The following is a 111,002-nucleotide window of genomic DNA, read 5'->3' as shown; positions in this document are numbered from 1 at the left end:
GCGCATCGCCGCCGCGTCGGAGCCGGCGGCGGGCTCCGACAGGCAGTAGGCGCCGAGCAGCCCGCCGCGCAGCATGGCGGGCAGGTGCGCGGCGCGCTGCCCCGCGGTGCCGAAGTCCGCCAGCGCGTGGCAGGACAGCGTGTGCACGCTGACGCCGAGGCCGACGGTGAGCCTGGCGGCGGCGAGTTCCTCCAGCACCTGGAGGTACACCTCGTAGGGCTGTCCCCCGCCGCCGTGTTCGGCCGGGTAGGGCAGGCCGAGGAGCCCGGCCGCGGACAGCCGCCGGAAGGTCTCCCGCGGGAAGTCGCCCGCGGCCTCCCCCGCCGCGGCCTGCGGCAGCACCTCCTCGCGGATCAACTCACGTGTGCGGGCGAGGAGTTCCTCCGCGTGCGCGGTGGGCAGGTGGCGTCGCACCCGCGTGGGGGTCTCGACCGGGGGCATGGGCTTCCTCCAGCGTCGTGGGCCGCCGGATCGCGGCGGCCCGGATGTCGTCCTTGGTGGGATGCGGACGAGAGGACCACGTGAGGACGCGGCCACGGGGTGGGGAGCGCCGGCTTCGCGCGGCGCTGCCTGGCCGGGCCGAATCCACCGGCCCGCGGGCCGGGACGGTCGCCGCGGCCGGTAGGGCGATCATGCCGCGCGTCCGCGCCCAAGCGCCAGACTGCGGCCAGGGATTGACGCTCCGTGAGCGGAGTCGGGGTGGCGAGCCTGGAGGCGGCCACCGGGTGCCGTTTAGTGATCGTTCAGCGCTTTGCCAGCGCTTCGGCGCACTGTGGTCCTGACGTCGGCAGACGGGAAAGGAGAATGCAGATGCGAAGCATGAAGCGCCTCGCGGGCGCGGCCGGGGCGGCCGCCGCCGCGGGAGTCCTCGCGGTGGCCCTCGCCTTCCGGCGCAGGCGGCCAGCGGCACCCTCCGCATAGCCGGGGTGACCTACACCAACCCGAGCGGCTGTTTCGCGATCCCCGCGGGCGTGGTCATCACCAGCAACTTCACCGATCAGACGATACGGATGTACGACAACAGCGGCTGCGTCGAACCGGAGTTCCGCCGGCTCGTCCCGGGCGAGGAGTACCTGTCCATCTCGGATCACCAGATGAGCGTGCTGGTCCTCTAGCGGCCGGCGCCGCGGACGCGGGCCGCCGGGCCCCGGCGAGGGCGTGCCGTACGGCGCCTCGCCGGGGCCCGGCGGCCGGCCGCTCAGCGCACTCCCACGGCGGCCAGGGCACGCCGCTGGGCCGCGGTGAGGGAGACCGGGAAGTAGAGGTAACAGACCCCGCCGGTGCCGCTCTTCACGTTGCCCGCCGCGTCGTACCGCTTGGTCCGCAGCCAGATGTTCTCGAAGGATCGCCGGGGATAGACGTGCCGGACGGCGGCGTTGTCCGGGCTCGCCGGGTCGTTGGCGATCACGTCGCCCTCCGCGGTGAAGCCGATCACCGTCATCAGGTGGCCCGAGGTGCCGTAGCCCGCGCCGTCGAGCTCGGACTCGACGAAGGACTGGGACGTTATCAGCGGGATGCCCGCGGCGATCAGCGTCTCCGCCTCGGACAGGGAGGCGAGGCGGGTGACGACCCCCTGCAGCCCGGGGTAGGTGGCGGCGTAGGCGGCGTTGAAGGGCCAGTTGCCGCAGCCCTCGTACTGGTAGTCGAAGGTGAAACGGGCCGCGTGGCACACCTGCGGGTCGGCGAAGTCCGGGTCGACCCAGGAGAGTTGCTCCGGGCTGGGGCGGCGGCCCCAGGATTCGATGATCATCTGCGAGGAGGTCGGGCTGCACCAGGCCTCGCCCCCGCCGTCGTACTCGGGGTACTGGCCGTCGTGGACGTCCTGCGAGTACGCGGGCACCGTGAGCTCCACGCCCGCGGCGGGCCCGGGCTCGGTGGCGGGCACCTCGAAGCGGTCGGGCACGGCCGAGGTCATCGCGCCCAGCCGCCACACGGTGGGCACCGCGGCCGAGCCGGGGGCCCGGTAGAGCGTCAGCCGCAGCCGGTAGGCGGTGAGCAGCGGCCCCGCGGCCGGGTCGTCGACGGCGAGGGTGTCGGTCCACACCGAGCTCTTGCCGTCCTGCTGGCCGTCCACCGAGGTGCGCCGGATGTCCTGGTCGCCCGCGGCCCACACCCCCAGCGTGTACCAGGGGGTGTCGGTGCCGTCGGCGTAGGTGCCGAGCACCTCGACCCGCAGGAAGGAGCCGGCGGGGGTGTCCGCGTTCCAGGAGGCGATCAGCTCGGTGGCCGGGGTGGCGGGGCGGTGCACCGGGGAGAGCCAGGTGGCGTACTCCCAGGCCCGGGTGCTGCCGGTGTGCGGGTCGGCGTAGTCCACGGTGCCCTGCGCGGCGGCGAAGGCCACGCCGGGGCGCGACCCGCCCACCACGGAGACGCCCGAGGCGCTGCCCTGGCGCCAGTCGGCGGCGCAGACCCAGCCCCGGTACTCGATGCCGGACGCGTTCGCGGCCCCGGGCCGGCCGCCGCGGCGACCGCGCGGGCCCTGCCGGGCGGCGGCCGAGTCGACGGCGAGGGATGCGCTGCCGCCGACCGCGGCGGCGGCGACGGCGGCGAGTACGGTTCGGCGTGGCATCGAGGTCACCTGGGTGTCTCCCGTCGTCTCCTGGCGTGGGTCCGGGCCACCGACCCGGAACCGGTGGGTGGGGTGGTGCGGATGCGGCGGTTGCGTGGGGGGTGCGTCGGTTCGGTGGGGTGCGGGCGCGACGGGCACCACTATCGCCCGTCCGAAAGCTGACGACCAGTAATTGCCCCGGAACGGTCGGAAAGAATATTGGTGTCGACCAGTGGCATCGCTAGCCTTGCCGGGATGATCTCCCCACCGGACGAGGGACTGGCCGCCCTGGCCGCCCGGCTGCGCGCCCTCCGGCCGCGCTGCGGGCCGGTCAGGCTGGTCGGGATCGACGGCCATGCGGGCTCGGGCAAGAGCACCCTCGCGGCCCGGCTGGCGCGGGCGCTCGGCGGCGCGCCGGTGGTGCACCTGGACGACCTGGCGAGCCACGCGTCGTTCTTCGGCTGGACGGAGGCGTTCGAGGTGCAGGTGCTCGGGCCGCTCTCCCGCGGGCGGGAGGCCCGCTATCGCGTTTACGACTGGGAACGGCGCAGGTTCGGCTCCGAGGAGGCCGTCGGGCCCGCGCCCGTGGTACTGGTCGAGGGGGTGGGCGCCGGGCGCCGGGCGCTGCGCCCGCGGCTGTCCTTCCTGATCTGGCTGGCCGTGCCGCCCGCGGTGGCCTGGGCGCGGGGGCTGCGCAGGGACGGCGCGGAACTGACGGAGTTCTGGCGGGAGTGGACGGCGGCCGAGGCCGGGCACTTCGCTGATGATCCGTCAAAGCCCTTTGCGGATATCCTGATGAGACCAAGGGGCCCCGGCTACGATGCCTGCGGCTGAGGCCCCGCGGGTGCTGGGGACAAGGCAGCGGGAGCCCGTTGTGGGGGTCGTCATGAGTTCTGGCACGCACGGCACCCCACCCCAGGGCACCGGCGCCGAGCTGGCCTGGCTGCGCGGCGTGGACGCGTATGCCTCCGCCGCCTACGCCGAGGCGGAGGAGGAGTTCAGGGCGGCGGTGCGCGAGGACCCGGGCATGGCCGACGCCTGGCTCGGGCTGCACGCGCTGCGCGCCGACGTGCCGACGGCCCTGAGCCAGATGTACCGCAACCGCGCCCGGTTCGGGGAGCAGCGCGAGCGGCACGGCCGCCCGCTCAGCTCCTGGTACTGGCTGGGCTGGTGGGTGCAACCGGTGCTGGAGACCGGGCGCGACCTGCTGCTCGCCTACGCCTCCCACCTGCTCGACGGCCGCAGGATGACCGAGCTGGACCGGGCGCTGGCGCAGTGCCCGCCGCCGGAGTCCGATCCGTACGCCAGGTTCCTGCACGCCTGCCGCTGCTACCTCTCCAAGGACTGGGAGGGCCTCTTCCGGTTCACCGCCACCCTCGTGGACGATCCGCAACTCGGCGTGGAGGCAGGGCTGTTCGCGGGCATGGCGCGGGTTCGGCTGGAGATGTTCGAGCAGGCGGAGCCGCTGCTGACCGCCGCGCTGATGCGCTGCCGCAGCGAGCAGCCGCAGCGCAAGGAGCTGCGGTACTGGCTGGCGAGGGCGCGGGAGGGCAGCGGGCGCAGCGCGGCGGCGATCCCCCTCTACCGGGCGGTGCAGCACGCCGACCCCGAGTTCATGGACACCGCCGAGCGGCTGACCGCGCTGGCCGCGGAGGACCCGGACGCGGAACTGCTCGCCGCCCCGCCCGGGGCCGCGGCCCGCCCGCCGGGGGCCGGGGGCCTGCCCGGCGGCGCCGAGGCGGCCCTCGGCGCGCTCGACCTGCCGGCCGGGCGGGTGCCCTCCCCCGCGGCGCCGGCCGGGGCCGAGGGGGGCCCCGTGCCCGGGCACGGGGCCTGGCCGGCGGGCGCCGTGCCGCTGCCGCCGCCCGCGGACCCGGCGTTGCTCGAGCGTACGCTCGCCGAGCTGGACCGGATGGTGGGGCTCGGGCCGGTGAAGGAGCAGGTGCGGGCCATGTCGGCGCAGCTGCGGATGGCCAGGCTGCGCTCGGGGCAGGGGCTGCCGGTGCAACCGCCCAAGCGGCACTTCGTGTTCTCCGGCCCCTCGGGCACCGGCAAGACGACCGTGGCCCGCATCCTCGGCCGCGTCTTCCACGCGCTCGGGCTGCTCAGCCACGACCGGCTGGTGGAGGCCCAACGGGCGGACCTGGTCGGCGAGTTCCTCGGGCAGACCGCGGTGAAGGCCAATCGGCTGATCGACTCGGCGCTCGGCGGCGTGCTGTTCATCGACGAGGCGTACAGCCTGGTCCACACCGGCTACAGCCGCGGCGACGCCTACGGGGACGAGGCGCTGCAGGTGCTGCTGAAGCGGGCCGAGGACAGCAGGGAGCACCTGGTGGTGATCCTGGCCGGGTACCCCGAGGGCATGGACCGGCTGCTGGCCGCCAACCCCGGCCTCGGCTCGCGCTTCTCGGCGCGGGTGGAGTTCCCCAGCTACACGCCGAAGGAGCTGACGGCGATCGGCGAGCTGCTCGCCGCCGAGCACGGCGACCTCTGGGACCCGGAGGCGCTGGAGGAGCTGCGGAGCATCACCGCGCACGTGGTCGCCGAGGGCTGGATCGACGAGCTGGGCAACGGCCGTTTCCTGCGGACGCTCTACGAGTCCTGCTGCGCCTTCCGCGACATGCGGCTCGCCGAGTCGAACACGGCCCCCACCAGGGAGGAGCTGGCGACGCTGCGCCTGCCCGACCTCATGCAGGCGTACGGCGAGGTGCTCTCCTCCCGCAGCAGACCCGCCCCCGACGACCTGTAGCCGCCCCGGGGCGGGCGGGTCCCCGGCGCGGCGGCCCCCGCGCGTGGGGCGCCCCCGGCGGGGGCCCGGCCCGCGCCGGGGGCCGGTTGCGAAAGTCCCTGGCCACGGGCCGTGGAGTGTGTTTCCATGCCGCGGTGGAAAACGAGAGCGCCTCCGGCACGACGCCGTCGCCGCGCCTCAGGCACCGGGCCGATGGCGACCTGGATGCCTGCGTACGGCTGCTGGCCGAGGTCCACGAGCGGGACGGGTACCCGGTGTACTGGCCCGACCGCCCGGGCACCTGGCTGAGCCCACCCGCGCAGTTCTCCGCCTGGGTGGCGGAATGGGACGGCCGCATCGTCGGGCATGTGGGCCTGGCCCGGAGTGGTGCGGACGACGCGGCGCCCGGGGTGTGGAGCGCACGTGCCGGGGTCGGCAGCGAAGCGGCCGCCGTGGTCAACCGGCTGTTCGTCGCCCCGTCGGCCCGCGGCCACGGGATCGGCGCGCTGCTGATGGCGCGGGCGGTCACGGCGGCGCGGGACCGTGGCCTGCACCCGGTGCTGGACGTGCTGGCCTCCGGCACCGCGGCGACGGCCCTGTACGAGCGACTCGGCTGGCACCTGCTGGCCACCGTCGAACGGCAGTGGCGCCCGGGGCACAAGGTGGCCCTCCGGTGCTACGCGGCGGCCCCCTGACGGCCGCGCGTGCGGCCACCGCCGCCCGGCCGGGGCGGCGGTGGCCGAAGACGATCGCCGCCCGGCGGACGGCCACGCGCCGGCCGCGGCCCCGCGGAGGCCGGAACGACGGCGCCTACGCCGTGCCGAGCGCGTGGCCGCCGTTGACCTTGACGCGTTCGCCGGTGACGAAGCCCGCCTGCGGGGAGGCGAGGAAGGCGACGGCGGCGGCGACGTCCTCCGGGCGCCCCATGCGGCCGAGCGGGACCTCGGCCGTGTAGGAGGCCAGCGACTCGGCCGGGGTTCCGGCGTGCCGCTCGACCGGAATCCAGCCGGGCGCCACCGTGTTGACCGTGATCCCGTACTCGCCCAGGGCCCTGGCCCAGCACCGGGTCAGGGCGTGCTGGGCGGCCTTGGCGGCGACGTAGGCGGACATGTCGGGGAGCGCGCGCTCCAGCACGTCGGAGCCGATCTGGATGATCCGGCCCCCGCCGTTCTCCCGCATCGCCGGGAGCACGGCCTGCATCAGCAGGGTGGGGCTCTTCACGAAGAACGTCAGCTGGTCGAGGTGGTCCTGCCAGCCGAGCTTCTCGGGGGCGATGTTCGGCTGCGGCCCGGTGGCGTTGAGGACCAGGGCGGTGACCGGGCCCAGGGTCGCGGTGATCTCCTCGACGAGGCGGGCGACTTCGGCCTCGTCGGTGACATCGGCGGCGAACTCCCTGGCCGTTCCGCCCGCCGCCCGGATCTCCCCGGCCACGCGGCGGGCCTGCGCCAGGCCCGCATGGCAGCCCACGGCCACCGCCCATCCTTCGGCGGCGAGGCGGCCGGCGATGGCGGCCCCGAGGCCGCGGGAGGCGCCGGTCACCAGGGCGACGGGGCTGCTCTGGTCCTTGTTCTTCATGCCGCCAACCTACGGCGCGCCCGCGCCGGCTTCGCCCCCGCCCCCGGCGTGCGGGCCTGGCTCCCTGGCGCTCGTCAGCGCCCGGCGGTCCCGTGGGCCTCGGCGAGGGCGCGCAGCGCCCTGGCGTGGGCGAGGGCCGTGCGGCGGGCGACGCCTGGCTGGATGCCCATGACCGCGAGCACCGTGCCGTCGGCCAGGTCGAGGGTCACCCACGGGTCGCCCGGCCTGAGGTTGACCCGCAGGATCTCCGCCCAGGCCAGCCGCCGCCTGACCGTGAGGTTCACCACGGTCACCCCCTCGGCGTCGGCCGTCACGTGGGGCCGGCTGAGGAGCGCGAGCACGGCCCAGACGAGGAGGCCGCCGAGGCTGAAGGCGACCCGCTCCGCGGCGCTCCAGTCGACCGCCTCCCCCGCCGGGAGGAGCACCGCGACCAGCGTGAGGGTGGCGAAGACGGCCGCGCCGATGCTCAGCAGCACCACCCGGGTGACCGTGGGCCGGAACGTGACGGGCAGCGCGGGCAGCTGCGGCGCGGCCGGTTCCCTCGTGCTCATCACAGCCGGGCGGCGTGGATTCCGGTGGTGAGGATGGCGCGGGCGCCCAGCTCGTACAGCTCGTCCATCACGCGCTGCGCGTCCTGGACGGGCACCATGGAGCGCACGGCGGCCCAGCCGCGGTCGTGCAGCGGGGACACGGTGGGCGACTCCAGGCCCGGGGTGAGGGCGACGGCCTTCTCGACCAGCTCGGCGCGGATGTCGTAGTCCATCATCACGTATCTGCGGGCGACCAGGACGCCCTGGAGCCGCCGCAGGAACTGCCGCACCTTGGCCTCGGCCCCGGCCTCCTCCCCGCGTGCGCCGGTGCGGCGGATGACGACCGCCTCCGACTCCAGGATGGGCGCGCCGATGATTTCGAGTCCGGCGTTGCGCAGCGTGGTGCCGGTCTCGACCACGTCGGCGATGACCTCGGCCACGCCCAGCTGGATCGCGGTCTCCACGGCACCGTCCAGGTGCACGACCGAGGCGTCGACCCCGTGCTCCTCCAGGTGGGCGCTGACCACGCCGGCGAAGGAGGTGGCGATCGTCAGGCCGCCGAACTCGCGCACGTCCCGCACCCCGCCGGGGCGGGTCGCGTAGCGCAGCGTCGAGGCGGCGAAGCCGAGCCGGAGGATCTCCTCGGCGTCGGCGCCCGAGTCCAGCAGCAGGTCCCGGCCGGTGATGCCGATGTCCAGGCGCCCGGAGCCGACGTAGACGGCGATGTCGCGGGGGCGCAGGTAGAAGAACTCCACCTGGTTGTCCTGGTCGATCAGGACCAGCTCGCGGCGGTCCTTGCGCTGCCGGTAGCCGGCCTCATGGAGCATGGCCGCCGCAGGCTCGGAGAGAGCGCCCTTGTTGGGAACGGCGATGCGCAGCATGGGACGGGCTTCCTTACTTCCGTGAGGTTCTGGACGGGTGGGTGATCCGCCGCGGGGCGGAGGGGTCCCGGCGGTGCCGGCGGGCGGGCCCGGGTCGCGGGCGGCCCTCACAGGTGAGCGTATACGTCGGCGAGGGAGATGCCGCGGGCGACCATCATCACCTGGAGGTGGTAGAGCAGCTGCGAGATCTCCTCGGCGGTCCGCTCCGCCCCCTCGTACTCGGCCGCCATCCACACCTCGGCGGCCTCTTCGACGACCTTCTTGCCGATGGCGTGGACCCCGGCGGCGACCAGCTCTGCGGTCCGCGAGGTGCCGGGGTCGCCGGTGGCAGCCTTGCGTTCGAGCTCGGCGAAGAGCTCGTCGAATGTCTTGTTGGCCATGGTCCTCTTACCCTACGGCGTGCCGGCGGCCACTCAGCGCCGGGGGGCCGCGACGGCCCGCAGGGTGCCCGCCGTCGCGACGGCGGCGGTGGCCGCCTCGTGCCCCTTGTCCTCCGCGGAGCCTGGCAGGCCGGCCCGGTCCAGCGCCTGGTCCTCGGTGTCGCAGGTCAGGACGCCGAAGCCGACGGGAACCCCGGTGGCGACGGCGACCTGGGTGAGGCCCTGGGCGACGCCCTGGCATACGTAGTCGAAGTGCGGGGTGCCGCCGCGGATCACGACGCCGAGCGCGACGACGGCGTCGTAGCCGCGGGCGGCCAGGGCCCGTGCGGCGACGGGCAGTTCGAAGCTGCCGGGGACGCGCACCACCTCGGGATCGGGCACGTCGAGCTCGGCGAGCGCGCGCCGGGCGCCCGCGAGGAGGCCGTCCATCACCTTCTCGTGCCACTGCGCGGCGACGATCGCGACGCGCAGGCCGGCACCTCCCGTCACCACGAGGTCCGGGGCGCCCTTACCACTCACCGCTGTCCACCCTCCTGCCGTCCGGTCGTGGTGTTCCGACCGGTCTCTTCGCCTTCTCGGCCTTCTTGGCGTCTTTTCTTCTTTTCTTCGTGACGTGTTCGCGTCCTGCGCGATTCCCCGGCTGCCGCACGCGGTTCACGGCCGCGCGGGGCCCGCCGCGCCGGGTGCCGGGCCGCCGCGGGCCCGGCCGTCCCGGGGCCGGCGGTCACTCGTTGCCGCAGGCGGAGACCGGGGCGGGGTCGAGCCAGGGCAGCGCGTGTCCCATCCGGTCCCGCTTGGTGCGCAGATACCGCAGGTTGTGCTCGCCCGGCGGCACCGGGACCGGCTCGCGGCCGGTGACGCGCAGGCCGTGCCGCAGCAACGCGGCCGTCTTGTCGGGGTTGTTGGTCATCAGCCGCACCGAGCGCACGCCGAGGTCGGCGAGGATGCCGGCGCCGGCCGCGTAGTCGCGGGCGTCGGCGGGCAGGCCGAGTTCCAGGTTGGCGTCGAGGGTGTCCAGGCCGCGTTCCTGCAGCTCGTAGGCGCGCAGCTTGGGCAGCAGCCCGATGCCGCGCCCCTCGTGGCCGCGGAGGTACAGCACCACCCCGCGGCCCTCGGCGGCGATCCGGTCGAGGGAGGCGGCGAGCTGGGGGCCGCAGTCGCAGCGCCCGGAGCCGAAGACGTCCCCGGTCAGGCATTCGGAGTGCAGCCTGACCAGCACGTCCTCGCCGTCCCCGAGGTCCCCGGCCACCAGCGCGATGTGTTCCACGCCGTCCGCGGCGGCCCGGTAGCCGAGGGCCCGGAAGTCGCCGTGCGCGGTGGGCAGGCTGACGTCCGCCTCGCGGCGCACCGCGGGCAGGCCGGCCCGCCCGGCGGCGCGGCGGTAGGCGATGAGGTCCTCGATGGAGATGATCGGCAGGCCGTGCCTGCGGGCGAAGGCGCGCAGCGCGGGCAGCCGCAGCATGGTGCCGTCCTCCCCGGCGATCTCCACGACGACGGCGGCGGGCCGCAGCCCGGCCAGCCGGGCGAGGTCGACCCCCGCCTCGGTGTGCCCGGGGCGGACCAGCACGCCGCCGGAGCGGGCGCGCAGCGGGAAGACGTGGCCGGGGCGGGAGAAGTCGGCCGGGTCGGCGGCCGGGTCGGCCAGCAGCCTGATGGTGGTGGCCCGGTCGGCGGCGGAGATGCCGGTGGTCACGCCGTGCGCCGCGGTGGCGTCCACCGAGACGGTGAAGGCGGTGGCCATCGACTCGGTGTTCTTCTCCACCATCTGCGGGAGGGCCAGCCGGTCCAGGTCGGCCCCTGCCATCGGCACGCAGATCAGGCCGCGGCACTCGGCCATCATGAAGGCGATGGTCTCCGGGGTCGCCAGCTCGGCCGCGACGATGAGGTCCCCCTCGTTCTCCCGGTCGGCGCGGTCCACCACCACCACCGGGCGGCCCAGGGCGATGTCGGAGATCGCCCGCTCGACGGGGTCGAGCGCGCCTTCCCGTTCTTCTCCTCCGCCGGCGTGGATCGCCTGGGCGGGCTCGGCCACGGTCACGCTGCTGCTCCTTCCAGTGCGGGCCGCGCCACCGCTTCGCGAGAGCGGCGGGAGCGCAGCCACCAGTCGCGCATGCCCCACAGGACGAGGACGAAGTAGACGATGTAGACGAGGGCGGAGAAGGGCAGGCCGCTGTCGAAGGCCAGCGGGACGCCGACCAGGTCGACCAGCAGCCAGGCGATCCAGAACTCCACGAGGCCGCGGGCCTGGGCCACCATCGCGGCCAGGGTGCCGACGAAGATGTAGGCGTCGGGCCACGGGTTCCAGGAGAGGTCGGGGAAGGCGGCGAAGAGCGCGCCGACGGCCACCGTGCCCACGGCGGCGCCCCCGGCGAGCACCCCGCGCTCGGCCCAGGTGGCGAAGCGGACCGCTATCTGGCCGTCGCCCGAGGTGCGGCCGCCGCGGCGCCACTGCCACCAGCCCCAGCCGGCGACGAGGATGACCAGCACCTGCTTGCCCACGCCGCCGCTGAGGTGGGCGGAGGCGTAGGCGGCGACGAGGATGGCGCCGGACAGGAGTTGCACGGGCCAGGTGAGCAGGGAACGCCGCCAGCCCAGGGCCAGGGCGGCGAGGCCGGCGAGGTTGCCGGTGAAGTCCGACCAGATGACGTCCTGCCCGAAGGCGGTGAAGGCCGTGGAGTTGAGCTGATCGAGGGCGCTCACCCGAGGCTCACCCCGCTCCCGGCCCGCTCGCCGGCCTCCGGGAGGCCGGCGAGGGCGCCGGCGCCGCCGGCCGGCTGCGGCTCCCGGTGGGCGAGGAGGCGCTCGACGTACTTGGCGAGCACGTCGACCTCGAGGTTCACCTGCTCGCCCGGCTGCCTGCGGCCGAGCGTGGTGAGGGCGAGGGTGGTGGGGATGAGACCGACGGTGAAGCGGTCGTGGCCCGCCTCGACGACGGTGAGGCTGACGCCGTCCACGGTGATGGAGCCCTTCTCCACGACGTAGCGGGCGAGTTGGGGCGGCAGCGAGAAGGCCACGCTCTCCCACTGCTCGCCGGGGGTGCGGGTGAGGACGGTCGCGGTGCCGTCCACGTGGCCCTGGACGAGGTGGCCGCCGAGTCGCCCGCCGAGCGCCATCGGGCGCTCCAGGTTGACCGGGTCGCCCGGGGCCAGGGTGCCGAGGGTGGAGCGGCGCAGGGTCTCGGCCATCACGTCGGCGGTGAACTCGCCCTCGCCGACGTCCACGACGGTCAGGCAGGCGCCGTTGACCGCGATCGAGTCGCCGTGGCCGCTGCCCTCGGTGACCTTGGCGCCACGCAGCCGCAGCCGCGCCGATTCGCCGGCGCGCTCCAGGGCGACGACCTCGCCACGTTCTTCGACGATTCCGGTGAACAACTCAGGACTCCTTGGCTGCGAAGGTGGGTGCTTCGGCGGGGACCGCGGTGATCCGCACGTCGGAGCCGACCTGGGTGACGTCGGTGACGCGCAGGCGCAACGCCCGCGCGAGGGTGGTGATTCCCGCGTCGGCGAGGGCCGTGGGGCCCGCGCCGAGCAGGACGGGGGCGAGGTAGCCCACGACCTCGTCGACGGCCCCCGCGGCGGCGAACGCGCCGGCCAGCGTCGGCCCGCCCTCCAGCAGGACGGAGACCACCTCGCGCCGGTGCAGGGCGGTGAGCAGGGCAGAGAGGTCAAGGCCGGGCCCGTGGGCGGCGCGCGGCAGCCGCAGCACCTCGGCGTGCTCTTCGAGGGGGGCGGTGCGGTCGGGCGGCACGTCGCGGGCGACGGCGATCAGGGTGGGGGCTGCCCCGTCGAGCACCCGGGCCCCGGGGGCGACGGCCTTGGCCTCGGTGTCCAGGACGACCCGCAGCGGCTGGCGGGCGCCCGGCACGCCGCGCGCGGCGAGGTGCGGGTCGTCGGCGCGGGCGGTGCCGGTGCCGACGAGGACGGCGTCGGCGCGGGCGCGGAGCCGGTGGACCTCGGCCCGCGCCTGCGGGGAGGAGATCCAGCGGCTGGTGCCGTCGGCGGCGGCGACGCGGCCGTCGAGGGTGGCGGCGTACTTCCAGCGCACGTGCGGGCGGCCCAGCCGCACCGAGGTCAGCCAGGCCGCGTTCCCCGCCGCCGCCTCGGCCGCGAGCGGCCCGCGGGCCACCTCGACGCCCGCGGCGGCCAGCGTGGCGGCGCCGCCGCGGGCCCTGGGGTGGGGATCGGCGACGGCGTAGACGACGCGGGCGACGCCTGCGTCGATCAGGGCCTGGGCGCAGGGGCCGGTGCGGCCGGTGTGGTTGCAGGGTTCGAGGGTGACGACGGCGGTGCCGCCGCGGGCGGCCTGGCCGGCCTGGGCGAGGGCCTCGATCTCGGCGTGCGGGCCGCCGGCGACGCGGTGCCAGCCCTCCCCCGCCTGCCGCCCTGCGGCGTCGAGGAGGACGCAGCCGACGACGGGGTTGGGGCTGGTGGTGCCGAGGCCGCGGGCGGCGAGCTCGATGGCCCGGCGCATCGCCTGGGTCTCGCGTGCGTCGCGGGAAGCGGCCGAAGCCGCAAGGGACGGGGACGCCACCCGGTTCCTCCTGCCTCTGTGGGCACGGCTCCGGGGCGTTCCGGCAGGGCGCATCGGGTGGCACGGGGAGAGGCGGGTCCCTCAGGGCAGGGCGACCGCGGCACACCGCACCCGATCCGCCGCGCACTGCCTCCCATCCGGACTTTCACCGTCGGTCCAGGAATTCCACCTGGTCAACCGGCCGCTGGCAGCGGCCGGGTCGCGGACTTTTACCGCCGGTTCGGAGTTTCACCGACCCCGGAGTGCGCGTTGTCACGGTTACGCCCACCAGTCTGCCACGCGCGCCCACGGCTCATGCCTGCGTGTGGGACGGCTCACAGCCCGGCCGGCTCCCGCCCGCCGCGGCGCGCGCATCGCCCGCACCGGCGCGCCCGGCCCCGGCACGCGCCCCTTGCGCGGTCTCCCTCCCGGGCCGCCGCGTTCCGCCGGGCCGGGCCCGTTTTCCCCGGTCCTTCCCGCCATCCCGGTGACGGGCGCACGGAGCGGCGCCCGGCCTGCCCTGCCGCGTGCCCGGCCGGCCCTCCCGCGTGCCCGGCGGGCCGCCGGGTCAGCGTCCGCGGCCGGCCACGGCGGCGCCCGGCCCGAACAGGTCGGCGCGGGCGGCGTCGAGCGCGACGGCCAGGGCCCCGCCGAGCACGGGGCTGCCGCCGACGGTCGCCGCGCGCACCTCGGCCTCCAGCGGGGAGAGGGCGCGCAGCCGCCGCGCCACGTGGTCGACGAGCGCCTGTCCGCCGGCCCTGCCGACCTCGCCCCCGAGCAGCACGCAGCCGGGGTCGAGCACCGCGATCACGCCCGCGATGCCGACGGCCACCCGCCCGGCGAGCTCGTCGAGGAAGCCGGCGGCCTCCTCGGCCACGGCCCGGCGCACCAGCTCCTCGGCCGCCGCCGCGTCCTGGCCCGTGGCCGGGCCGAGGCCGTGCGCGACGGCCAGGTCGCAGACGGCGGCGCTGGAGGCGAGGGCGTGGAAGCCGCCGCCGCACTCCACCGCGTTCGGCAGCCCGCCGGTGATGGGCACCGGCAGGAAGCCCACCTCTCCGGCGCCGCCCGAGGCGCCGCGGCGCAGCACCCCGTCGAGGACCAGGGCGGCGCCCGTGCCGTGCCCGAGCCACACCAGGACGAAGGTGTCGCGGTCCCGGGCCGCGCCGAGCCGGTGTTCCGCGAGGCCCGCGAGGTTGACCTCGTTCTCCACCAGGACCGGCCCGCCCAGCCGCTCGCGCAGGGCGGCGAGCAACTCCCGGTGCCAGGCGGGGAGTGAGCTGAAGGGCCGCAGCGCGCCGCTGACCGGGTCGGCGAGGCCCGGGGCGCCCATCACGGCGGTGTGGAGGGTGGCGATCCCGGCCTCGGCCATGGCCTTTTCGAACGCGCCGAGAACGGCCGGGACCATGGGGGCGGCGGCGCCCTCGCCGGCGCGGGGCGGGACCGGCAGCGAGACGTGGGCGACGGTGCGCCCGGCGAGGTCGGCCAGGGCGAAGGCCACGCTGTCGGTGCGCACGTCCAGGGCCGCGACGTGGGCCCGGTCGGCGACCAGGCCGTACAGCCGTGCCTTGGGCCCCCTGCGGTCCTCGCCGGCCTCCCCCACGTCCCGCACCAGTCCCCCGCGCGCGAGCCTGGCCAGCAGGTCCGCGACGCTGGGGCGGGAGAGCCCGGTGAGCTCGCGCAGCCTGCCCGCGGTGAGCGGGCCGTGCTCGGCCAGCAGATCCAGCGCAATGCGGTCGTTGATCGCCCGTGCGGTCCTGGGCGTTGCGGTACGGGCAGTCATGCGGGAATCCTCGCAGACTTTCTATTAGGCAACCTTCCTGATAGTTTACTTCCGGCCGCAGGGCACGACCCTGGCTGTCGGCGGGCGCCGGCGGCTGCCGGCCTCCCCAACGGCGCCCGCCGACCCTTGGCGCGCACCCACCGCGCCTCGCCCCCTCCCTCGCCGGTCTTCCGTCCCCCGCCTCCCCGCTCCCCCGTCCCCTCCTTCGTCCGCCCCCAGCCCGCCACCCCTCGCCGGCAACCGCCGGCGTCCACGCCGCTCTTCGGGAGGAATGGCAACGCCATGCCACAGCAGCACAGCGTCACCCTCCACAGGGACCGGGTCCGCCGCGCCAGGCGGGCCGTGGGCGTCGTCTTCGCCCTGCACGGATGCGTCGTGGGCAGCTTCGCCACCCGCGTGCCCTGGCTCAAGGACCACCTGGACCTGAGCACCGGCGAGCTGGGCCTCGCGCTGGCCTTCCCCGCCATCGGGGCCTCCGTCTCGATGCCGCTGGCCAGCCGCCTCATGTACCGCCACGGGGCGCGCGCCGCCGTCCGCGGCCTGCTCGCGCTGTGGACCGTGTCCCTGGCGCTCCCCCTGCTCGCGCCCGGCATGCTCACGCTGTGCGTGGTGCTGACCGGGTACGGGGCGGCCTCCGGGATGTCGGACGTCGCCATGAACGCGCAGGGCGTGGATGTGGAGCGGGAGTTCGGGAAGTCGATCATGTCGGGCCTGCACGGCCGGTGGAGCGTGGGCTCCCTGCTCGGCTCGCTCGGCAGCGTCGCCGCCATCGGGTTCGGCCTCGACGCCAGGATCCACCTCGCCCTGGCCTCGGCCGTGCTGACCGTGACCGGCGTGCTGGTCTGCCGCGGCCTGCTCGACGTGCGGCCGGAGCCGGAGGCGGCCCCGCCGCCGCGGTTCGCGCTGCCGCCGCGCTCGGCGCTGCTGATCGGCGCCGTCGGGATGTGCGCCATCCTCGCCGAGGGGGCGAGCATGGACTGGTCGGGCGTGTACCTGCGCGACCTGACGGGCTCCTCCGCGGCCGTGGCCGCCGCGAGCTACACCGCCCTCGCCTGCACCATGGCCGTCGCCCGGCTCGCCGGGGACGTGGTGGTGCGGCGGTACGGCACGGTGCGCACGGTGCGCGGCAGCGGGGTGCTCGCCGTGGCCGGCGGCCTGCTCGTGGTGACCGCGTTCACCCCGGCCCAGGGCATCGCGGGCTTCGCCCTGCTCGGCATCGGGATCGCGGTCGTGATGCCGCTCGCCTTCGCGGCGGCCGGGCGCAGCGGGCCCAACCCGAGCCAGGCGATAGCGGGCGTGGCGACCATCACCTACACGACGGGGCTGATCGCCCCGACGCTGATCGGCGCCGTGGGGGAAGTGGCCACCCTGCGCGCCTCCTTCGGAATGATCTCCGCCGCGGCCTGTGTGCTGGTGTGCGCCGCAGGGGTGCTTGGCGTACGCCGGCCGGGCGGGCCGGTGACTGCGGACAGCCGTCCCGCGACGGCCGCGGCGGACCGCTGAGCGGCCGCGGGCGCGAGGTCGGGGGACCTTGCGCCCGCGGCCGCCGGCCTCAGCTGCCGAACTCCTTGACGGCCTGGTAGTACGTCCAGGCCAGGGCGTCGCAGGCGACCCCGCTCGCGCCGGAGTAGCCGTCGCAGACCCGCTGCAGGTCCGCGTAGAGCATGCTGTCGAGTCGTGACTTGTTGGCCGCGAAGGTGCCCAGGTCCTTGAAGTTGCGATAGCCGAAGTCATGCCGCGCGCATGACAGCTGGAAGGGGAAGCCGAAGGGGTTGTCCGGGGAGCTGGAGCAGTAGTCGGTGCTCCAGTCGAACTCGTAGGCGCTCCAGGCGCTCTGGTTGTTCCGCGCGGCCAGCCACGCGTTGTAGCTGGACGCGCTGGTCTGGGTCCAGCTCGTGACGACCTGGGCCTTGTCCGCGGGTACCGCCTCGGCGGGGGCCGCGGAGGCGGCGAAGGCGCCGACGGCGAGCGCGGAAGCGGTGAGGGCGGTGGCGATCCGTTGACGCGTGCGCATGCGCAACCTCCGGATGTGGGGGGTGGCCCGCCGAAGTGGGCCCGAGTATCCGGAAGTTGAAGCTACTGGCGGGTAGAGGGAAGCTCAACCCCCTGGGTGTGCACGAAAGTTGACCAGAGGAAGAACGCGGCCCGGCCTCCCGTCGCCGGCCCGCGCCGCCGGCGGGCCCGGGCGCCTCGCCCCGGCGCCGCCGCCCGGGGCCGGGAGGCCGCGGTGCCGCGCGGCGGCGCCGGGAAGCGTTCACTCGGGCAAGGGCGCCGGCAGGGCCCGCACCCAGGTGCGGTCGTCGGTGAGCACCGCGTCGAGCGCGAGCCCGGCCTCCGCAAGGGCCCGCCCGAAGCTCTCCTCGGTGTAGCGGTAGGACAGGAAGGTCTGGGTCCAGGTCACGTCCGGGTACGCGTACTCCACGCGAATCCTGGAGGTGCCCCCGCCCGCGGGCTCGGCGGAGGCCACCCGCACCAGGCCCTCGCCGATCCGGCTCTCCCGGGGCACCCGCTCGTGCCAGTCGGCGCCCTCGCGCTGGATGAGGACGCAGCCGTCCTCCGCGACGTGGCGGCGGCAGGCGCGCAGCATCCCGGCCCGCACCGCGGGATCGCCCGCGTGCACCAGGAAGGAGGCGAGCAGCACCACGTCGAAGCGCTCCTCGCCGAGGTCGAGGGACTCCACGGGGCTGCACACGGTGCGCGCGCCCCGCACGTGGGCCAGCATCTCGGGGGACTCGTCGACGGCCGTGACGCGGAAGCCGCGGCGCAGCAGCGGATGGGTCACCCGCCCCACGCCGCAGCCGAGTTCGAGGATGCCGACGCCCGGCGGCACCGCCGCCGCGACGATGTCGGGCTCCGGTCCGACCGGCAGCCTGAGCCAGTGCTCGACCGCACAGCCGTCGGGCGTGATGGGGCCAGGCCCCGTTCCGCTGTATCCCTGGCGGGTCTGTGTGCTCATGACGGGCAGCACATCACGCCCGCGCCCCGGCCCGACAGCCCCGCCCTCGCCAACCTCCCCCGGATCACTGCCAGCTGGCGTGCAGCGGCTTGCCCTCGGCGTAGCCCGCTGCGCTCTGCACGCCGACCACGGCCCGGTCGGCGAACTCCGCCAGGTTCGCCGCGCCCGCGTAGGTGCAGGCGGAGCGGACGCCCGCGATGATCGAGTCGATCAGGTCCTCCACGCCGGGGCGCTCGGGGTCGAGGTACATCCGCGAGGTGGAGATGCCCTCCTCGAACAGCCCCTTGCGGGCCCGCTCGTAGGCCGACTCCTCCGAGGTGCGGTTCTGCACCGCGCGGGCCGAGGCCATCCCGTAACTCTCCTTGTACAGCCGCCCGTCGGCCGCCTGCTGGAGGTCGCCCGGCGACTCGTGGGTGCCGGCGAACCAGGAGCCGATCATCACGTTGGACGCCCCGGCGGCGAGCGCCATCGCCACGTCCCGCGGGTGCCTGACACCGCCGTCGGCCCACACGTGGTGCCCGGTCCTGCGGGCCTCGGCGGCGCATTCGAGCACCGCGGAGAACTGCGGCCTGCCCACCCCGGTCATCATCCGCGTGGTGCACATGGCGCCGGGGCCCACGCCGACCTTGACGATGTCGGCCCCGGCCTCGATGAGGTCGCGGGTGCCGCGCGCGGAGACCACGTTGCCCGCGACCACGGGCACCTGCGGGTCGAGCCCGCGGACGGCCCGCAGCGTGGCGATCATCGACTCCTGGTGGCCGTGCGCGGTGTCCACCACCAGCGTGTCCACGCCCGCCTCCAGCAGGGCCTTGGCGCGGCTGGCCGAGCCGTTGTTGATCCCGACCGCGGCGGCGACCCGCAGCCTGCCCGCGGCGTCGGTGGCCGGGGTGTAGAGGGTGGCCCGCAGCGCGCCCTTGCGGCTGAGGATGCCGGCCAGCCTGCCGTCGGGCCCGACGGCCGGGGCGATCTTGCGGTTGCCCGCGTCCAGGGCGGCGAACGCCTCCTGCGGGTCGAGGGCGGCGTCCAGCACCAGCAGGTCCCTGGACATCACCTCGCCCAGCTGCGTGAACCTGTCCACGCCGGTGAGGTCGGCCTCGGTGACGATGCCGACCGGGCGCTCGGCCGAGACGACGACGCCCGCGCCGTGCGCCCGCTTGGGCAGCAGGGCCAGGCCGTCGCCCACGGTCTGGGTGGGGGCGAGCACGATCGGGGTGTCGAGCACCAGGTGGCGGCCCTTGACCCAGGCGACGACGTCGGTGACGACGTCCAGCGGGATGTCCTGGGGGATCACCACGAGGCCGCCGCGCCTGGCCACCGTCTCGGCCATCCGGCGGCCCGCGACGGCCGTCATGTTGGCCACCACGATCGGGATGGTGGTGCCGGTGCCGTCCCCGGTGCTCAGGTCGACCCCGTGCCGGGAGCCGACGGCCGAACGGTTGGGGACCATGAAGACGTCGTCGTAGGTCAGGTCGTAGCCCGGGGTGGAGTCGTTGAGAAACCGCATGCTCCCTCTCACCTGCTGCTCGGTCGTTCCGGTGGGTGGGGAGCTGGCGCTCCTACGTCATTATGGCCGACTTCCGCACGTTTCATCGAGTCGGTCTCCCCTCCCGCGGCGGCCTCCATCCGGTCCACGATCTTGGTGAGCGCCACGCGCAGCACCCGGCGCTCCTCCGCCGTCAGCGTCGCCGTCGCGTGGCGCTCCAACTCGGCGCGCGCCGCCTGCACGGGCTCGCGCGCCGCCCGGCCGCGCTCGGTGAGGTGCAGCCTGACCAGCCGGGCGTCGGCGGGGTCGCGGCGCTTGGTGAGCAGCCCGGCGGCCTCCATCCTGGCCGTGGACTTCACGATCGTCGGGGTGGCCACCCGCAGCCGCTGGGCCAGCTCGCCCGGGGTGAGCCCGTCGGTCTCCCACAGCACTTCGAGCAGCAGGTTCTGGCCGACGCGCACGCCGTGCCTGCTCATCGCCTCGTCGGAGGCGGCGCGCAGCAGCTTGTGCGCCCGGGTGAAGAGGCGGAGGAGATCGCTCATGCGGCCGACCCTAGCCCAGCCGTTCCCCCTCCCCTGGCGCCCCACGGGGAAGCTCGTTAGCCTGGCTAACGATACCCGGCTAACGAGTCGCGCGGCGCGCCGTGCCGCGGCTCGTCGAGGAAAGGCACCGCATGCCCACCGAGCACCAGAGAAGACCGAGCTTCGGCATCAAGACCACGCCCGCGCACCTCCCTTACGAGGAGATCGCCCGCGTGTGGCGGGAGGCGGACGAGATCGAGGCCATCGAGCACGCCTGGCTGTGGGACCACATGATGCCGATGTTCGGCCCGCGGAACGGCCCCGTCCTGGAGGGCTGGACGCTGCTTGCGGCGCTCGCCGCCCAGACCCGGCGGATCGGCCTCGGCCTGCTGGTGACGAGCAACCGGATCAGGCCCCCGGCCGTGCTCGCCAAGATCGCCGCGACCGCCGACGCCGTCTCCGGCGGGCGGCTGACGGTGGGCATCGGCGTGGGCGGCACCCGCCAGCCGGACGGCGCCGGCGGGGTGCCGGGGCAGAACCCGGCGACCGCCGAGTACGCCGCCTACGGCCTCGACCTGGTCTCCCCAGGCGAGGGGGTGGCGCGGCTGGCCGAGTCCTGCACCATCCTGCGGCGGCTGTGGACCGAGGAGCGGGTCGACTTCGAGGGCCGCTACTACCGGCTGCGGGGGGCGCATTGCGAGCCGCGGCCGCCGCGCCGCCCGCCGCTGCTGATCGGCGGCTGGGGCACCAGGACCCTGCGGGTGGTGGCCGAGCACGCCGACGTGTGGAACGTGCCGGGGCCGCCGCACAACGACCTGGCCTTCGTCCGGGAGCGCTCGGCGGTCCTCGACCGGCACTGCGCGGAGATCGGCCGCGACCCGGCGGAGATCACGCGCTCGGTGCAGTTCCACGTGACCTACGAGGACCCCGCGGCCGTGCGGGCCACCGCCCGCGCGTTGCTCGGCATGGGCGTCACGCACGTGGTGCTGAACCTGACCCGGCCCTACCCGCCGCGGCCCGCCCGCTGGGTGGCGGACGAGATCATCCGGCCGCTCCTCGCGGAGGCGGCCGGCGCCGGCCGGGCCGGGGCCCGGGTCTGAGGCCCGGCGCCGGCCCCGCTACTCGTCGGGGTCGGCGCGGTCCAGGGCGGGGCGGCGCCCTGGGGGCTGGGCCAGCAGCCGGTCGGCCGCGGTCGTGTCCGTGACCAGGCTGGTGACCAGCCCGGAACGCAGCACCGCGCCGATCGCGTCGGCCTTGCGGCGGCCCCCCGCGATGGCCACCACCTCGGGAATCCGCCGCAGCCGCTCGGCCTCGACGGTGATGCAGCGCTCCCCCAGGTCGCGGCCCACCCGGCGGCCGTCGGCCGCGAAGAGGTGCGCGGACATCTCCGCGGCCACCCCGAGCGAGGCGTAGTGCTCGCGCTCCTCCTTGCCGAGCATGTCGTGCACGGCGGAGATCCCCGCCTCCCAGGAGCCGATGGACACCGCCGCGATGGTCACCTTGTCGAAGTACTCGAAGGCCGCCGCGATCCCCGGCTGGCCGCGCAGCGCCGCGGCGGTGGCCGAGTCGGGCAGCAGCATCGGCGCGTAGATGGGGTGGGCCTCGCCGCCGGAGACGGCCGCGGCCAGGCGCACCGCCTCCACCGAGCCGCGCTCCGCGGTGCCCGCGTCGTACACGCCGGTGAGCTGGACCACGGTGCACGGCGGCAGTTCGCGCAGCGCCTGCGCCATGTGGATGGTGGAGCGGCCCCAGGCCAGGCCGATCACCTCCCCCTCGGAGACCAGCTCGCCGAGCAAGTCGGCGGCCACCTCGCCCAGATGCTCGGGGTCCGGGGTGTCGTCCGCCGCGTCGGCCGGCGACTCGGCGACCACCACGTGCCGCAGCCCGTAGCGGGCGCGCAGCGCGTCCGACCGTTCGGCGTCAAGCTCGGCGGGGACCCGGATCTCGATGCGTACCAAGTCGTGTTCCACCGCCGATTCGAGCACCCGGGCCACCTTGAACCGGCTGACCCCGAACTCGTCGGCGATCTGGATCTTCGACTTGCCTTCCAGATAGAAGCGGCGCGCCATCGCGGCCGCCTGCATCAGCTCGGCGGGCCCCATCCGTGTGGCTGACCTCCCGGTCGGCACCGCACTCACCTCACTGTCCCTCAGTCCGTCTTCCCGCACACCAACCGCCTGTTCATCCTCGCAGATCCGGCGGACCCCCGATTCGTCCCCGACGCCCCGGGGAGGCCGCGGAACCCGATCGACAGCGGCCGTTCACCCGGACGTCAGTCCGCGCGGGGCGCGGGGGCGAGGGCGCGCTCCGCCCGCTCGCGCAGGGCGCGCACCGCGGCGGCCGGGTCCTGCGCCCCGTAGACGGCGGAGCCGGCCACGAAGACGTCCGCGCCCGCCTCCGCGCAGCGTTCGATCGTCTCGGCGGAGACCCCGCCGTCCACCTGGAGCCACAGGCTCAGGCCGTGCCGCTCGATCAGCCTCCTGGTGCGCCGGATCTTCGGCAGCATGATGTCGAGGAACGCCTGGCCGCCGAAGCCGGGTTCCACGGTCATCACCAGCAGCATGTCCAGTTCGGGCAGCAGGTCCTCGTACGGCTCGATCGGGGTCGCGGGCTTGAGCGCCATGGAGGCCCTGGCGCCCTTGGCACGCAGCTCGCGGGCCAGGCGCACCGGGGCGGCGGCGGCCTCGGCGTGGAAGGTGACGGAGCCGGCCCCCGCCTCCGCGTAGGCGGGCGCCCAGCGGTCGGGGTCCTCGATCATCAGATGGCAGTCCAGCGGGATGTCGGTGGCCTTGCGCAGCGACTCGACGACGGGCAGCCCCAGCGTCAGGTTGGGCACGAAGTGGTTGTCCATCACGTCGATGTGCAGCCAGTCGGCGCCCTCCACGGCCCTGGCCTCCTCGGCGAGCCGGGAGAAGTCGGCGGACAGCATGCTGGGGTTGATCTGAGCCATGGCCCCCAGTATTCAGCATGGGGCGTGACGCCGGTCACGCGGTGCGGCGCAGCAGCGCCAGGTACATCGCGTCGGTGCCGTGCCGGTGCGGCCACAACTGCACGTCCGGGCCCTCGCCGAGGCCGGGGACGCCGGGCAGCAGCGGGCGGGCGTCGATCCACTCGGCCCGCGGATCGCCCGGCCCGCGCAGCCCCTTGAGCACGTCCCCGACCACGACCCGGGTCTCGGCGAGGTGCGGCGAGCAGGTCGCGTACCCCACGACCCCGCCGGGGCGCGCGGCCTCGAGCGCCGAGCGCAGCAGGCCGCGCTGGAGCGAGGCGAGCCCGTCCAGGTCCTCCGGCCCGCGCCGCCAGCGGGCCTCGGGGCGGCGGCGCAGGGCGCCGAGGCCGGTGCAGGGCACGTCGACCAGCACCCGGTCGAAGGCGCCGGGCCGCCAGGCGGGCCTGCGCCCGTCGGCGACGATCACCTGACAGGGACCGGGGTTGCCGGCCAGGGCGCGGGCGACCAGCCTGGCCCGGTGCGGCTGCCGCTCCGCGGCGAGCAGGGCGGCACCGCGCTCCGCGGCCAGGCCGGCGAGCAGCGCGGCCTTGCCGCCCGGGCCCGCGCAGCCGTCGAGCCAGCGGGTGTCGCGCCCGGTCACCGGGGCGCCCGCCAGCGCGAGGGCGACCAGCTGGCTGCCCTCGTCCTGCACCCCGGCGCGGCCCTCGCGGACCGCGTCCAGGGCGCCGGGCTCGCCGCCCTCGGCCAGCCGCACCGCGTAGGGGGACCAGCGGCCGGGCTCGGCCTGCGGCTGCGCGGCGAGCAGTTCCTCCCGGGTGGCGCGGCCCGGGCGGGCGGCGAGGGTCACCCGCGGCCGCTCGTTGTCGGCGGCCAGCAGGGACTCGATCTCCTCCCGGCCGCCGCCGAGGGCGTCCCACAGCGCGGAGACGATCCAGCGCGGGTGGGCGTGCCGGAGCGCCAGGTGGCGTTCGGGGTCCTCGTCGTAGGGCGGGCAGAGGCGGTCGAGCCAGCCGTCGAGGTCGTGGGCGGCGACGCGGCGCAGCACGGCGTTGACGAACTTGGCCCGCCCGTCGCCGAGCACGTACCTGGCGAGTTCCACGCTGGCGCTGACGGCGGCGTGGACCGGGATGCGGGTGCCGAGCAACTGGTGTGCGCCCAGGGAGAGTACGTCCAGCACCGGCGGGTCCACCTCGCGCAGCGGGCGGTCGACGCACGCGGCGAGCACCGCGTCGTAGGTGCCCTGGCGGCGCAGCGTCCCGTAGACCAGCTCGGTGGCCAGGGCGGCGTCCCGCGTGTCCAGTTCCCCGGCCCTGCGGGCCTTCGTCAGGAGCGGCGGCAGCACGAGGTTGGCATAGGCCCGCCGCTCGTCGACGGCGCGCAGGGCATCGAAGGCGAGGACCCGCACGGGGTCGCGGTGGGGGCGGCGATGGGGCCTGGGCGCGCGCGGCGGCCGACTGCTCACGGAACAAGGACTCCGACCGGTGAGGGAATGGGACCCCAAGCCTACGGCGCCCCGCGCGGGCGCCCGCCCGGTGCCGGGGCTCAGGCGGGGCCGGTGGGGCCCGGGCCCCTGCGCTCCACCTCGGGGAGGGCGTCGATGACGCTGCGCAGGTGCGCCCGCATCGCGGCCTCGGCCGCCCCGGGGTCGGCCGCGCACAGCGCCTCGATGATCCGCAGGTGCTCCGGCAGCGAGACGTGGGGGCGGCCGGGCTGCATGGCCAGCCGGAACTGGTGGCGGACGTTCTGCCCGCGCAGGCGCTCCAGGACGGTGCGGGCCGTGCGCTGCCCGCTCAGGGTGAGGACCAGCGCGTGCAGCCGCCGGTTGAGGTCCGAGTACCCGAAGACGTCGCCGCGGGCGACGGCCTCGCGCATCCGCTCCCCGATCTCCCGCAGCGTGCCGCGGTCCTCCTCGGTGGCGCGCTCGGCCGCCTTGGCCGCGCACAGGCCCTCGAGCGCCATGCGGACCTCGGTGATCTCGATGGCCTCGTCGAGCGAGACCGCGCGGACCCGGGCCCCGCGGTTCTGGATGCGCTCGACCAGGCCCTCGGTGGCCAGCTGGACGAGGGCGTTGCGCACCGCGGCCCGGCTGGCGCCGAACTGCTCGGACAACTCCGCCTCGACGAGGCGCTGGTTGGGCGCGAAGTCGCCGCTGGTGATCGTGTCGCGAATCGCGTCGACGACCGAGGCCGGTCCGCCACCGGCCGGGTCTGCGGCCGCGCCGGCGCCTGTTGCCATTGCTGTCTCACCCTCCACGGGCCCGGGGCCGGGGCCGGGCGAGCGCGGGTCGGCGGCGCGCGCCTTCCGGCCGCCGCCCCGCATGGCCTTCCGGGGGGCGCGGCCCTCGCTCCCGGAGATCGCCCCGGATGTCGTCGGTATCGTATCCGGCCGCCGGCCGCCGCCTGCCGCGGTCACCCGGGTGCGCGCGGGGGCACCGGCGGGGTGCCGTGGGTGTGGAAGGACTCGATCGTCTTCAGGCCCCACGCCTGGCCCTTGGCGCGCTCGGCCTCGGTCCAGGTGACGGTCTCCCAGTCGGGGGCGAAGATCAGCCGCCCGGTGGGGTTGCACAACTCGACGCGGTTGCCGCCGGGTTCGTAGACGTAGAGGAAGAACGTCTGCTGGATGGCGTGCTTGTGCGGGCCGGTCTCGATGAAGATCCCGTTGTCCAGGGCGATGTCGGCGGCGCGCAGGATGTCCTCGCGGGTGTCGGTGGCGAAGGCGATGTGGTGCAGGCGCCCGCTCGACCCGGTCCGGTCGTTGGTGTAGACGAGGTCGTAGGACTTCTGGGCGAAGTGGGTCCACTGCCCGGAGATCACGCCGCTGTCCAGCCGGATCTGCTCGGTCACCCGGCCGCCGAGGGCCTCGCAGACGAAGCCGCCGTTGGCCGCGGCCTCGCGGGCGAGGTAGTTGACGTGGTCGAGCCTGCGCACCCCGACCCCGCGGCCCGGGTACGCCTGGGCCTGGTTCTTCAGGGCGGGCCGCAGGTGGGCGGGCGGCCGGTAGCGCTCGGTCTCCCAGTAGAGCTCCATCAGGTGGCCGTCGGGGTCGCGGAAGCGGTAGGTGGGCCCGAGGCCCGGTTCGCCCTCGGCCCAGCCGATCCCCAGCCCGCGCCGCTCGACGGCGGCGACCCGCCGCCTGAGCGCCGCCTCGCTCGAGGCGCGCAGGGCGGTGGCGCCCACGCCGGAGGTCGCGGCGGCGGTCAGCTTGAGGCTGTGGTGCTCGTAGTCGTCCCAGGTGCGCAGGTAGACCGAGTCGCCGGCGGCGCCGTTCTCGGTCAGGCCGAGGACCCGGACGAAGAAGTCCAGGCTCTTCTCCGGCTCGGGGGTGAGGAGTTCCACGTGCCCGAGGTGGGCTATCTCGTGGCGGGGCGAGGCGTCGGGCTCGGGCATCTTCGGCTCCTGTCGGGTTCCTGTCCCTGCCCGGCCGGCGCACCTCCGGCGAGACGGCGGCGGGCATCCGGCGGATGCGGCGGGCGGCGGCGCCGTGGCAGGCCGGGGCCGGGGAGGGAGTGCGGGCGGGCTCAGCTGCGGGGGAAGGCGGTGCCGTCGAACAGCTTCCGCGCGGTGCGGATCACCGTCGAGCTGCGCACCCGCGGCACCGCCGGGCCGCCCCGCCCGCCAGGGTCGCCGGGGCCGCCGGTCCGGGGGTCCGCGGGGCGAGCGGGGCCCTCAGGATCGCCGAACTCGACGGCCACGGCCAGCCTGCCGCTGGGGTGCTCGATCTCCAGGGGCGCGCCGGCCGGCGGGCGGACCAGCACATCGTGGCCGACGGCGCCGTCGAGGAGCGCGGCGGTGGCGACGCTGACCGCGCCCAGCACCCCGATCGAATGGTGTGGCCGCAGCGGGATGAAGGTCCTGGTGCACAGGGCGCCGCCCTCCCGCGGCGGGGCGACCAGCGTGGTCTTGGGCACCGGGGTCCCGGCGACCTCGCCGAGCCCCATCAGGCGCCCGGCCGCGGTGCGCAGGGCCTGCACCCGGCGGGCCAGGTCCGCGTGCGCGGCGAGCTCCGCGACCGGCTCGTAGCCGGTGAGGCCCAGGTCGGCGGCCGCGGCCACGACCACGGGCATGCCGTTGTCCACGCAGGTGACCTCGATGCCCTCGACGGTGTCCCGCACCCGGCCGGTGGGCAGCAGGCTGCCGCACACCGAGCCCTCGGTGCCGGCGAAGGCCAGCTCCACCGGGGCCGCGGTGCCCGGCACGCCGGAGATGGCCGCCGGGCCCGCGTACGCCACCTCGCCGCCCGGGGTGGGGAAGGAGGAGACGGCGGTGGCGCCGGTGTTGACCAGCCGTATCCGCACGCTGGTGCGCTCGGGCCCGGCGGCGACCAGGCCGCGCTCGACGGCGAACTGCCCCACTCCGGCAAGGAGGTTGCCGCAGGTCTGCCGGTCGGAGACGGTGGGCTCGCCGACCCCGACCTGGAGGAAGAGGTAGTCCACGTCCCGGTCGGGCCCGCCGCCCGGCCACACCACGGCCACCTTGCTGGTGAGCGGGTGGGCCCCGCCGAGGCCGTCGATCTGCCGCGGGTCGGGCGTGCCCATGAGGCGCAGCAGCAGGCCGTCGCGTTCCGCCGGGTCGGCCGGGAGGTCGGCGCCGAGGAAGTACGCGCCCTTGGAGGTGCCGCCCCGCATCAGCATGCACCGCACGCCGCTCATCCCGGCTCCCCTTCCGCGGCCTGCCGCGCCGCGTACTCGGCGGCCGTCAGGTACTCCACGCCCAGGTCGGCGAGGGTGCGGCGCAGGCCGTACCGGTCGAGGCCGAGTTCGCCCGCGCCGAACGCCTCCCGGGTGGCGGCCTCCCTGGCGAGGCGGGCGCGTCCCGCGGTCACCGCGGCGGCGGCCGCCGTGCGCGGGACGCACATCACCCCGTCGTCGTCGGCCAGGATCACGTCGCCGGGGTGGATCGTCCGCCCGCCGATCGCGAGGGGCACGTTCACCGCGCCCGCGGTCGCCTTCACGGTGCCCTGGGCGCTGACCGCGGCCGACCAGACGGGGAAGCCCATCGCGCGCAGTGCGGCGACGTCGCGCACGCCCGCGTCGAGGACCGCGCCCCGCACGCCGCGGTGCCGCAGGGCGGTGGCGAACAGCTCGCCGAACAGGCCGTCGCGGGAGGGCGAGGTGGTGGTCACCACGAGGACGTCCCCCGGGCCGCACTGCTCGACGGCGGCGTGGATCATCAGGTTGTCCCCGGGCCAGCACAGCGCCGTCACGGCCGTGCCGGCGATCCGCGCGCCCTCCTGGACGGGCCGCAGCCCCGGGCCGAGGTAGCCGGTGCGGCCCAGCGCCTCGTGGACGGTGGCCACGCCCATCCCGGCCAGGGCCGCCACCTCCCCGGCCCCGGCGCGCGGCGGGTCGGTGACGATGACGGGCCTCACGACAGCACCCCGGTGACCTGGGGGAAGACCCGGGCGTACGCCTCGCCCCTGGTGTCGTGCGGCAGGCCGAGGTTGGGTCCGGCGTTGCGCCTGAGCTGCACGCCCCTGCGCTTGGCCAGGTCGGTGTAGTAGTCCCACAGGTGCCGCTGGGCCGGCAGGCACTCCATGGCCTTGCGCTTGCGGGCGAAGACGGGGGTGATGTCGAGCAGCACGTCGGGGCGGAAGTCGCACTGCTCGGGCTGGTGCGGCTCGAACAGGAACACCGGCGGCGCGCCCAGCGGCTCCCCTGGGGCGTCGTACCCCGCGGCCTGGGCCAGCACCCGGGCCTGGAGGGCCATCCGGGCGGCGGCGGCGTGGTCGCCGTTGTAGGGGTCGGACAGGGTGTGGGTGAGGACGGCGGTGGGCGCCAGCTCGCGGTGGATCCGCACCAGCCGGTCGACCAGCTCCTGGGACTCGCGCAGCGGGTAGTCGCCCGCGTCGAGGAAGCGCACCTCGGCGCCGAGGGCGGCGGCGGCCTGTTCCGCCTCCGCCCTGCGCAGCGCCTTGATCTCCTCCAGGGTCCTGCCCTCCCGCCAGGCGCGCGCCGACTCCCCGCGCTCGCCGAAGCTCAGGCAGACGACCGTCGCCCGCTCGCCGCGCTCCGCGGCGAGGGCGAGCGCGCCGCCGGCCCGCCACACGAAGTCTCCGGCGTGGGCGCTGACCACGAGCAGGCTGCCCGGGCGTTCCGTTGCGGCTTGCGACATTCGCTTCTCCTCGTCTGTGACGCGCTGCCCATCCTGGGATGCACCCGACAAGATTGTCAACAATTTATTCGGCGACTTTCGATGAGATTCCGTCGAAACTCTTGTCGCGCATTCCGGCGCCGCCGTACCGTCTGTGCCCTCCCCGAGATCCCCCACCGCGCCCCCCCGGACGAAAGGGACGAGGATGTCCTCAGACACACCGCGCGGCCCGGCCGCCGACCCCGTGCGCCGCCTGGCGTTCCGCGTGACCGCCCTGTGCTGGTTCGTCGTCCTTCTCGACGGACTCGACCTGTTCGTCTACGGCGCGACCCTGCCGGGCCTGCTGGACGACAAGAGCCTCGCCCTCGACCCCTCGGACGGCGGCGACATCGGCAGCCTCACCACGCTGGGCATGCTCCTGGGCGCCCTCGGGTCCGGCCTGATCACCGACCGGACGGGACGCAGGAAGATCGTCCTCTCCGGGGTGGTGATCTTCTCGCTCGGCTCCGCCGCCTGCGCCATGGCCCAGACCGTCGCCCAGTTCGGCGCCGCCAGGCTGGTCGCGGGCGTCGGCCTCGGGGGCCTGCTGCCCACCGCCATCGCCCTGGTCATGGAGTACGCCCCGCCCGGGCGCAGGCACCTGGCCGTCACCCTGGTGATGACGGCACATCAGGCGGGCGGCGCCGTCGCGGGAGCCCTGGCGATGTCGGTCGTGGACGCGCTCGGCTGGCGCTCGGTGTACTGGCTGGGGGCGCTGCCGCTCCTGCTTGCGGTCCCGGTGATCGCCCTCATGCTGCCCGAGTCCGTGACCTACCTGCTCGCCAGGGGCCGCACCGCCGAGGCCCAGGCCCTCGCCGGCCGGCACGGCGTCCCGCTCGGCCACTTCACGCCCGAGCCGGACGCGGGCAGGGGCGGCAGCCTGCGCGCCCTGTTCACGCCCGCGGTCCGGACCACGACCCTGCTCTTCTGGATCGCCTCCTTCGCCGGCCTGCTGCTCGTCTACGGCATGAGCACCTGGCTGCCCACGATGATGCGCGACAACGGCTACCACCTCGGCTCCTCGATCAGCTTCGTGCTCGTGATCAACATCGGCGGCATCGTGGGCATGCTGGTCGCCGGGCGGCTCGCCGACGGCTTCGGCTCCCGGCCGGTGGCCATCGCCTGGTTCGCGCTGACCGCGGGCGGCGTCGGCCTGCTGGCCGTGCACATGCCGCTGGGGCTGACCTACGCGCTCGTCTTCGTGACCGGCGGCTGGCTCTTCAGCGCCCAGACGCTCATCTACTCGAGCACCGGCTCGTACTACCCGCAGGAGGACCGGGCCACCGCGCTGGGCTGGGTCTCCGGGATGGGCCGGTTCGGCGCGGTCTTCGGCCCCTGGCTCGGCGGGGTGCTGGTGGATGCCGACATGTCGACCTGGGGATTCGGCGTGTTCGCCGCGGCCGGCCTGCTGGGCGCGGTGATGATCGCCTTCGTGCCCCGGCTGCCGCGGGCCGGCGGCCCGGCCGGCCCGCCTCCCGCGAGGACGGCCCCCGCCGCTCCCCCGGGCTCCCCCGGCCTCGGCACGCCCCCGCTCGCCTGAGGCGCCGGGCGGCGGAAGGGCGCGCCGGGGCAGCCGGGCGGCCTAGCCGCCCAGGCGGTCGGCGGAGGTGACGCGGGCGCCGCGGGCCCAATCGGCCGCGCGCATCGGCTTCTTGCCCGGCGGCTGCACCCACTCCAGCTCCACCGCGTGCGAGCCGGTGCCCACGTGCACGGCCCGCTTGCCCACGGCCGGCTCGCCCGGGGCCAGCCCGTCGAGGTCGGGCGCGGGCGTCACCTGACGCAGCTTCAGCCGCTCGCCGCGGAAGGTCGTCCACGCCCCGGGCGCGGGGGTGCAGGCCCGCACCTGCCGGTCGATCCGCAGCGCGGGCGCCGACCAGTCGACGGCCGCGTCCTCGACGGTCAGCTTCGGGGCCGTGGTGACGCCCTCGGCCGGCTGCGGCACCGCGCGCAGCGAGCCGTCCTCGATCCCGTCCATGGTGGCCAGGAGCAGCCCGGCGCCGGCCAGGGCGAGCCGCGTCAGCAGGTCCCCGCTGGTGTCCTTCGGCCGGATCTCCTCGGTGATCACGCCGTACGTCGGGCCGGAGTCCAGGCCCTCCTCGATCCGGAAGGTGGTGGCGCCGGTGACGTCGTCCCCGGCGAGCAGCGCGTGCTGCACGGGGGCGGCGCCGCGCCAGGCGGGCAGCAGGGAGAAGTGCAGGTTGACCCAGCCGTGCCGCGGGATGTCGAGCGCCGGCTTGGGCAGCAGGGCGCCGTAGGCGACCACGGGGCAGCAGTCGGGGCCGATCTCCCGCAGCCGGTCGAGGAACGCCGGCTCGCGGGGGCGGGCGGGCTGCAGGACCTCGATGCCCGCCTCGCGGGCGCGCTCGGCCACCGGGCTCGCGACCACCCGGCGCCCGCGGCCCGCGGGCGCGTCGGGCCTGGTGACGACGCCGGCGACCTCGTGCCGCCCGGAAGCGATCAGCGCGTCGAGCGCGGGAACGGCGACCTCGGGAGTGCCTGCGAAGACCAGCTTCATCGTGCGCGTGCGACCTCTCGGGCGGAGCGGACGGGTGGCCTGCCAGTCTAGGGGGCCGCGGCGGGGCGCCCTCGCCAGGGGCGTACGGAAAGCCCGCGCGCTCCGCCGAGTTGACGATGCGCTCCGATACCGTGACCCAGGCCCCGGGTGAGGCGTTGGTCAAGGCAGATTGACCCCAACGGGCCGTGTTCAGGCCCGATTCCTTGACCTTCACTAGACGCCGGTTCGAGAGGCTTCTTCATGGCCGACCACGCCACCCCCGACGCTCAGGCACGAGCCAGTCTTCATCTGCTGGTGCGGGACATCGAGCGGGTCCGCCGACAGGTGGACGCGCTGCGTACGCTCACCGCCCAGCTGGGCAACGTCTACCGCCCCCGACGCACCGGTCCCTCGACCGGGTTCGTCGTCTACGGACGCGCCCCGGCCCCCACCGTCCGCCTCGCCCAGGAACTTCGCGACAGCGTCGAGGCCCTGGTGACGGCCGCGGTGGACTTCGACCGTTCGCTCGGCTTCTCCTGGGACGCCGTGGGCTCGGCCCTCGGCGTGACCAAGCAGGCGGTCCACCGCCGGTACGGCGTGCGGCGGGCGGCGGGGCAGCAGCCGGGGGCGGGACGCGAGGGCGCCAGGCAGGAGCAGGCGGCGCCCGCCGTGCCGCAGGCGCGGGCGGTGCGCGCCGCCCCGCAGGCCGGCGGCCCGGGCGGGCTCCCCGGGCAGCGCAACGGCTGAGGCCCGCCGGCTGCGCGGGCGCGGCCGCGCCGGGCCGGGCGGCACGGGCCCGGGCCGGGGCGGCCGTCCTCAGCCGATGTCCTGGGGGTCCACCCGGATCCTGACCGGTGGGCCCTCGCGGCGGGCCAGGCGCCCGGCCTGCGCCGACTTCAGGGCCGCCGCCAGTTCCGCGCCGTGGCCGGGCGGCACCCGGATCAGGGCCCGCTCCCACCGCTCCCCCGCCGGCGGGTCGCCCGGGCGCCGCGGGCGGCCCGGCTCGGCGACCGGCAGCGGCACCGGGCCGAGCACCTCGGCCGAGGCGGGCAGCCGCAGCGAACCAAGCAGCCCGGCCACGGCCTCGGGGCTGCCGCTGACCGCGGCCATCCGCGCGACCGGCGGGAAGCCGAGGAAGGATCGGTCGGCCAGCTCGCGGCGGGCGTGCCCGGCCGGGTCCCAGCGCACCAGGGACTGCACGGCCCGCTCGGTGGGCTCGCCCAGCACGACCACCGTGCCGCCCTCGGCCTGCGGGCGGACCAGCGCCGCCGCGTTCAGCCAGCAGCGCAGCGCCTCCTCGCCGGCCCGCAGGTCGGGCCTGCCGAGCAGCGCCCAGCCGTCGAGCAGCAGCGCCGCCGCATAGCCGGGCCCCTCGGGAACGGGCTCGGCGCCTGGGGTGCTGACGACGAGCGCGGGCCGGTCGGGCACGGCGCCGAGCACGTGGTCGCGGCCCGAGGTGCGCACCTGCACGGCGGGAAAGGCCCGGCCCAGTTCCTCGGCGGTGCGCCGCGCGCCGACCACCACGGCGCGCAGCCGGGCCCCGCCGCACTCCGCGCAGTGCCAGCCCGGGGCGTCCTGGCCGCACCAGGCGCAACGCAGCACCTCCGCGGCGCCCACCGCGGCCAGCGGCCCGTGGCAGTGGGCGCACCTGGCCGGGGTGCGGCAGCGGGCGCAGGCCAGCCGCGGCACGTAGCCGCGGCGCGGCACCTGCACCAGGACCGGGCCGCGGGCGAGCCCCTCCCGCACCGCCTGCCAGGCGAGGGTGGGCAGCCGCGCCGCCCTGGCGGCCGGATCGCGGGCCTGGTCGCCGTCGCCGACGGTGCGCACCAGGGGCGCGGCGGCGCGCACGGCCTCCCTGGCGGCGGCGAGTTCCCCCGCCCAGCCGGTCTCGACCAGCCGGGCGGACTCGGCGCTGCGGGAGAGGCCGCCGAAGAGCGCCGCGGCCCCCTCCTGCACGGCCCGCAGCGCCAGCACCTCGCGGGCGTGCGGCTGCGGCGCGCGGTCGTCGTGGTGCGCGGCGTCCCCGTCGTCCCACAGCGCCACCAGGCCGAGCCGGGCGACGGGGGCGAACATCGCGGCCCGGGTGCCGACCACGCACCGCACGGCGCCCCGGCTGACCGCGAGCCAGCGCCGGTACCTGGCCTCCGGGCCCGCGTCGGCGGTGAGCAGGACGTGGTGGCCGGGGCCGAGCAGCGCGGTGAGGGCGGCGTCGGCGCGGGCGGCCGCGCGGCCGTCGGGCAGCACCGCGAGGGCGCCGCGGCCCGCCGCGAGCGCGGTGGCCAGCGCGCGGGCCAGCTCGTCCGGCCAGTGCGGTCCCGGCAGGGCCGTCCACACCGCGCGGGGCGCCTCGCCGCGCGCGAGGGCGGCCAGGTAGGCGGGGCCGCTCGGGTACCGGCTCCAGCCGCCCGGCCCGGGCGGGGCGGGCGGGGGCGGGGCGGGCGGCGAGGGCTGCCGCTCGGCGCGGGCCATCCGCGGCGGCACGGCCAGCTGCACGACGTCGGCCAGGGCCCCGGCGTAGCGGTCGGCCACGGCACGGCACAGCCGCAACAGGCCGGGCGAGAGCACCGGTTCGGTGGAGAGGACCTGGGCGAGCGGGGCGAGGACCCCGGGGAAGTCGCTGTCGGCGCGGCGCTCCACCACGAAGCCGTTGATCAGCCTGCCGCCCTCGCGGCGGCCGTCGCGCTGCCCCGCGCCGAACCTGACCCTGACCCTGACCCCCGGCCTGGCCTCGGCGTCCATCGCCGCGGGAACGGCGTAGTCGAAGAGCCGGTCCAGGTGGACGAGGCCCTTGTCGACCAGAACCCTGGCCACCGGAAGGCGCTCGGCGAGCGGCGCGTTCCGCCAGGTCCTGGGCCTGGCCCTGGGAGCGGTGCGCGCGGCCTGCCCGACGAGCGCCAGCTGCTCGCCCTCGCGCCCGGCGCGCTCGGAACCGCCCATCGGGCCGTTGTCACCCACCCCGCCAGTACAGCAGACGAGTCCGACATGTCCGCCCGCGCCGAGGGGAGGCCCCGGCGGCGCGGGCCGGGCGCGTCAGAGGCCGGTGACGGAACGCAGGGCGTCCACGCGGTCGGTGCGCTCCCAGGTGAACTCGGGCAGCTCGCGCCCGAAGTGCCCGTAGGCGGCGGTGCCCGCGTAGATGGGGCGCAGCAGGTCGAGGTCGCGGATGATCGCGGCCGGGCGCAGGTCGAAGACCTCCGTGATGGCCTGCTCGATCTTCTCCACCGGCACCGAGGCGGTCCCGAAGGTCTCGACGAAGAGCCCGACGGGGGCGGCCTTGCCGATGGCGTAGGCGACCTGGACCTCGCAGCGCGAGGCGAGGCCGGCGGCCACGACGTTCTTGGCCACCCAGCGCATCGCGTAGGCCGCGGACCGGTCCACCTTGGAGGGGTCCTTGCCGGAGAACGCGCCGCCGCCGTGCCTGGCCATGCCGCCGTACGTGTCGATGATGATCTTGCGGCCGGTCAGTCCCGCGTCGCCCATCGGGCCGCCGATCTCGAAGCGGCCGGTGGGGTTCACCAGCAGCCGGTAGCCCTCGGTGTCCAGCTTGATGCCGTCGCCGAGCAGGGCCCGCAGCTCGGGCTCGACCACGAACTCCCTGATGTCGGGGGCGAGCAGCGACTCCAGGTCGATGTCGGAGGCGTGCTGCGAGGACACCACGACGGTGTCGAGGCGGACCGCCTTGTCGCCGTCGTACTCGATGGTGACCTGGGTCTTGCCGTCGGGGCGCAGGTAGGGGATGGTGCCGTTCTTCCTGACCTCGGAGAGCCGGTGGGACAGCCGGTGGGCCAGCTGGATGGGCAGCGGCATCAGCTCGGGGGTCTCGTCGCAGGCGTAGCCGAACATCAGGCCCTGGTCGCCCGCGCCCTGCCGCTCCAGCTCGTCCTGCGCGCCCTCGACCCGCGACTCGTACGCCGCGTCCACGCCCTGGGCGATGTCGGGCGACTGCGAGCCGATCGAGACCGAGACCCCGCAGGAGGCGCCGTCGAAGCCCTTCTTGGAGGAGTCGTAGCCGATCTCGAGGACCTTGCCCCGCACCAGCGTCTCGATCGGCACGTACGCCTTGGTGGTCACCTCGCCGGCCACGTGCACGAGGCCGGTCGTGATCAGGGTCTCCACCGCCACGCGCGAGGCGGGGTCCTCGGTGAGGAGCGCGTCGAGGATGGTGTCGCTGATCTGATCGGCGATCTTGTCTGGGTGACCCTCGGTCACCGATTCCGAGGTGAACAGACGGCGGGACACATCGCTCCCTGGGGTTGCAGCGGCTGCTGGCTGAATGCTTGCGACCGCCCCGGCGGCCGGTGCGGTCCGCGTCAGTGTATCCGGATCACCGCAGGCATGGACGGTGGCGGTCCCATATTCCGGTCATTCCCATAGGCTCCGCCGGCCCGCGCCGCGGACCGCCACGGTATCCCGGCGGCCTGCGGAAAGGGAGGGGGCGCCCGCACTCCGAGACGCGGCGCCCGCCCCGGGGCCCCGCGGCGGCGCCGCGGCGGGTGCCCGTACCTCCCGGCCGCGGATCAGGCCGGGGCGCCGCCCAGGCGCCGCAGCACCGCGTCCCAGATCCGGTGGGCGAGCACCTCCTTGGGGCCGCGGGGCACGTGCGTCTGCGGGCCGCCGGCCTCCAGGATGACCGCCTCGTTCTCCTCGGTGCCGAACGCAAGGCCCTCGCCGACCCGGTTGACCACCAGCAGGTCGCAGCCCTTGCGGGCGAGCTTGGCGCGGCCGTTGGCCAGGACGTCCTCGGTCTCGGCCGCGAAGCCGGCGACGACCTGCCCGGGGCGCCTGGCGGCGGCGAGGCCGGCCAGGATGTCGGGGTTGCGCACGAGGGCGATGGGCTCGGGATCGCGGCCCTCCACCTTCTTGATCTTGTTCTGGGCGCGGGCCGCGGGCCGGAAGTCGGCGACCGCCGCGGCCATCACCACCGCGTCCGCGTCCGCCGCCGCCTTCGTCACCGCGGCGGCGAGTTCCGCGGCCGTGCCCACCCGGATCACCTCGGCGCCCGCCGGGTCGGGCAGCGCGCTGTTGGCGGAGACCAGGGTGACCCTGGCGCCGCGGGCGAGCGCGGCGCGGGCCAGCGCGTAGCCCTGCTTGCCCGAGGAGTGATTGCCGAGGAAGCGGACCGGGTCGAGCGGCTCCCGGGTGCCGCCCGCGCTGACCACCAGGTGCCGGCCTGCCAGGTCGGCGCGCCAGGCCCCGGCGGCCTCCCCTGGCTCCCCGGCCGTCCCCGGCTCCCCCGGCACCGCCGCGGCCGGCGCCGTGGCACGGGCCAGCACCGCGCGGCAGAGCTCGAAGATCGCCTCGGGGTCAGGCAGCCGGCCCTTTCCGGTGTCGGCTCCGGTCAGCCGCCCGGAGGCCGGCTCGACGACGAGGGCGCCGCGGCTCCTGAGGGTGGCCACGTTCTCCCTGGTGGCGGGGTGCTCCCACATCTCGGTGTGCATGGCGGGGGCGAAGACGAGGGGGCACCTGGCGGTCAGCAGGACGTTGGTCAGCAGGTCGTCGGCCCGCCCGGTGGCCGCGCGGGCCAGCACGTCCGCGGTGGCCGGGGCGACGACGACCAGGTCGGCGGCCTTCCCGAGGCGGACGTGCGGCACCTCGTGCACGTCCTCCCAGACCTCCGTCGCCACCGGCTCGCCCGAGAGGGCCGCCCAGGTGGCCGCGCCGACGAAGCGCAGCGCGGAGGCGGTGGGCACCACCCGCACGTGGTGCCCGGACTCGGTGAACCGCCGCAGCAGCTCGCACGCCTTGTAGGCGGCGATGCCGCCGCCCACGCCGAGGACGACCTCAGGTGGCCTCATCGCTGACCGGCTCCCTTCCTGCCGCTGTCCGCCCCGGGCCCGGGCCGGCGTCGCGCCGGCTTGCGCGCCCGGAGGCGGGACCATCGTCCCCCACCGCGGCGGGCGGCCGCCCGCCGGGTCCCGGCATGCCGAAGGCCCGGCAGCGTCCGCTGCCGGGCCCGTGGTGGGAAGGCCCAGGGCCGCCGGGCGGCCCGGGGGCCACGCGCGCCGCGTGGGCGGCGTCGGCTACTCCGCGACGCCCTCGACGGCCTCCGAGGTCAGCAGGCCCGCGTTGATCTCGCGCAGCGCGATGGAGAGCGGCTTCTCGTGCACGTGCGTGTCGACGAGGGGGCCGACGTACTCCAGCAGGCCCTCGCCGAGCTGCGAGTAGTAGGCGTTGATCTGCCGGGCCCGCTTGGCCGCGTAGATCACCAGGCTGTACTTGGAGTCCGTCGCCTCGAGCAGCTCGTCGATCGGCGGGTTGATGATGCCCTCGGGCGTGGTGATGGGAGAGGACACGCTCTGCCTTCCGCTGGAGGTCCGGGGGGAATTCCCCGTGAACGAATCAAGGCCAGTGACTCATCAAGGCTAGCAGCTCGGCCGATACCCGCTCGACGGAGGTGTTGACCAGGGTGACGTCGAACTCGGCCTCGGCCGCCAGCTCCTTGCGCGCCACCGCAAGCCGCCGCTCGATCACCTCGGGCGGCTCGGTGCCCCGGCCGGTCAGGCGGCGGACCAGCTCCTCCCAGCTCGGCGGGGCCAGGAAGACCAGGCGCGCGTCCGGCATCGAGGCCCGCACCTGCCGGGCGCCGTTGAGCTCGATCTCCAGGACCACGGGGTCCCCCGCCTCCAGCCGCTGGAGGACGGGCCGGCGCGGGGTGCCGTAGCGGTTACCCGCGAACTCGGCCCACTCCAGCAACTCGCCGTTGGCGATCAGCTTGTCGAACTCGCCGTCGTCCACGAAGTAGTACTGGACGCCGTGGCGTTCCCCCGGGCGTGGCCGCCGTGTGGTGGCGGAGACGGAGAGCCACACCTCGGGGTGGGCCTTGCGCAAATGAGCGACGACCGTGCTCTTGCCGACCCCGGAAGGGCCGGAGAGCACGGTCAGCCGCGGACGATCGGTCATGCGGCAGATTATCCCGCCTCATGGGCGGGCGGGAAAATCTCAGGCGGCGCCGCTGCCGAACTCGCGCTCCAGCGCGGCGATCTGGTTGGAACCGAGCCCGCGGACCCGGCGGCTCTCGGAGATGCCGAGCCGCTCCATGATCTGGCGGGCGCGGACCTTGCCGACGCCAGGCATCGACTCCAGCAGCGCGCTGACCTTCATCTTGCCGATGACATCGTTCTCCTGGCCCTGCTTGATGACCTCGTGCAGCGAGGCGCCGGAGTGCTTGAGCCGATTCTTGACCTCGGCGCGCTCCCGGCGAGCCGCGGCGGCCTTCTCAAGCGCGGCTGCGCGCTGTTCAGGGGTAAGGGGCGGAAGAGCCACGCCTACGTCACCTCGGGTGTCGAACTTGTCGGATACGGAACGGTGAGGAACCTAGTAGTCCCGCACCGGCGGGGCAACGAGCAACGCGCTCGGCTGCTCCCGCTTCGACGGAGACTAGCGGCCGTCAAGGCGTTTAGTCAGCGAGAATCGACAAAAACTCCTGGTCAGCCTCAGAGCGTCCACGACATATCCGACAAAAGACCGCGCCGATCGCCGCCAGGGTGCGGCCGGTTACGCTCCGGAACCGGCAACTCGGGCGATCTGTCCGGCTTCCCGCGCCGCCGCCTCGCGCAGGGCGGCGAGGTGCGGGCCGTGCCGGAGCACTCCCCTGCTCACGTGGGGCACGACCCGGGACAGGGCCGGGCCGAAGACCCGCGGCAGGTCGGCCGCGGCGGCGCCCTGCGCGCCGATGCCCGGGGCCAGCAGCGGCCCGTTGATCGCGAGCCACTCCCCCGGCACGCCGCCGCCCTCGCCCGGCTCGGCGGCGAGCGTGGCGCCGACCACCGCCCCGAAGGAGCCCAGGGGCCGCGCGCCGGCGTTCTCCGCGGCGAGCCGCTCCAGGACCTCCTGCCCCACCTGGCGCCCGGCGGCGGTGGTGGCGGTCTGCACCTCGGCGCCCTCCGGATTGGAGGTGCGGGCCAGGACGAAGACCCCGCAGCCGTTGGCCCGCGCCAGGTCGAGCGCCGGGCGCAGCGCCCCGAAGCCGAGGTAGGGGCTCAGGGTCACCGCGTCCGAGAAGAGCGGGGCGCCCTCGCCGAGGTAGGCCTCGGCGTAGGCGGTCATGGTGGAGCCGATGTCCCCCCGCTTGGCGTCCATGATCACCAGCGCCCCGGCGGCCCTGGCCTCGGCGACGGCCCGCTCCAGCACGGCGATGCCGCGCGAGCCGAAGCGCTCGAAGAACGCGGCCTGCGGCTTGAGGGCCGCCACCCGGCCGGCCAGCGCCTCGACGACCGTGCCGGCGAAGCGCTCGAGCCCTTGCGGGTCGTCCGGCAGGCCCCAGTCGGCGAGCAGGGAGGGGTGCGGGTCGATCCCCACGCACAGCGGACCGCGCTCGTCCATGGCCCGGCGCAGCCGGGCGCCGAACGGCTCGCGCGGCGCCCCGGCACCCGGGGAGGCGGCGGAGCGGGGCGGGGCGGGCTTCGGGGTGGCGTTCACGGGTGACTCCCCTTGACGTCGGCGCCGACCGCGTCGGCGAGGGTGGCGTGGGGGCTTGCCGCGAGCCGCTGGGCCAGACCCCGGTGGACGGACCTGGCCCAGCCTGGTCCCGCGTAGATGAAGCCGGTGTACCCCTGGATCAGCGTGGCGCCCGCGAGGATGCGCTCCCAGGCGTCCTGGGCGGTCTCGATGCCGCCGACGCCGACCAGCACGACCCGGTCGCCGACCCGGGCGTACAGGCGCCGCAGCACCTCGAGCGCCCGCGCCCGCAGCGGGGCGCCGGACAGGCCGCCCGCGCCCAGGGCCGCCACCGGCCCGGCGGGGGTGCGCAGGCCGGTCCTGGCGATGGTGGTGTTGGTGGCGATGATGCCGTCGAGGCCGAGTTCGAGCGCGAGGCCGGCGACCGCGTCGACGTCCTCGTCGGCCAGGTCGGGCGCGATCTTGACCAGCAGCGGCACCCGGCGCTCCGGCACGGCGCGGTCGGCGGCGGCGCGCACCGCGGTCAGCAGCGGGCGCAGCCGGCCGGTGGCCTGGAGGTCGCGCAGGCCCGGGGTGTTGGGCGAGGAGACGTTGACGACGAGGTAGTCGGCGTGCGGGGCGAGGCGCCCGGTCGTCAGGACGTAGTCGGCGACGGCCTCCGATTCGGGGACGGCCTTGGTCTTGCCGATGTTGACGCCGAGGACCGGCCGGCCGGCCCCGCCGCGGCGGGCCAGGCGGGCGGCGACCGCCGCCGAGCCCTCGTTGTTGAAGCCCATCCGGTTGACCAGGGCGCGGTCGGCCGGGAGCCGGAAGAGCCGCGGCGCGGGGTTGCCCGGCTGCGGGCTCCCCGTCACGGTGCCGATCTCGACGTGGCCGAAGCCGAGGAGGCCGAGCCCCGCCATGCCGACGGCGTCCTTGTCGAAGCCGGCCGCGAGCCCGAGGGGGCCGGGCAGGTCGAGCCCGAACGCCCGCACCGAAAGCCGCGGATCGGCGGGGGCGCAGGCCGCGCGCAGGGCGCCGCGCAGCCCGGGGACGTGCGGCGCGGCGCGGATCAGCCGGAAGGCCAGGCGGTGCGCCGCCTCGGGGTCGAGGCGGCGCAGCACCGTGGTGAACAGCAGTGCGTAGGGGGTGGTGCGGGGCACGCCGCTCACCGGCCGCGGGCCGCGACGAGGTGGCGCGCGTGGTCCTGGAGGGACCGGACGCTCACCTCCCCGCGGGTGAGCGCGTCGATGCCCTGGACGGCGGCGGCCAGGGCCTGGGCGGTGGTCAGGCAGGGCACCCCGCGGGCGACGGCGGCCGTGCGGATCTCGTAGCCGTCGAGGCGGCCGCCGGTGCCGTAGGGGGTGTTGACGATGAGGTCGACCCGGCCCTCGTGGATGAGCTGCACGATCGTCGGCTCCCCGTCGGGTCCCTCGCCCTCGCTCTGCTTGCGGACGACGGTGGCGCCGATGCCGTTGCGCCTGAGCACCTCGGCGGTGCCCGAGGTGGCCAGCAGTTCGAAGCCGTGCTCGGCCAGCGCCCTGGCGGGGAAGATGATCGCGCGCTTGTCGCGGTTGGCCACCGAGACGAAGGCCCTGCCCTTGGTGGGCAGCACCCCGTAGACGGCGGTCTGGGACTTGGCGTACGCGGTGCCGAAGACGGCGTCGATGCCCATCACCTCGCCGGTGGAGCGCATCTCGGGCCCGAGGACGGTGTCCACGCCGCGCCCGTGCACGTCGCGGAACCTCGACCAGGGCATCACCGCCTCCTTGACCGAGATCGGCGCGTCCAGCGGCAGGCTCCCGCCGTCGCCCGAGGCCGGGAGCAGCCCCTCGCCGCGCAGTTCGGCGATCGTGGCGCCGAGCGAGATCCTGGCCGCCGCCTTGGCCAGCGGCACGGCGGTGGCCTTGGAGGTGAACGGCACGGTGCGCGAGGCGCGCGGGTTGGCCTCCAGGACGTAGAGCACGTCGCCCGCCAGGGCGAACTGGATGTTGATCAGGCCGCGCACGCCGACGCCCGCGGCGATGGCCTCGGTGGAGGCCCGCAGCCGCTTGACGTCGTGCTGGCCCAGGGTGATGGGCGGCAGGGCGCAGGCCGAGTCGCCCGAGTGGATGCCCGCCTCCTCGATGTGCTCCATCACGCCGCCCAGGTACAGCTCGTGGCCGTCGTAGAGGGCGTCCACGTCGATCTCGATGGCGTCGTCGAGGAAGCGGTCGATCAGGACCGGGTGGTCGGAGATCAGCCCGCTGTGCGCGGAGAGGTAGTCCGCGAGCGAGGACTCGTCGTAGACGATCTGCATGCCGCGCCCGCCCAGCACGTAGCTCGGCCTGACCATCACCGGGTAGCCGATGCCGGCGGCGATCGACTTGGCCTCCGCGAAGGAGAACGCCGTCCCGTACTTCGGCGCGGGCAGCGCGGCCTCGGCGAGGACCCGGCCGAAGGCGCCGCGGTCCTCGGCCAGGTGGATCGCCTCGGGCGAGGTGCCCGCGATCGGCACCCCGGCCTCCTTGAGCGCCTGCGCCAGCCGCAGCGGCGTCTGGCCGCCCAGCTGGACCAGGACCCCGGCGACCGGCCCCGCCTGCCTCTCGGCGTGCACGATCTCCAGCACGTCCTCCAGCGTCAGCGGCTCGAAGTACAGCCGGTCGGAGGTGTCGTAGTCGGTGGAGACGGTCTCCGGGTTGCAGTTGACCATGACGGTCTCGTAGCCGGCGTCCCGCAGCGCGAAGGAGGCGTGCACGCAGGAGTAGTCGAACTCGATGCCCTGGCCGATCCGGTTGGGCCCGGAGCCCAGGATGATCACGGCGGGGCGCTCCCGCGGGGCGACCTCCGTCTCCTCGTCGTAGGAGGAGTACAGGTAGGGGGTGCGGGCGGCGAACTCGGCGGCGCAGGTGTCGACGGTCTTGTAGACCGGGCGGATGCCCAGCGCGTGCCTGACCTCACGGACGACGTCCTCGCGCAGGCCGCGGATGCCGGCGATCTGGGCGTCGGAGAAGCCGTGCCGCTTCGCCTCGGCGAGGAGTTCCGGGCCGAGCCTGCCCGCGGCGGCCAGCTCGTCGGCGACCTCCTTGATCAGGTAGAGCTGGTCGACGAACCAGGGGTCGATGTGGGTGGCCTCGAAGACCTCCTCCGGGGTGGCGCCCGCCCTGATCGCGGCCATCACGGTGCCCAGCCTGCCGTCGGTCGGCACGGCCGCGGCGGCCAGCAGCTCCGCCTTGTCGCCCGGCTCGCCGGTGAAGTCGAAGGGGGCGTCCGGGTTCTCCACCGAGCGCAGCGCCTTGTTCAGCGCCTCGGTGAAGTTGCGCCCGATCGCCATGGCCTCGCCCACGGACTTCATGGTCGTGGTCAGGCTGGGGTCGGCGCCGGGGAACTTCTCGAAGGCGAAACGCGGCACCTTGACGACGACGTAGTCGAGGGTCGGCTCGAAGGAGGCGGGGGTCTGCTCGGTGATGTCGTTGGGGATCTCGTCCAGCGTGTAGCCGATGGCGAGCCGGGCGGCGATCTTCGCGATCGGGAAGCCGGTGGCCTTGGACGCCAGCGCGGAGGAGCGGGAGACCCGGGGGTTCATCTCGATGACGACGACCCGCCCGTTGTCGGGATTCACCGCGAACTGGATGTTGCAGCCCCCGGTGTCCACGCCGACCTCGCGGATGACGGCGATGCCCACATCGCGCAGGACCTGGTACTCGCGGTCGGTGAGGGTCATCGCCGGGGCGACCGTGATGGAGTCGCCGGTGTGCACGCCCATGGGGTCGAGGTTCTCGATGGAGCAGACCACGACGACGTTGTCGTTGCGGTCGCGCATCAGCTCCAGCTCGAACTCCTTCCAGCCGAGGATCGACTCCTCGAGGAGCACCTCGGTGGTCGGGGAGAGGGCCAGGCCCTGGCCGGCGATGCGGCGCAGCTCCTCCTCGTCGTGGGCGAAGCCGGAGCCGGCGCCGCCCATGGTGAAGGAGGGGCGGACGACGACCGGGTAGCCGCCGAGGCCCGCCACCCCCGCGAGGACGTCCTCCATCGAGTGGCAGATGACCGAGCGGGCCGACTCGCCGTGCCCGGTGGCGGCCCTGACGGCCTCGACGACCTGCTTGAACTGCTCGCGGTCCTCGCCCTTGCGGATGGCCTCCACGCTGGCCCCGATCAGCTCCACGCCGTACTCGGCGAGCGTGCCCGCCTCGTACAGCGCGACGGCCGTGTTGAGCGCGGTCTGACCGCCCAGGGTGGGCAGCAGCGCGTCGGGGCGCTCCTTGGCGATGATCTTGGTCACGAACTCCGGGGTGATCGGCTCCACGTAGGTGGCGTCGGCGATCTCCGGGTCGGTCATGATCGTGGCCGGGTTGGAGTTGACGAGGACGACCCGCAGGCCCTCCGCCTTCAGCACCCGGCACGCCTGGGTGCCCGAGTAGTCGAACTCGGCGGCCTGACCGATGACGATCGGGCCCGAGCCGATGACCAGGACGGACTGGATATCGGTGCGCTTAGGCACGCTGGCCCTCCATCAGGGACACGAAGCGGTCGAACAGGTAGGCGGCGTCGTGCGGCCCGGCCGCCGCCTCGGGGTGGTACTGGACGCTGAAGGCCGGCCGGTCGAGCAGCCGCAGCCCCTCGACGACGTTGTCGTTCAGGCAGACGTGGGAGACCTCGGCCCGGCCGTGGGCGGTCTCGGAGACGGCGTCGAGCGGCGCGTCCACCGCGAAGCCGTGGTTGTGCGCGGTGACCTCCACCTTGCCGGTGACCAGGTCCTTCACCGGCTGGTTGATGCCGCGGTGGCCGTAGCGGAGCTTGAAGGTGCCGAAGCCGAGGGCACGGCCGAGGATCTGGTTGCCGAAGCAGATGCCGAACATCGGGGTGCGCCGGTCGAGCACGCCGCGCATCAGCTCCACGGGGTGCCCGGCGGCGGCCGGGTCGCCCGGGCCGTTGGAGAAGAACACGCCGTCGGGGTCGGTGGCGTAGATCTCCTCCAGGGTGGCGGTGGCCGGCAGCACGTGGACCTCGATGCCGCGCTCGGCCATCCGGTGGGGCGTCATGCCCTTGATGCCGAGGTCGACCGCGGCCACGGTGAACCGCTTGCGGCCCAGCGGCTCCACCACGTAGGGCTCGGTGGTGGCGACCTCGGCGGCCAGGTCGGCGCCCGCCATCCGCGGGGCGGAGCGCACCCGGTCGAGCAGCGCGGCCGGGTCGGCGGACAGGGCGGGCCCGGAGAAGATCCCGGCCCGCATGGCGCCGCGCTCGCGCAGGTGCCGCGTGAGGGCCCTGGTGTCCACGCCGCTGATGCCCACGATGCCCTGCGCGGTCAGCTCCTCGTCCAGGGAGCGCACGGCGCGCCAGTTGGAGGGGACGCGGGCCGGGTCGCGCACCACGTACCCGGCGACCCAGATCCGGCGCGACTCGGGGTCCTCGTCGTTGACGCCGGTGTTGCCGATGTGCGGGGCCGTCATGACGACGATCTGGCGGTGGTAGGACGGGTCGGTGAGGGTCTCCTGGTAGCCGGTCATGCCGGTGGCGAAGACGGCCTCGCCGAACGTCTCGCCCTGGGCCCCGTAGGACCGCCCGCGGAAGCCGCGGCCGTCCTCGAGGAGCAGCAGCGCCGGCGTGCGGGCGCCCGCCGCGGCGTGCGGGGCATCCGTGCTGTGCGGGGTGTGCTGGGTGGTGGTGGTCATCGTGCACCCTCCTTCTGGTGCTCCTGCTGCGGGGGGTGCCCGCCGGGGGCGTAGGGGCCGAGGGCGGCGATCCACTCGGCGTGCTCCGCGGCCCGGTCGGAGCGGAAGCCGGAGTCGAGGAGCCGTTCGCCGTGCTCCCAGGTGATCACCAGCAGGCCGCCCTCGGTGAGGACCTTGCCTGCGATGCCCTTCTCCGGCCTGGCGCCGCGGATGCGGCCTGCCGGGATGAGGAAGCCGGGCGCGCCGGTGCGCTCGACCAGGACCCCCTCGCCGGTGAGGGTCAGCGTGGCCCGGCTGCGGGCGCCGAGGCCGTGCGCGACGATGCGGTCCAGCCACTGCCCGGCCGTGGTGGTGCCGTGGTAGCGCCCGGTCATCCGCAGCCGCGCCGCACCGGCCCCGTCCCCCTCCGCCGGCCGGGGCAGCTCGGGCAGGTCGCCCTGGAGGGTGGCGCGCCACTTCCAGCCCTCGCGCATCAGCCAGTAGACCAGCGCGACGAGGAGCAGCAGGCCCACGACCCAGCCCAGGCGGGCCGCCAGGTCGGTCACCTGCTCGGAGTGGCGGCCGGTGTCGCCGGCCGCGGCGGTCAGCTGCCGGGGCAGCGAGGGGCTGGTCATACGAGCTCTCCGTCCTGCACGGTGGCGCGGCCCCGCAGGAAGGTGTGGGTGACGCGGCCCGGCAGCTCAAGGCCCCGGTAGGGGCTGTTGCGGCTGCGGGAGGCGAAGTGCGCGGGGTCGACCACTCCACGGTAGGCGGGGTCGAGCAGCGTGAGGTTCGCGGGCTCGCCCGGGGCGACGGGGCGGCCGTGCCCGGCGAGCCGCCCGATGGCGGCGGGGCGGGCGGACATCCGGGAGGCGACCGCGGCCCAGTCGAGCAGCCCGGTGTCGACCATGGTGTGCTGCACCACGGACAGCGCCGTCTCCAGGCCCACCATCCCCATGGCGGCCGCCCCCCACTCGCAGTCCTTGTCCTCGAAGGGGTGGGGCGCGTGGTCGGTGGCCACGCAGTCGATGGTCCCGTCGGCCAGCGCCTCGCGCAGGGCGAGCACGTCGTTCTCGGTGCGCAGCGGCGGGTTCACCTTGTAGACCGGGTCGAAGGACCGCACCAGCTCGTCGGTGAGCAGCAGGTGGTGCGGGGTGACCTCAGCGGTGACCCGCCAGCCCTTGGACTTGGCCCAGCGCACCAGCTCGACGGAGCCCGCGGTGCTGAGGTGGCAGACGTGCAGCCGGGAGCCGACGTGCGCCGCCAGCAGCACGTCGCGGGCGATGATCGCCTCCTCGGCGACCGCGGGCCAGCCGCCGAGGCCGAGTTCGGCGGAGACGACGCCCTCGTTCATCTGCGCGTCCGCCGTCAGCCTCGGCTCCTGCGCGTGCTGGGCGATCACCCCGTCGAAGGCCTTCACGTACTCCAGCGCGCGCCGCATGATCACGGCGTCGTCCACGCACCTGCCGTCGTCGGAGAAGACCACGACCCCCGCGGCCGAGTCGTGCATCGCGCCGAGCTCGGCCAGCTGCTCCCCGCCGAGGCCGACGGTCACGGCGCCGACCGGCTGCACGTCGCAGTAGCCCGACTCGCGGCCGAGGCGCCAGACCTGCTCGACGACGCCGGCGGTGTCGGCGACGGGGAAGGTGTTGGCCATGGCGTGCACCGCCGTGTAGCCGCCGCGGGCGGCGGCCCTGGTGCCGGTGAGGACCGTCTCGGAGTCCTCGCGGCCCGGCTCGCGCAGGTGGGTGTGCAGGTCGACGAGCCCCGGCAGGAGGATCAGTCCCCCGGCGTCCACGGTGACGGCGCCCGCGGCGCCGAGGTGGTGGCCGATCTCGGCGATGCGCTCGCCCTCGATCAGCACGTCGGTGGGGCTGCCGCCGAGCAGCCTGGCGCCGCGGATCAGGGTGCGGCCCGCGCCGCCCGCGGTGTCCTGCGCGCCGTGTGCGCCCGTCCTCTGGCCGGTGTCGTTCATCCCGCTCGCCATCCCGGATGTGTCTTTCGCTTCCGCTCGCCGCCGCGCCGGCGCCTCGCTCACTGGGTCTCCTCGGTACGGGGGGTGCTCACGGCGGGTTCGGCGCCGCCGAGCAGCAGGTACAGCACGGCCATCCGGACGCTCACCCCGCCGGCCACCTGCTCGACCGCGGTGCAGCGCGGCGAGTCGGCGACCTCGGCGGTGATCTCCATGCCGCGGTTCATGGGCCCCGGGTGCATCACCAGGGCGTGCGCGGGCATGCGGGCCATCCGGCCGCCGTGCAGCCCGTAACGCCGCGCATACTCGCGCTCGGTCGGGAAGAAGGCGGCGTTCATCCGCTCGCGCTGCACCCGGAGCATCATCACGGCGTCGGACTTCGGCAGCACCGCGTCGAGGTCGTAGCTCACCTCGCAGGGCCAGCGCTCGATGCCGACGGGCAGCAGGGTGGGCGGCGCCACGACGGTGACCTCGGCGCCGAGGGTGGTCAGCAGGTGGATGTTGGAGCGGGCCACGCGGCTGTGCAGGATGTCGCCGACGATGGTGACCCGGCGCCCGGAGAGATCGGCGCCGATGCCGCGGCGCGGCCCGTCCGCCAGCCGGCGGCGCAGCGTGAACGCGTCGAGCAGCGCCTGGGTGGGGTGCTCGTGGGTGCCGTCGCCCGCGTTGACCACGCAGCCGCCGATCCACCCGGAGGTGGCCAGCCGGTGGGGGGCGCCGGAGTCGTGGTGCCTGATGACGACGGCGTCGGCGCCCATCGCCTCCAGGGTCAGCGCGGTGTCCTTCAGCGACTCGCCCTTGGAGACGGAGGAGCCCTTCGCGGAGAAGTTGATGACGTCGGCGGACAGCCGCTTGGCGGCCGCCTCGAAGGAGATGCGGGTGCGGGTGGAGTCCTCGAAGAAGAGGTTCACGACGGTGCGCCCGCGCAGGGTGGGGAGCTTCTTGATCGGCCGGTCCGCGACGCGGGTGAGCTCCTCGGCGGTGTCGAGGATCAGCAGCGCGTCGTCGCGGGTGAGATCGGCGGCCGAGACGAGGTGGCGCTTCATCGGGTGCCTTCCGTACGGGGGGACGAGCTTGCGGCAGGCCGGCGCGCCCGGGCACGCGGGCCCGCCGTCGCGGCGGGTCCGGTCCGAGGGCGGCGCGGGTGGCTAGGCGGCGGGCCGCGTGCCGAGGAGCACGCCGTCGCGGCCGTCCTCCTCGGTGAGCAGCACCTTCACCGTCTCGCGCAGCGAGGTCGGGATGTTCTTGCCGACGTAGTCGGCGCGGATCGGCAGCTCGCGGTGGCCCCGGTCGACGAGGACGGCGAGCTGGACGGCGCGCGGCCTGCCGATGTCGTTGAGGGCGTCGAGGGCGGCCCTGATCGTCCGGCCGGAGAACAGCACGTCGTCGACGAGGACCACGAGCCCGCCGTCGATGCCCTCGCCCGGGATGTCGGTGCGGGCCAGGGCCCGGGCGGGGCGCAGCCGCAGGTCGTCCCGGTACATGGTGATGTCGAGCGAGCCGACCGGCACCGGGTGGCCGGTGATGCCGCGCAGCTTCTCGCCCAGCCTGCGGGCCAGGAAGACGCCTCGGGTGGGAATGCCGAGGAGGACCACGTCGCCGGCGCCCTTGGCGCGCTCGACGATCTCGTGGGCGATCCGGGTCAGTGCCCGGGCGATGTCCGGCGCCTCCAGAACGGAGCGGGCCGGAGCGTCGTGGGAGGGCGCGCCGGGCGGCGCGGATGCGTGCGCGTTGGTGTCCATGCGGAGCGGACCCCCTTCCCCGCCTCACGGGACGGGCCTTAAAGGACGTCGGTCTATCGGCGCCGAGACTACCAGGGTCACTGGGATGCCACGCATCGCCCCTGGTCAGGGAGCCCTGGCCCGTCTCGGCTTGACGAGAGAAATTACGCTGCGTAACCTCACAGTGAGTTACCAGGAAGCCGTCCGGGGAGACACATGTCCAGCGAATACGCCAAACAGCTCGGAGCCAAGCTCCGCGCCATCCGCACCCAGCAGGGTCTGTCGCTTCATGGAGTCGAGGAGAAGTCCCAGGGCCGCTGGAAAGCGGTCGTGGTGGGCTCCTACGAGCGCGGCGACCGGGCCGTGACCGTGCAGCGCCTCGCGGAGCTGGCGGACTTCTACGGGGTCCCCGTGCAGGAGCTGCTGCCGGGATCGACGCCCGGGGGTGCCGCCGAGCCGCCGCCGAAGCTGGTTCTCGACCTGGAGCGCCTGGCCCACGTGCCGAGCGAGAAGGCCGGGCCGCTGCAGCGTTACACCGCCACGATCCAAAGCCAGCGCGGCGACTACAACGGCAAGGTCCTCTCGATCCGTCAGGACGACCTGCGCACCCTCGCCGTGATCTACGACCAGTCGCCCTCCGTGCTGACGGAGCAGCTGATCAGCTGGGGCGTGCTCGGCGCGGACGCCCGCCGCGCCGTCCAGGCGGAAGAGGGCTGAGAGGCCCGGCGCGCGTCCGGGCGGGGACCGGCAGGTCCCCGCCCGGACGGACGGTCTCGCGCCGAGGGCGCCGGCGTGGCTAACGCCGCAGGGAGGGCTTGAGGTCCTTCAGCCGGCCGAGCAGGCCGTTGACGAACGCCGGCGACTCGTCCGTGGAGAACTCCCTGGCGAGCTGCACGGCCTCGTCGAGCACGACCGCGTCGGGCGTCTCGTCCTGCCATATCAGCTCGAAGGCGGCCAGCCGCAGGATGTTGCGGTCGACCACGGGCATCCGGTCGAGCGGCCAGCCGACCGTGTACTGCGCGAGCAGCTCGTCGATGCGCTCGGCGTGCCCGGCGAAGCCCTCGACCAGCTCCCTGGCGTACTCGCTGACCGGCGGCTGCCGGTCGTCCTCACGCGCGAGCGCCGCCCAGCTCGTCAGGACCTCGACGGGGGCGACGCCGCGCTGATCGGCCTCGAACAGGATTTGCAGGGCGCGTTTGCGAGCCTTGCTGCGGGCGGCCACGGTTAGCTGTTCACCCGGCCGAGGTATTCGCCGGAGCGGGTGTCGACCTTGATCTTCTCGCCGGTGGTGATGAACAGCGGCACGCCGATCTCGTAGCCGGTCTCCAGCCGCGCCGGCTTGGTGCCGCCGGTGGAGCGGTCGCCCTGCACGCCGGGCTCGGTGTACTCCACGACCAGCTCGACGGCCGCCGGGAGCTCCACGAACAGCGGGTTGCCCTCGTGGATGGCGACCGTGCAGTCCTGGTTCTCCAGGAGGTAGTTGGCCGCGTCGCCCACCGTCTCGGGGGTGACGTAGAGCTGCTCGTAGGTCTCGGTGTCCATGAAGACGAAGTCGGCGCCGTCCTTGTAGGAGAACTGCATGCCGCGCCGGTCCACGGTGGCCGTGTCGACCTTCGTGCCGGCGTTGAAGGTCCGGTCGACGACCTTGCCGGAAAGCACGTTCTTGAGCTTGGTGCGCACGAAGGCGCCGCCCTTGCCGGGCTTGACGTGCTGGAACTCGACAACGGACCACAACTGGCCGCCGTCGAGCTTGAGCACCATGCCGTTCTTGAGGTCGTTCGTGGTGGCCACGGTCGCGGAATCTCCTACAGCTGCTGCAGAGGGACCAGCAGCCCCCCACGCGCCGGCCCCTCGCGGGGTCACAGGGCGAGGAGCTCCTTGGTCGTGATGGTGAGTAGCTCCGGTCCGCCGTCCGCGGGTGAGCGGACGACGAGCGTGTCGTCGATCCGGACACCGCCCCGGCCCGGAAGATGGACCCCCGGCTCGACGGTGACCGGCACACAGGGGCCAAGTCTACCCATGGCCGCGGGGGACAGCCGAGGGTCCTCCCCGATTTCCAGCCCCACCCCGTGGCCGGTCACCGGGCCCAGCGCCGTGCCGTGCCCGGCCGCGGCCAGCACCTCGCGGGCCGCCCGGTCCACCTCCCGGTACTCCACGCCCGGGGTCAGCGCCTCCCTGGCGGCCCGCTGGGCGGCGAAGACCACCTCGTACAGCTCGATCTGCCAGTCGGCCGGGCTGGTGCCGATGACGAAGGTGCGGCCGATCTGGCAGCGGTAGCCGCGGAAGCGGGCGCCGAGCCTGACCGTGAGGAAGTCGCCCTCCTCGACCCTGCGGTCGGTGGGCCGGTGCCCGGCGAGACCGGAGTGGCTGCCGGTGGCCACCGAGGTGGGGAAGGCCGGCCCGTCCGCGCCGTGGTCGACCAGCCTGCGTTCCAGCTCCAGGGCCAGGTGCCGCTCGGTGCGCCCCACCAGGATCGACTCCAGGAGCTCGCCGAGCGCCCGGTCGGTGATCTCGGCGGCCACCCGCAGCGCCGTGATCTCGTCCTCGTCCTTCACCAGCCGCTGCCGCTCCACCGCGCAGCCCAGGTCGGTCAGCTCCGTGCCGGGCACGCAGCGCGCCAGCGAGCGGTGCCTGGCCACGGTGAGGTGGTGTTCCTCGACGGCGACGGCCCGCGCGCCCGCCTCGGCGGCCTGCCGCACGGCGGCCTCGGCCGGGTCGTCCTCGTCCGGGAGGACCACGGTGCGCAGCCCGTCGTCGTCCACCGGGCGGGGTCCTGGCGGGTCCTGGGAGGGGTCCCAGTGCCCGAAGAGCACGTCCTGGCCCGCGTGGCCGACGAGCAGCACCGCGCCCGCGGGGGCGGCCCCGGTCAGGTAGCGGACGTTGGCCGGCCGGGAGACCACGGCGGCCTCGCCCTGCGCCGGTGCGGAGCGGGCACGCAGCCGGGAACGTCGGCCCGCGTGTACGTCGGACATGCACCGAGCCTACGCAGGAGCGCGGCCCCCGGCCGCCTCAGCACGTCCGGTCGGGGCAGTCCCCCGGCGGCTCCCCGCTCACCAGGGCGGCGGCGCGCTGAGGCTGCGGGCCACCGCCTCGTCCAGCATCCGCGCGGTGGTGGCGACGTCGTGCCGCGAGTTGTCGATGATGGGCAGCCCCGAGCCGTACCAGCCGGCCATCCGGCCGTGGATCGTCGCCACCTCCTCGTCGGACAGCCGGCGGGTGCCGGTGCGGGCGGCGTTCCGCTCCAGGACGACGTCGAGACCCGGCAGCAGCACGATGGGGATGAGGCCGGGGCCGACGTGCCGCTTCCAGCCGCCGAGCCCGACGGCAGGCCGGTCGGGGAACACGGCGTCGTCGAGGATGCAGGAGATCCCGTTGGCGAGGAAGTTCCGGGCGGCGAAGCCGCAGGTGCGGCGGGCCAGGCGGTACTGCGCCTCGGAGTGGTCGTCCCAGCCGGAGCGCGGGTCGGCGAAGCCGGAACGCACCCACTCGCGCACGTCGTCGAGGCTGATGTGGGCGGTGGGCACCCGGCGGCGCTCCGCCCAGTAGCGGGCGACGGTCGTCTTCCCGGCGCCGGCCGGGCCGATCAGCAGCACGGCCAGGCCCGTGTGCGCCACGTCCGGCGGCGCCTCGTGGGCGTGCTGCGGGGCGGGAACCATGCCGCCTGGCGGCAGCTGTATGTACCCGGTCGTCCCGCCGTCGAGCGGGGCCGGGGGTGGTACCGGCATCCCACCAGGCTGTTGCATCCGTCCCCACTTCGGTCTCGTCCGGGCCCGGGGCCCGCGCATCCGTTCAGACGTGAAACACGGTACCGTTCGCCGCGGTCACTCGGGGAACGCCCGGAGCGGGCGGTGAGTGCCGGGCGCGCGCTCGGCGATCGCCCGCAGGGCCAGGTCGTAGGAGGCGAGCCCGAAGCCGGCGACGGTGCCGGTCGCGACCGCGGCCACCACCGAGGTGTGACGAAACTCCTCCCTGGTGTGCGGGTTGGAGATGTGCACCTCGATCAGCGGGGCGGTGCGCTGCGCCGCGGCGTCCCGCATGCCGTACGAATAGTGCGTGAACGCGCCGGGGTTGAGGACGACGGGCAGCTCCCCGTCCGCGGCCTCGTGCAGCCAGCGGATCATCTCTCCCTCGTCGTTGGTCTCGCGCACCTCGACCTCCAGGCCGAGTTCGCGGCCCAGGGCGGTGCAGCGCTCGACGAGCCCGGCGTAGGAGGTCGAGCCGTAGACCTCGGGCTCGCGGGAGCCGAGGCGGCCGAGGTTGGGGCCGTTGAGGACCAGGACGCGGGGGCTCACGAGGCGATCTCCGCGTGCGCGGCCAGCAGCATCGCCGGGTCGGGGCCCTCCAGCACGGTCGGCTTGGCCAGCCCGTCCAGCACGATGAAGCGCAGCCGGTCCCCGCGGGACTTCTTGTCCACCCGCATGGTCTCCAGCAGCCGCGGCCACTGGTCGCCGCGGTAGGAGACCGGCAGCCCCACCGAACGAAGCACCGAGCGGTGGCGGTCGGCGGTGGCGTCGTCGAGGCGGCCGGCGATCCGGCCGAGTTCCGCGGCGAAGACCATGCCGACCGAGACGGCCGCGCCGTGCCGCCACCGGTAGCGCTCGTTCTTCTCGATGGCGTGCCCCAGCGTGTGGCCGTAGTTGAGGATCTCGCGCCGCCCGGCCTCGCGCAGGTCGCCGGAGACGACCTCGGCCTTGACCCGCACCGAGCGCTCGATCAGCTCGGCGGTGAAGGGCCCTTCGGGGCGGCGGGCCGCCTCGGGGTCCGACTCGATCAGCTCCAGGATCGCCGGGTCGGCGATGAACCCGGCCTTGATGACCTCGGCCAGCCCGGAGACGTAGTCGTTGACCGGCAGCGAGGCGAGCGCCGCGAGGTCGCAGAGCACCCCGGCCGGGGGGTGGAAGGCGCCGACCAGGTTCTTGCCCTCGGCGGTGTTGATCCCGGTCTTGCCGCCGACGGCCGCGTCCACCATGCCCAGGACCGTGGTGGGCACCGCGACCCAGCGCACCCCGCGCAGCCAGGTGGCGGCGACGAAGCCGGCCAGGTCGGTGGTGGCCCCGCCCCCGACGCCCACGACGACGTCGGTGCGGGTGAAGCCGCTGCGGCCGAGGGCCGTCCAGCAATAGGCGGCCACCTCGGCCGTCTTGGCCTCCTCGGCGTTGGGCAGCTGCACGCCGACGGCCTCGTAGCCCTGGGCCGCCAGGTCCTCGCGCAGCACCTCCCCCGTCTCGGCGAGGGCCTCGGGGTGCAGCACGGCGACCCGCCTGGCGGCCCCGCCGATCAGCCCGGGCAGCTCGCCGAGCAGGTGGTGGCCGATGACGACGTCGTAGGCTGCGGTGCCCGGGGCGGGGCCCACCGTGATCCTGGTGGGTTCCGCCCCGGCAGGGGAGCCGGCGGCGGGGGCGTCCTGGGGGCGGGCGGGGGTCCCGGGTCCCGGCGTGGTGGGGGTCATGCTGTCGTGAGCTCCAATGCGTCCTGCACGGCCTGGGCGACCTCGTCCGGGGTGCGGCCCCCGGTCTCGATCACCGCCCTGGCCACCTCGGTGTACAGCGGGCGGCGCTGCTCCATCAGCTCCCGCCAGCGCTGCCTCGGGTTGAGGGCGAGCAGCGGGCGCGGGGCGTCGAGGCCGACCCGCTTCACGGCCTCGGCGAGCGGCACGTCGAGGAAGATCACGGGAAGTCCGGCCAGCAGGGCGCGGGTGTGCGGGTCGACGACGGCCCCGGCGCCCAGGGACAGCACGCCGCGGTGCTCGGCGAGCGCGGCGCGCACGGCGGCGGCCTCCAGCAGCCTGAAGTGCGGCTCCCCCTCGTCGAGGAAGATCTCGGAGATCGGCTTGCCCGCCGTCGCCTCGACGTCGGCGTCGGTGTCCCGGACGGCCACGCCGAGGCGGGCGCCCAGGCGGGCGGCGACGGTGGTCTTGCCCGAGCCCGGGGGGCCGATCAGGACGGCGAGCGGGGCGGCGGTCATCGGATCTCCAGGTGGGACAGGTAGGCGGCGACGTTGCGGGCGGTCTCGGCGACGCTGTCCCCGCCGAACTTCTCGGCCACGGCGTCGGCGAGGACGAGCGCCACCATGGCCTCGGCGACGATCCCGGCCGCGGGCACGGCGCAGACGTCGGAACGCTGGTGGTGGGCCCTGGCCTCCTCGCCCGTGGTGACGTCCACGGTGGCCAGCGCCTTCGGCACGGTCGCGATGGGCTTCATCGCGGCCCGCACGCGCAGGAGCTCGCCGGTGCTCAGCCCGCCCTCGGTGCCGCCCGAGCGGCCCGAGGCCCGGCCGATGCCGCCCTCTGTGGTGCGGACGATCTCGTCGTGGGCCTGGGAGCCGGGGACGCGGGCGAGCCCGAAGCCGTCGCCCAGCTCCACGCCCTTGATCGCCTGGATGCCCATCAGCGCGCCGGCCAGCCTGGCGTCGAGCCTGCGGTCCCAGTGCACGTGCGAGCCGAGGCCCACCGGCACCCCGTAGGCAAGCACCTCGACGACGCCGCCGAGGGTGTCGCCGTCGCGGTGGGCCTGGTCGATGACCGCGACCATCGCCTTGGAGGCGTCGGCGTCCAAACAGCGCACCGGGTCGGCGTCGAGGCGCTCGGTGTCCCCGGGCCGCGGCAGCACGCCGGGCGGGGCGGCGGCACCGCCCAACTCGACCACGTGGGAGACCAGTTCGATGCCGGTGGTCTCCTTCAGGTAGGAGCGGGCCACCGCCCCGAGGGCGACGCGGGCCGCGGTCTCCCTGGCGGAGGCGCGCTCCAGGATCGGCCTGGCCTCGGCGAAGCCGTACTTCTGCATGCCGGCCAGGTCGGCGTGCCCGGGGCGGGGGCGGGTGAGCGGCGCGTTGCGGGCGAGCCCCTCCAACTCGGCGGCGTCGACGGGGTCGGCGGCCATCACCTTCTCCCACTTGGGCCACTCGGTGTTGCCGACCATGATCGCCACCGGGGAGCCCAGGGTGAGGCCGTGCCGGACGCCGCCGAGGAAGGTGACCTCGTCGCGCTCGAACTTCATCCTGGCCCCGCGTCCGTAGCCGAGCCGGCGGCGCGCCAGGGCGTCCGCCACCATGCCGGTGGTGACGGGGACCCCGGCGGGCAGCCCCTCCAGGGTCGCCACCAGTGCGGGACCGTGCGACTCTCCCGCGGTCAGCCAGCGCAGCCTGCTCAACGGTGCTCCTCGCGACTCTTTCGCCTCTGCGGCGGTCAGGCGTTCCGGTACGCGGGTCCCCCGGCTTCCGCGGGACCCGGCCGTCTTCCCCCTGATCCTGCCACGTCCGCCGGGTTCACCCGACCGGGCGTCTGACCCGCGAGACGCCCACGCTCCCCCCGGGCGGCGCACGCGCCCCGGCCCGCGCCTCAGCGCGCGCTCAGGGCGGCCTCGCCGGCGGCGCGCATCTCCTTCACCGGCGCGGGGGCGCGCCCCGTCATCTGTTCGACCTGGAGGACCGCCTGGTGGACCAGGAGGTCGAGGCCGCCGACGACCGGCCCGCCGCGCGCCGCCCAGGCCGCGGCCAGGGCGGTCGGCCAGGGCTCGTAGAGCACGTCGAAGAGGGTGCCGAGCGGGCCACCGCCCCCGGCGGGGGCCCCGGGGCCGGGAAGTTCCCGGAGTCCGGCGGCCAGTTCGTCGGTGCTGCCCGCGGGGGTCGTGGCCACGACCAGCGGCGCGCCGAGGCCCCGGTGGGCCTCCTCCCAGGGGGCGGTGGCCACCTCGAGCCCGAGCCGCTCCCCCCAGCCGCGCATCTGGGCGGCCCGCTCCGGGGAGCGGACGTAGGCGGTGACCCGGGCGGCGCCGATCCGCCCGAGCGCGGCGAGCGCGGAGGAGGCGGTCGCCCCGGCGCCGAGCACGGTGGCCTCCTCGACCCGGTCGGTGCCCGCCTCGCGCAGCGCCGCGATCATGCCGGGGACGTCGGTGTTGTCGCCGAGCCGGCGGCCGTCGGGGGCGAAGACCAGGGTGTTGACCGCCTCGATCGAGGCCGCCACCTCGCTGATCTCGTCGAGCAGCGGGAGCACGGCACGCTTGAGCGGCATCGTCAGCGAGCAGCCGGCCCACTCGGGGCCGAGCCCGTCGAGGAACCGCGGCAGCCCCTCCTCGTCCACCTCGAACCGGTCGTAGCGCCAGTCGTCCAGGCCGAGCGCGGCGTACGCGGCCCGGTGCAGCGCCGGGGACAGGGAGTGGGCGACGGGCGAGCCGAGGACGGCGGCCCGCCGCGCGGCGGGCCGGGGCTCAGCCGTCCCCGCCCGAGGAGTTGGCCTCGTTGAAGTCCTGGACATTGCGCTCGTGCTCCTCGGCGTCGTCGGTGAAGCGGGTGTCGCCCGGCGAGACGGTGACGAAGTAGAGCCAGTCTCCCTCGGTCGGGTTGAGCGCCGCCTCCATCGCCTGCTCGCCCGGGTTGTCGATGGGGCCGGGCGGCAGGCCGTATTCCTCGTAGGTGTTGTAGGGCGAGTCGTAGTGGGTGTCCTCGATCGAGGTGTCGAGCGTGGAGCGGCCCATCGCGTAGTTGAGCGTGGAGTCGAACTGGAGCCGCATGTCGGCGTCGAGGCGGTTGTAGATGACCCGGGACACCTTGCCGAAGTCCTCGTCCTCCTGGGCCTCCGCCTGCACCAGCGAGGCGATGGTGAGCACCTCGTGCGGGGTGCGGCCCACCTGCTCCGCCCGGCCCTCCAGGTCGAGTTCCTCGAACTCCGCCTCGGCGCGGTCCACCATCGCGCCGAGCAGTTCCTCGGGCGTGGTGTCCTCGCCCACGTCGTAGCGCGCCGGATAGAGGAAGCCCTCGATGTCGCCCTCGGCCCAGTCCGGCAGCCCGAGGTCGGCGGTCTCGGCGACCTCGGCCGTGGCGCCCTCCTCCAGGCCGAGCTTCTCGTCGATCATGGCGTAGATGTCGGTGGCGCGCCGCCCCTCGGGGATGGTGAGGGCGTTGACCGTGGCGGGGTCGAGCAGCAGCTCCACCGCGGCCTCCGCCGACATGTGCCGGCGCAGCGTGTAGATCCCGGCCTGGAAGGTCTTGTCCCCCGCCGCCTCGACGAAGGCGTCGTGGCTCTTGACGACGCCGCTCTCCTTGAGGATGTTCCCGATGTCGGAGACGACCGCGCCCTCGGGGATCTCGATCTGCACCTCGCCGGTGCCCTCGCCCTCGTAGTCGGGCGCCGGGCCGAACCGCTCCTGGTACATCGTGTAGGCGTAGTAGCCGCCCCCGCCCACCATGCCCACCACGAGCACCACGGCCACCATGCAGCCGCAGCCGCGCCGTCCCTTCCGCGGGCGGTCGCCGCGGCGGCCCTGGCGGTCCTCGCCCTCCCGGCCGTCCTCCTCCTCGCCCCGGGAGAAGAAGTCGAGCTCGCCCTGGTCGGGCCCGGGGTCCCAGCCGGTCTCCGGGTCGGGCCCCGGGTCCGCGGGGCCGCGCGGGCCGGGCTCGCGGGCGGGCGGGGGCAGCGGGGACTCGCCGCGGCGGAACGGCTCCTGCCCGCCGGGCCGGAGCCGGCCGGGCTCGACGGGCTCCTCCTGGTAGGCGTCCGCGCCGTAGGGCCGCCCGGCCTGCCGGTCCTGCGGAGCCTGCGGGACCTGCTGCGTGTGCGCGGCCTGCTGTCCCTGCCGGTGGTACTGCTGCGCCTGCGCCTGGTAGTCCTGCGCGTGCGGCGACTGGTGCTGCTGCGGCGGCAGTTGCTGCCCGCCGGACTGCGGGTGCTGCTGCGTGGCGTACCCCTGGCCCGCCGCGTAGGGGCCGGCGGGGAACTCCCCGGTGGGGTAACCGCCGCCCGCCTGCCCGCCGTAGGCGTCCCCGACGTAGCCCTGGCCCGCGGTGTCGAACCCGCCGGTGTCGAACCCGCCGGTGTTCCATCCCGTCTCGAGGCCGCCGGTGCCGTAGCCCCCGGCGTCGTGGCCGTGCCCGGTGCCGAAGCCGGTCTCGTACCGGCCGGTGGTCTCGTACTGCCCGGTGGTCTCGTACTGGCCGGTGTGCCCGTACTGGCCGGTGTGCCCGTACTGGCCCGGGACGTCGTACTGCCCGGTGGCGTCCCAGCCGCCCTGCTGCTCCTGCTGCGGGTAGTAGGACTGCTGCCCCTGGCCGTCCTGGGGGAACTGCCCGTCCTGGGGAAACCGCCCGTCCTGCGGGTAGGCCGCCTGAGGGCCGCCAGCCTGCTCCCAGGAACCGTACTGCGCGCCCTGGCCGCCCAACTCGCCGGACCAGTCCCGCTCGCCGTAGAGCGGATCGTCGGGGTGCCACGGTTCGGAGCCGGGCCCCCGGCCATACTCAGTCATCGATCCCCTTGCGCCGCAAGACGGCAGTCCAGCACCCCCCGCAGCCCACACGACTGCCCTGTCGCGCCGAACGTTACCGTATCGCGATCAGACAACCACTTCGACGCACTGCCCCGGCGGGCGCCCCGAGGAGCGCTCGCTGTCCAGGGCCGTTTGCAGGATGACGACCGCCGCGGCCTGGTCGATGCGCGCTCTGCCCTTCTTCGCGGAGACGCCGGAGGCCCGCATGGCCCGCGCCGCGCCGACGGTGCTCAGCCGCTCGTCGACCAGCCGCACCGGCACCGGCGCGATGCGGCGGGCCGTCTCCTGCGCGAAGGCCCGTACCCGGGCGGCGGCCGGGCCCTCGCCGCCGTTCAGCGAACGCGGCAGCCCGACCACCACCTCCACCGGCTCGTACTCGGCGACGAGTTCGGAAAGGCGCCGCTGGGCCGCGGCCGCGTCCCGCCCCGGCACGGTCTCCACCGGGGTGGCGAGCAGGCCGTCGGGGTCGCTGCTCGCGACCCCGATCCGCGCCTCGCCCACGTCCACGGCGAGGCGCCTGCCGTGCCGCATCAGGCGGACTCCCCGACCAGCCGCTCCACGGCGGCCAGCGCCTCGTCGACCGCCGCCGGGTCCTGGCCGCCGCCCTGCGCGACGTCGGGCTTGCCGCCACCGCCGCCGCCCAGCGCCTTGGCCGCGGCACGCACCAGGTCGCCGGCCCGCAGCCCGCGCTCCCTGGCGGCCTCGTTGGTGGCCACCACGGTCTGCGGGCGGCCGTTCACCACGGTGCACAGGGCCACGACGGCCGCCCGGTCGCCGCGGATGCGGCCCCTGACGTCGAGGACCAGCCGCCGCAGGTCGTCCGCGGTGGTGCCCTCGGGCACCCGGCCGGTGACCAGCGCCACGCCCCGCACGTCCCTGGCGCCGGCCGCCAGTTCGCCGGCGGCCTGCAGCACCTGGGCGGCGCGGAAGCGCTCGATCTCCTTCTCCGCCTCGCGCAGCCGGCCGAGCATGCCGGAGATCCGCTCGGGCAGCTCCTCTGGCCGGCCCTTGACCAGCTCGGTCAGCTGGGCGACGACGGTGTGCTCGCGGGCCAGGAAGCGGTAGGCGTCGGTGCCCACCAGCGCCTCGACCCGGCGCACGCCGGAGCCGATCGAGGACTCGCCGAGCAGCTTGACCAGGCCGAGCTGGGCGGTGTTGTGCACGTGGGTGCCGCCGCACAGCTCCTTGGAGTAGTCGCCGATGGTGACCACCCGCACGCGCTCGCCGTACTTCTCGCCGAACTCCGCGATGGCGCCCTGCTTCCTGGCCTCCTCCAGGCCCATCACCTCGGCGGTGACGTCCAGTTCGCGGGCCAGCACCTCGTTGATCTTCTGTTCCACGTCCAGCAGCACCCCGGCGGGCACCGCCGTGGGCGAGCCGAAGTCGAAGCGGAAGCGCCCCGGGGCGTTCTCGGAGCCGGCCTGGGCCGCGGTGGGGCCGAGGGCGTCGCGCAGCGCCTGGTGGGTGAGGTGGGTGGCGCTGTGCGCCCTGGCGATGGCCCGGCGCCTGGCCACGTCGATGCGGCACTCCGCCTGGGCGCCGACGGTGACCTCGCCGACCTGGACGACCCCCTTGTGGACGATGACGCCGGGCACCGGCTGCTGCACGTCCCTGACCTCCACGACGGCGCCCGAGTCCAGCCGGATGCGCCCGGTGTCGGCGAGCTGGCCGCCGCCCTCGGCGTAGAACGGGGTGCGGTCGAGGACCACCTCGACCTCGTCGCCCTCGACGGCGGCCGGGGCCGCGGCGCCGTCGACGAGCAGGCCGGCCACCCGGGCCTCGCCCGCGGTGTGCTGGTAGCCGATGAACTCCGAGGCGCCGGCGGCGTCGGCCACCTGCCGGTAGGCGGACAGGTCGGCGTGGCCCTGCTTCTTGGCCCTGGCGTCCGCCTTGGCGCGCTCGCGCTGCTCCTTCATCAGGCGGCGGAACCCGGCCTCGTCCACGGTGAGGCCCTGCTCCGCGGCCATCTCCAGGGTGAGGTCGATGGGGAAGCCCCAGGTGTCGTGCAGCAGGAAGGCCTGCTCCCCCGGCAGGACCCCGCCCCCGGCGGCCTTGGTCTCGGCCACCGCGGCGTCGAGGATGCCGGTGCCCGCCTTCAGCGTCTTCAGGAAGGCGGCCTCCTCGGCGAGGGCGACGGTCTCGATGCGCCTGCGGTCGGTCAGCAGCTCGGGGTACTGCTGCCCCATCGTGGCGAGCACCACGTCGGCCAGCTCCCCGACGACCGAGCCGGTGGCGCCGAGGATGCGCATGTTGCGGATGGCGCGGCGCATGATGCGGCGCAGCACGTAGCCGCGGCCCTCGTTGCCCGGGGTGACGCCGTCGCCGATGAGCATCACCGAGGTGCGCATGTGGTCGGCGACGACCCGCAGCGAGACGTCGGAGTCCTCGCCGTCCCCGTAGGCGACGCCGGTCAGCTCGCCCGCCTTGTCGATGACGACGCGCAGGGTGTCGGTCTCGTACATGTTCCGGACGCCCTGGAGGATCATCGCCAGGCGTTCGAGGCCGAGGCCGGTGTCGATGTTCCTGGCCGGCAGGTCGCCCACGATCGGGTAGTCGTCCTTGCCCTGGCCCGGGCCCCGCTCGTACTGCATGAACACGAGGTTCCACAGCTCGACGTAGCGCTCGTCGTTGACGGCGGGGCCGCCCTCGGGGCCGAACTCGGGGCCGCGGTCGTAGTTGATCTCCGAGCAGGGCCCGCAGGGGCCGGGCACGCCCATGGACCAGAAGTTGGGGCCCATGCCCAGCCGCTGGATGCGTGCGGCGGGCACGCCGACGACGTCCCGCCAGATGCGCTCGGCCTCGTCGTCGCCCTCGTAGACGGTGATCCACAGGCGCTCGGGGTCGAGGCCGAAGCCGCCCTCGGCGACCGGGGTGGTCATCAGCTCCCAGGCGAGGGTGATGGCCCCCTCCTTGAAGTAGTCCCCGAACGAGAAGTTGCCGCACATCTGGAAGAACGTGCCGTGCCTGGTGGTCTTGCCGACCTCCTCGATGTCGGGGGTGCGCACACACTTCTGCACGCTGACCGCCCGCGGGAAGGGCGGGGAGACCTCGCCGAGGAAGTAGGGCTTGAAGGGCACCATGCCCGCCGGGACCAGCAGCAGCGTCGGGTCGTCCGCGATCAGCGACGCCGACGGCACGACGGTGTGCCCACGCTCCTCGAAGAAGCTCAGCCAGCGGCGACGGATTTCAGCCGACTCCATCAGTGGTCCTCTTTTCCGGGTTTCCGGGTTTCCGGGTTTCCGATCGGTTCTTTCGGTTCGCTTGGGTGCGTTGCGGTGCGCCGGGCGCGAGGGGCGCGGGCGGTGCCGCGGGGGCGGGGGCCGGGCCGAGGGCGGGCCGCGGCGGCGGGGGCGCCAGGGCCCCGGCGGGCGCGGGCGGTTCGCCCGCGGTCAGCCCCAGCGCCTCGTTCAGCTCGTGCTCGCGCTGCGCCATGCCGACGCGGACGTCGCGCGCGAAGTCGCGGGCGCGGTGGCCCGCGGCGAGGGCCCGGTCCGCGGCGCGGTGGGCGAGGCTGTCCGGGGCGAGGGCGCGCAGGGTGCGCTGGACCCTGGTGGTGGCCCAGATCCCGGCGGCCGCTCCCGTGGTGAACCAGAAGGCACGGCGGATCATGTGCGATCAGTCCTCTCCCCGGCGTCCCCGGCGCCCGGCGCGCCCCGTCCGCTCCGCGCGCCCCGTCGCCCGCGCCCGGCCGGCCTCCGCCGCGCGCCGGCCGGGGGCGTCCCGGCGGGGCGTGGGCAGCAGCCGGCCCGGAAGGACGCGCCCGGCCTGCGCCTGGGCGGGGGGCGCGGGCTCGCGGCGGCGGGAGAGCGCGCGGCGCACCCCGTAGCCGAAGGCGGCGACCTTGACCAGCGGGCCGCCGAAGGTGGAGGCGACGGTCGCGGACAGGGCGGAGGCGTTGGCGGCGACGTCCTGCACGTCGGAGGCGATGGTCTCCACGCGGTCGAGCTGCGTCTGGGCCGAGCGGACGGTGTCCGAGGCCTCGCCGAGCAGCGGGACCGCCTCCTCGGTCACGGCCGTCACCAGCCTCGTCGCCGCCCGCAGCGTCTGGGCCAGCCGGACCAGGACGACGGCGAGGAAGGAGACCAGGATCGCCCAGAAGACGGCCACCAGGAGGCCGGCCACTTCTCCACCGGACACGAACGCACCGCTTCCCTCGGATGGGTCTCGGACAGACGTCGGAATAACGCCTGGATTCGGCCTTCCGCGCGCCCTCGCGGAGGGCCCGTTCGGCGCGCGACGGCAGGTGAAGACCCTATCGCGCCCGGCGGGCGGACCTGTACCGCATTCCGCCGCGCTTGCCAAGGCCCACCGGCCGCAATTGTACGTTCTGCATATCGCCGAGTACGCTGCGTGTTTCATGCGAGGCTTTCAGGGCTCCGAGCCTCCGGCTCGGGAGACTCCGGGGACCGGACACCGGCCGGGCAACCTTCCCGCGGAGCTGACCACGTTCATCGGCCGCCAGCAGGAAATCAGCGCGATAAAGCGCCAGTTGGCGAGATCACGGCTGGTGACGGTGACCGGGGTCGCGGGCGCGGGAAAGTCCAGGTGCGCGGTCGAGACCGCACGCCAATTGCAGGAACGCTTCTCCCACGGGGTCTGGCTGGTCGAGCTGGCCACGCTCCGGGACCCGGAACTGCTGGAGCACGCCGTGGTGGAGGCCCTGGGCGTGGTGGACCAGGTGCCCCGGCCGCCGCTGGTCACCCTCGTCGAGCACCTGGCGGACCGGCGGCTCCTGCTCGTGCTCGACGGCTACGACCACCTCGTCGAGCCCTGCGCGGAGATGGTGCACGAACTCCTGCGGCGGGCGCCGCGGCTGCGGGTGCTCACCGCCGGGCGCCGGCCCCTGGGCGTGGCGGGGGAACGGCTCTTCCCGCTGGAGCCGCTGGGCGCCCCCGCCCCCCGGCCCCTGCCGGCCCCGCGCGAGGACTCCCCCGCCACCCTGGAGGTGGTGGCCGCGGCCCCGGTGGCCCTGGAGGACGGGGACGCGGCGGCCGAACTCGGCGAGGCCGCCGCGCTGTTCGCCGAGCGCGCGGCGGCGGTGCTGCCCGGCTTCGCGGTCACCGCGGCCAACCGGCGCCAGGTGGCGGAGGTCTGCCACCGCCTCGACGGCATCCCGCTGGCGATCGAGCTGGCCGCGAGCCGCCTGCGGACGCTCTCGCTCGACCAGATCCTCAGCCGCCTCGACGACCGCTTCCGGCTGCTGATCGGCGGCAGCAGGGGCGCGCCGCCCCACCACCAGACCCTGCGCACGGCGGTGGGCTGGAGCCACGAGCTGTGCACGCCGCAGGAGCGGCTGCTGTGGGCCAGGCTGTCGGTGTTCGCCGGGCACTTCGAGCTGGAGGCGGCCGAATACGTCTGCTCCAGCCCGGAGTTGCCGGCCGAGGAGATCCTGGACGTGCTCACCGAACTGGTGGCCCAGTCGGTGGTGACCAGGGAGGACGCGCCCTCCGGCGTGCGGTACCGGATGCTGGGCACGCTGCGGGCGTACGGCGCGGACTGGCTGGAGGCCAGCGGGGACGCGGAGCGGCTGCGGCGCCGGCACCGCGACTGGTGCACCGGCCTGGTCACCTGGTGCGAGCTGGAGTGGTTCAGCCCCAGGCAGGCCGAGGTGGCGCTGCGGATCAACGACGAGATGCCGAATCTGAGGGCCGCGCTCGAATTCGCCCTCGAGGACGACGAGGACGGCCGCTTCGGCCTCTACCTGGCGGCCACGCTGTGGTTCTGCTGGGTGGGCTGCGGGCGGCTCGCCGAGGGGCGGCACTGGCTGGACCGGGCGCTCGAACTGGCCACCGACCACGAGGAGACCCGGCTGAAGGCGCTGTGGGTGGCCGGCTATGTGGCGGTGCTCCAGGGCGACACGGTGGCGGCGCTGACGGTGCTGCACGAGTGCCGGGAGGGCGCCGAGCGCACCGGGAACGCCAGGGCCGCCGCGTACAGCACCCACCTGACCGGCTGCATCGCGCTGATCGGCGACGAGATGGAGCGGGCCGAGGCGCTGCTGCGCGACGCGCTCGACAGGTACGAGAAGATCGGCGAGCTCACCAGCAACGTGCTGATGGCCAGGTGCGAACTCGCCATGGCCATCGCCTTCCAGGGGGATTTGGCGCTGGCCGTCGGGATCTGCGAGGAGGTGCGGCAGGCCTGCGAGGACCACGGCGAGCAGTGGGCCAAGACCTACGCGCTGTACGTGCTGGGGTTCTCCGCCTGGCACCGGGGAGACACCCCGGCGGCCAAGGAGATGCTGCACGAGAGCCTGCGGGTGGCGCACGCCTTCCGCGACCTGGTCAGCACCGTGCAGGCCCTGGAACTGCTCGCCGGGATCACCGCGAGCGAGGGCGATCCGGTGGAGGCGGCGGTGCTCCAGGGCGCGGCCGGGCGGCTGTGGCGGTCGGTGGGCATGCCGCTCTTCGGCTCCGAGTTCTTCAACGCGCCGCACATCCACTGCGAACGGCAGGTGCGCGAGCGGCTCGGCCCCGCCAGGTACCGCGAGTACCTGCGGCAGGGCGAGCGTCTGGACGCGGACGCGGCCGTGGCGCGGGTGCTGTACGGGCGGGGGCGGCCGAGCGCCGTCGCCTCCCCGCGGGCCGAGGGCGAGCGGGAGCGGCTGGCCGTGGGCGAGTCGGCGCGGCGGCTTCCGCTGCCGCCCGCGCCGAGGCCGGACGACGAGTCGGCGGGCGGCGCGCCTCAGCGGGCGTAGAACTCGACGACCAGCTGCTCGTCGCAGACGACCGGGATCTCCGCGCGCTGGGGGTCCCGGTCCAGCCTGAAGGCCAGCGCCTCCAGGTTGACCTGCAGGTAGCGCGGGGTCTCGCCCTCGCCCGCGTAACCGCCCTCCCGGGCGACGAGGAAGGGGTGCTTGGCGCGGCTGCGCTCGCGCACGGTGACGACGTCCTCGGGGCGGACGCGGAAGGAGGGCTTGTCCACCTTGCGGCCGTTGACCGCGAGGTGGCCGTGCACGACCATCTGCCGGGCCTGGTAGATGGTGCGGGCGAGGCCGGAGCGCAGCACGAGCGCGTCCAGGCGCCGTTCGAGCTCGATGATCAGCGCCTCGCCCGTCTTGCCCTGCACCTTGCGGGCGCGCTCGTAGGCCCTGACCATCTGGCGCTCGCTGATGTCGTACTGGGCGCGCAGCCGCTGCTTTTCCAGCAGCCGGACCTTGTAGTCGCTGCTCTGCTTGCGCCCGCGGCCGTGCTGGCCCGGCGGGTAGGGGCGCGCCTCGAAGTACTTGACGGCCTTCGGGGTCAGCGCGACGCCGAGCGCACGCGACTTCTTGATCTTGGGACGCGACTGGTTCACGGGGAACGATCCTCCATGTAAGTTAGGTAAGGCTTACCTTAGCTGAGGAGTGCGCGATGACTCGACCCGGGACCCACGACCCCGGCACAGGACCACGAGGCCGGGGGGTGGGGCAGCCGCATCCCCAGGAGCCGGAAGGCGCCGCGCGGCGGCCGTCCGCCGCCGAACGCGTGCGCACCCTCGTCGAGTCGAGCGCCTCCGCGAGCCTGGGTATTCCCGGCCACGAGCCGGGCGAGGGCGCGGGGACGCCCGGGCAGGGCACACCGGCCTCGCGGGCCGTCGTCCCCTCGGGCGACATCCACCTGCTGCTGCCCGCGAGTTCGCCCGTCGCCAGGGCCACCGTGCGGGCGGCGGGCGAGGAGGTCCCTGCGGTGCTGGAACTCACCGACGTCGCCCCCGTCGCGGTGCCCCACCGCATCCGGGGCCGGGCCCGGGTGTCGGGCTGGCTCACCGCCCTTCCCGGGGCGGGCGCCGAGGCGGCGGGCGCCGGGCTGCCGGCCGACCCCGCCGGGCCCCTCGCAGGGCCGGGCTGGGCCCTGCTGCGCCTGGAGGTCGGCGAGGCGTACACGGACGACCTGTGGGGCGCGGAGCACGTCGAGCCGGACGAGTTCGCCGAGGCGGCGGCCGACCCGCTCGCCCGCCACGAGACGGAGCTGCTCCAGCACCTGGCCGCCGCGCACGAGGAGCAACTCCAGTCGCTGTGCTCGCTGTTGCCCGAGATCTGCGGCATGCTGCCGTCGGCCCGCCCGCCGCGGGTCGCCCCGCTGAGCCTGGACCGCTTCGGCCTGCGGGTGCGGCTGTGCCACGGCGGCTCCTGCATCGACGCGCGCTTCGAGTTCCCCGAGCCCGTCCAGGACGTCACGCGCCTGCGCCGGGCCATGCGCCACCTCTTCGAGGCCGCCGCCGGCTGAGCCTCCCGCCGGGGCCCGCGGCCGGTCCCCGCCGGGAGGCGGCCGGCTCAGTCCGGGCCGCCCTGCTCCCCCGGCTTCTCCCCGGCGAGCCGGGCCCGGACCCGCTGCAGCACCTCCGCGTACCTGGCCTCGGCCCCGTGCCGCGTCGGCCGGTAGTACCGCTTGCCGTGCACCGCGTCGGGCGCGTACTGCTGGGCCGCGATGCCGCCCGGCAGGTCGTGCGGGTACTGGTACCCCTCGCCGTGGCCGAGCTTCGCCGCGCCGCGGTAGTGGCTGTCCCGCAGGTGCGGCGGCACGGGCCCGGCCAGGCCCGCCCGCACGTCGGCCTGCGCCTGGCCGATGGCGGTCACCACCGCGTTCGACTTGGGGGCGAGGGCGAGCGCGATGGTCGCGTGGGCGAGCGTGAGGGCCGCCTCCGGGAAGCCGATCATCGCCACCGCCTGGGCCGCGGCCACGGCGGTCTGCAGCGCCGCCGGATCGGCCAATCCGATGTCCTCGCTCGCGGAGATCATCAGCCGGCGGGCGATGAACCGCGGGTCCTCCCCCGCCTCGATCATCCGGGCCAGATAGTGCAGCGCGGCGTCCACGTCCGAGCCGCGGACGGACTTGATCAGGGCGCTGGCCACGTCGTAGTGCTGGTCGCCGTCCCGGTCGTAGGTGACGGCCGCGCGGTCCACCGCCTCCTCCAGGGTGGCCAGGGTGAGCTCGGACTCGCCCTTGGCCAGCGCCGCCCCGGCCCCGGCCTCCAGCGCGGTCAGCGCCCGGCGGGCGTCCCCGCCCGCTATCCGCAGCAGGTGCGCCTCGCTGTCGGCCGGCAGCGCGACCGCTCCGCCCAGGCCGCGCTCCTCGGCGACGGCCCGGCGCAGCAGGGCCCGCACGTCCTCCTCGGTCAGCGGCTCGAGCGTCAGCAGCAGCGACCTGGACAGCAGCGGCGAGATCACCGAGAAGTACGGATTCTCCGTGGTGGCGGCGATCAGGGTGACCCAGCGGTTCTCCACCGCGGGCAGCAGCGAGTCCTGCTGGGCCTTGCTGAAGCGGTGGATCTCGTCGAGGAAGAGGACGGTCTCCTTGCCGTAGGCGCCCAGGGAGCGGCGGGCGCCGTCGATGACCGCCCGCACCTCCTTCACGCCCGCGGTGATGGCCGAGAGCTCGACGAACCTCCGGTCCGTCGCCTGGCTGACCACGTAGGCGAGGGTGGTCTTGCCGGTGCCGGGAGGGCCCCACAGCAGCACCGAGGAGGGACCCGCAGGTCCCCCGCCGCGCTCGCCGACGAGGCGGCGCAGCGGCGATCCCGGCCGCAGCAGGTGGCGCTGGCCCACCACCTCGTCCAGGGAGGTCGGCCGCATCCGCACGGCCAGCGGCCGGGCGGCCGGGTCCCGCTCGGCGCGCTCCTCGGCCGCCGCGGTGAACAGATCGGGTTCCACGTCGTCCGACCCTAAGCCACGCCACCGACAGCGCGCGGCCGGGCCGGGCCGGCCGCCCAGGCAGCGGTCAGCCGGTCCAGAAGTCCCACCAGCGGGTGAGCACCATCATCCCGATGATGCCGATGTGCACCGCGGGCAGCAGCCAGTGGAACTCCCCCATCAGCTCCTTGACGCCCGAGGGAGCCGGCAGGTGCCCCTGCCGCACGTTGTGCAGCGTCGTGTACCAGAACATGAGGATGGTGGCGACCCAGGCCAGGCAGCACCACAGGCACAGCGCGTTGATCTCGTACAGCGACTGGTACTGGAGCCAGGTGCAGAAGCCGACGCCGAAGAGGGTGCCGAACTCCAGCCCCAGCCAGAACCACCGCCGGAAGCGGGCCCCGGCGAGCACCCCCATGCCGATGGCGACCACGACGCCGTAGGTCGCGAGCCCCAGCATCGGGTTGGGGAAGCCGAAGGCGGAAGCCTGGTCGCTCTTCATCACCGAGCCGCAGGACACCACAGGATTCAGGCTGCACGCGGGGGTGAAGTCCGGGTCTTCGAGAAGGTGGAACTTGTCCAGCGTGATGACCCAGGAGGCGAGCAGCCCGGCGAAGCCGGTGATCACCAGGAGCAGGGCGTAGCCCCGGCCGGCGCCCACGTCACGTTGCCCGCGACGCTGTGCCTCGCCGCTCCTGCGGTCCTCGTCCACCGCCGATGTCGCCATGTCGTCCGTCCGCTCCGTCTCGGGTACGGCTTCCATTCTGCACCAGTGACCCCACGATCACGCCGGGTGCGTCAACGGCGGGGAACCGCCCCCGGCCACGGGAGGCCGGGGCGCGGACCGCCGGGAAGCCGCCCCGGGCTCAGCCGAGGCGGCGGGTGAGCTCGGTCACGACCGCGTCCAGCGCGACCGCCTCCTGCTCTCCGCTCTCCAGGTCCTTCAGCTGGGCCACCCCGGCGGCCAGGTCCCGCTCCCCGGCCACCAGGGCGTAGCGGGCGCCGCTGCGGTTGGCCAGCCGCATGGCCGCCTTGACGCTCCGGCCGCCATACGCCAGGTCGGCGGCGACCCCGGCCCGCCGCAGCTCGGTGACCAGCGCGAACACCCTGCGCCCCGCCTCCTCGCCGAGCGGCACGGCGAAGACGTCGGTGGCGGCGGGCAGGTCGAGGTCCACGCCCTCGGCCCGCAGCGCAAGCACGGTGCGGTCCACGCCGAGCGCCCAGCCCACCGAGGGCAGCGGCGGGCCGCCGATCATCTCCGAGAGCCCGTCGTACCTGCCGCCGCCGCCCACCGCGGACTGGGCGCCGAGCCCGTCGTGGACGAACTCGAAGGTGGTGCGGGTGTAGTAGTCGAGGCCGCGGACCAGCCTGGGGTCGTCCGTGAACGCCACCCCCGCGGCGTCCACCAGCTCCCTCACCCGCTCGTGGTACTCCTTGCACGCCTCGCACATGTGGTCACGCATCATCGGGGCGCCGGCGAGCTGACGCTGCACCTCGGGGCGCTTGTCGTCCAGGACCCGCAGCGGGTTGATCTCGATGCGGGCGCGGGTCTCCTCGTCCAGGTCGAGACCGCGCAGGAAGTCCTGGAGGACGGCCCGGTAGCCGGGACGGCACGCGCGGTCGCCCAGGGAGTTGAGCAGCAGCCTGACCCCGCCCAGGCCGAGGGAGCGGTAGGCGTCGGCGGCCAGGATGATCAACTCGGCGTCGACCGCGGGGTCCTCCACGCCGATGGCCTCCGCGCCGACCTGCGAGAAGTGGCGGTAGCGCCCCGCCTGCGGCCGCTCGTAGCGGTAGTAGGTGCCGGAGTACCAGAGCTTGACCGGCAGGCCGCCCGCCCGGTGGAGATTGGCCTGCAGGGCGGCCCGCAGCACGGAGGCGGTGCCCTCGGGCCGCAGCGCGAGGCGGTCGCCGCCCTTGGTGGTGAGGGTGTACATCTCCTTGGTCACGATGTCGGTGGACTCGCCGACGCCGCGGGAGAACAGCTCGACGTGCTCGAAGCCGGGCGTCTCGACGTAGCCGTAGCCGGCCCGGCGCAGGGGCGCGGACAGCGCCTCGCGCACGGCGAGGAAGGCGGCGGAGTCCGGCGGGATCAGGTCGTACGTGCCCTTGGGGGCGGAGAAGCTACTCACGGAAGGTTTCTTCACATTCCTCGTCGCGGGGCCGCGTCCTCGGCGGCCCCGGGGCCGGCGGCCAGTCCCCGCAGGAACGGGTTGGTGGCGCGCTCGCGGCCGATGGTGGTCTGCGGGCCGTGCCCGGCGAGCACCACGGTCGAGTCGTCCAGCGGCAGGCAGACGCGGGCCAGCGACCGCAGGATCTCGGCGTGGTCCCCGCCGGGGAGATCGGTGCGTCCGATGGAGCCGGCGAACAGCAGGTCGCCCGAGAACAGGACCGGCGGGATGTCGGCCCGTTCGGGCAGCCGGAAGGTCACCGACCCCTTGGTATGGCCCGGGGCGTGCGCGACCGAGAACTCGAGACCGGCCAGCGCGAGGCTGCCGCCGTCGGTCAGCTCCCGCAGGTCGTCCGGCTCGCCCACCGTGAGGTCGCCGAGCAGCGGCAGGCCGACGCTCATGCCGATCGCCGCGGCCGGGTCCTTCAGCATGTGGCGGTCGGCCGGGTGCAGCCAGGCGGGGACGCCGTGCGCCCCGCACACGGGAAGGACCGAGGCGACGTGGTCGAGATGCCCGTGGGTGAGAATGACGGCCACCGGCTTCAGCCGGTGCCTGGCGATGGTCTCCTCGACTCCGGGGGCGGCCTGGTGACCGGGGTCCACGATCACGCACTCCTCGCCGGCGGCGGGAGCGATCAGGTAGCAGTTGGTCCCCCAGGCACCGGCGGGGAAGCCAGCGATCAGCACCGGTCGTCCTTCGATCGTCGTCCTGGCCGACGTGTTGGCATGGTCGGCGGCGGGTCGCCCGGCCAAGAGCCTACCGGCGACGGTGCGGCGGGGGCGAACCCGTATACGGTGACGCAGGCGGGGTCTGGTCGCCAGTCGAGACAGGTCGAGACGAGGGAGACGCGGTGGTCAGCAAGGAACAGCGTCGGAAACAGCTCGCGCGCGCGAAGTGGGAAAGGCAGCAGGAGCGGCGCACCGACCGGGCACGCCGGGGCCGCAGGCGCCGGGTGGCCCTGGCCGTGCTGCTGGTGCTGCTCGTCGCGGGCGGCAGCACCGCGCTCGTGCTGCTGAACGAGGACGACTCGGCGGGCGGCCAGGACGCGGCCAACGCGACGGACGAGCCGACGGCGGAGGCCACCGAGTCCGCAGAACCGGTCGAGGACCCCTGCGCCGAGCCCGAGCCGGGCGACCCCTCCACCGGGCAGTGGGACGCCGAGCCCGAGATGACGGTGGACACGGACGCCGACTACGTGATGCGGCTCGCCACCACCTGCGGGGACATCGAGATCACGATGGACGCCGCCGCCGCCCCGCACACGGTGAACTCCTTCTCCTTCCTGGCCGGTGAGGGCTACTTCGACCACTCCCGCTGCCACCGGCTGGTCACCGAGGGCATCTACGTCCTGCAGTGCGGGGACCCGCAGGGCACGGGGGCGGGCGGCCCCGGCTACACCATCCCGGACGAGAACCTGGACGACCCCGACGTCGCCGACGGGATCTACCCGGCGGGCACGGTGGCGATGGCGAACCAGTACAACGCGGCGGACGGCAGCGGGCGCGACAGCGGGGGCAGCCAGTTCTTCATCGTGTACCAGGACAGCCAACTGCCGCCCGACTACACGCCGTTCGGCAGGGTGACGGCCGGCGAGGACGTGCTGCAGACGATCGCGGCCGCCGGCGCGGCCGCGCCGGACCCGACGACGGGGAACACGGCGCCCAACGCCACCGTCGTGATCAACGAGGCGACGGTGGAGCCCGCCGGGCAGGGCTGAGAGCGGAATCCGCGGCGGCCCGCCCGTGGCCCCGGCACCCGTGCGGGATCACAAGTTTCCGCATCACAAGGTGCGGACAGCCGGGCGGGCTGTCGCCTATGTTGGCGTTGTGTAGGGTGCCTGCGCCGGTCAGGCGGCCGGACGTCCGGCCGACCGGCACGAGGACTCACGAGGACTGTGGACGATGCCGGGGCGTCAGCCCGTCGCGCGCATCAAACGAGGAGGCGCTGTGAGCAGCGAGCCGTGGGGCCGCGTTGACGAGACGGGGACCGTATACGTGCGGACGGCGGACGGGGAGAAGGTCGTCGGCTCCTGGCAGGCGGGCTCCCCGGGGGAGGCTCTCGCCTATTTCGAGCGCAAATACGAGGGTCTGGTCGTGGAGATCGGCCTGCTCGAGCGCCGGGTGAAGACCACCGATCTGTCCGCCAAGGACGCGATGACGGCCATCGGGCACCTTCGGGAGCAGGTGGACGAGGGGCACGCGGTGGGCGACCTGGCCGCGCTCGGCCGGCGGCTCGACGAGCTGGTGGCCGCGGTCGAGTCGCGGCGCGAGGAGCGCAAGGCCGCCAGGGCGCGGCAGTCGGAGGAGGCCAGGGCCGCCAAGGAGGCGCTGGTCGCCGAGGCGGAGGAGCTGTCGCTCAGCGAGCAGTGGCGGTCGGCGGGCGAGCGGCTGCGGGCCCTGGTCGACACCTGGAAGGGCCTGCCGCGGCTGGACCGCAAGACCGACGACGAGCTCTGGCACCGCTTCTCCCAGGCGCGTTCGGCCTTCTCCAAGCGCCGCAAGTCGCACTTCGCGGCGCTCGACGCGCAGCGCGAGGAGACCAGGCGGCGCAAGGAGAAGCTGATCGCCGAGGCCGAGTCCCTCTCCGACTCCAGGGATTGGGGCCCGACCGCGGCCCGTTACCGCGAGCTGATGCGGGAGTGGAAGGCGGCGGGCCGGGCGCAGCGGGACGCCGAGGAGGACCTGTGGACCAGGTTCAGGGCGGCGCAGGACGTCTTCTTCCAGGCCAGGAGCGAGGCGTTCGTCGAGCGTGACGCCGAGCAGCGGGACAACCTGGCGCGCAAGGAGGAGCTGGCGGCGGAGGCGGAGAAGCTGCTTCCGGTCACCGACCTGCGCGCCGCCAGGTCCGCGCTCCGGTCGATCAACGAGCGCTGGGAGGCGATCGGCCACGTGCCCAGGGAGGCGCGGGCGGGGATCGAGGGCCGCCTGCACGCGGTGGAGCGGGCCGTCGCCGAGGCCGAGGAGGCCGAGTGGCGCCGCACCAACCCCGAGGCCAGGGCCAGGGCCGAGGGCCTGACCGGCCAGCTCCAGGACGCGGTGGACCGGCTGCGGGAGCAGGTCGAGCGGGCCAGGGCGGCCGGGAACGCGGCCAAGGCGCAGAAGCTGGAGCAGGAGCTCGCCGGGCGGCAGGCGCTGCTCGACCAGGCGCTGAAGGGGCTCCAGGAGTTCGGGGGCTGAGCGGGGGCTGCCCGGCGCGGCGGCGGTGGCGGGCCCGCACCGCCGCCGCGGCGCGTTCAGGGCCTGCGCGCCGAGGTCACCCGGTAGACGTCGTAGACGCCCTCGACGCCCCGCACGGCCTTCAGGACGTGGCCCAGGTGCTTGGGGTCGCCCATCTCGAAGGTGAAGCGGGAGGTGGCGACCCGGTCCCGGGAGGTCTGGACCGCGGCGGAGAGGATGTTGACGTGCTGGTCGGACAGGACCCGCGTGACGTCGGAGAGCAGCCGTGACCGGTCGAGCGCCTCGACCTGGATGGCGACCAGGAAGACCGAGGACTGGGTGGGCGCCCACTCGACGTCGAGTATCCGCTCCGGTTCGCGGGCCAGGGAGTCGACGTTCAGGCAGTCGGCGCGGTGCACCGAGACGCCGTTGCCACGGGTGACGAAGCCGATGATGGGGTCGCCGGGGACGGGGGTGCAGCAGCGGGCGAGCTTGACCCACACGTCCTCGACGTCCTTGACCACCACGCCCGGGTCGGCGCTGGAGCGGCGTTTGCCCCTGGTGGGCACCGGCGGCACGGCCTCGGCGAGGTCCTCGCTCGCCGCCTCCTCGCCGCCCTGGGCCTGCACCAGCTTCTGCACCACGTGGGGCGCGGAGACGTGGCCCTCGCCGATGGCCGCGTACAGGGAGGAGATGTCGGGGTAGCGCATCTCGTGGGCGAGGGTGACCAGCGCGTCCCCGCTGAGCACGTGCTGGATGGGGAGGTTCTGCTTGCGCACCGCGCGGGCGATGGCGTCCTTGCCCTGCTCGATGGCCTCGTCGCGGCGTTCCTTGGAGAACCAGCCGCGGATCTTGTTGCGCGCCCGTGGGGACTTGACGAAGCCGAGCCAGTCGCGGGAGGGGCCCGCGCCGTCGGCCTTGGAGGTGAAGATCTCGACGGTGTCGCCGTTGTCCAGGGTGGATTCGAGCGGCACGAGCCTGCCGTTGACCTTCGCGCCTATCGTGCGGTGGCCGACCTCGGTGTGCACGGCGTAGGCGAAGTCGACCGGGGTGGCCCCCGCGGGCAGCGCGATGACGTCGCCCTTGGGCGTGAAGACGAAGACCTCGTTGCGCGAGAGGTCGAAGCGCAGGGACTCCAGGAACTCCCCCGGGTCCTCCGTCTCCTTCTGCCAGTCGAGGAGCTGACGCAGCCAGGCCATGTCGTCGACGGTGCTGCGGCCGCCCTTCTTCTCCCCCTTCTTCGGGGTGTCCGAGCGGACCTTCGAGGAGCCGGCCACGGCCTGCTGCTTGTACTTCCAGTGCGCCGCGATGCCGAACTCGGCCCTGCGGTGCATGTCGAAGGTGCGGATCTGGAGCTCCACCGGCTTGCCGCCCGGGCCGATCACCGTGGTGTGCAGCGACTGGTACATGTTGAACTTCGGCATCGCGATGTAGTCCTTGAACCGCCCCGGCACCGGGTTCCACCGGGCGTGCACGGTGCCGAGCGCCGCGTAGCAGTCGCGGACGGTGTCGACGAGGACGCGGATGCCCACCAGGTCGTAGATCTCGGCGAAGTCCCGCCCGCGGACGATCATCTTCTGGTAGACGCTGTAGTAGTGCTTGGGGCGGCCGGTGACGGTGGCCTTGATCCGGGCGCCGCGCAGGTCGGCCTGCACCTCGTCGATGACGGTGGCCAGGTACTCGTCGCGCTTGGGCGCCCGCTCGGCGACCAGGCGGACGATCTCGTCGTACATCTTGGGGTAGAGGATGGCGAAGGCCAGGTCCTCCAGCTCCCACTTGATGGTGTTCATGCCCAGGCGGTGGGCGAGCGGCGCGTAGATCTCCAGCGTCTCGCGGGCCTTCTGCTCCTGCTTCTCGCGCTTGAGGAAGCGCATCGTGCGCATGTTGTGCAGCCGGTCGGCCAGCTTGATGACCAGGACCCTGGGGTCCTTGGCCATGGCGACGACCATCTTGCGCACGGTCTCGGCCTGCGCGGCCTCCCCGAACTTGACCTTGTCGAGCTTGGTGACGCCGTCGACGAGCAGCGCCACCTGGTCGCCGAAGTCGCGGCGCAGCGCGTCGAGGCCGTACTCGGTGTCCTCGACGGTGTCGTGCAGCAGCCCGGCCATCAGGGTGGCGGCGTCCATGCCGAGCTCGGCGAGGATCGTGGTGACGGCCAGCGGGTGCGTGATGTACGGGTCGCCGCTCTTGCGCTTCTGCCCGCGGTGCCAGCGCTCGGCGACCTGGTAGGCCCGCTCGATCTGGCGCAGCGGCGCGGTGTCGCCCTTGGGATCGTTGGCCCGCACCACCCGCAGCAGCGGCTCGAGGACGGGGTTGTACGGGCTCGAACGCTGGACGCCGAGCCGGGCGAGCCGCGCCCGCACCCGGTTGGAGGAGCCGGAGCGGCCGGAGACCCCGGAGACGGCCGGCGCGGAGGGGGTGCCCTGGGACTGGTGGCGGGCGTCCGCGCCGTCCCGCCGGCCGAGGGTGGGGGACGGCTTGGCGTTCTTCCGCTGGGCCGAGGCGAGCGGCTGGGCGTCGTCAGGCAAGGGCACTCCTTTACGGGCCCGTACTCCCCGCCGGTGGGGGGCCGGGAGAGGGGGCGGTCCTTGGGGGCCGTGGACGGCCGTCGGGAGGGTCCGGCCGGGTAACGATCGGACTGCCATGGTAACGAGCCCGGGCAAATGGCTCCCGCTCAACCGGCGCATGCGCGGGGGCGCCCACCTCGCGGTGCGCGCCCCCGTGGATGTGCGAGCGGATGCGGACGACCTCAGACGGTGACCAGCGCCTGGTAGGGGGCGCCGTCGAGGGCGGCGCGCACCCGTGAGGCGCCGCCGAGGAAGGACAGCTCCATCAGCACTCCGAGGCCGGCCACCGTGGCGCCCGAACGGCTGATCAGCCGCAGGGATGCCTCGGCGGTCCCCCCGGTCGCCAGCACGTCGTCGATGACGAGCACCCGGTCCTGCGCGGTCAGGTCCTCGGCGTGGATCTCCATCTCGGCGCTGCCGTACTCGAGGTCGTAGGACTGCGACAGGGTGGCGCCCGGCAGCTTGCCGGCCTTGCGGACCGGGACGAAGCCGAGCCCGGCCCTGACCGCGACCGGGGCGGCGAGGATGAAGCCGCGCGCCTCCAGGCCCACGACCTTGGTGGCGCCCTGCTCCGTGGCGAACGCGGCCAGCGCCTCCGTCAGCGCGCCGAAGGCCACCGGGTCCGCCAGCAGCGGGGTGATGTCCTTGAAGACGATCCCCGGCTTCGGGTAGTCCGCGACGTCGCGGATGCGGCCGAGCAGCAGCGCGGCGAGCTCCTCGCGCGAGGCCGCGGCCCGGGTGGACATGTCCGTCACGCCGCTCACCGCCGCTTGCCCGAGGGACGGCCGCGCCCGCGGGTGCGGGAGACCGGCTGCCGGCGGGGACCGCGCGCGGGCGCGGGGCCGCCGGAGCCCGCGCCGCCGCCGGCGCCCACCCCGGCCGCCGGCGCCGGGCCCGCGGCCTCGGCGTCCGGCGCGTCGGACTCCTCCTCGGCCGCACCGGCCTCCTCGGCCGCCGCGGCCTTCGCCGGCTCCTCCTCGCGCTTGGCCCGCTTGGCGAGCACCCGCTTGTCGGTCGCCTTGATGTCCGGCTCGCGCATCTTCAGGTCGGCCACCAGCGGGGTGGCGATCATGATCGAGGAGTACGCGCCCGCGGAGAGGCCGACGAACAGCGAGAGGGCGATGTCGTTGAGCATGCCGCCGCCGAGCAGGCCGCCGCCGATGAAGAGCAGCGCCGCCACGGGCAGCAGGGCCACGACCGAGGTGTTGATCGACCGGACCAGCGTGCCGTTGAGGCTGCGGTTGGCCAGCTCGGCGTAGGTGAACCTGGTCTGCTTGGCGAAGCCCCGGGTCTGCTCCTTGAGGCCGTCGAAGACCACGACCGTGTCGTAGAGCGAGTAACCGAGGATCGTCAGCAGGCCGATCACCGTGCCCGGGGTGACCTCGAAGCCGACGAGGGCGTAGACGCCGACCGTGATCGTGAGGTCGTGGATCAGCGCGATCAGCGCGGCGAGCGCCATGCGCCACTCGAAGGCCACGGCCAGGTAGATCACGACGAGGACCAGGAAGATGATCAGGCCCCGCCACGCCTTGTCGGCGATCTGGTCGCCCCAGCTGGGGCCGATCACCTCGGCGTTGAGGTCGTCCGTCGGGATGCCCAGCTCCTCGGCCAGGGCCGCCCGGGTCTCGTTCGACTGGTCGGTGTCCAGGCCGCTGACCTGGATACGCATCGCGCCGTCGTCGCCCAGCGTCTGGACCAGCGCGCTGCTGCCCGAGGTCTCCTCGGCGACGTGCCTGGCGTCCTCGACCGAGACGTCGGTGGCCGGGGTGGTGAAGACCGCGCCGCCCTCGAACTCGACGCCCATCACGAGCCCGCGGACCATGAAGCCCGTGAAGGCGAGGACGGTGATCAGGAGCGAGATGCAGTACCAGATCCGCCGCCTGCCGACGAAGTCGACGCCGACCTCACCGCGGTAGAGCCTGGCACCCATTGCGCCGAGCCGTGACATCTCACGCCTCCTTCGCGTCGGACGGAACGGGGACGGGACGGCGGCCGCGCAGCGGCGGGGTGGCGGACAGCCTCTTGGGGTCGAGGCCGGACCAGGAGTGCCCGGAGGAGAAGAACCTCCGGCGCGCCAGCACGGTCATCAGCGGCTTGGTGAACAGGAAGACGACCACCACGTCCAGGACCGTCGTGAGCCCGAGCGTGAACGCGAAGCCCTGCACCTTGCCGACCGTGACGGTGAAGAGCACCGCCGCGGCGAGGAACGAGACGAAGTCGGAGACCAGGATCGTGCGCCTCGCGCGCGGCCAGGCGCGCTCGACCGCGGGCCGCAGGCTGCGGCCCTCCCTGATCTCGTCCCTTATCCGTTCGAAGTACACGATGAACGAGTCGGCCGTGATGCCGATGGCAACGATCGCGCCGCAGACGGCCGGGAGGTTCAGCGCGAAGCCGATCGTGGGGCCGAGCAGCGCCATGATCGTGTAGGTCAGGATGCTGGAGACGACCAGGCTGAGGATCGCGATGATCGACAGGCCGCGGTAGTACAGCACCACGTAGCCCACGACCAGGGCGAGGCCGATGGCGCCCGCGATCAGGCCGGCCCGCAGCTGCTCCTGGCCCAGGGTCGGGGAGACCGTGGAGACGCTGGCCTCCTCGAAGGTCAGCGGAAGGGCGCCGTACTTGAGGATGTTCGCCAGGTCCTTGGCGGAGTCCTGGTCGAAGTTGCCGTAGATCTCGGCGCTGCCACCGCCGAGCCGCTCGTGGACGGCCGGGGCGGAGACCACCTCGCCGTCGAGCACGATGGCGAACTGGTTCTGCGGGTCGGTCTGGCTCGACAGCTCCTCGGTGACGTCGGCGAACTTGTCGGCGCCCGAGTTGTTGAACTCCATCTGCACGATCCAGCCCTGGCCCTGCTGGGTGTCGTACACGGCGTTCGCGTCGCTGACGTCGGTGCCGGGCACCGCCACGGGGCCGAGCACGTACTTGTAGGTGCCGTCCTCGTCACAGGCGACGACGTTCTCCTCGTCGTCGGCCTGGCCGGCGGCCCGGCTGGCCTGCAGGCGGGAGGCCTCGGTGGAGCAGTCGAGGTCGTCGAGCTGCTGCTGGAGCGCCTGGGCGTCCGCGGCGGCGTCGCCCTCGTTCCCGTCGCCGGTGCTCTCGTCGGTGGCGTCCTCGCCGCTCCCCGAGTCCGTGCTGTCGGCGTCGGGCGTCCCGGAGGCGTCGGGGCTCTCGGAGCCGGTGGAGTCGTCGCTGTGGTACGCGGCGAAGTCTGCGGTGGCGGCGGAGTCACCCGCGCCGGGGGCCTGGAGGCTCTGCGCCGACTCCTCGTCGGAGGTGGACTCCTCGTCCGAGGGGGACTCGCTGCCCGTGGCCTCGTCGTCGCTCGGCGACTCGGAGTCGCTCGGGGACTCGGAGCTGCCCGGGGACTCGGAGCTGCTCGGGGACTCGGAGGACGAGGGCTCCTCACTGGCGGAGGCGTCGGCGAGGGTGGCGGAGAGGACCGGGCGGAAGCCCAGCTCGGCGGTGGTGCCGACCTGCTCCCGCGCCTCCTTCTCGTCACTGCCCTTGGGGATGTTGACGATGATGTTCCGGTCGCCCTGGGTCTGGACCTCGGCCTCCGAGACGCCAAGGCCGTTGACCCGGCGTTCGATGATGTTGACCGCGGTGTTGAGGTTCGTCGAATTGATCGCGTCCTCGTGACCCTCCTCGGCCACGGCGGAGAGCGTGATGCTCGTGCCGCCGGCGAGGTCGATGCCCAGCCGTGGCGTGGTGTGACCGGAGAGGAACATCCCTCCGGACAGCCCCACCATGACCACCAGAATCAGGAGCAGAGCCCTGCCGGGCCGGCCGCCCTGGGCTCGCCGGGACCCGAGATCCCTCCTGCGTGAGGACCTGAGGCCCTTCTTCGGTGTCGCCACCTTCTCGTCTTCTCTCTGTCCAAGGACCGCGCCAGGTGAACGCCGCGCGGCTCAGGGGGGTGACTGACGGACGTGCCGGACTGCGCGCCGGCCGCCGCGTTCAGGACTTGGTCCCGTGCTCGCCGTCGTTGTCGTTCCCGGAAACCTCGGTCTCGGCGTCCTGCTCGCTTTCCGCGGCATCGCCGCCCGCCGCGGCGTCGGCGTTCTCGCTTTTGCCCAGCTCCACCCGGTCGCCGGCGGCGTCCCCCGCCTCCTCGGCCTCGATCAGCGAGGAGGCGTCGTCCGGCACCTGGACGGACTCGTCCTCGAAAGGCGATTCGCCGTTGACGATGCGCTCGTACTCCTCGGCGTCGAGGATCGCGCCCACGGCGCTCTTCGCATAGACGGCGTGGAGGCCGGGCGCGATCTCAAGCAGCACGGTGTCCTCGCGGACCTCCTTGACCAGCGCGTACATGCCGCCGATGGTCCTCACGCCAGTGCCCGGCTCCATGGCGTCGCGCATCTGGGCGGCCTGACGCTGCCGGTTTCTGGCCGACCGGGACATGAGGTACATGACGCCGACGAGCACAATGATGGGGAACAGAAACGCGATATCCACGGTGGAGGAAATTCCTTTGCATGGCCACTGCCGCGACCAGGTATCCGGTGGTGGGCATGCCATCGCTGAATCGGATGGCAACGGCGGAGTCTAGGCGAGGCTGCGCCAGGGGAACAACGTCCAGGATCGTATCGGAGTTCCACGGACGGAATTTCGCCGCCGTCACGTCCCGAACAGTCCCTCTTGTCCGCCCGCCTGTCCTCCCGCGGCCGTCTGTGGCGGGGGCGTGAGCCCCAGGTGCCGCCAGGCGGCCGGGGTCGCCACACGCCCGCGCGGAGTACGGGCGAGCAACCCCTCCCTGACGAGGAAGGGCTCGGCGACCTCTTCCACTGTCTCACGCTCCTCGCCGACCGCGACGGCCAGCGTGGAGAGCCCCACCGGCCCGCCGCCGAAGAGCTTCAGCAGGGCGTGCAGCACGGCCCGGTCGAGCCGGTCGAGCCCCAGGTCGTCGACCTCGTAGACGGCCAGCGCCCGGGCCGCCGTGTCCTTCGTCACCACCCCGTCGGCCCGGACCTGGGCGTAGTCGCGGACCCGGCGCAGCAGCCGGTTGGCGATCCTGGGGGTGCCGCGGGAGCGGCCCGCGATCTCGGCCGCCCCGTCCCCGGTGACCTCCACGCCCAGCAGCCCGGCCGAGCGGTGCACCACGCGCTCCAGCTCCGCGGGCGCGTAGAACTCCATGTGCCCGGTGAAGCCGAAGCGGTCGCGCAGCGGGGGCGGCAGCAGCCCGGCCCTGGTGGTCGCGCCGACCAGCGTGAAGGGCGGGAGCTCCAGCGGGATGGCGGTGGCGCCCGGCCCCTTCCCGACGACCACGTCGACGCGGAAGTCCTCCATCGCCATGTACAGCATTTCCTCGGCGGGCCTGGACATCCGGTGGATCTCGTCGAGGAAGAGGACCTCGCCCTCGGTCAGCGAGGACAGGATCGCGGCCAGGTCGCCCGCGTGCTGGATGGCCGGGCCCGAGGTGATGCGGATCGGCGCCCCCATCTCGGCCGCGATGATCATGGACAGGGTGGTCTTGCCCAGGCCAGGGGCCCCGGAGAGCAGCACGTGGTCGGCGGTGCCGCCGCGGGCGCGCGCCGCGCGCAGCACCAGGTCCAGCTGCTCGCGGACCCTGGTCTGGCCGATGAACTCGCCGAGGTCCTTGGGCCGCAGCGCGGCCTCGACCGCGAGGTCCTCCCCGTCGGCGGCGGAGCCCACCAGCCGCTCGGCCCCGGCCTGGCTCTCCTCCCGGCTCACGGCCTGCCGCCCCGGGCGGGCGCGCGGCGGCCGTGGCCTGGCGCGGCGTGGGCGGGTGCGCCGGGCGGTGGCGGGGGCATCTCGGCTCCTTCGTACGGGTGAGGCGGGTGGGTCCCGTTCCCCGGGCGGCGGGCCGCCCGGGAGCGCCTGGGGCGGCTAGCGGGATCGCTGGAGGGTCTGGAGGGCGGCGCGCAGCAGCCCGGAGATCTCGGGCGGCGCTCCCTGGGCGGCGGCCCGCTCGGCCTGCGGGGCGACGGCGGACACGGCGCGCTCGGCCTCCCGGGGCGCGTACCCCAGGCCGGTGAGGGCGTCGAGCAGCTGCTCGCGCCAGCCGGCGACGGCGGCCGGGCCGGCCGCGGAGGCCGCGGCCCCCACCGGCTCGCCGAGCCGGTCCCTGAGCTCGAGCAGCAGCTTCTGGGCGCCCTTCCTGCCGATGCCGGGAACGGCGGTGAGCGCCTTCTCGTCGCCGGTGGACACGGCCAGCCGCAGCGCGTCCGGGCTGTGCACGGCGAGCATCGCCTGGGCGAGCCTGGGCCCGACCCCGCTCGCGGTCTGCAACAGCTCGAACACCTGCCGCTCGTCCTCCTCGGCGAAGCCGTAGAGGGTGAGGGAGTCCTCCCGGACGACGAGGGAGGTGGCCAGCCTGGCGGTCTGCCCGAGGCGCAGCCCGGCGAGGGTGCCCGGGGTGCACTGGACGGCGACGCCGATGCCGCCGACCTCGACCACGGCCGAGTCGGGGGCGAGCGCGGCGACCCGCCCGGAAACGAAGGCGATCATGAGGAGGTGGTGCCCTTCGGGGAGGGGGCGGCCGGGGCGCGGCGCGCCGCCGCCCAGGCCTGCTGGAGCCTGCTTTGGGCCGGGGCCCGCCAGATGTGGCAGATGGCGAGGGCGAGCGCGTCGGCGGCGTCGGCGGGCCTGGGCGGCGCGTCCAGCCGCAGCAGCCTGGCCACCATCGCCCCGACCTGGGCCTTCTCGGCGCGGCCCGAGCCGGTGACGGCCGCCTTGACCTCGCTGGGGGTGTGCAGGGCGACGGGGAGGCCGCGGCGCGCGGCGCACAGCATGGCCACGGCGCTCGCCTGCGCGGTGCCCATCACGGTGCGCACGTTGTGCTGGCTGAAGACGCGCTCGACCGCGACCACCTCGGGGCGGTGCGCGTCGAGCCACTCCTCGATGCCGCGCTCGACGAGCACCAGCCGCTCGGCCACCTCGGCGTCCGCGGGGGTGCGCACCACTCCCACGTCCGCCATGCGCAGCCTGCGCCCGGGCAGCCCCTCGACGACGCCGAGGCCGCATCTCGTCAATCCGGGGTCAACGCCCAGCACCCGCACCGGCCGCCCCTCCCTCGCTCGCCTTGTCCGCCCGGCCGTTCGGCAGGCTATCGCCAGGCACCGACAATCCGCCGGAACGGCCCGGGGGCGCGGGAGTTACGCCTCGACCTTGGCCATGATCTCGTCGGCGACGTCGAAGTTGGCGAAGACGTTCTGCACGTCGTCGCTGTCCTCCAGGGCGTCGATGAGCCGGAAGATCTTGCGGGCGCCCTCCTCGTCCAGCTCCACCTGCATGGTGGGGATGAAGCTGGCCTCCGCCGAGTCGTAGTCGATGCCGGCGTCCTGGAGGGCGGTACGGACGGCCACCAGGTCGGCCGCCTCGCTGACCACCTCGAAGGACTCGCCCAGGTCGTTGACCTCCTCGGCGCCCGCGTCGAGGACCGCGCCGAGCACGTCGTCCTCGGAGAGCTCGCCCTTGGGCACGATCACGACGCCCTTGCGGTTGAACAGGTAGGACACCGAGCCCGGGTCGGCCATCGAGCCGCCGTTGCGGGTCATGGCGACGCGCACGTCGGAGGCGGCGCGGTTGCGATTGTCGGTCAGGCACTCGATCAGGACCGCGACGCCGTTGGGGCCGTAGCCCTCGTAGGTGATCGTCTGGTAGTCGGCGCCGCCCGCCTCGAGGCCGGCGCCGCGCTTGACGGCGCGGTCGATGTTGGTGTTGGGCACCGAGCTCTTCTTGGCCTTCTGGATGGCGTCGTAGAGCGTGGGATTGCCCTCCGGGTCACCACCGCCCGTTCGCGCAGCGACCTCGATGTTCTTGATCAGCTTCGCGAACAGCTTGCCGCGCTTGGCATCGATCACGGCCTTCTTGTGCTTGGTGGTTGCCCACTTGGAGTGGCCGGACACTGCGCTGCTCCTTCGATGTCACCAGAACTTCAACCGACAGATCTTCAACCGACTTCCGTCAACGAGGCGATCCTACCGGCCGTCACCTACCCCGCCGCGCGCACCATCTCCGTGAACAGCGCGTGCACGCGGTGGTCGCCGGTGAGTTCGGGGTGGAAGGCGGTGGCGAGCAGGTTGCCCTGGCGCACGGCCACCGGGTGCCCGTCGTACTCGGCGAGCGCCTCGGCCGCCGCGCCGAGGGACTCCACCCAGGGCGCGCGGATGAACACGCCCTCGACGGGGCCGCCCGCCACGCCTGCGACCTCGACCGCGGCCTCGAAGGACTCGTTCTGCCGGCCGAAGGCGTTGCGCCGCACGAGCATGTCGATGCCGCCGACGGTCTCCTGGCCCGAGCGCGGATCGAGGATCTTGTCCGCGAGCATGATCATGCCCGCGCAGGAGCCGTAGGCCGGCATCCCGGCGCGCACCCGCTCGCGCAGCGGCTCCAGCAGGCCGAAGGCGTGCGCCAGCTTGGAGATCGTGGTGGACTCCCCGCCCGGGATCACCAGCCCCCGTACGGCGGCCAGCTCCTCGGGCCGCCGCACGGGCACGGCCTGTGCGCCCGCGGCGGCCAGGGCGGTCAGGTGCTCCCTGACGTCGCCCTGGAGCGCGAGCACCCCGACGCGGGGCGCGGCGGCGGGACCGGCCGCGGGGGCGGCGGTCCCGGGGGCCGGGCCGGTGGCAGCAGTCGTCACGTGGGCCGCTCCTCGCCTCACCAGCCGCGCGAGGCGTAGCGCTCGGCGTCGGCGAGGGTGTCCAGGTTGATGCCGACCATGGCCTCGCCGAGCCCGCGCGAGACGTCGGCGACGGTCTTGGGGTCGTCGTAGAAGGTGGTGGCCTTGACGATGGCGGCGGCGCGCCTGGCCGGGTCGCCCGACTTGAAGATCCCGGAGCCGACGAACACGCCCTCGGCGCCCAGCTGCCGCATCAGCGCGGCGTCCGCCGGGGTCGCCACGCCGCCCGCGGAGAACAGCACGACGGGCAGCTTGCCGAGCTCGGCGACCTCCCGGACCAGCTCGTAGGGGGCGCGCAGCTCCTTGGCCGCGGCGTACAGCTCGTTGTTGTCCAGGCCACGCAGCCGGGCGATCTCGCCCCGGATCTGCCGCAGGTGGCGGACGGCCTCGACGACGTTCCCGGTGCCGGCCTCGCCCTTGGAGCGGATCATGGCCGCGCCCTCGGCGATCCGGCGCAGGGCCTCGCCGAGGTTGGTGGCGCCGCACACGAAGGGGGTGGTGAAGGCCCACTTGTCGGTGTGGTTGACCTCGTCGGCCGGGGTGAGGACCTCGGACTCGTCGATGTAGTCGACGCCGAGGGCCTGGAGGACCTGGGCCTCGACGAGATGCCCGATGCGGGACTTGGCCATGACCGGGATGGAGACGGCCTGGATGATGCCGTCGATCATGTCCGGGTCGGACATGCGCGCCACGCCGCCGTCCTTGCGGATGTCGGCGGGGACGCGCTCCAGCGCCATGACGGCCACCGCGCCGGCGTCCTCGGCGATCTTCGCCTGCTCCGGGGTGACGACGTCCATGATCACTCCGCCCTTGAGCTGCTCGGCCATGCCGCGCTTGACGCGGGCCGTGCCGGTCGCCGGGGTCTGCGGGGTGCTGGGAGACGTAGCTGACACGGATTCGACCTCACAGGAGAGCTTGGGGGTGCTGGGCTCGGCGCACTCGGCCCGCTCACGGCGGCCCGGAGGGCCAGGGGCGATAAGTGCGATATTAAACAGTCTGGGACAGTCTACGGCCGTTCGGGCGCATTCCCGGGGGCGGCGAAGGTGCTGCGGCAGGCCCGCGGCGGGGCCGAGCCGGGCCGGGAACGCGACCTGGGGGCCGAATCTCCATGAGACCTCGCGACTGGCCTGGAGAAAAGGGCCAATTTCGCCTCAGTGGCCTGCACGCCGGTGTTCTGCGGCGAAGTCCACGAGGGCGGGCGGCGGCTCGTCGTCCATCTCGAAGGCGAGCGGGAAGGGCGCGTGTCCCGCCAGCCTGAGCCAGCGGACCGTGCGGTGCCTGCGCACCGCACGGGCGGCGCGCACGGCGTCGTTGTGGAAGCGCCTGGCCATCGGCACCCGGCGCACCGCGGCGGCCAGCTCCTCGGTGGTGGCCTGCCCGCCCGGGGCCTCGTGCACCGCCCGCACCTGGGCGCCCTCCTCGAACACCGCGCGCAGCGCCTGGCTCAGCTCGCTCTCGGCGACCTCCCGCTGCTCGTCCTCGGCCAGCCGCGCGGCGTGCGCGGCCTGGTAGAGCACCATGGCGGCGGCCGGGTCGAGGACGCCGGCGGTGGCGACCTCCTGGGCGATGGAGGCGCGGCGCAGCAGCTGGGCGTCGAGCGCGGCCCTGGCGGCGTCGATGCGGGCGTGCAGCCGGTCCAGGCGCCCCGCGGTCCAGCTGAGGTAGACGCCGATCAGCAGCAGGGCGACGGCGATCCAGATGGCGGTGGTCACGCCCGGTCACCCTACTCGGCCGCCGCGCCCGCCCGTGCCACGGACCCGGGACGGCAGGCCCGCCCCCGGCCGCGCGGGGCCGGGTGCCGGGGGCCGGGACGAGGGGGCCGCGCCCGGCGCGTGGGCTCAGTCGCGGGCGAAGCCCAGGCGGCCGAGCAGGCCCACCCGGTCGTCGGGGGCGACGGCCTCCGCCCCCGCGGTCACCGTCTCGTAGACGGCGAGGATGTCGGCGCCCACCGTGGTCCAGTCGAAGCGGCGCACGTGCCTGCTGCCGCGCTCCCGCAGCTCGGCGCGGCGCTCCGGGTCGCCCAGCAGCCGGGCCGCCGCGGCGGCCAGCGCGCCGGCGTCCTCGTTGGGGAAGAGCTCCCCCGCCGCGCCGCCGTCGAGGACCTGGGCGAACGCGTCCAGATCGCTGGCCAGCACCGGGGCGCCCGCCGACATGGCCTCCACGAGGATGATCCCGAAGCTCTCGCCCCCGGTGTTGGGCGCGACGTACAGGTCGACGCTGCGCAGCAGCCTGGCCTTGTCCTCGTCGCTGACCATGCCGAGGAACTCGACCCGCTCGCGCACGGCGGGCGGCAGCCCCGCGACCGCCTCCTTCCGGTCGCCGCGGCCGGCCACCAGCAGCCTGGCCTCCGGGCGGGCGGCCAGGATGCCGGGCAGGGCCCGCATCAGCACCGGCAGGCCCTTGCGCGGCTCGTCGATCCTGCCGATGAAGCCGATGGTCTGCCCCTGCCACTCGGCCTTGGGCTCGGCCCCGGCGAAGAAGCCGACGTCGACGCCGTTGGGGATGACCACCGCGTCCCCGCCGAGGTGTTCGACCAGGGTGCGCCTGGCGTACTCGCTGACCGCGATCCGCGCGCTGATCTTCTCCAGGGCGGGCTGCAGGATCGGATAGGCCGCGATCATCGCGCGCGAGCGGGGGTTGGAGGTGTGGAAGGTGGCGACGATGGGGCCGCGCGCCGCCCAGCAGGTCAGCAGGGCGAGGGAGGGGGCGGCGGGCTCGTGGATGTGGAGCACGTCGAAGTCGCCCTCGTGCACCCAGCGCCTGACCCGCGCCGCGGACAGCAGGCCGAAGTTCAGCCTGGCCACGGAGCCGTTGTAGGGGACGGGCACGGCGCGGCCCGCGGAGACGACGTACGGCGGCAGCGGGGTGTCCTCGTCGGCCGGGGCCAGCACGGAGACGTCGTGGTCCTGCCGGATCAGGTGCTCGGCCAGGTCCCGCACGTGGAACTGGACGCCGCCCGGCACGTCCCAGGAGTACGGGCAGACGATGCCGATCCTCATGCCGGCCTACCTCCCATCCCCGGCCCCCCGCGCGGCCGCGGTGTCGCGGGGCCACAGCGGCTGGAGCATGTGCCAGTCCTGCGGATGCCGGGAGATGTCGGCCGCGTAGCAGTCGGCCAGCGCCTGGGTCATCACCGCCGCCTTCTCCGCCCTGGTGCCCTCGGCCGGCACCTCGACCGGCGGGTGGACCCTGCCCTTCATCACCGGCGTCTCGTCGTACCACAGGCCGACGGGCAGCAGCAGCGCGCCGGTCTGCTGAGCCAGCATGGCAGGTCCCGCGGGCATGCGTGCGGTCTCTCCGAAGAACGACACCTCGACCCCCGACCGCGACAGGTCGCGGTCGGCCACCAGCGCCACCAGGCCGCCGCTCCGCAGCCGCCTGGCGAGCCGCCCGAACGAGGGGCCACCGGTGTGCGGCAGCACCTCCATGCCGAGCCCCTCCCGGAAGGCCACGAACCGGTCGTAGAGCGTCTCGGGCCGCAGCCGTTCCGCCACGGTGGCGAAGGGGGTCTGCAACTCGGTGACCACCCAGGCCCCGGCGAGGTCCCAGTTACCCATGTGCGGCAGGGCCAGGATCACGCCGCGCCCGGAGGCGAGCCCGTCCAGGAGGTGGTGGGCGCCCGAGGGGTCGAAGGAACTCCTTATCCGCTCGCGGCTCCAGGCCGGCAGCCGGAAGGACTCCATCCAGTAGCGCAGGTAGGTGCGCATCCCGGCGCGCGCCAGCTCCCGCAGCCGCTCCGGGGATGCGTCGGGCACCACCCGGGCCAGGTTGGCCTCCAGGCGCAGCACCCCGGCGCCGCGGCGGCGCCAGGCCGCGTCCGCGATGCCGCGGCCGAGCGCCGTCGCGGCGCCCTCGGGCAGACGCTGGACGGCGCCCCAGCCGAGGCCGAAGAGCGAGCCGGCCAGCCGCTCGTTCATGAGGCGGAGCCCCCGGGGCGCTCGGAGCCGGCCGCCGAGGCGGCCCGCGCCTCGGCCGCGTCGGCCTCCGCCGCCTCGCGGCGCACGGTCACCATCCGCTGGATCAGCGTGATCAGGCTGCCGGCGGCGACCACCCACAGCGCGATCGGCAGCACGACGCCGATGTGCGGCACGCCGAAGTCCTCGAGGCCGGCGAAGCCGGCGCACACCAGGGTGATCACCAGCCGCTCGGCGCGCTCCACCAGGCCGTTGACCTTCACCGGCATCCCGATGCTCTCGCCGCGCGCCTTGGTGTACGAGACGACCTGGCCGCTGGCCAGGCAGAAGAGGGTCACGGCGCAGAGCATCAGGTTGTCGCCCTCGCCCGCGTACCACAGGGCGAGGGCGCTGAAGATGGCGGCGTCGGCGACGCGGTCGAGGGTGGAGTCCAGGAAGGCACCCCAGCGGCTCGAGGCGCCGATCTGGCGGGCCATGTTGCCGTCGACGAGGTCGGAGAAGACGAACAGCGTGATGACTATCGTGCCCCAGAAGAACGAGCCACGGGGGTAGAACGCCAGCGCTCCCGCCATCACGCCCGCGGTTCCGACCAGCGTCACCGCATCGGGGCTCACCCGCAGCCTCAGCAGCAGGGCGGCGAACGGCGTGAGGACACGCGTGAAGAATGCACGCGCGTACTTGTTGAGCATGTCCTTCCCAGGGGTCGGGTGAGGGCCGCGTGGTCGGGCGGCCCGGAAGGCCCCCATCGTAGCCACGCCGCCGAAGCGCCCGTGCGGGGCCCGGCACCGGCCCCGCGGCGGCCGGGCCCGGGCCCCGCACGGGCCTGCGCACGGGCCTGCGGCCGGGTACGCGGGCCCCGGGTGGCCGGGGTTGTGCCCCGGGTGCGCGCACGCGCGCCCGGGGCCCCTTTTCCGCCGATAGGCTTGGGGCGTACCAGGTGTGTCCTTGCCGTTACGGGGGAACTGGCCTGACGGCGGCTGACGTTCGGGATACGGGTTCGAGAACTGGGGGTACCCATGGCCGGGCTTGACGACCTCAGGAACGGGGCGGGGGTGGAATTCGACTTCGCGCCCGGCGCCCAGGTGCCGCTCTCCGGGGCGGGCAGCGGGCGCACCGGCGTCAGCGACGCGATCGCCTCGGTCGCCTACCGCGACGTGGAACCGGCCCAGATATGCGAGCCCAACGACGCCGCCTCGGTCAAGAAGGGCCGCTTCACGCTGCTCGAACCCAATCTCGGCGAGGCGTTCACCCGCGCCATCGAGACCCGGATGCTGGGCGACGGGCGCAAGCCGCTGGTCCAGTCCTTCGGCGCGGAGCCACAGACGGTCGTGGAGCACGCGCTCAACGCCAAGCGCATCCGCCGCCAGCGCGACCGGCGCCTGACCGCCATCATGGTCGCCTTCGGCCTGCTGTTCCTGCCCGGCGTGCTGGTGTGGCTCGGGCTCTTCCAGCTGCGCCGCACCATCGCCGGCTCGCAGGACCGGCGCACCGGGATCATCGGGCAGGTCGTGCTGGCGCTGCTGGCCGTCCTCATCGTGCTCTTCGTGATCCGGGTCCCGGTCGACGGCGTCGTGCGGCTCTACGTCTGGAGCCTGCTGCCGGCCCCGGTCGCCGGCTGGTTCCTCGCCAGGCAGGTGTGCGAGCGCACCGCCCAGAACCTGAGGGCGCACTGGTCGGACCTGCTCGGCGGGGGCGGCGCGGGCGCCCGCATCCCGGAGGCCGTGCCGCAGAACCCGAACGACGCGGAGGCCGAGCGGCTGCGGATCGGCCTGGCGAAGCTGACCGCCGAGCAGAACAGCAACGTCGTCCACTACGCCGGCCCCAAGGGGATACTGGGCATGGGCGTGCGCTGGGGAAGCTGGCAGCTGGCGGAGGAGCTGCGGCCGCGCGATCCGGGCCGGGAGATCGACCCGTTCCGCAGCTGGGACGTGGCGCGGGCGATCCACGACCAGATGCGGATGCTGGAGCGCGGCCCGCTGCACACCGGCGGCTTCACGCAGCCCTCGATAGTGCACTGGGTGGTGCGGCACGTGGGCGAGGGCGCCGGGGAGGTCTCGCGCCCGGACGGGCCCACGGCCGACGGGTACAGCTTCAGCAACGTCGAGGTGCAGCGCATCTGCAACGAGCAGCAGTACGGCAGCTCGGAACGCCACTACCTGGGCGTGCAGTTCGTGCTGTGGGACGGCGAGCTGGTGGTCACGATGATGATCTCGGTGACCGTGCTGCACCACACGCTGCGCATCGAGGTGACCGGGCACGCGCTCGGCCCGCTGCACGGCTTCTTCAGGAAGGGCCCCGAGGGCAAGTCCCGGAACGTGCGCGATCCGCTGCGCCCCTGGCGCACGACCTCGCGGAAGCTGCCGCTGGTGGAGGCGCGCGAGGTGGTGCGTCTTGCCGCGCGCGCGCCGCTGACCTGGTTCCCCGCCCGGCTGGACAAGCTGGGCGGCACCATCTCCCTGCCCGAGCCCTTCGGCCTGCGGCACACCTGGGCGACGACGCCGTGGCGCAACCGCTTCATGGTGGACGACGTGCTGCGGACGGCCACGCCGGTGCTGCGGGTGGCGCACGCGGCCGCGATACGCGTGCTGGAGGAGAACGGCGTGGACGTCACGCCCTTCGACAGCAGGGCGCAGGCGCTCAGCGGCCAGGTGGAGGCCGCCGAGCCGCGGCACGCGGACGAGTACAACATGTGACGAGGCACCCGGCCGCGTGCGGCGGCCGGGACCGCTCAGCGCGGCCAGGCCTCCGCGAGCATCCGCCGGGTGTCGGCGAGGAGTTGGGGCAGCACCTTGGTGTGCCCCACCACGGGCATGAAGTTGGCGTCGCCGCCCCACCTGGGGACCACGTGCTGGTGCAGGTGGGGCGCGATCCCGGCTCCCGCGGCCGCGCCCTGGTTCATGCCGATGTTGAAGCCGTGGGCGCCCGAGGCGGTGCGGATGGCCGTCATGGCCTGCTTGGTGAGCTCGGCGAGCTCCGCGGTCTCGGGGCCGGTCAGGTCGGTGTAGTCGGCGATGTGCCGGTAGGGCACCACGAGCAGGTGGCCGCCGTTGTACGGGTAGAGGTTGAGCACGGCGTAGACGCTCTCGCCACGGGTGATGATCAGGCCGTCCTCGTCGCTCTTGCGGGGGATCGCGCAGAAGGGGCAGCCGTCTTCCGCTCCCTCACCGGTCGGCTTGCCCTCGCCCTGGATGTAGGCCATCCGGTGAGGCGTCCACAGGCGCTGGAACGCGTCCGGCGTCCCCACCCCGATCTGCTGCTCCGGCTCGCTGCTCATGCGGTCAGCATATGGCCTGGCAGCAGGCGGGCGGGCGCCGAGGGCGCACGCCCCCGGGGCCCGCCGCGGGTGCCGCGCCCGCTCAGACCTGGACGCGGGAGGCGACCGCCTCGGCGATCTCGCGCAGCGCCTCGGCGCGCGGGATGCCGTTCTTCTGGAGGCCGTCGCGGTAGCGGAAGCTGACCGCGTCGTGGGCGACGTCCTCGTCTCCCGCGATGACCATGAAGGGGACCTTCGCCTTCTGCGCGTTGCGGATCTTCTTCTGCATGCGGTCGGCGGAGGAGTCGACCTCCATCCGCAGTCCCTTGGCCCTGGCCGCGGCGGCGAACTCCTGCAGGTAGGGCACGTGGGCGTCCCCGATCGGGATGCCGATCGCCTGCACCGGGGCGAGCCACGGCGGGAAGACGCCGGCGTAGTGTTCGAGCAGCACGGCGAAGAAGCGCTCGATGGAGCCGAAGAGGGCCCGGTGGATCATCACCGGCCGCTGCCTGGTGCCGTCGGCGGCGGTGTACTCCAGGCCGAAGCGCTTGGGCTGCTGGAAGTCGACCTGGATCGTGGACATCTGCCAGGTGCGGCCGATCGCGTCCTTGGCCTGGACGGAGATCTTGGGCCCGTAGTAGGCGGCGCCGCCCGGGTCCATGACGAGTTCGAGGCCCTGCTTGCCCGCGGCCTGCCGCAGCGTCTCGGTGGCCTCCGCCCACTCCTCGGGCTCGCCGATGAACTTGTCGGAGTCCCCGCGGGTGGACAGTTCGAGGTAGAAGTCGTTCAGGCCGTAGTCGCGGAGCAGGTTGAGCACGAAGGTCAGCAGGGCGTCGAGCTCGTCCGGCATCTGCTCCTTGGTGCAGTAGATGTGCGAGTCGTCCTGGGTGAATCCGCGCGTGCGGGTCAGCCCGTGCACGACGCCGGACTTTTCGTAACGGTAGACCGTGCCGAACTCGAAAAGCCTGAGCGGCAATTCCCGGTACGACCGCCCGCGCGCCCGGAAAATCAGGTTGTGCATCGGGCAGTTCATCGCCTTGAGGTAATAATCCTGCCCCTCGAATTCCATGGGGGGAAACATGGATTCCGCATAGTTCGGCAGGTGCCCCGAGGTTTCGAACAGCCGCGCCTTGGTGATGTGCGGGGTGTTGACGAATTCGTAGCCGGATTCCTCGTGACGGCGGCGCGAGTAGTCCTCCATCACCTTGCGGACGACGCCGCCCTTGGGGTGGAAGACGGCCAGTCCCGAGCCGAGTTCCTCCGGGAAGGAGAACAGGTCGAGCTCGGTGCCGAGCTTGCGGTGGTCGCGCTTCTCGGCCTCGGCGAGGAACTCCAGGTGGGCCTTGAGCTGCTCCTTGCTCGGCCAGGCGGTGCCGTAGATGCGCTGGAGCTGCGGGTTGCGCTCGCTGCCGCGCCAGTAGGCGGCGGCGGAACGCATCAGCCTGAAGGCGGGGATCAGCCTGGTGTGCGGCAGGTGCGGGCCGCGGCAGAGGTCCTTCCAGCAGGTCTCGCCCGACGCGGGGTCGAGGTTGTCGTAGATGGTCAGCTCGCCGGCGCCCACCTCGGCCCCGGCCCCCTCGGCGGCCTCGGCGGCGGCGCCCTTGAGCCCGATCAGCTCCAGCTTGTAGGGCTCGGCGGCGAGTTCCTCGCGCGCCTCGGCCTCGCCGACCACCCGCCGCGCAAAGCGCTGGCCCTGCTTCTGGATCTGCTGCATCCGCTTCTCGATGCGGCGCAGGTCCTCGGGGTTGAAGGGCTCGGCCACGTCGAAGTCGTAGTAGAAGCCGTCCTTGATGGGCGGGCCGATGCCGAGCTTGGCCTCGGGGAAGAACTCCTGGACGGCCTGGGCCATGACGTGGGCGGTGGAGTGGCGCAGGATGTCCAGGCCGTCGGGCGAGGCGATGTCCACCGGCTCGACCTCGTCGCCGTCCGCGAGCTCGAAGGCCAGGTCGCGCAGCCGCCCGCCGACGCGCGCGGCGACCACGGAGCGCTCGCCCTCGAAGAGGGCGCCGGCCGTCGTGCCGGTGGTCACCACGCGTTCTTCCCGCTCGGAATCGCGCTGAATGATCACACGGACGTCTGACACCGGTCTCTCCCGACTCCTGTCTGGTCTGCCTGCGCGGGGCAGAGCGCGGTGGGAACCACGCAGTGCCGCATCGTACCGAGCACGGGGCCCCGGCCGCGAAGCGCCGCCCCCCGCCGCGCGCGGGGGCGACGGGGAACGCCCGTCCGCGGCAAGGGCGGTGCCGAACGGCCTGGCCGGGGAAACCGGAACGTCCGCGGGCCGCGGGAAGGCGCGTATCCCGGTCAACACCGGCCGCGGCCAAGGGCACAGCGGACGCCGCGCACTCCGGCGGGGTCACGGGCGGGGGCAAGCCCGGGCGAACCGGGCGGATGGGCGCGGAGATACACGGCGAGGGCGGCCCGAACCCCGCTTTTCGCGGAGCCGGGCCGCCCTCGAATGTGGGCGATACTGGGATCGAACCAGTGACCTCTTCGGTGTGAACGAAGCGCTCTCCCGCTGAGCTAATCGCCCTTTGGTGCGGTGCCCTGCGGCACGGTGAGAACCATACATGGCCGCTCACCCGACTTCCAAATGAACTCCCAACCAGGCGCGCAGACCTCGCCGTCCGGCCCGCATCATCAGCGCGTGGTTGGCGAGGAGGAGGGGCCGCGCGGGGCGGGCGAGGCGGCGCAGCAGGGGCTGGCGCAGCTCGGTGTCCTGCCGGATGCGCACCCGGGCGCCGGCCCCGCGGGCCGCGACGTGGAACCGCATGCGGCCCTCCAGGTCGCCGCCGAGCGCGATCTCCAGGACCCGGGCGGCCGGGTCGCGGCGCAGGGCGCGGACGGTGACGTTCAGGTCGACGGGCAGCACGGAGCGGAACCTGCAGCGGCCGGTGTCGGGGCCGGTCTGGACGACCTCGCGGATGTGTGGCCACCAGAGTGGGTAGTCCTGATGTCGTTCGAGCACGCGGTAGACGGCGTCCGGCGGTGCGGCTACTCGCCAGTCGCTGCGGAATCGATACCGTCTCGGCGGGCCATCCATCGCCGGCCGACTCCCGTTATCACGCATAACTCTTTCCTCCATTGGAATGAGATTAAAGCCCGCAATTAGGGCAGAGGGGTTTACAACCGGCGCGTACGTGGCATGTCGATTTCGCCGACGTGCGAATCCCCGAGCGCACACTGAGCGAAAGGCCCTGGCGCTTATGAACACCACGGTCAGCTGCGAGCTGCACCTGCGCCTCGTCGTATCGAGCGAGTCCTCACTACCTGTACCCGCGGGGCTGCGGTATGACACGGCGGACCCCTACGCCGTACACGCCACATTTCACACCGGAGCCGAAGAAACCGTCGAATGGGTATTCGCCCGCGATCTCCTCGCCGAGGGCCTGCACCGGCCCACGGGCACGGGTGACGTGCGGGTGTGGCCCTCCAGGAGCCACGGGCAGGGAGTCGTCTGCATCGCCCTCAGTTCGCCCGAGGGCGAGGCGCTGCTCGAGGCCCCTGCCCGGGCACTCGAATCGTTCCTGAAGCGAACCGATGCGGCCGTGCCGCCAGGTACGGAACACCGTCACTTCGACCTCGATACGGAGCTCTCGCACATTCTCGCGGAGAGCTAGAGACCCGCCGGTTCCCAGCGCCGTCCGACTCGGGGCGACGGCGCGGAACCGGCGCTGACCCGGACCCGGCGCCGCCGCGGCACTCGCCACGGCGGCGCCGTGGCGTGCGGGGCGGCCGGCCGGGCCGCCGCGGGAGACGGCCGGCTCACAACAGGAACTGGTCGTGCGCCCCGGCGATCAGGAGCAGGGCGCCGATGACGGTGAGGAAGAGCAGCAGCGGCGGCTGGGAGAGGGCGTAGAGACAGCCGCGGGGCTCGCTGTCCTCGGGCGTCTGTGCTGGCGGTGCGGTGGGCAGGGCACGTTCCGGGGAATCGGGGGCCTGCTCGCTGGTCGTGTACGGCATGTCGCGGTGATCATGACCCAGCCGGCGGGTCCTCCGCGATCATCACGCCTTCTTTGCGTGGTGATTTGCCGAATCTCTGGGTTTGGGCGCGCCCAGTGTGCTAAAGAGCCGCGACGCGGGCGCGTGCTCCTGACTCCGCGCCGGGCGGAGCGGCGCGTGGGCCGCGGCTCAGATGCCGTGCTTCTTCAGGATGGCCTCGATGTCCGAGAAGTCCTCGGCGCCGCCTCGCGAGGCGCCGGACGAGGGGAGGGCCGGCGCGGACCGGCGCCCGCGCGCGGCGCGGGACTCCCCCTCGGACGCGCCGCGGCCCCTGCCCTCGGCCAGGCGGCCGGAGAGGAACAGCAGGACGGAGAACGCGAGCACCCCGAACCCGGCCCAGGCCACCGGGTTGATGGTCATGTTGACCACGAAGCGCACGACGCCGGTCATCGCCAGGCCGACGGGCAGCAGCGAGACGGCGGCGGCCCGCAGCGCCGCCGCGTACCGGCGACGGCGGGCGATGAGGAACGAGACGCCCAGCCCGGCGGCGGACAGCAGGGTGCAGACGGTGCCAATCAGCATTTCTCCATCCTGCCTCGCCCCGGGGCGTGAGGCCATGGCCCAGCGCACGATTCAGGGGCGGGATCAGGGTCCTCTCAGGGTGCCGGGCGCCGGGCGGCCGCCGCGGGGAACGGGCCCGTCCGCCCCCCGGCCCCCGCTCCCCGGGCCCGCCCGGTGGGCCACACTTGCGGTCATGACCCAGAACCCACCGCGCCGCGTCGTGCTCGACGTGTGGTGCGACCTGCAGTGCCCCGACTGCCACCGCGCCGAGGCCGACCTGCGCGCCCTGCGGGAGCGCTTCGGCGAGGCGCTGGAGATCAGGCGGCGCCACTTCCCGCTGCCGGCTCACCGGCACGCCCTCGACGCCGCGCAGGCCGCGGAGGAGGCGTACGCCCAGGGCCGGGGCGAGGAGTACTGGACGGCGGTCCTGGCGCGGACCGAGGAGCTCGGCAGGCGCGGTCCCGCCCTGCTGACCGAGGTCGCCGCCGGGCTCGGCCTGGACGCGGCCGAGGTCGAGACCGCGCTGATCGACGGCCGGCACACGCTGCTCGTGGACGCCGACCAGGCGGAGGGCAGGGCGCTCGGCGTCACCGGCACCCCGACGTACGTGATCGGCGGGCAGCGGCTCGACGGCGGGCGCGGGCAGGAGGGCCTGCGGGAGCGGATCGCCGGGCTGGCCGAGGGGCTGCTGGCTCAGGCGAGCGGCTTGTAGCAGAGGTACTCGGCCGCGGTGTAGCCGAGTGACTCGTACAGGCCGAGCGCCGTGGCATTCCACGCGAACACGTTGAGGCCGAGCACGCCGCCCCCGGCGGCCAGGCACTCCGCCTCCGCCACCCGCATCAGGGTGCGCCCGTGCCCGCGCCCGCGGTGGGGGGCGTCGACCCGGACGGCGAAGACGAAGGCGTCCACGCCGGGACGGGCCAGGCCCGGCACGGTCGAGACCCACAGGGTGCCCACCCGGCTCCCCTCGTGGCGCAGCACCCGCAGGACGGCCCCTTCGGTGGCGAGCCCTTCGGGGAGGTGGCGGGTGATCGACTCCCGGGCGTGGCGGGCCGCTCCCGCGGCGGCGATCCCCGCCTCGACGAGGGACGCGCGATAGCCGTCCAGCTCCGCGGCCAGCCAGCCGCCGTACTCCGCCTCGGACATCGGGCGGACCTCGCCGCCCTCCGGCGGTGCGGGCGGGGGCGCGGTCAGGCGCTTGAGCATCAGCCGGCCGCGTTCCCGGTAGCCGAGGGCGACGGCCAGCGCGTGCGCCCCGGGCGCGTCGGCGGGCACGCGGGCCTCCGCGCGGCGGCAGCCCCAGGCCCGCAGCACCTCCTCCGCGGCCAGCAGCGCGACCGTGGCCCGGCCGCGGCGCCGCTCGGCCGCCTCCACGGCGAGGTCCTCGATGCGCCCCACCCGCTCCCCGGCCGCCTCCCCCGCCAGCAGGGAGAGGCCGCCGATGCGGCGGCCGTTGACGCGGATGCCGTACCTGCGCGCGCGCCCGCCGCCCGCGGCGCTCAGCTCGGGGCCCTCCGGGCGCAGTGTGGTGGTCACCCCAGGAGGTCTACCCCGTGCGCCCCGCCTACACCAGGGGTGCGGGCGGGAGGCGATCCCGCTCAGGGGTCGATGTCGGCGGCCGCCCGCTCGCGGAAGACCCGCAGCGCCTCGGCCGTCACCGGGCCCGGGGCGCCCGGCAGTTCGCGGCCGTCGATCCGGCGGACCGCCTGCACGTCGCGGGTGCTCGACGTCAGGAAGACCTCCTCGGCCTCCCGCAGGCAGTCCATCGGCAGCTCCGTCTCCTTGGCTCCGGTCCACTCGACGACCAGCGCCCTGGTCACCCCGGCCAGGCAGCCCGAGCCGAGCGGCGGGGTGTGGGCCCGGCCGTCGAGGACGACGAAGACGTTGGTGCCCGTGCCCTCGCACAGCTGCCCCGCCGTGTTGGCGAACAGCGCCTCGGAGGCGGCCTGCTGGCGGGCGCGGGCCAGGGCGATCACGTTCTCCGCGTAGGAGGTGGTCTTCAGGCCGGCCAGGGCGCCCCGCTCGTTGCGCGTCCAGGGTACGGTGATCACGGCGGTGGTGTCCGGGCGGCGCGAGATCCCGGCGTGGGCCACCACCAGGGTGGGCGGGGCCTCGCCGCGGTCGGAGCCCAGCGGGGCGGGCCCGCCGGTGTAGGTGACGCGCAGCCTGCCCAGCGGCAGCGGAACGGCCGCAAGGACCGCCGCGCAGGCCCGGCGGACCTCGTCGCGGTCGGGTTCCGGCAGGCCGAGCCCGGCGGCCGAGGCGGCCAGGCGGTCCAGGTGCCTGCGCATCGCGAAGGCACGTCCGTTCTCGGTCTTGAGCGTCTCGAACACGCCGTCGCCTACGGTCAGTCCGTGGTCGTAGACGGAGATCCGCGCGCTGTCGGCGTCGCGCAGCTCGCCGTCCAGCCAGATCAGCGCCATGTCGCTGCCCTCTCCTCGCCGGCCTGGTCGTGGTGGCCGCCCGGGCCGCCGGGCGGCCGGGCCGTCACCGAAGACGCTACCCCGAGCAGCCGCGCCGCCTTCAGCTCCGTCTCCGCCCATTCCGCGGCGGGCTTTGAGTCCCACACGATCCCGGCGCCTGCGCCGAACCGCAGCAGCGGGCGGCCGCCGGTCCTGTCGATCCAGAACGTGCGGATGCCGACGGCGAGTTCGCCCACGCCGCGATCCGCGTCCACCCAGCCGACGCCGCCGCAGTAGGGGCCGCGCGGCGCCGTCTCCAGGGCGGAGATGATCCGCAGGGCGCTGCCCTTGGGCGCGCCGGTCACCGAGCCGGGCGGGAAGGTCGCGGCGAGCAACTCGGCCCAGCCGGTGCCCGGCGCCAGCTCGCCGCGGACCGTGGACACGAGGTGGACCAGGCCCCGGTAGGGCTCGGGGACGCACAGGCCGGGCACCGTCACCGAGCCCGCGGCGCAGACCCGGCCGAGGTCGTTGCGCACCAGGTCGACGATCATGACGTTCTCCGCCTGCTCCTTGGGGCTCAGGGCGCCTGCCGTGCGGGCGGTCCCCTTGATCGGCCCCGACTCCACGGTGCGGCCCCGGCGGCGCAGGTAGAGCTCGGGGGAGGCGGTGGCGATCTCGACGCCCTGGGCGGGCAGCCGGACGGTGCCCGGCCGGGCGCCGGGGCCGGCGTCGCGGGCGAGCAGGCCGGTCAGCGCGTCGACGTCCGCCTCGGGCGAGGGCAGCGGGGCGCCGAGCACGCGGCACAGGTTGACCTGGTAGACGTCCCCGGCCGCGATGTGCTCGCGGACCCTGGCCACGCCGTCGAGGTAGGCGGCCCGGTCGAGGGAGCTGCGCCACGTGCCGGCCGCCGGCCCCCGCCAGCCCGCGGACGCGGGCGGCGGCGCGGTCCTCACCTCGTCGAAGCGCGCGCACACCAGCCCGCCCTCGAAACCGGCGACGACGGCCCACCAGCCGCGGGAGTCCAGGGCGGCCGGGTCGTCGGTCACGTCGCGCAGCCCGGTGGCGAGGCGCCCGCCCAGCCTGGCCATGGGGGCGAGCGTGGGGGCGGCGGGCGGCCGGGAGGCCGGGACGTGGTCGCGCACCCGTACGAGTCTAGGACCGGGAGGGCGGCGGGCCCCGGGGCGGGGAACGGCCCCGCGGGCGCGGCGATGCGGCAGGTACGGCCCCTACCGAGTTTGAGCTTACGGGCCGATCCGCTAGAGTTCATGACGTCGCCGGGGCACGGAAGTGACATCGGGGACACACAGTGCGGACGTAGCTCAGTTGGTAGAGCACCACCTTGCCAAGGTGGGGGTCGCGAGTTCGAGTCTCGTCGTCCGCTCGAAGGGGGCCCGCCCCCATTCGGTGGAGTGGCCGAGAGGCGAGGCAACGGCCTGCAAAGCCGTCTACACGGGTTCAAATCCCGTCTCCACCTCGGACGATTAGCTCAGCGGGAGAGCGCTTCCCTGACACGGAAGAGGTCACTGGTTCAATCCCAGTATCGTCCACTCGGGTCCGCGAGGACCTTCCCCGGGCAGCCGCCCGGGGGGCAGGCGCGATTAGCTCAGCGGGAGAGCGCTTCCCTGACACGGAAGAGGTCACTGGTTCAATCCCAGTATCGCGCACCAGCCCGAAGGGCCGGAGGGCAGCCGCCCCCGGCCCTTTCGGCTTCCCCGCCGCCGGGGACGCGGTCCCGCCGCGCGGCCCGAGCGGCCAACTCGGGCCCGGACGCGGCGAGTTGCCGCACAAGAGTCCCGTGACCACTCGATGGGGGGACGGCACACATCGCAGGGCCCGTTCCGGGAAATGGCTGACCTCGCAAGGGCCTCGCACGGGCCCACGAGGACTCAGCCGACCTGGAGGGTGGCCAGCAGTGGAACCTGTAGGGAAGAGGGAGACGCCCCCGGGGGCGCCGGAGGTCTACGAGCCTCCGGTGCTCGCCGGGATCGGGAGCTTCGCCGACGAGACCCAGGGGCAGTGGATCGGCATGGAGCCCGACGGGAGTTGGGGGCACCACTACACTCCCCCGAGCTGACGCGGCTCCATGACGTCCTGGTGCGGCGGGCGGTGGTTCGTGGTCCTTCCCGACCACGAGGCGGCGCCCGCCGTCTTCGAGCGGCTGCGGCCCTACGCGTGCCGGGTGGTGCCGCACGCCTCGGGCCGGCCCTGGCTGCTGGGCTGCTGGCCGAAGGAGGAGTCGGCCACGGCGGCGGCGGGCGCGGACCGCGCCCTGCTGATCGGCCGGGTCCAAGACCGCCCCGCCGGCCTCACGCCCCGGGGCCTGGCCACGGAGCTGCCGGGCAGCTTCCACCTGCTGGTCTCCCGCGACGGCCGGGTCCTCGCCCGCGGCACCTGCACCGGGGACCGGCGGCTGTACACCGCCCGCGTCCGCGGCCTGACGGTGGCCGCCGACCGGGCGTCCACCCTGGCCTGGCTGACCGGCGCAGGTCCCGACCCGGCCCGGCTCGCGGCCGGGCTGCTGGTCCCCTGCGTCCCCTACCCGCTGAACGCGGCGCCCGTGTGGGCGGGCGTGGACGCCGTCCGTCCCGGGGACGCCCTCCACCTGGAAACCGACGGCACGGCACGCACCGGGCGCTGGTGGCAGGCCCCGCCCGCTGACCTGCCGCTTGAACAGGCCGCCCGCGGGCTGCGGGAGGCGCTGCGCGCTGCGGTCGCGGCCCGGGTGCGTCCTGGGGAGCTGTGGGGGGCGGATCTCTCGGGCGGCATGGACTCCACCTCGCTGTGCTTCCTCGCCCACGAGGCCGGCGCCCGGCTGGTGGCCCTCACCATGGAACTGTCCGCGGTCGGCAGCCAGGACGCCCGCTACGCCCGCGAGGCCGCGCGGCAGCTGCCGGGCGTGACCCATCTGACCGTCCCCACCGGCGAGCTGGCCGCCCTGTTCGCGGGGCTTGAGGGGCGCAACCCTCCCGCGGACGGGCCCACCGCGCTGGTCCGCAACCGCGCCCAGCAGGAGGACACCGCGCGCCTGCTGCTGGGGCACGGAGCGCCGCGGCGGCTGTGTGGCCACGGCGGGGACGACGTCGTGACCCCGCCGCCTGCCTATCTGCACCGGCTGCTGCGGCACCGGCCCCTGACCGCCCTGCGGCACGCGGCAGCCCACCGCGCCGCCTTGCGGTGGCCGCTTCGGGCGACGGCGGCCCAGCTGCTCTCCCGCCGCGGCCCGGCGGGCCGGCTCGCCGCGCAGGCCGCCGCCCTGGACGGCGTCCGCCGGGGCGCCGCCCCCGCCTGCGACTGGGGCCCGCGGCCGGCGCTGCCGCCCTGGGTCACGCCGGGGGCGCGGGAGTTGGTGGCGGAGCGGCTGCGCGCCCTGGCCGAGGGCTGCGAGCCCCTCGGCCGGGACCGCGGCACCCACGCCTGGGTCCAGGCCCTGCACGGGGCCGGCCGGCTCGCCTTCCAGATCGCGGAAGGGTCGGAACGGGCCGGGCTGCCCGCCGACATGCCCTTTTGCGACGACGCGGTGTTCGCGGCCTGCCTGCGGGCCCGCCCCGAGGAGGCCGGGCACCCGGCCCGGTTCAAGCCGCTGCTGACCGCGGCGATGCGGGGCATCGTTCCCGAGGCGATCCTGCGCCGCACCACCAAGGACCGGGCAGGGGACGAGTGGCACGCGGGGCTGCGGGCGCAGCGCCGCACCCTCGCCTCCTGGGCGGAGGACTCGCGCCTCGCGGCCCTGGGTCTGGCGGATCCGGCCGTCCTGCGCCGGGTGCTGCTGGCCCCGGCCCTGCTGACCGCGGGCGTCGCCGAGCTGGAGCCCACCCTGGCCGCCGAGGAGTGGCTGCGGGACGTGGAGGCCCACTCCCTCGCCCGTCCCCCCTCGGCGCCCGCTCCCCCGGCTGCCGCCGCTTCGGGTTTCTCCCCCCATCCGCCCCCTCATCTGAAGGAGCACCGCCGTGACCCCTCCGCCGGAACGGCCCGGCCTGCGGCTTCGCCGTGACGTCACCGCCTGCGACACCGAAACGGGCATGGTCCTGCTGGACGAACGCACCGGCCGCTACTGGCAGCTGAACGGCACCGGCGCCCACATCCTCCGCGCGCTGCTCGACGGGGGCACCCCCGACGGGGTCGCCGAGGCGCTGGCGGCGCGCGTCGAGGCGGTCTCCCGCGAGCAGATCGCCGCGGACGTGCGGGACCTGCTGGACAGGCTCGCGGCGGCCCGCCTCACCGAAGGGGCCCCCGCGGCGGGGTGAACCGGGCGCCGCCTGGCGCGGCATCGCCCGCGCCCGCCTGCCCCGGCACGCGGGCAGGGGTCGTGCCCGGGCAGCTCCCCAGCTGCCCGGGCACCCATTGCCGTCCGCCCTACCCCCGTCCCCACGGGGTGTTGCCGGTGTCCCCGACCCGGGCCGCTCTCCCGGGTCCGGGGCGCCACTCAGCGCCCCAGAATGCCGGCCACGGACGACGCCTGTGTCACGACGGCATCCACGCCGCCGGTCATGACGGCGAGGACGACGGCCAGCGGCAGCACCATCGCGGTGGCCACCAACGGGTGCCGCCGGTCGGCCGGGCGTGCGCCCCGCCGCGGTGCCACGCGGTCCATCTCTCCCCTCCCGTCACGGTGTTGCGTCCTCCCCCATCGTCACACCTGCCACACGGGTCACGTCCGTCACTTCCGCGACGGCCGTCCCGGTGCGGCGGCCCGGGCCGCCGGAGCGGCGGGCGGGTGACCTCGGGGGACGAGTGCTGCGCCCGCCGCTTGTTCCACACCCTAGGTCCGCGGGAGGGCCCGGGACGTCAGCCCGGCGTACTGAACCAGGGGCCTCCCCTGGGATGATCCCGGGCCGCCGCGGCTACTCCCCAGGGTGGACAAGCGAGCGGGGATGCCAGGGGTTTCCCCTATGTCCTTCCCCGGGCGCCCGCCGCCCGCTCGTGCCCTCCCCCGCGCGGCCTTATCGCTGCCGGGGCCGCGCAGTCCGTAAGCTGTGGCCCGTTACACGTACGGGGAGACAAGCACGGGGCAGCGAGGTGGACATGACGATGATGCGGCTCCGGCGCGAGGACCCGCGAGTCGTCGGGGCGTTCCGGCTTCACCGGCGGCTTGGCGCGGGCGGGATGGGGGTGGTCTACCTCGGCTCCGACCGGCGCGGGCAGCGGGTGGCGCTCAAGGTGATCAGGCCCGAGCTCGCCGAGGACCAGGAGTTCCGCTCGCGTTTCGCCCGCGAGGTCTCCGCGGCGCGGCGCATCCGCGGCGGCTGCACCGCCCGTCTGGTGGCCGCCGACCTGGACGCCCCGCGGCCCTGGTTCGCCACCCAGTACGTGCCCGGGCCCTCGCTGCACGACCGGGTGCAGGAGGAGGGGCCGCTGTCGGCGGCGGAGACGGCGGCGATCGGCGCCGCGCTGGCCGAGGGCCTCGTCGCGGTGCACGAGGCGGGGGTGGTGCACCGGGACCTGAAGCCCTCCAACATCCTGCTCTCGCCCAAGGGCCCGCGGATCATCGACTTCGGCATCGCCTGGTCCTCGGGCGCGAGCACGCTGACGAACGTGGGCACCGCGGTGGGCTCCCCCGGCTTCCTCGCGCCCGAGCAGGTCCGCGGCCAGGGCGTCACCCCGGCCACCGACGTCTTCTCGCTGGGGGCCACGCTCGCCTACTCCGCGCTGGGCGACTCGCCCTTCGGACAGGGCAGTTCCGAGGTGATGCTCTACCGGGTCGTCCACGAGGAGCCGCAACTCCACGGCGTGCCCGCCGCGTTGGCGCCGCTGGTGCGGTCCTGCCTGGCCAAGTCCCCGGTGGAGCGGCCGAGCACCCTGCAGCTCTCGCTGCGGCTGAAGGAGATCGCCTCCCGTGAGGCGCGCGGGGTGGGCCATCGGCCCGCGGCCAGGCCGCCGCGGCCCAGGCGGGAGGCCGGGCAGGGCGAGTCCACCAGGCCGGCGCGGGCGCCCCAGGACAGCCGCCCGACGCGGCAGAGCGCCTCCGCCCGGCCCAGCGCCGCCGGCACCGGCCGCCCCGCCGCGGCGCGGCCCGAGCCGGCCCGCAGACCCGCCGCCGCGCCGCGCCGCCGGGTGAACCGCAGCCTGCTGCGGCAGCGGCTGTTCGTCTTCGTCACGGTCACGCTGCTGGTGGCCCTGGGCATCGCCGCGGCGCAGGGCTGCCAGGGCCCGATCTGAGCCGCGGCGCCGGCCGGAGCCGTGCGGCCCGGCGGCCCCGCGGTGTCGGGAAGGGGGGCCGGCGCGGGTTGCGGCGCTCGTGGCCGGCCGGCGGGTGCTCAGGGCCTGGTGACGGCGTAGCAGGCGACGGCGGCGGCCGCCGCGACGTTCAGCGAGTCGATGCCGTGCGCCATCGGGATCCGCACCCAGGCGTCGGCGGCCGCGAGGGCCCGGGGCGTCAGGCCGCTGCCCTCGGCGCCCAGCAGCAGCGCCACCCGGTCGCCGCCCCGCTCGCGCACCTCCTCGGCGATGTCCATGGCCCGCTCCTGCGGGGTGAGCGCGAGCAGCCGGAAGCCCGCCCCGGTGACCTCCCGCAGCCCGTGCGGCCAGCGTTCGAGCCGGGCGTAGGGCAGGGAGAACACGGCGCCCATCGACACCTTCACGGAGCGGCGGTACAGCGGGTCGGCGCAGTCCGGCGAGAGCAGCACCCCGTCGATGCCCAGGGCGGCGGCGCCGCGGAAGACGGCCCCGATGTTGGTGTGGTCGTTGACGGCCTCCAGGACCACCAGGCGGCGCGCTGCGGCGAGGAGTTCGCCCGGCTCAGGCAGCGGCAGGCGGCCCATCGCCGCCAGGGCGCCCCGGTGCACGTGATAGCCGGTGACCCGCTCGGCGAGCTCCGGCTCGACCAGGTAGACGGGCGCGCCCGCCTCCTCGATGACGTCGCGCATCTGCTCCGCCCAGCGGGCGCTCAGCAGCATCGAGCGCATCGGGTGGCCCGCGGCCAGGGCGCGGCGGATGACCTTCTCGCCCTCGGCCATGAACAGGCCCTCGGCCGGCTCGCGGCGGCGCCGCAGCGCGACGTCGGTGAGCGCCGTGTAGTCCCGCAGCCGCGGGTCGTCCGGGTCGGTGACCGTGACCGGCGCCGTCATCCGGCCACCCGGACCACGTCGCCGACCACGACGACGGCGGGCGGCCGCACCTCCGCGGCCGCGGCGCGTTCCGCCACGGTCGCCAGGGTGGCGTCCAGCCGGCGCTGCGCCGCCGTGGTGCCCTCCTGGACCACGGCGACGGGGGTGCCGGGCGGCCTGCCGTGGCGCACGAGCGCCTCGGCGATGGCGCCGAGGTTGTGCACCGCCATCAGCAGCACCAGGGTGCCGCGCTGCGCGGCGAGCGCGGGCCAGTCCACCAGGGAACGCGGGTCCTGCGGGGGGACGTGGCCGCTGACCACCGTGAACTCGTGGGCGACGCCGCGGTGGGTGACCGGGATGCCGGCGGCCGCGGGGACGGCGATCGCGCTGGTGACGCCGGGGACGACGGTCACCGCGATCCCCGCCTCGGCCAGCGCCTCCGCCTCCTCCATGCCGCGCCCGAAGACGTACGGGTCGCCGCCCTTGAGCCTGACCACCGACCGGCCCGCCCTGGCGTGCTCGATGAGGGCGGCGTTGATCGCCTCCTGCGCCATGGCCCTGCCGTGCGGGATCTTGGCGGCGTCGACGACCTCCACGTGCTCGGGCAGCTCGTCCAGCAGGTCCCGCGGGCCCAGCCGGTCGGCGATCACCACGTCGGCCTCCGCGAGCAGCCGCCGCCCGCGCACCGTGATCAGGTCGGGGTCGCCGGGGCCGCCGCCCACCAGGGCCACTCCCGGCGCCCTGCCCCGGTGCCTGGGCGCCGCCAGGGTGCCCTCCCGCAGCCCCTCGACGACGGCGTCCCTGACGGCCGCGGAACGCCGCGGGTCGCGGCCGGTGAGCACCGCCACCGTCACGCCGTCGCTGCGCCCGGTGGCCGGGGTCCAGGCGGTGGCCGCCGCGGCGTCGTCGCTGCGCACGCACCACACCCGGTGCCGTTCCGCCTCCGCCGAGGCCGCTTCGTTGACCTCCGGGTCGTCGGTGGCCACCAGCGCGTACCAGGCCCCGGCCAGGTCGCCCTCGCGGTAGCCGCGCCGCTCCCAGCGCAGCTCGCCGGCCGCCGCCATGGCCTGCACGGACGGGGTGACCTCGGGGGCGACGAGCAGCACGTCTGCCCCCGCGGCGAGCAGGGCGGGCAGCCGGCGCTGGGCGACGGTGCCGCCGCCAAGGACGAGGACGCGGCGCCCGGTCAGGCGCAGTCCGACCGGATATGCGGGGTGGTCTGCGGGGTGGTCCGCGGGGTTGTCTGGCATGGGTGGTGCGGGCTCCTCGGCGACGAACGACCGGATCGATGCCGGCCATCGGGGACATGCCGGGGCCGCTGCGGCGCTGGAGCGGTCCGGTCCGGTCTGGTGGCGCGGGTCGTGCCCCACAGCCTAAGGCCGTGGGGCACCCCTGCGGCGGGGCCGGCCCCTTCCCCCGGGGCCCGGTGGCCCTCGGTCAGTTCTTGTCCGTGATGCCCGCCGAGTCGAAGGTGGCGACCTCCCGCATGGCGCGGGCCGCGCTCTGCACCACGGGCAGGGCGAGCAGCGCGCCGGTTCCCTCGCCCAGCCGCAGGTCGAGGTCGACCAGGGGGCGCAGGCCGAGGGCGGTGAGCGCGGCCAGGTGGCCGGGCTCGGCGCTGCGGTGGCCCGCGATGCACACGGACACCGCCTCCGGGGCGATGGCCCGGGCGGCGAGCGCGGCGGCCCCGGCGCTGACGCCGTCCAGGATCACCGGCACCCGAAGCGAGGCCCCTCCGAGGATCAGGCCGGTCAGTGCGGCGTGTTCCAGGCCGCCCACCGCGGCGAGCGCGCCGATCGGGTCGGCCGGGTCGGGCTGGTGGAGCCGGAGGGCGCGGCGCACCACGTCGATCTTGCGCAGGTGCGTCTCGTCGTCGATGCCGGTGCCCCGGCCCGTCACCTCGGCGGGCTCGGCGCCGGTGAAGACGGCGACGAGCGCGGCCGAGACCGTGGTGTTGGCGATGCCCATCTCGCCCGTCAGCAGCGCCCTGTTGCCCGCGGCGACCAGGTCGCGGGCCGTCTCGATGCCCACCTCGACGGCGCGCAGCACCTCCTCGCGGCTCATCGCGGGCTCGGCGGTGAAGTCGGCGGTGCCGGCCCTGACCTTGCGCGGCATCAGGCCGGGCATGGTGGGCAGTTCGCCGCGGACGCCGACGTCGATGACGCACACCTCGGCGCCGACCTGGGTGGCGAAGGCGTTGCAGACCGCGCCCCCGCCGAGGAAGTTGGCCACCATCTGCATGGTGACCTCCTGCGGCCAGGGGGTGACGCCCTGGGCGTGCACGCCGTGGTCGCCGGCGAAGACGGCGACGGCCGCGGGCTCGGGGACGGGCGGCGGGCAGCAGCGGGACAGCCCGCACAGCTGGGCGCCGATGACCTCCAGGGCGCCCAGGGCCCCGGCGGGCTTGGTCATCCGCTTCTGCCGCTCCCACGCCTCGCCGAGCGCCTGGGCGTCGAGCGGCCTGATCTCCGCCAGGGTCTCGCTGAGCAGGTCGTGGGGCTCGGCGCCGGGCAGCGCGCGGCGGCCGTACGCCTCCTCGTGCACCACCCAGGACAGCGGGCGGCGCTGCGACCAGCCGCCCTGGGCGAGCTCCGGCTCGTCGGGGAACTCGTCGACGAACCCGACGCACAGGTAGGCGACGATCTCCAGGTGCTCGGGCAGGTCGAGGGCCCGCACGAGTTCCCGCTCGTCGAAGAAGCTGACCCAGCCGACGCCGAGCCCCTCGGCGCGCGCGGCGAGCCAGAGGTTCTCCACCGCCAGGGCCGAGGAGTACGGCGCGAGCTGCGGCTGGGTGAGGCTGCCGAGGGTGTGGCGGCCGCCGCGGGTGGGGTCGGCGGTGACGACGATGTTGACCGGGGTGTCGAGGATCGCCTCGACCTTCAGCTCCCGGAACTGCTTGGCGCGCGCCTTCGGCAGCGACCTGGCGTACGCGTCGCGCTGCTTGAGGGCGAGGGTGTGCACCGCCTGGCGGGTCTCGGGGGACCTGATGATGACGAAGTCCCAGGGCTGCGAGAGGCCCACGCTCGGGGCGGTGTGCGCGGCTTCCAGGACGCGCAGCAGCACCTCGTGCGGGATCGGGTCGGGCCGGAAGCCGTGCCGGATGTCGCGGCGCTCGCGCATCAGCCGGTGCACGGCCTCGCGGTCCGGCTCCGCGTAGGCGGGGGCGGGCTGGGGGGCGGGGGCCCGGTCGGCGCGGTCGCCCTCGGGCTCCGCGGCCCTGGGCTGGCCGTGGGCCTGGCCGGGCGCCGCCTGGGCCGGGATGGCGACGGCGGGTTGCGCGGGGACCGCGGCGGGCGGCGACGGGACGGCGGCGGGCGGCGACGGGACGGCGGCGGGCGGCGCCGTGCCGGGGGCGGGGGCGGCGGGCGCCTCCTGCGCGGGCTGGGGGGCCGGGGGTGCGGCCTGGCCCTCGGGGGCCGGGGGCGCGGGCCGGTCGGCGGGCGGCGCGGCGGGGGTGTCCGCGGCCGTCTTCGCGGACGCGGCCGGGGCCGCGGGCCGGTCGGCGGCCTGGGCCTCGCCGGGTGCCGCGGGCTCGGCCGGGGCCGGGGCGGCCTCGGCAGGAGCGGCCTCGGCCGGGGCCGCCTGGGTCCCGCCGGGTGCCACGGGCCCGGCCGGGGCGGGGGCGGCCTGGGCGGGGGCGCTCGGGGCGGGGGCCGCCGGTGGGGCCGCTTCGGGGGCGGGCGCCTGTCCCGGGGCGGCGGCCGGCGCCGGGGCGGGAACGGGGCCGGCCGGGGCGCCGCCGGGCGCGGGGGCCTTCGCGGCGGGCGCGGAAGTGGCCCCGGGCGCACCGGAGTTCGCCTCCGGCCGCTGCGGGGCCGGTGCGGGGCCCGGCGGGGGCACGGCCGGAGCCTGACCGGCCGCCGCGGCGACGTCGCCCCCGGCCGCAACGGAACCCGGGGCGGGCGCCGGGTCCGCGGCCGGGCCGGAGGCGGGGTCCGCGCCCTGTGCGGCGGGGGGCTCGGCGGCCTCGGCGGCGGCGAGCGGGGCGCCCTCGGCCGGGGCGGCGGCGCCCTGCCCGGCGGGTTCGGTGCGTCCGGCCGTGGACGGGGCGCCTGCGGCGGCCGGTTCTGGGCCCTCGGCCGCGGACGGGGCCTCCTGGGCCGGGGGCGGCGGGGCCGCCGCGGGCTCGGGGGCCGGTGCGGGCGCGGGCGGCGTGCCGGGGGCTTCGGCCGCGGGCTCGCCTGCGGGCCCGGCACCGGCCCCGGCGACGGGCCCCGGCCGGGCCGGGCCGCCACCGGCCGCGGGCGCGGGCGCCGCGGCGGGGGCGGCCTCGGCTGCCGCCTGGGCAGGGGTGGGCGCCGGGGCGGGCCCCGGGGAGGGGG

General features: G+C 74.8%; 105 protein-coding genes, 5 tRNA genes and 1 riboswitch (1 of these 111 running past the window's edge). Of the genes, 24 read left to right on the top strand and 86 right to left on the bottom strand.

The genetic code is table 11. The annotated features are described in order from the left end of the window. A protein-coding gene (locus D7294_RS06365) for an acyl-CoA dehydrogenase family protein (RefSeq protein ID WP_120676455.1) crosses the window boundary here: on the bottom strand, positions 1 to 441 show its 5' end (the start). 807 nt of this gene lie to the left of the window's left edge; 441 of the gene's 1,248 nt are visible here — the first part of the coding sequence; the start codon lies at positions 439 to 441; its stop codon lies beyond the left edge, outside the window. Between the two features lie 485 nt (positions 442 to 926). Between D7294_RS06365 and D7294_RS06360 the strand changes: the two genes are divergently transcribed. Continuing rightward, positions 927 to 1,115: a hypothetical protein gene (locus D7294_RS06360; protein WP_120676453.1), complete on the top strand. Its 189-nt coding sequence runs from the start codon at positions 927 to 929 to the stop codon at positions 1,113 to 1,115. An 83-nt stretch (positions 1,116 to 1,198) separates the two neighbouring features. Here the strand turns inward: D7294_RS06360 and D7294_RS06355 are convergent, their stop codons facing one another. Next, positions 1,199 to 2,569 carry a peptidase C39 family protein gene (locus D7294_RS06355; protein WP_120677079.1) on the bottom strand — a complete coding sequence of 457 codons (1,371 nt, stop codon included), beginning with the start codon at positions 2,567 to 2,569 and terminating at the stop codon, positions 1,199 to 1,201. 234 nt (positions 2,570 to 2,803) lie between these two features. On the opposite strand from D7294_RS06355, the gene D7294_RS06350 reads away from it, so the two are divergent. The 3 genes from D7294_RS06350 (at position 2,804) to D7294_RS06340 (ending at position 5,971) form a co-directional block, all read left to right on the top strand. Continuing rightward, positions 2,804 to 3,382: a uridine kinase family protein gene (locus tag D7294_RS06350; protein WP_120676451.1), complete on the top strand. Its 579-nt coding sequence runs from the start codon at positions 2,804 to 2,806 to the stop codon at positions 3,380 to 3,382. A 52-nt stretch (positions 3,383 to 3,434) separates the two neighbouring features. After that, entirely contained in the window at positions 3,435 to 5,297 is a 1,863-nt protein-coding gene (locus D7294_RS06345) for an AAA family ATPase (protein WP_120677078.1), read from the top strand. A 134-nt stretch (positions 5,298 to 5,431) separates the two neighbouring features. Beyond that, positions 5,432 to 5,971 carry a GNAT family N-acetyltransferase gene (locus tag D7294_RS06340; protein ID WP_174248283.1) on the top strand — a complete coding sequence of 180 codons (540 nt, stop codon included), beginning with the start codon at positions 5,432 to 5,434 and terminating at the stop codon, positions 5,969 to 5,971. A gap of 115 nt (positions 5,972 to 6,086) precedes the next feature. Here the strand turns inward: D7294_RS06340 and D7294_RS06335 are convergent, their stop codons facing one another. From D7294_RS06335 to D7294_RS06290, 10 genes are all read right to left on the bottom strand, one after another. After that, a complete protein-coding gene (locus tag D7294_RS06335) occupies positions 6,087 to 6,851 on the bottom strand; it encodes an SDR family NAD(P)-dependent oxidoreductase (protein WP_120676447.1) in 765 nt (254 codons plus the stop codon). 74 nt (positions 6,852 to 6,925) lie between these two features. Then, positions 6,926 to 7,402, bottom strand: a complete 477-nt coding sequence (locus D7294_RS06330) for a PH domain-containing protein (protein ID WP_120676445.1) — start codon at positions 7,400 to 7,402, stop codon at positions 6,926 to 6,928. Further along, complete coding sequence (hisG, locus tag D7294_RS06325; RefSeq protein WP_120676443.1) at positions 7,402 to 8,262, bottom strand: ATP phosphoribosyltransferase; 861 nt, start codon at positions 8,260 to 8,262, stop codon at positions 7,402 to 7,404. The genes D7294_RS06330 and hisG overlap by 1 nt, the downstream gene beginning before the upstream one ends. Before the next feature lie 107 nt (positions 8,263 to 8,369). Continuing rightward, the gene (locus D7294_RS06320) at positions 8,370 to 8,642 is read right to left on the bottom strand and encodes a phosphoribosyl-ATP diphosphatase (RefSeq protein WP_120676441.1); all 273 of its coding nucleotides are present in this window, start codon (positions 8,640 to 8,642) and stop codon (positions 8,370 to 8,372) included. A 33-nt stretch (positions 8,643 to 8,675) separates the two neighbouring features. After that, the gene (gene ribH / locus D7294_RS06315) at positions 8,676 to 9,161 is read right to left on the bottom strand and encodes a 6,7-dimethyl-8-ribityllumazine synthase (protein WP_120676439.1); all 486 of its coding nucleotides are present in this window, start codon (positions 9,159 to 9,161) and stop codon (positions 8,676 to 8,678) included. A gap of 205 nt (positions 9,162 to 9,366) precedes the next feature. After that, positions 9,367 to 10,674 (bottom strand): bifunctional 3,4-dihydroxy-2-butanone-4-phosphate synthase/GTP cyclohydrolase II, encoded by a 1,308-nt coding sequence (locus tag D7294_RS06310; RefSeq protein ID WP_277751075.1) that lies wholly within the window; start codon positions 10,672 to 10,674, stop codon positions 9,367 to 9,369. 2 nt (positions 10,675 to 10,676) lie between these two features. Then, positions 10,677 to 11,342 (bottom strand): nicotinamide mononucleotide transporter family protein, encoded by a 666-nt coding sequence (locus D7294_RS06305; protein ID WP_120676437.1) that lies wholly within the window; start codon positions 11,340 to 11,342, stop codon positions 10,677 to 10,679. Then, positions 11,339 to 12,013: a riboflavin synthase gene (locus D7294_RS06300; protein WP_120676435.1), complete on the bottom strand. Its 675-nt coding sequence runs from the start codon at positions 12,011 to 12,013 to the stop codon at positions 11,339 to 11,341. Before D7294_RS06300 ends, D7294_RS06305 begins: the two co-directional genes overlap by 4 nt. Position 12,014: 1 nt before the next feature. Beyond that, on the bottom strand, positions 12,015 to 13,112 hold the full coding sequence (gene ribD / locus D7294_RS06295; RefSeq protein ID WP_241562152.1) for a bifunctional diaminohydroxyphosphoribosylaminopyrimidine deaminase/5-amino-6-(5-phosphoribosylamino)uracil reductase RibD: 1,098 nt from the start codon (positions 13,110 to 13,112) through the stop codon (positions 12,015 to 12,017). 179 nt (positions 13,113 to 13,291) lie between these two features. Further along, a riboswitch (FMN riboswitch) is annotated at positions 13,292 to 13,422 on the bottom strand. Positions 13,423 to 13,719: 297 nt separating this feature from the next. Beyond that, on the bottom strand, positions 13,720 to 14,931 hold the full coding sequence (locus D7294_RS06290) for an ROK family transcriptional regulator (RefSeq protein ID WP_120676431.1): 1,212 nt from the start codon (positions 14,929 to 14,931) through the stop codon (positions 13,720 to 13,722). A 282-nt stretch (positions 14,932 to 15,213) separates the two neighbouring features. Here D7294_RS06290 and D7294_RS06285 point away from each other — a divergent pair, with 282 nt between their 5' ends. Continuing rightward, a complete protein-coding gene (locus D7294_RS06285; RefSeq protein WP_120676429.1) occupies positions 15,214 to 16,434 on the top strand; it encodes an MFS transporter in 1,221 nt (406 codons plus the stop codon). Between the two features lie 49 nt (positions 16,435 to 16,483). Here the strand turns inward: D7294_RS06285 and D7294_RS06280 are convergent, their stop codons facing one another. From D7294_RS06280 to D7294_RS06265, 4 genes are all read right to left on the bottom strand, one after another. Then, positions 16,484 to 16,945, bottom strand: coding sequence for a phospholipase (locus D7294_RS06280; protein ID WP_120676427.1), 462 nt, complete (start codon positions 16,943 to 16,945; stop codon positions 16,484 to 16,486). Between the two features lie 240 nt (positions 16,946 to 17,185). Continuing rightward, entirely contained in the window at positions 17,186 to 17,887 is a 702-nt protein-coding gene (locus D7294_RS06275) for a class I SAM-dependent methyltransferase (RefSeq protein WP_120677073.1), read from the bottom strand. A 64-nt stretch (positions 17,888 to 17,951) separates the two neighbouring features. Next, entirely contained in the window at positions 17,952 to 19,391 is a 1,440-nt protein-coding gene (locus D7294_RS06270) for a GuaB1 family IMP dehydrogenase-related protein (protein WP_120676425.1), read from the bottom strand. Positions 19,392 to 19,399: 8 nt separating this feature from the next. After that, positions 19,400 to 19,912: a MarR family winged helix-turn-helix transcriptional regulator gene (locus tag D7294_RS06265; RefSeq protein WP_120676423.1), complete on the bottom strand. Its 513-nt coding sequence runs from the start codon at positions 19,910 to 19,912 to the stop codon at positions 19,400 to 19,402. A 131-nt stretch (positions 19,913 to 20,043) separates the two neighbouring features. On the opposite strand from D7294_RS06265, the gene D7294_RS06260 reads away from it, so the two are divergent. Further along, positions 20,044 to 20,991, top strand: a complete 948-nt coding sequence (locus D7294_RS06260) for an LLM class flavin-dependent oxidoreductase (RefSeq protein WP_120676421.1) — start codon at positions 20,044 to 20,046, stop codon at positions 20,989 to 20,991. 18 nt (positions 20,992 to 21,009) lie between these two features. Here D7294_RS06260 and D7294_RS06255 read toward each other — a convergent pair whose 3' ends face one another. The 8 genes from D7294_RS06255 to D7294_RS06220 form a co-directional block, all read right to left on the bottom strand. After that, positions 21,010 to 21,993 carry a sugar-binding transcriptional regulator gene (locus D7294_RS06255; protein WP_174248282.1) on the bottom strand — a complete coding sequence of 328 codons (984 nt, stop codon included), beginning with the start codon at positions 21,991 to 21,993 and terminating at the stop codon, positions 21,010 to 21,012. A 170-nt stretch (positions 21,994 to 22,163) separates the two neighbouring features. After that, complete coding sequence (rpe, locus tag D7294_RS06250) at positions 22,164 to 22,841, bottom strand: ribulose-phosphate 3-epimerase (RefSeq protein ID WP_120676417.1); 678 nt, start codon at positions 22,839 to 22,841, stop codon at positions 22,164 to 22,166. A 34-nt stretch (positions 22,842 to 22,875) separates the two neighbouring features. Beyond that, a complete protein-coding gene (locus D7294_RS06245) occupies positions 22,876 to 24,303 on the bottom strand; it encodes an RsmB/NOP family class I SAM-dependent RNA methyltransferase (RefSeq protein WP_120676415.1) in 1,428 nt (475 codons plus the stop codon). An 80-nt stretch (positions 24,304 to 24,383) separates the two neighbouring features. Further along, entirely contained in the window at positions 24,384 to 25,076 is a 693-nt protein-coding gene (locus D7294_RS06240; RefSeq protein WP_120676413.1) for a GntR family transcriptional regulator, read from the bottom strand. A gap of 173 nt (positions 25,077 to 25,249) precedes the next feature. After that, positions 25,250 to 26,227, bottom strand: a complete 978-nt coding sequence (locus D7294_RS06235) for a VOC family protein (RefSeq protein WP_120676411.1) — start codon at positions 26,225 to 26,227, stop codon at positions 25,250 to 25,252. Between the two features lie 131 nt (positions 26,228 to 26,358). Then, entirely contained in the window at positions 26,359 to 27,489 is a 1,131-nt protein-coding gene (locus D7294_RS06230) for a 4-oxalomesaconate tautomerase (protein WP_120676409.1), read from the bottom strand. Next, positions 27,486 to 28,208, bottom strand: coding sequence for a 4-carboxy-4-hydroxy-2-oxoadipate aldolase/oxaloacetate decarboxylase (locus D7294_RS06225; protein WP_120676407.1), 723 nt, complete (start codon positions 28,206 to 28,208; stop codon positions 27,486 to 27,488). Before D7294_RS06225 ends, D7294_RS06230 begins: the two co-directional genes overlap by 4 nt. Next, positions 28,205 to 28,951, bottom strand: a complete 747-nt coding sequence (locus D7294_RS06220) for a PIG-L deacetylase family protein (protein ID WP_120676405.1) — start codon at positions 28,949 to 28,951, stop codon at positions 28,205 to 28,207. The genes D7294_RS06225 and D7294_RS06220 overlap by 4 nt, the downstream gene beginning before the upstream one ends. A gap of 184 nt (positions 28,952 to 29,135) precedes the next feature. Between D7294_RS06220 and D7294_RS06215 the strand changes: the two genes are divergently transcribed. Next, a complete protein-coding gene (locus D7294_RS06215; protein ID WP_120676404.1) occupies positions 29,136 to 30,509 on the top strand; it encodes an MFS transporter in 1,374 nt (457 codons plus the stop codon). Positions 30,510 to 30,551: 42 nt separating this feature from the next. Here the strand turns inward: D7294_RS06215 and fmt are convergent, their stop codons facing one another. Then, a complete protein-coding gene (gene fmt, locus D7294_RS06210; protein ID WP_120676402.1) occupies positions 30,552 to 31,484 on the bottom strand; it encodes a methionyl-tRNA formyltransferase in 933 nt (310 codons plus the stop codon). 240 nt (positions 31,485 to 31,724) lie between these two features. Between fmt and D7294_RS06205 the strand changes: the two genes are divergently transcribed. Then, on the top strand, positions 31,725 to 32,210 hold the full coding sequence (locus D7294_RS06205; protein ID WP_120676400.1) for a hypothetical protein: 486 nt from the start codon (positions 31,725 to 31,727) through the stop codon (positions 32,208 to 32,210). A 69-nt stretch (positions 32,211 to 32,279) separates the two neighbouring features. On the opposite strand, the gene D7294_RS06200 is transcribed toward D7294_RS06205, so the two are convergent. The 14 genes from D7294_RS06200 to pyrR form a co-directional block, all read right to left on the bottom strand. Next, complete coding sequence (locus D7294_RS06200; RefSeq protein WP_120676398.1) at positions 32,280 to 34,400, bottom strand: primosomal protein N'; 2,121 nt, start codon at positions 34,398 to 34,400, stop codon at positions 32,280 to 32,282. Positions 34,401 to 34,493: 93 nt separating this feature from the next. After that, positions 34,494 to 35,702, bottom strand: a complete 1,209-nt coding sequence (gene metK / locus D7294_RS06195) for a methionine adenosyltransferase (RefSeq protein ID WP_120676396.1) — start codon at positions 35,700 to 35,702, stop codon at positions 34,494 to 34,496. Positions 35,703 to 35,980: 278 nt separating this feature from the next. Next, positions 35,981 to 37,258, bottom strand: a complete 1,278-nt coding sequence (locus D7294_RS06190; RefSeq protein WP_120676394.1) for a bifunctional phosphopantothenoylcysteine decarboxylase/phosphopantothenate synthase — start codon at positions 37,256 to 37,258, stop codon at positions 35,981 to 35,983. Positions 37,259 to 37,483: 225 nt separating this feature from the next. Continuing rightward, entirely contained in the window at positions 37,484 to 37,756 is a 273-nt protein-coding gene (gene rpoZ, locus D7294_RS06185; RefSeq protein WP_120676392.1) for a DNA-directed RNA polymerase subunit omega, read from the bottom strand. Positions 37,757 to 37,802: 46 nt separating this feature from the next. Beyond that, positions 37,803 to 38,363, bottom strand: a complete 561-nt coding sequence (gene gmk / locus D7294_RS06180; RefSeq protein ID WP_120676390.1) for a guanylate kinase — start codon at positions 38,361 to 38,363, stop codon at positions 37,803 to 37,805. A 39-nt stretch (positions 38,364 to 38,402) separates the two neighbouring features. Further along, positions 38,403 to 38,726 carry an integration host factor gene (locus D7294_RS06175; RefSeq protein ID WP_120676388.1) on the bottom strand — a complete coding sequence of 108 codons (324 nt, stop codon included), beginning with the start codon at positions 38,724 to 38,726 and terminating at the stop codon, positions 38,403 to 38,405. Positions 38,727 to 38,957: 231 nt separating this feature from the next. Further along, positions 38,958 to 39,797 carry an orotidine-5'-phosphate decarboxylase gene (gene pyrF, locus D7294_RS06170; RefSeq protein WP_277751074.1) on the bottom strand — a complete coding sequence of 280 codons (840 nt, stop codon included), beginning with the start codon at positions 39,795 to 39,797 and terminating at the stop codon, positions 38,958 to 38,960. A gap of 80 nt (positions 39,798 to 39,877) precedes the next feature. Further along, positions 39,878 to 41,002 (bottom strand): quinone-dependent dihydroorotate dehydrogenase, encoded by a 1,125-nt coding sequence (locus D7294_RS06165; RefSeq protein WP_174248281.1) that lies wholly within the window; start codon positions 41,000 to 41,002, stop codon positions 39,878 to 39,880. A 5-nt stretch (positions 41,003 to 41,007) separates the two neighbouring features. After that, the gene (gene carB / locus D7294_RS06160) at positions 41,008 to 44,319 is read right to left on the bottom strand and encodes a carbamoyl-phosphate synthase large subunit (RefSeq protein ID WP_120676386.1); all 3,312 of its coding nucleotides are present in this window, start codon (positions 44,317 to 44,319) and stop codon (positions 41,008 to 41,010) included. Then, entirely contained in the window at positions 44,312 to 45,493 is a 1,182-nt protein-coding gene (carA, locus tag D7294_RS06155; RefSeq protein ID WP_120676384.1) for a glutamine-hydrolyzing carbamoyl-phosphate synthase small subunit, read from the bottom strand. Before carA ends, carB begins: the two co-directional genes overlap by 8 nt. After that, the gene (locus D7294_RS06150; RefSeq protein ID WP_241562151.1) at positions 45,490 to 46,107 is read right to left on the bottom strand and encodes a PH-like domain-containing protein; all 618 of its coding nucleotides are present in this window, start codon (positions 46,105 to 46,107) and stop codon (positions 45,490 to 45,492) included. Before D7294_RS06150 ends, carA begins: the two co-directional genes overlap by 4 nt. Beyond that, a complete protein-coding gene (locus D7294_RS06145; RefSeq protein WP_241562150.1) occupies positions 46,104 to 47,459 on the bottom strand; it encodes a dihydroorotase in 1,356 nt (451 codons plus the stop codon). Before D7294_RS06145 ends, D7294_RS06150 begins: the two co-directional genes overlap by 4 nt. A 47-nt stretch (positions 47,460 to 47,506) precedes the next feature. Beyond that, on the bottom strand, positions 47,507 to 48,490 hold the full coding sequence (locus D7294_RS06140; RefSeq protein ID WP_120676380.1) for an aspartate carbamoyltransferase catalytic subunit: 984 nt from the start codon (positions 48,488 to 48,490) through the stop codon (positions 47,507 to 47,509). A gap of 102 nt (positions 48,491 to 48,592) precedes the next feature. Continuing rightward, positions 48,593 to 49,186 carry a bifunctional pyr operon transcriptional regulator/uracil phosphoribosyltransferase PyrR gene (gene pyrR, locus D7294_RS06135; protein ID WP_120676378.1) on the bottom strand — a complete coding sequence of 198 codons (594 nt, stop codon included), beginning with the start codon at positions 49,184 to 49,186 and terminating at the stop codon, positions 48,593 to 48,595. A gap of 195 nt (positions 49,187 to 49,381) precedes the next feature. On the opposite strand from pyrR, the gene bldD reads away from it, so the two are divergent. Beyond that, positions 49,382 to 49,882 carry a transcriptional regulator BldD gene (gene bldD, locus D7294_RS06130; protein WP_077062573.1) on the top strand — a complete coding sequence of 167 codons (501 nt, stop codon included), beginning with the start codon at positions 49,382 to 49,384 and terminating at the stop codon, positions 49,880 to 49,882. Between the two features lie 79 nt (positions 49,883 to 49,961). Here the strand turns inward: bldD and nusB are convergent, their stop codons facing one another. The 14 genes from nusB to D7294_RS06060 all read right to left on the bottom strand — a co-directional run bounded on the left by nusB (position 49,962) and on the right by D7294_RS06060 (position 63,558). Further along, positions 49,962 to 50,387, bottom strand: coding sequence for a transcription antitermination factor NusB (gene nusB / locus D7294_RS06125; protein ID WP_120676377.1), 426 nt, complete (start codon positions 50,385 to 50,387; stop codon positions 49,962 to 49,964). Between the two features lie 2 nt (positions 50,388 to 50,389). Continuing rightward, positions 50,390 to 50,956: an elongation factor P gene (efp, locus tag D7294_RS06120; protein WP_120676376.1), complete on the bottom strand. Its 567-nt coding sequence runs from the start codon at positions 50,954 to 50,956 to the stop codon at positions 50,390 to 50,392. A gap of 68 nt (positions 50,957 to 51,024) precedes the next feature. Further along, on the bottom strand, positions 51,025 to 52,137 hold the full coding sequence (locus D7294_RS06115; RefSeq protein WP_120676375.1) for a M24 family metallopeptidase: 1,113 nt from the start codon (positions 52,135 to 52,137) through the stop codon (positions 51,025 to 51,027). A 78-nt stretch (positions 52,138 to 52,215) separates the two neighbouring features. Further along, positions 52,216 to 52,890, bottom strand: a complete 675-nt coding sequence (locus D7294_RS06110; protein ID WP_120676374.1) for an AAA family ATPase — start codon at positions 52,888 to 52,890, stop codon at positions 52,216 to 52,218. A 96-nt stretch (positions 52,891 to 52,986) separates the two neighbouring features. Further along, positions 52,987 to 53,457, bottom strand: coding sequence for a type II 3-dehydroquinate dehydratase (gene aroQ, locus D7294_RS06105; RefSeq protein WP_120676373.1), 471 nt, complete (start codon positions 53,455 to 53,457; stop codon positions 52,987 to 52,989). Next, positions 53,454 to 54,614 carry a 3-dehydroquinate synthase gene (gene aroB / locus D7294_RS06100; protein ID WP_120676372.1) on the bottom strand — a complete coding sequence of 387 codons (1,161 nt, stop codon included), beginning with the start codon at positions 54,612 to 54,614 and terminating at the stop codon, positions 53,454 to 53,456. Before aroB ends, aroQ begins: the two co-directional genes overlap by 4 nt. Next, positions 54,611 to 55,129, bottom strand: a complete 519-nt coding sequence (locus D7294_RS06095; RefSeq protein WP_120676371.1) for a shikimate kinase — start codon at positions 55,127 to 55,129, stop codon at positions 54,611 to 54,613. The genes aroB and D7294_RS06095 overlap by 4 nt, the downstream gene beginning before the upstream one ends. Further along, positions 55,126 to 56,313 carry a chorismate synthase gene (aroC, locus tag D7294_RS06090; RefSeq protein ID WP_120676370.1) on the bottom strand — a complete coding sequence of 396 codons (1,188 nt, stop codon included), beginning with the start codon at positions 56,311 to 56,313 and terminating at the stop codon, positions 55,126 to 55,128. The genes D7294_RS06095 and aroC overlap by 4 nt, the downstream gene beginning before the upstream one ends. Before the next feature lie 188 nt (positions 56,314 to 56,501). Then, entirely contained in the window at positions 56,502 to 57,416 is a 915-nt protein-coding gene (locus D7294_RS06085) for a shikimate dehydrogenase (RefSeq protein ID WP_120676369.1), read from the bottom strand. Continuing rightward, positions 57,370 to 59,400, bottom strand: a complete 2,031-nt coding sequence (mltG, locus tag D7294_RS06080) for an endolytic transglycosylase MltG (protein ID WP_120676368.1) — start codon at positions 59,398 to 59,400, stop codon at positions 57,370 to 57,372. Before mltG ends, D7294_RS06085 begins: the two co-directional genes overlap by 47 nt. Positions 59,401 to 59,487: 87 nt before the next feature. Further along, positions 59,488 to 59,952, bottom strand: coding sequence for a Holliday junction resolvase RuvX (ruvX, locus tag D7294_RS06075; RefSeq protein WP_120676366.1), 465 nt, complete (start codon positions 59,950 to 59,952; stop codon positions 59,488 to 59,490). Beyond that, a complete protein-coding gene (gene alaS, locus D7294_RS06070; protein WP_120676364.1) occupies positions 59,952 to 62,621 on the bottom strand; it encodes an alanine--tRNA ligase in 2,670 nt (889 codons plus the stop codon). Before alaS ends, ruvX begins: the two co-directional genes overlap by 1 nt. Further along, positions 62,608 to 63,030: a DUF6167 family protein gene (locus D7294_RS32900; RefSeq protein ID WP_241562149.1), complete on the bottom strand. Its 423-nt coding sequence runs from the start codon at positions 63,028 to 63,030 to the stop codon at positions 62,608 to 62,610. The genes alaS and D7294_RS32900 overlap by 14 nt, the downstream gene beginning before the upstream one ends. Positions 63,031 to 63,036: 6 nt before the next feature. Further along, positions 63,037 to 63,558, bottom strand: coding sequence for a DUF948 domain-containing protein (locus D7294_RS06060; protein ID WP_120676362.1), 522 nt, complete (start codon positions 63,556 to 63,558; stop codon positions 63,037 to 63,039). A gap of 220 nt (positions 63,559 to 63,778) precedes the next feature. Here D7294_RS06060 and D7294_RS06055 point away from each other — a divergent pair, with 220 nt between their 5' ends. Further along, entirely contained in the window at positions 63,779 to 66,118 is a 2,340-nt protein-coding gene (locus D7294_RS06055) for an ATP-binding protein (protein ID WP_120676360.1), read from the top strand. Here D7294_RS06055 and rpsD read toward each other — a convergent pair. After that, positions 66,106 to 66,717, bottom strand: coding sequence for a 30S ribosomal protein S4 (gene rpsD / locus D7294_RS06050; protein ID WP_120676358.1), 612 nt, complete (start codon positions 66,715 to 66,717; stop codon positions 66,106 to 66,108). The genes D7294_RS06055 and rpsD overlap by 13 nt on opposite strands. 56 nt (positions 66,718 to 66,773) lie before the next feature. On the opposite strand from rpsD, the gene D7294_RS06045 reads away from it, so the two are divergent. Next, the gene (locus D7294_RS06045; protein ID WP_241562147.1) at positions 66,774 to 67,628 is read left to right on the top strand and encodes a DUF2470 domain-containing protein; all 855 of its coding nucleotides are present in this window, start codon (positions 66,774 to 66,776) and stop codon (positions 67,626 to 67,628) included. A gap of 47 nt (positions 67,629 to 67,675) precedes the next feature. Here D7294_RS06045 and D7294_RS06040 read toward each other — a convergent pair whose 3' ends face one another. From D7294_RS06040 to D7294_RS06025, 4 genes are all read right to left on the bottom strand, one after another. Next, positions 67,676 to 69,052, bottom strand: a complete 1,377-nt coding sequence (locus D7294_RS06040) for a replication-associated recombination protein A (RefSeq protein WP_120676354.1) — start codon at positions 69,050 to 69,052, stop codon at positions 67,676 to 67,678. A 67-nt stretch (positions 69,053 to 69,119) separates the two neighbouring features. Then, positions 69,120 to 69,758 (bottom strand): vitamin K epoxide reductase family protein, encoded by a 639-nt coding sequence (locus tag D7294_RS06035; protein WP_120676352.1) that lies wholly within the window; start codon positions 69,756 to 69,758, stop codon positions 69,120 to 69,122. 139 nt (positions 69,759 to 69,897) lie between these two features. Further along, complete coding sequence (hisS, locus tag D7294_RS06030; RefSeq protein WP_120676350.1) at positions 69,898 to 71,160, bottom strand: histidine--tRNA ligase; 1,263 nt, start codon at positions 71,158 to 71,160, stop codon at positions 69,898 to 69,900. Positions 71,161 to 71,171: 11 nt separating this feature from the next. Continuing rightward, on the bottom strand, positions 71,172 to 71,885 hold the full coding sequence (locus D7294_RS06025) for an MBL fold metallo-hydrolase (protein ID WP_120676348.1): 714 nt from the start codon (positions 71,883 to 71,885) through the stop codon (positions 71,172 to 71,174). A 164-nt stretch (positions 71,886 to 72,049) separates the two neighbouring features. On the opposite strand from D7294_RS06025, the gene D7294_RS06020 reads away from it, so the two are divergent. Both D7294_RS06020 and D7294_RS06015 read left to right on the top strand, forming a co-directional pair. Then, the gene (locus D7294_RS06020) at positions 72,050 to 72,916 is read left to right on the top strand and encodes a peptidylprolyl isomerase (protein WP_120676346.1); all 867 of its coding nucleotides are present in this window, start codon (positions 72,050 to 72,052) and stop codon (positions 72,914 to 72,916) included. A gap of 229 nt (positions 72,917 to 73,145) precedes the next feature. Beyond that, entirely contained in the window at positions 73,146 to 74,375 is a 1,230-nt protein-coding gene (locus D7294_RS06015; protein ID WP_120676344.1) for a DUF349 domain-containing protein, read from the top strand. Between the two features lie 56 nt (positions 74,376 to 74,431). Here the strand turns inward: D7294_RS06015 and D7294_RS06010 are convergent, their stop codons facing one another. The 15 genes from D7294_RS06010 to pgsA form a co-directional block, all read right to left on the bottom strand. Further along, complete coding sequence (locus D7294_RS06010; RefSeq protein WP_120676342.1) at positions 74,432 to 76,882, bottom strand: RelA/SpoT family protein; 2,451 nt, start codon at positions 76,880 to 76,882, stop codon at positions 74,432 to 74,434. 221 nt (positions 76,883 to 77,103) lie between these two features. Then, positions 77,104 to 77,667, bottom strand: coding sequence for an adenine phosphoribosyltransferase (locus tag D7294_RS06005; RefSeq protein ID WP_120677067.1), 564 nt, complete (start codon positions 77,665 to 77,667; stop codon positions 77,104 to 77,106). Between the two features lie 14 nt (positions 77,668 to 77,681). Then, on the bottom strand, positions 77,682 to 78,869 hold the full coding sequence (gene secF / locus D7294_RS06000) for a protein translocase subunit SecF (RefSeq protein WP_120676340.1): 1,188 nt from the start codon (positions 78,867 to 78,869) through the stop codon (positions 77,682 to 77,684). Between the two features lies 1 nt (position 78,870). Then, positions 78,871 to 80,781: a protein translocase subunit SecD gene (gene secD / locus D7294_RS05995; RefSeq protein WP_422070662.1), complete on the bottom strand. Its 1,911-nt coding sequence runs from the start codon at positions 80,779 to 80,781 to the stop codon at positions 78,871 to 78,873. Between the two features lie 100 nt (positions 80,782 to 80,881). Then, positions 80,882 to 81,379, bottom strand: a complete 498-nt coding sequence (yajC, locus tag D7294_RS05990; RefSeq protein WP_241562146.1) for a preprotein translocase subunit YajC — start codon at positions 81,377 to 81,379, stop codon at positions 80,882 to 80,884. A gap of 162 nt (positions 81,380 to 81,541) precedes the next feature. After that, positions 81,542 to 82,615 (bottom strand): Holliday junction branch migration DNA helicase RuvB, encoded by a 1,074-nt coding sequence (ruvB, locus tag D7294_RS05985; RefSeq protein WP_120676334.1) that lies wholly within the window; start codon positions 82,613 to 82,615, stop codon positions 81,542 to 81,544. Positions 82,616 to 82,771: 156 nt separating this feature from the next. Beyond that, positions 82,772 to 83,392 (bottom strand): Holliday junction branch migration protein RuvA, encoded by a 621-nt coding sequence (gene ruvA / locus D7294_RS05980; RefSeq protein WP_120676332.1) that lies wholly within the window; start codon positions 83,390 to 83,392, stop codon positions 82,772 to 82,774. Next, positions 83,389 to 83,943, bottom strand: coding sequence for a crossover junction endodeoxyribonuclease RuvC (gene ruvC, locus D7294_RS05975; protein ID WP_120676330.1), 555 nt, complete (start codon positions 83,941 to 83,943; stop codon positions 83,389 to 83,391). The genes ruvA and ruvC overlap by 4 nt, the downstream gene beginning before the upstream one ends. A 96-nt stretch (positions 83,944 to 84,039) precedes the next feature. Then, entirely contained in the window at positions 84,040 to 84,792 is a 753-nt protein-coding gene (locus tag D7294_RS05970) for a YebC/PmpR family DNA-binding transcriptional regulator (RefSeq protein WP_120676328.1), read from the bottom strand. An 86-nt stretch (positions 84,793 to 84,878) separates the two neighbouring features. Next, a complete protein-coding gene (gene pdxT, locus D7294_RS05965) occupies positions 84,879 to 85,448 on the bottom strand; it encodes a pyridoxal 5'-phosphate synthase glutaminase subunit PdxT (RefSeq protein ID WP_120677065.1) in 570 nt (189 codons plus the stop codon). A 95-nt stretch (positions 85,449 to 85,543) separates the two neighbouring features. After that, on the bottom strand, positions 85,544 to 86,458 hold the full coding sequence (gene pdxS, locus D7294_RS05960) for a pyridoxal 5'-phosphate synthase lyase subunit PdxS (protein ID WP_120676326.1): 915 nt from the start codon (positions 86,456 to 86,458) through the stop codon (positions 85,544 to 85,546). 258 nt (positions 86,459 to 86,716) lie between these two features. Beyond that, complete coding sequence (locus D7294_RS05955) at positions 86,717 to 87,277, bottom strand: LemA family protein (RefSeq protein ID WP_120676324.1); 561 nt, start codon at positions 87,275 to 87,277, stop codon at positions 86,717 to 86,719. A gap of 126 nt (positions 87,278 to 87,403) precedes the next feature. Continuing rightward, positions 87,404 to 88,564, bottom strand: a complete 1,161-nt coding sequence (locus tag D7294_RS05950; RefSeq protein ID WP_120676322.1) for a glycosyltransferase family 4 protein — start codon at positions 88,562 to 88,564, stop codon at positions 87,404 to 87,406. A 6-nt stretch (positions 88,565 to 88,570) separates the two neighbouring features. Then, positions 88,571 to 89,482 (bottom strand): phosphatidylinositol mannoside acyltransferase, encoded by a 912-nt coding sequence (locus tag D7294_RS05945; protein ID WP_120676319.1) that lies wholly within the window; start codon positions 89,480 to 89,482, stop codon positions 88,571 to 88,573. Further along, the gene (pgsA, locus tag D7294_RS05940; RefSeq protein ID WP_174248280.1) at positions 89,479 to 90,168 is read right to left on the bottom strand and encodes a phosphatidylinositol phosphate synthase; all 690 of its coding nucleotides are present in this window, start codon (positions 90,166 to 90,168) and stop codon (positions 89,479 to 89,481) included. The genes D7294_RS05945 and pgsA overlap by 4 nt, the downstream gene beginning before the upstream one ends. Positions 90,169 to 90,495: 327 nt before the next feature. Here pgsA and D7294_RS05935 point away from each other — a divergent pair, with 327 nt between their 5' ends. Continuing rightward, positions 90,496 to 92,172 carry a hypothetical protein gene (locus D7294_RS05935; RefSeq protein ID WP_120676315.1) on the top strand — a complete coding sequence of 559 codons (1,677 nt, stop codon included), beginning with the start codon at positions 90,496 to 90,498 and terminating at the stop codon, positions 92,170 to 92,172. Between the two features lie 35 nt (positions 92,173 to 92,207). Here D7294_RS05935 and D7294_RS05930 read toward each other — a convergent pair whose 3' ends face one another. From D7294_RS05930 to D7294_RS05915, 4 genes are all read right to left on the bottom strand, one after another. Further along, the gene (locus tag D7294_RS05930) at positions 92,208 to 92,753 is read right to left on the bottom strand and encodes an HIT family protein (RefSeq protein ID WP_120676313.1); all 546 of its coding nucleotides are present in this window, start codon (positions 92,751 to 92,753) and stop codon (positions 92,208 to 92,210) included. An 82-nt stretch (positions 92,754 to 92,835) separates the two neighbouring features. Further along, positions 92,836 to 94,815: a threonine--tRNA ligase gene (gene thrS, locus D7294_RS05925; protein ID WP_120676310.1), complete on the bottom strand. Its 1,980-nt coding sequence runs from the start codon at positions 94,813 to 94,815 to the stop codon at positions 92,836 to 92,838. Between the two features lie 378 nt (positions 94,816 to 95,193). Next, positions 95,194 to 95,265: transfer RNA gene (locus tag D7294_RS05920), tRNA-Val, on the bottom strand. 45 nt (positions 95,266 to 95,310) lie between these two features. Then, on the bottom strand, positions 95,311 to 95,775 hold the full coding sequence (locus tag D7294_RS05915; RefSeq protein WP_120676309.1) for an SRPBCC family protein: 465 nt from the start codon (positions 95,773 to 95,775) through the stop codon (positions 95,311 to 95,313). A 163-nt stretch (positions 95,776 to 95,938) separates the two neighbouring features. On the opposite strand from D7294_RS05915, the gene D7294_RS05910 reads away from it, so the two are divergent. Then, positions 95,939 to 96,352: an SsgA family sporulation/cell division regulator gene (locus D7294_RS05910; protein ID WP_003959770.1), complete on the top strand. Its 414-nt coding sequence runs from the start codon at positions 95,939 to 95,941 to the stop codon at positions 96,350 to 96,352. Positions 96,353 to 96,497: 145 nt separating this feature from the next. On the opposite strand, the gene D7294_RS05905 is transcribed toward D7294_RS05910, so the two are convergent. Next, positions 96,498 to 96,695: a hypothetical protein gene (locus D7294_RS05905; protein ID WP_120676307.1), complete on the bottom strand. Its 198-nt coding sequence runs from the start codon at positions 96,693 to 96,695 to the stop codon at positions 96,498 to 96,500. Between the two features lie 168 nt (positions 96,696 to 96,863). Then, positions 96,864 to 97,256 (bottom strand): hypothetical protein, encoded by a 393-nt coding sequence (locus D7294_RS05900; protein WP_120676305.1) that lies wholly within the window; start codon positions 97,254 to 97,256, stop codon positions 96,864 to 96,866. A 172-nt stretch (positions 97,257 to 97,428) separates the two neighbouring features. Between D7294_RS05900 and D7294_RS05895 the strand changes: the two genes are divergently transcribed. After that, complete coding sequence (locus D7294_RS05895) at positions 97,429 to 97,947, top strand: DsbA family protein (RefSeq protein WP_120676303.1); 519 nt, start codon at positions 97,429 to 97,431, stop codon at positions 97,945 to 97,947. On the opposite strand, the gene D7294_RS05890 is transcribed toward D7294_RS05895, so the two are convergent. The 3 genes from D7294_RS05890 to D7294_RS05880 form a co-directional block, all read right to left on the bottom strand. Next, the gene (locus D7294_RS05890; RefSeq protein WP_120676301.1) at positions 97,929 to 98,771 is read right to left on the bottom strand and encodes a GNAT family N-acetyltransferase; all 843 of its coding nucleotides are present in this window, start codon (positions 98,769 to 98,771) and stop codon (positions 97,929 to 97,931) included. The two genes, D7294_RS05895 and D7294_RS05890, sit on opposite strands and share 19 nt — an antisense overlap. 62 nt (positions 98,772 to 98,833) lie before the next feature. Continuing rightward, positions 98,834 to 99,658, bottom strand: a complete 825-nt coding sequence (locus tag D7294_RS05885) for an aminotransferase class IV (RefSeq protein WP_120676299.1) — start codon at positions 99,656 to 99,658, stop codon at positions 98,834 to 98,836. Beyond that, positions 99,649 to 100,725, bottom strand: coding sequence for a chorismate-binding protein (locus D7294_RS05880; protein ID WP_120677063.1), 1,077 nt, complete (start codon positions 100,723 to 100,725; stop codon positions 99,649 to 99,651). Before D7294_RS05880 ends, D7294_RS05885 begins: the two co-directional genes overlap by 10 nt. Positions 100,726 to 100,945: 220 nt before the next feature. Between D7294_RS05880 and D7294_RS05875 the strand changes: the two genes are divergently transcribed. The 7 genes from D7294_RS05875 (at position 100,946) to D7294_RS05845 (ending at position 103,881) form a co-directional block, all read left to right on the top strand. Beyond that, positions 100,946 to 101,018, top strand: a tRNA-Gly gene (locus tag D7294_RS05875). Between the two features lie 22 nt (positions 101,019 to 101,040). Continuing rightward, positions 101,041 to 101,111, top strand: a tRNA-Cys gene (locus tag D7294_RS05870). 1 nt (position 101,112) lies between these two features. Beyond that, positions 101,113 to 101,184, top strand: a tRNA-Val gene (locus D7294_RS05865). Between the two features lie 45 nt (positions 101,185 to 101,229). Continuing rightward, positions 101,230 to 101,304: transfer RNA gene (locus D7294_RS05860), tRNA-Val, on the top strand. Between the two features lie 245 nt (positions 101,305 to 101,549). Then, positions 101,550 to 101,711, top strand: a complete 162-nt coding sequence (locus tag D7294_RS31820) for a lasso RiPP family leader peptide-containing protein (RefSeq protein ID WP_158674574.1) — start codon at positions 101,550 to 101,552, stop codon at positions 101,709 to 101,711. 9 nt (positions 101,712 to 101,720) lie between these two features. Further along, positions 101,721 to 103,628 (top strand): asparagine synthase-related protein, encoded by a 1,908-nt coding sequence (locus tag D7294_RS05850; protein WP_120676295.1) that lies wholly within the window; start codon positions 101,721 to 101,723, stop codon positions 103,626 to 103,628. Continuing rightward, complete coding sequence (locus D7294_RS05845; RefSeq protein WP_241562145.1) at positions 103,585 to 103,881, top strand: lasso peptide biosynthesis PqqD family chaperone; 297 nt, start codon at positions 103,585 to 103,587, stop codon at positions 103,879 to 103,881. The genes D7294_RS05850 and D7294_RS05845 overlap by 44 nt, the downstream gene beginning before the upstream one ends. 179 nt (positions 103,882 to 104,060) lie before the next feature. Here the strand turns inward: D7294_RS05845 and D7294_RS32190 are convergent, their stop codons facing one another. Next, the gene (locus D7294_RS32190; RefSeq protein WP_174248279.1) at positions 104,061 to 104,228 is read right to left on the bottom strand and encodes a hypothetical protein; all 168 of its coding nucleotides are present in this window, start codon (positions 104,226 to 104,228) and stop codon (positions 104,061 to 104,063) included. A 431-nt stretch (positions 104,229 to 104,659) separates the two neighbouring features. Between D7294_RS32190 and D7294_RS05840 the strand changes: the two genes are divergently transcribed. Beyond that, the gene (locus tag D7294_RS05840; RefSeq protein WP_120676293.1) at positions 104,660 to 105,793 is read left to right on the top strand and encodes a serine/threonine-protein kinase; all 1,134 of its coding nucleotides are present in this window, start codon (positions 104,660 to 104,662) and stop codon (positions 105,791 to 105,793) included. 98 nt (positions 105,794 to 105,891) lie between these two features. Here the strand turns inward: D7294_RS05840 and D7294_RS05835 are convergent, their stop codons facing one another. From D7294_RS05835 to cobT, 3 genes are all read right to left on the bottom strand, one after another. Further along, positions 105,892 to 106,701, bottom strand: coding sequence for a TrmH family RNA methyltransferase (locus D7294_RS05835; RefSeq protein ID WP_120676291.1), 810 nt, complete (start codon positions 106,699 to 106,701; stop codon positions 105,892 to 105,894). Beyond that, positions 106,698 to 107,930 (bottom strand): uroporphyrinogen-III C-methyltransferase, encoded by a 1,233-nt coding sequence (gene cobA, locus D7294_RS05830; RefSeq protein WP_120676289.1) that lies wholly within the window; start codon positions 107,928 to 107,930, stop codon positions 106,698 to 106,700. Before cobA ends, D7294_RS05835 begins: the two co-directional genes overlap by 4 nt. 187 nt (positions 107,931 to 108,117) lie before the next feature. Further along, a partial coding sequence (gene cobT / locus D7294_RS05825) for a nicotinate-nucleotide--dimethylbenzimidazole phosphoribosyltransferase (protein WP_120676287.1) occupies positions 108,118 to 111,002 on the bottom strand: 2,885 nt, incomplete at its 5' end.

It is taken from the genome of Streptomyces hoynatensis (assembly GCF_003626535.1).
Lineage (GTDB): Bacteria > Actinomycetota > Actinomycetes > Streptomycetales > Streptomycetaceae > Streptomyces > Streptomyces hoynatensis.
The sequence above is the reverse complement of the archived record's forward strand: the minus strand, read 5'-3'. Positions and strand labels throughout refer to the sequence as shown.

What these genes read in the sequence shown, in the direction of transcription:
- D7294_RS06355 (WP_120677079.1), bottom strand. Translation starts at nt 2,569, where the DNA reads ATGCCACGCCGAACCGTACTCGCCGCCGTCGCCGCCGCCGCGGTCGGC.
- D7294_RS06350 (WP_120676451.1), top strand. Translation starts at nt 2,804, where the DNA reads ATGATCTCCCCACCGGACGAGGGACTGGCCGCCCTGGCCGCCCGGCTG.
- D7294_RS06345 (WP_120677078.1), top strand. Translation starts at nt 3,435, where the DNA reads ATGAGTTCTGGCACGCACGGCACCCCACCCCAGGGCACCGGCGCCGAG.
- D7294_RS06335 (WP_120676447.1), bottom strand. Translation starts at nt 6,851, where the DNA reads ATGAAGAACAAGGACCAGAGCAGCCCCGTCGCCCTGGTGACCGGCGCC.
- D7294_RS06330 (WP_120676445.1), bottom strand. Translation starts at nt 7,402, where the DNA reads ATGAGCACGAGGGAACCGGCCGCGCCGCAGCTGCCCGCGCTGCCCGTC.
- hisG (WP_120676443.1), bottom strand. Translation starts at nt 8,262, where the DNA reads ATGCTGCGCATCGCCGTTCCCAACAAGGGCGCTCTCTCCGAGCCTGCG.
- D7294_RS06320 (WP_120676441.1), bottom strand. Translation starts at nt 8,642, where the DNA reads ATGGCCAACAAGACATTCGACGAGCTCTTCGCCGAGCTCGAACGCAAG.
- ribD (WP_241562152.1), bottom strand. Translation starts at nt 13,112, where the DNA reads ATGCGCCGGGCCATCGAGCTCGCCGCCCGCGGCCTCGGCACCACCAGC.
- D7294_RS06290 (WP_120676431.1), bottom strand. Translation starts at nt 14,931, where the DNA reads ATGACTGCCCGTACCGCAACGCCCAGGACCGCACGGGCGATCAACGAC.
- D7294_RS06285 (WP_120676429.1), top strand. Translation starts at nt 15,214, where the DNA reads ATGCCACAGCAGCACAGCGTCACCCTCCACAGGGACCGGGTCCGCCGC.
- D7294_RS06280 (WP_120676427.1), bottom strand. Translation starts at nt 16,945, where the DNA reads ATGCGCACGCGTCAACGGATCGCCACCGCCCTCACCGCTTCCGCGCTC.
- D7294_RS06275 (WP_120677073.1), bottom strand. Translation starts at nt 17,887, where the DNA reads ATGAGCACACAGACCCGCCAGGGATACAGCGGAACGGGGCCTGGCCCC.
- D7294_RS06270 (WP_120676425.1), bottom strand. Translation starts at nt 19,391, where the DNA reads ATGCGGTTTCTCAACGACTCCACCCCGGGCTACGACCTGACCTACGAC.
- D7294_RS06265 (WP_120676423.1), bottom strand. Translation starts at nt 19,912, where the DNA reads ATGAGCGATCTCCTCCGCCTCTTCACCCGGGCGCACAAGCTGCTGCGC.
- D7294_RS06260 (WP_120676421.1), top strand. Translation starts at nt 20,044, where the DNA reads ATGCCCACCGAGCACCAGAGAAGACCGAGCTTCGGCATCAAGACCACG.
- D7294_RS06255 (WP_174248282.1), bottom strand. Translation starts at nt 21,993, where the DNA reads ATGGGGCCCGCCGAGCTGATGCAGGCGGCCGCGATGGCGCGCCGCTTC.
- rpe (WP_120676417.1), bottom strand. Translation starts at nt 22,841, where the DNA reads ATGGCTCAGATCAACCCCAGCATGCTGTCCGCCGACTTCTCCCGGCTC.
- D7294_RS06240 (WP_120676413.1), bottom strand. Translation starts at nt 25,076, where the DNA reads ATGGCAACAGGCGCCGGCGCGGCCGCAGACCCGGCCGGTGGCGGACCG.
- D7294_RS06235 (WP_120676411.1), bottom strand. Translation starts at nt 26,227, where the DNA reads ATGCCCGAGCCCGACGCCTCGCCCCGCCACGAGATAGCCCACCTCGGG.
- D7294_RS06230 (WP_120676409.1), bottom strand. Translation starts at nt 27,489, where the DNA reads ATGAGCGGCGTGCGGTGCATGCTGATGCGGGGCGGCACCTCCAAGGGC.
- D7294_RS06220 (WP_120676405.1), bottom strand. Translation starts at nt 28,951, where the DNA reads ATGTCGCAAGCCGCAACGGAACGCCCGGGCAGCCTGCTCGTGGTCAGC.
- D7294_RS06215 (WP_120676404.1), top strand. Translation starts at nt 29,136, where the DNA reads ATGTCCTCAGACACACCGCGCGGCCCGGCCGCCGACCCCGTGCGCCGC.
- fmt (WP_120676402.1), bottom strand. Translation starts at nt 31,484, where the DNA reads ATGAAGCTGGTCTTCGCAGGCACTCCCGAGGTCGCCGTTCCCGCGCTC.
- D7294_RS06205 (WP_120676400.1), top strand. Translation starts at nt 31,725, where the DNA reads ATGGCCGACCACGCCACCCCCGACGCTCAGGCACGAGCCAGTCTTCAT.
- D7294_RS06200 (WP_120676398.1), bottom strand. Translation starts at nt 34,400, where the DNA reads ATGGGCGGTTCCGAGCGCGCCGGGCGCGAGGGCGAGCAGCTGGCGCTC.
- D7294_RS06190 (WP_120676394.1), bottom strand. Translation starts at nt 37,258, where the DNA reads ATGAGGCCACCTGAGGTCGTCCTCGGCGTGGGCGGCGGCATCGCCGCC.
- gmk (WP_120676390.1), bottom strand. Translation starts at nt 38,363, where the DNA reads ATGACCGATCGTCCGCGGCTGACCGTGCTCTCCGGCCCTTCCGGGGTC.
- carA (WP_120676384.1), bottom strand. Translation starts at nt 45,493, where the DNA reads ATGACCACCACCACCCAGCACACCCCGCACAGCACGGATGCCCCGCAC.
- D7294_RS06150 (WP_241562151.1), bottom strand. Translation starts at nt 46,107, where the DNA reads ATGACCAGCCCCTCGCTGCCCCGGCAGCTGACCGCCGCGGCCGGCGAC.
- D7294_RS06145 (WP_241562150.1), bottom strand. Translation starts at nt 47,459, where the DNA reads ATGGCGAGCGGGATGAACGACACCGGCCAGAGGACGGGCGCACACGGC.
- D7294_RS06140 (WP_120676380.1), bottom strand. Translation starts at nt 48,490, where the DNA reads ATGAAGCGCCACCTCGTCTCGGCCGCCGATCTCACCCGCGACGACGCG.
- pyrR (WP_120676378.1), bottom strand. Translation starts at nt 49,186, where the DNA reads ATGGACACCAACGCGCACGCATCCGCGCCGCCCGGCGCGCCCTCCCAC.
- bldD (WP_077062573.1), top strand. Translation starts at nt 49,382, where the DNA reads ATGTCCAGCGAATACGCCAAACAGCTCGGAGCCAAGCTCCGCGCCATC.
- D7294_RS06115 (WP_120676375.1), bottom strand. Translation starts at nt 52,137, where the DNA reads ATGTCCGACGTACACGCGGGCCGACGTTCCCGGCTGCGTGCCCGCTCC.
- D7294_RS06110 (WP_120676374.1), bottom strand. Translation starts at nt 52,890, where the DNA reads ATGCCGGTACCACCCCCGGCCCCGCTCGACGGCGGGACGACCGGGTAC.
- aroB (WP_120676372.1), bottom strand. Translation starts at nt 54,614, where the DNA reads ATGACCCCCACCACGCCGGGACCCGGGACCCCCGCCCGCCCCCAGGAC.
- D7294_RS06095 (WP_120676371.1), bottom strand. Translation starts at nt 55,129, where the DNA reads ATGACCGCCGCCCCGCTCGCCGTCCTGATCGGCCCCCCGGGCTCGGGC.
- D7294_RS06085 (WP_120676369.1), bottom strand. Translation starts at nt 57,416, where the DNA reads ATGTCCAGGACTTCAACGAGGCCAACTCCTCGGGCGGGGACGGCTGAG.
- mltG (WP_120676368.1), bottom strand. Translation starts at nt 59,400, where the DNA reads ATGACTGAGTATGGCCGGGGGCCCGGCTCCGAACCGTGGCACCCCGAC.
- ruvX (WP_120676366.1), bottom strand. Translation starts at nt 59,952, where the DNA reads ATGCGGCACGGCAGGCGCCTCGCCGTGGACGTGGGCGAGGCGCGGATC.
- alaS (WP_120676364.1), bottom strand. Translation starts at nt 62,621, where the DNA reads ATGGAGTCGGCTGAAATCCGTCGCCGCTGGCTGAGCTTCTTCGAGGAG.
- D7294_RS32900 (WP_241562149.1), bottom strand. Translation starts at nt 63,030, where the DNA reads ATGATCCGCCGTGCCTTCTGGTTCACCACGGGAGCGGCCGCCGGGATC.
- D7294_RS06055 (WP_120676360.1), top strand. Translation starts at nt 63,779, where the DNA reads ATGCGAGGCTTTCAGGGCTCCGAGCCTCCGGCTCGGGAGACTCCGGGG.
- D7294_RS06045 (WP_241562147.1), top strand. Translation starts at nt 66,774, where the DNA reads ATGACTCGACCCGGGACCCACGACCCCGGCACAGGACCACGAGGCCGG.
- D7294_RS06035 (WP_120676352.1), bottom strand. Translation starts at nt 69,758, where the DNA reads ATGGCGACATCGGCGGTGGACGAGGACCGCAGGAGCGGCGAGGCACAG.
- D7294_RS06005 (WP_120677067.1), bottom strand. Translation starts at nt 77,667, where the DNA reads ATGTCCACCCGGGCCGCGGCCTCGCGCGAGGAGCTCGCCGCGCTGCTG.
- secF (WP_120676340.1), bottom strand. Translation starts at nt 78,869, where the DNA reads ATGTCACGGCTCGGCGCAATGGGTGCCAGGCTCTACCGCGGTGAGGTC.
- ruvA (WP_120676332.1), bottom strand. Translation starts at nt 83,392, where the DNA reads ATGATCGCCTTCGTTTCCGGGCGGGTCGCCGCGCTCGCCCCCGACTCG.
- D7294_RS05950 (WP_120676322.1), bottom strand. Translation starts at nt 88,564, where the DNA reads ATGAGGATCGGCATCGTCTGCCCGTACTCCTGGGACGTGCCGGGCGGC.
- D7294_RS05945 (WP_120676319.1), bottom strand. Translation starts at nt 89,482, where the DNA reads ATGAACGAGCGGCTGGCCGGCTCGCTCTTCGGCCTCGGCTGGGGCGCC.
- pgsA (WP_174248280.1), bottom strand. Translation starts at nt 90,168, where the DNA reads ATGCTCAACAAGTACGCGCGTGCATTCTTCACGCGTGTCCTCACGCCG.
- D7294_RS05935 (WP_120676315.1), top strand. Translation starts at nt 90,496, where the DNA reads ATGGCCGGGCTTGACGACCTCAGGAACGGGGCGGGGGTGGAATTCGAC.
- D7294_RS05930 (WP_120676313.1), bottom strand. Translation starts at nt 92,753, where the DNA reads ATGAGCAGCGAGCCGGAGCAGCAGATCGGGGTGGGGACGCCGGACGCG.
- D7294_RS05915 (WP_120676309.1), bottom strand. Translation starts at nt 95,775, where the DNA reads ATGGATGGCCCGCCGAGACGGTATCGATTCCGCAGCGACTGGCGAGTA.
- D7294_RS05910 (WP_003959770.1), top strand. Translation starts at nt 95,939, where the DNA reads ATGAACACCACGGTCAGCTGCGAGCTGCACCTGCGCCTCGTCGTATCG.
- D7294_RS05905 (WP_120676307.1), bottom strand. Translation starts at nt 96,695, where the DNA reads ATGCCGTACACGACCAGCGAGCAGGCCCCCGATTCCCCGGAACGTGCC.
- D7294_RS05900 (WP_120676305.1), bottom strand. Translation starts at nt 97,256, where the DNA reads ATGCTGATTGGCACCGTCTGCACCCTGCTGTCCGCCGCCGGGCTGGGC.
- D7294_RS05895 (WP_120676303.1), top strand. Translation starts at nt 97,429, where the DNA reads ATGACCCAGAACCCACCGCGCCGCGTCGTGCTCGACGTGTGGTGCGAC.
- D7294_RS05885 (WP_120676299.1), bottom strand. Translation starts at nt 99,658, where the DNA reads ATGGCGCTGATCTGGCTGGACGGCGAGCTGCGCGACGCCGACAGCGCG.
- D7294_RS05880 (WP_120677063.1), bottom strand. Translation starts at nt 100,725, where the DNA reads ATGGCCAGGCTGGGCGGGCGCCTCGCCACCGGGCTGCGCGACGTGACC.
- D7294_RS05850 (WP_120676295.1), top strand. Translation starts at nt 101,721, where the DNA reads ATGACGTCCTGGTGCGGCGGGCGGTGGTTCGTGGTCCTTCCCGACCAC.
- D7294_RS32190 (WP_174248279.1), bottom strand. Translation starts at nt 104,228, where the DNA reads ATGGACCGCGTGGCACCGCGGCGGGGCGCACGCCCGGCCGACCGGCGG.
- D7294_RS05840 (WP_120676293.1), top strand. Translation starts at nt 104,660, where the DNA reads ATGACGATGATGCGGCTCCGGCGCGAGGACCCGCGAGTCGTCGGGGCG.
- D7294_RS05835 (WP_120676291.1), bottom strand. Translation starts at nt 106,701, where the DNA reads ATGACGGCGCCGGTCACGGTCACCGACCCGGACGACCCGCGGCTGCGG.
- cobA (WP_120676289.1), bottom strand. Translation starts at nt 107,930, where the DNA reads ATGCCAGACAACCCCGCGGACCACCCCGCAGACCACCCCGCATATCCG.